The sequence below is a fragment of the Cellvibrio chitinivorans genome (genome assembly GCF_035117775.1).
GTDB lineage: Bacteria > Pseudomonadota > Gammaproteobacteria > Pseudomonadales > Cellvibrionaceae > Cellvibrio > Cellvibrio chitinivorans.
Map to the genome: position 1 here is coordinate 115,344 of NZ_JAYKKN010000002.1, position 115,343 is coordinate 230,686.

General features: G+C 46.5%; 97 protein-coding genes and 2 tRNA genes (2 of these 99 cut by a window edge). 61 read left to right on the forward strand and 38 right to left on the reverse strand.

The window, feature by feature from the left end; all coding sequences use genetic code 11:
- The 3 genes from SPL68_RS07150 to SPL68_RS07160 all read right to left on the reverse strand — a co-directional run.
- On the reverse strand, positions 1-701 hold the start of the coding sequence (locus SPL68_RS07150; RefSeq protein ID WP_323814414.1) for a DUF1592 domain-containing protein. 2,707 nt of this gene lie to the left of the window's left edge; the window shows 701 of its 3,408 coding nt (coding positions 1-701); it begins with the start codon at positions 699-701; its stop codon lies beyond the left edge, outside the window.
- Positions 702-728: 27 nt separating this feature from the next.
- Entirely contained in the window at positions 729-3,587 is a 2,859-nt protein-coding gene (locus tag SPL68_RS07155; protein WP_323814415.1) for a cellulase family glycosylhydrolase, read from the reverse strand.
- Between the two features lie 154 nt (positions 3,588-3,741).
- The gene (locus SPL68_RS07160; protein ID WP_323814416.1) at positions 3,742-4,347 is read right to left on the reverse strand and encodes a DUF2214 domain-containing protein; all 606 of its coding nucleotides are present in this window, start codon (positions 4,345-4,347) and stop codon (positions 3,742-3,744) included.
- Positions 4,348-5,370: 1,023 nt separating this feature from the next.
- On the opposite strand from SPL68_RS07160, the gene SPL68_RS07165 reads away from it, so the two are divergent.
- The 4 genes from SPL68_RS07165 (at position 5,371) to SPL68_RS07180 (ending at position 11,059) form a co-directional block, all read left to right on the forward strand.
- Positions 5,371-7,473, forward strand: coding sequence for a glycoside hydrolase family 6 protein (locus SPL68_RS07165; RefSeq protein WP_323814417.1), 2,103 nt, complete (start codon positions 5,371-5,373; stop codon positions 7,471-7,473).
- A gap of 165 nt (positions 7,474-7,638) precedes the next feature.
- On the forward strand, positions 7,639-9,435 hold the full coding sequence (locus SPL68_RS07170; RefSeq protein WP_323814418.1) for an endo-1,4-beta-xylanase: 1,797 nt from the start codon (positions 7,639-7,641) through the stop codon (positions 9,433-9,435).
- A gap of 215 nt (positions 9,436-9,650) precedes the next feature.
- Positions 9,651-9,896, forward strand: a complete 246-nt coding sequence (locus SPL68_RS07175) for a TIGR02647 family protein (protein WP_323814419.1) — start codon at positions 9,651-9,653, stop codon at positions 9,894-9,896.
- Positions 9,897-10,066: 170 nt separating this feature from the next.
- Positions 10,067-11,059, forward strand: a complete 993-nt coding sequence (locus SPL68_RS07180) for a DUF4380 domain-containing protein (protein ID WP_323814420.1) — start codon at positions 10,067-10,069, stop codon at positions 11,057-11,059.
- Positions 11,060-11,148: 89 nt separating this feature from the next.
- On the opposite strand, the gene pelA is transcribed toward SPL68_RS07180, so the two are convergent.
- Together pelA and SPL68_RS07190 are read right to left on the reverse strand one after the other, a co-directional pair.
- Positions 11,149-13,161, reverse strand: a complete 2,013-nt coding sequence (gene pelA, locus SPL68_RS07185; protein ID WP_323814421.1) for a pectate lyase — start codon at positions 13,159-13,161, stop codon at positions 11,149-11,151.
- A 56-nt stretch (positions 13,162-13,217) separates the two neighbouring features.
- Positions 13,218-15,086, reverse strand: coding sequence for a pectinesterase family protein (locus SPL68_RS07190; RefSeq protein WP_323814422.1), 1,869 nt, complete (start codon positions 15,084-15,086; stop codon positions 13,218-13,220).
- Between the two features lie 614 nt (positions 15,087-15,700).
- On the opposite strand from SPL68_RS07190, the gene SPL68_RS07195 reads away from it, so the two are divergent.
- From SPL68_RS07195 to SPL68_RS07205, 3 genes are all read left to right on the forward strand, one after another.
- A complete protein-coding gene (locus tag SPL68_RS07195; RefSeq protein WP_323814423.1) occupies positions 15,701-18,172 on the forward strand; it encodes a cellulose-binding domain-containing protein in 2,472 nt (823 codons plus the stop codon).
- Between the two features lie 458 nt (positions 18,173-18,630).
- Positions 18,631-20,745, forward strand: a complete 2,115-nt coding sequence (locus tag SPL68_RS07200) for a glycosyl hydrolase (RefSeq protein ID WP_323814424.1) — start codon at positions 18,631-18,633, stop codon at positions 20,743-20,745.
- Between the two features lie 44 nt (positions 20,746-20,789).
- Complete coding sequence (locus SPL68_RS07205; protein WP_323814425.1) at positions 20,790-22,706, forward strand: cellulase family glycosylhydrolase; 1,917 nt, start codon at positions 20,790-20,792, stop codon at positions 22,704-22,706.
- Between the two features lie 92 nt (positions 22,707-22,798).
- Here SPL68_RS07205 and SPL68_RS07210 read toward each other — a convergent pair whose 3' ends face one another.
- Entirely contained in the window at positions 22,799-23,635 is an 837-nt protein-coding gene (locus tag SPL68_RS07210; protein WP_323814426.1) for an HDOD domain-containing protein, read from the reverse strand.
- 18 nt (positions 23,636-23,653) lie between these two features.
- Positions 23,654-24,628 (reverse strand): CAF17-like 4Fe-4S cluster assembly/insertion protein YgfZ, encoded by a 975-nt coding sequence (gene ygfZ / locus SPL68_RS07215; RefSeq protein ID WP_323814427.1) that lies wholly within the window; start codon positions 24,626-24,628, stop codon positions 23,654-23,656.
- 245 nt (positions 24,629-24,873) lie between these two features.
- On the opposite strand from ygfZ, the gene SPL68_RS07220 reads away from it, so the two are divergent.
- From SPL68_RS07220 to SPL68_RS07230, 3 genes are read left to right on the forward strand one after another with little or no spacing between them, the layout of a single operon-like run.
- Positions 24,874-26,193 (forward strand): GGDEF domain-containing protein, encoded by a 1,320-nt coding sequence (locus SPL68_RS07220; RefSeq protein WP_323814428.1) that lies wholly within the window; start codon positions 24,874-24,876, stop codon positions 26,191-26,193.
- 54 nt (positions 26,194-26,247) lie between these two features.
- A complete protein-coding gene (locus SPL68_RS07225) occupies positions 26,248-26,499 on the forward strand; it encodes an FAD assembly factor SdhE (protein ID WP_323814429.1) in 252 nt (83 codons plus the stop codon).
- The gene (locus tag SPL68_RS07230) at positions 26,468-27,004 is read left to right on the forward strand and encodes a protein YgfX (protein WP_323814430.1); all 537 of its coding nucleotides are present in this window, start codon (positions 26,468-26,470) and stop codon (positions 27,002-27,004) included. The genes SPL68_RS07225 and SPL68_RS07230 overlap by 32 nt, the downstream gene beginning before the upstream one ends.
- 24 nt (positions 27,005-27,028) lie before the next feature.
- On the opposite strand, the gene nadB is transcribed toward SPL68_RS07230, so the two are convergent.
- On the reverse strand, positions 27,029-28,660 hold the full coding sequence (gene nadB, locus SPL68_RS07235; RefSeq protein WP_323814431.1) for an L-aspartate oxidase: 1,632 nt from the start codon (positions 28,658-28,660) through the stop codon (positions 27,029-27,031).
- 221 nt (positions 28,661-28,881) lie between these two features.
- Here nadB and rpoE point away from each other — a divergent pair, with 221 nt between their 5' ends.
- The 5 genes from rpoE to arfB all read left to right on the forward strand — a co-directional run bounded on the left by rpoE (position 28,882) and on the right by arfB (position 32,499).
- Entirely contained in the window at positions 28,882-29,472 is a 591-nt protein-coding gene (rpoE, locus tag SPL68_RS07240; RefSeq protein ID WP_323814432.1) for an RNA polymerase sigma factor RpoE, read from the forward strand.
- 207 nt (positions 29,473-29,679) lie between these two features.
- Positions 29,680-30,423 (forward strand): sigma-E factor negative regulatory protein, encoded by a 744-nt coding sequence (locus tag SPL68_RS07245; protein ID WP_323814433.1) that lies wholly within the window; start codon positions 29,680-29,682, stop codon positions 30,421-30,423.
- Positions 30,424-30,510: 87 nt separating this feature from the next.
- On the forward strand, positions 30,511-31,530 hold the full coding sequence (locus SPL68_RS07250; RefSeq protein ID WP_323814434.1) for a MucB/RseB C-terminal domain-containing protein: 1,020 nt from the start codon (positions 30,511-30,513) through the stop codon (positions 31,528-31,530).
- 77 nt (positions 31,531-31,607) lie between these two features.
- Positions 31,608-32,081, forward strand: a complete 474-nt coding sequence (locus SPL68_RS07255) for a SoxR reducing system RseC family protein (protein ID WP_323814435.1) — start codon at positions 31,608-31,610, stop codon at positions 32,079-32,081.
- A 1-nt stretch (position 32,082) separates the two neighbouring features.
- Positions 32,083-32,499: an alternative ribosome rescue aminoacyl-tRNA hydrolase ArfB gene (gene arfB, locus SPL68_RS07260; RefSeq protein WP_323814954.1), complete on the forward strand. Its 417-nt coding sequence runs from the start codon at positions 32,083-32,085 to the stop codon at positions 32,497-32,499.
- Between the two features lie 29 nt (positions 32,500-32,528).
- Here the strand turns inward: arfB and SPL68_RS07265 are convergent, their stop codons facing one another.
- Together SPL68_RS07265 and SPL68_RS07270 are read right to left on the reverse strand one after the other, a co-directional pair.
- Positions 32,529-33,590 (reverse strand): MJ1255/VC2487 family glycosyltransferase, encoded by a 1,062-nt coding sequence (locus SPL68_RS07265; protein ID WP_323814436.1) that lies wholly within the window; start codon positions 33,588-33,590, stop codon positions 32,529-32,531.
- A gap of 61 nt (positions 33,591-33,651) precedes the next feature.
- Positions 33,652-34,194, reverse strand: a complete 543-nt coding sequence (locus tag SPL68_RS07270; RefSeq protein WP_323814437.1) for a phosphatase PAP2 family protein — start codon at positions 34,192-34,194, stop codon at positions 33,652-33,654.
- A 160-nt stretch (positions 34,195-34,354) separates the two neighbouring features.
- Between SPL68_RS07270 and SPL68_RS07275 the strand changes: the two genes are divergently transcribed.
- The 3 genes from SPL68_RS07275 to galK all read left to right on the forward strand — a co-directional run bounded on the left by SPL68_RS07275 (position 34,355) and on the right by galK (position 37,121).
- Positions 34,355-34,726, forward strand: coding sequence for a diacylglycerol kinase (locus SPL68_RS07275; protein WP_323814438.1), 372 nt, complete (start codon positions 34,355-34,357; stop codon positions 34,724-34,726).
- A 192-nt stretch (positions 34,727-34,918) separates the two neighbouring features.
- Positions 34,919-35,962 carry a UDP-glucose--hexose-1-phosphate uridylyltransferase gene (locus tag SPL68_RS07280; protein ID WP_323814439.1) on the forward strand — a complete coding sequence of 348 codons (1,044 nt, stop codon included), beginning with the start codon at positions 34,919-34,921 and terminating at the stop codon, positions 35,960-35,962.
- A 7-nt stretch (positions 35,963-35,969) separates the two neighbouring features.
- Entirely contained in the window at positions 35,970-37,121 is a 1,152-nt protein-coding gene (galK, locus tag SPL68_RS07285; protein WP_323814440.1) for a galactokinase, read from the forward strand.
- An 84-nt stretch (positions 37,122-37,205) separates the two neighbouring features.
- Here galK and SPL68_RS07290 read toward each other — a convergent pair whose 3' ends face one another.
- Positions 37,206-37,409: a hypothetical protein gene (locus tag SPL68_RS07290; protein WP_323814441.1), complete on the reverse strand. Its 204-nt coding sequence runs from the start codon at positions 37,407-37,409 to the stop codon at positions 37,206-37,208.
- 219 nt (positions 37,410-37,628) lie between these two features.
- Between SPL68_RS07290 and SPL68_RS07295 the strand changes: the two genes are divergently transcribed.
- From SPL68_RS07295 to SPL68_RS07305, 3 genes are all read left to right on the forward strand, one after another.
- Positions 37,629-37,952, forward strand: coding sequence for a BolA family protein (locus SPL68_RS07295; protein WP_323814442.1), 324 nt, complete (start codon positions 37,629-37,631; stop codon positions 37,950-37,952).
- 104 nt (positions 37,953-38,056) lie between these two features.
- On the forward strand, positions 38,057-39,064 hold the full coding sequence (trhO, locus tag SPL68_RS07300; protein WP_323814443.1) for an oxygen-dependent tRNA uridine(34) hydroxylase TrhO: 1,008 nt from the start codon (positions 38,057-38,059) through the stop codon (positions 39,062-39,064).
- A 72-nt stretch (positions 39,065-39,136) separates the two neighbouring features.
- Positions 39,137-39,475 carry a hypothetical protein gene (locus tag SPL68_RS07305; RefSeq protein ID WP_323814444.1) on the forward strand — a complete coding sequence of 113 codons (339 nt, stop codon included), beginning with the start codon at positions 39,137-39,139 and terminating at the stop codon, positions 39,473-39,475.
- 99 nt (positions 39,476-39,574) lie between these two features.
- On the opposite strand, the gene SPL68_RS07310 is transcribed toward SPL68_RS07305, so the two are convergent.
- From SPL68_RS07310 to fnr, 4 genes are all read right to left on the reverse strand, one after another.
- A complete protein-coding gene (locus tag SPL68_RS07310) occupies positions 39,575-40,093 on the reverse strand; it encodes a hypothetical protein (protein ID WP_323814445.1) in 519 nt (172 codons plus the stop codon).
- Between the two features lie 260 nt (positions 40,094-40,353).
- Entirely contained in the window at positions 40,354-40,731 is a 378-nt protein-coding gene (locus tag SPL68_RS07315; RefSeq protein WP_323814446.1) for a SirB2 family protein, read from the reverse strand.
- A gap of 43 nt (positions 40,732-40,774) precedes the next feature.
- Positions 40,775-41,365 (reverse strand): DUF4202 domain-containing protein, encoded by a 591-nt coding sequence (locus tag SPL68_RS07320; RefSeq protein ID WP_323814447.1) that lies wholly within the window; start codon positions 41,363-41,365, stop codon positions 40,775-40,777.
- A 29-nt stretch (positions 41,366-41,394) separates the two neighbouring features.
- Entirely contained in the window at positions 41,395-42,153 is a 759-nt protein-coding gene (gene fnr, locus SPL68_RS07325) for a fumarate/nitrate reduction transcriptional regulator Fnr (RefSeq protein ID WP_323814448.1), read from the reverse strand.
- A 357-nt stretch (positions 42,154-42,510) separates the two neighbouring features.
- Here fnr and SPL68_RS07330 point away from each other — a divergent pair, with 357 nt between their 5' ends.
- Positions 42,511-42,717, forward strand: a complete 207-nt coding sequence (locus SPL68_RS07330; RefSeq protein ID WP_039913407.1) for a cold-shock protein — start codon at positions 42,511-42,513, stop codon at positions 42,715-42,717.
- Positions 42,718-42,945: 228 nt separating this feature from the next.
- Positions 42,946-43,233 (forward strand): hypothetical protein, encoded by a 288-nt coding sequence (locus tag SPL68_RS07335; RefSeq protein WP_323814449.1) that lies wholly within the window; start codon positions 42,946-42,948, stop codon positions 43,231-43,233.
- 92 nt (positions 43,234-43,325) lie between these two features.
- Here SPL68_RS07335 and SPL68_RS07340 read toward each other — a convergent pair whose 3' ends face one another.
- A complete protein-coding gene (locus SPL68_RS07340) occupies positions 43,326-46,916 on the reverse strand; it encodes a UvrD-helicase domain-containing protein (RefSeq protein WP_323814450.1) in 3,591 nt (1,196 codons plus the stop codon).
- Entirely contained in the window at positions 46,916-49,636 is a 2,721-nt protein-coding gene (locus SPL68_RS07345; RefSeq protein WP_323814451.1) for a PD-(D/E)XK nuclease family protein, read from the reverse strand. Before SPL68_RS07345 ends, SPL68_RS07340 begins: the two co-directional genes overlap by 1 nt.
- Positions 49,637-49,996: 360 nt before the next feature.
- On the opposite strand from SPL68_RS07345, the gene SPL68_RS07350 reads away from it, so the two are divergent.
- Both SPL68_RS07350 and SPL68_RS07355 read left to right on the forward strand, forming a co-directional pair.
- A complete protein-coding gene (locus tag SPL68_RS07350; RefSeq protein ID WP_323814452.1) occupies positions 49,997-51,415 on the forward strand; it encodes an MFS transporter in 1,419 nt (472 codons plus the stop codon).
- 218 nt (positions 51,416-51,633) lie between these two features.
- Positions 51,634-52,146, forward strand: coding sequence for a CBS domain-containing protein (locus tag SPL68_RS07355; protein ID WP_323814453.1), 513 nt, complete (start codon positions 51,634-51,636; stop codon positions 52,144-52,146).
- 23 nt (positions 52,147-52,169) lie between these two features.
- On the opposite strand, the gene murI is transcribed toward SPL68_RS07355, so the two are convergent.
- Positions 52,170-52,997, reverse strand: a complete 828-nt coding sequence (murI, locus tag SPL68_RS07360) for a glutamate racemase (protein WP_323814454.1) — start codon at positions 52,995-52,997, stop codon at positions 52,170-52,172.
- Between the two features lie 111 nt (positions 52,998-53,108).
- On the opposite strand from murI, the gene SPL68_RS07365 reads away from it, so the two are divergent.
- The 3 genes from SPL68_RS07365 to SPL68_RS07375 are packed head-to-tail and all read left to right on the forward strand — an operon-like array spanning position 53,109 to position 55,684.
- Positions 53,109-54,644 (forward strand): DNA recombination protein RmuC, encoded by a 1,536-nt coding sequence (locus SPL68_RS07365; protein ID WP_323814455.1) that lies wholly within the window; start codon positions 53,109-53,111, stop codon positions 54,642-54,644.
- A gap of 48 nt (positions 54,645-54,692) precedes the next feature.
- The gene (locus SPL68_RS07370) at positions 54,693-55,160 is read left to right on the forward strand and encodes a DUF2489 domain-containing protein (protein WP_323814456.1); all 468 of its coding nucleotides are present in this window, start codon (positions 54,693-54,695) and stop codon (positions 55,158-55,160) included.
- A gap of 11 nt (positions 55,161-55,171) precedes the next feature.
- Positions 55,172-55,684 carry a GNAT family N-acetyltransferase gene (locus SPL68_RS07375; protein ID WP_323814457.1) on the forward strand — a complete coding sequence of 171 codons (513 nt, stop codon included), beginning with the start codon at positions 55,172-55,174 and terminating at the stop codon, positions 55,682-55,684.
- A gap of 15 nt (positions 55,685-55,699) precedes the next feature.
- Here the strand turns inward: SPL68_RS07375 and trmA are convergent, their stop codons facing one another.
- From trmA to SPL68_RS07390, 3 genes are read right to left on the reverse strand one after another with little or no spacing between them, the layout of a single operon-like run.
- Positions 55,700-56,788 carry a tRNA (uridine(54)-C5)-methyltransferase TrmA gene (trmA, locus tag SPL68_RS07380; protein ID WP_323814458.1) on the reverse strand — a complete coding sequence of 363 codons (1,089 nt, stop codon included), beginning with the start codon at positions 56,786-56,788 and terminating at the stop codon, positions 55,700-55,702.
- 58 nt (positions 56,789-56,846) lie between these two features.
- Positions 56,847-57,581: a hypothetical protein gene (locus SPL68_RS07385; protein WP_323814459.1), complete on the reverse strand. Its 735-nt coding sequence runs from the start codon at positions 57,579-57,581 to the stop codon at positions 56,847-56,849.
- Positions 57,582-57,612: 31 nt separating this feature from the next.
- Complete coding sequence (locus tag SPL68_RS07390; RefSeq protein ID WP_323814460.1) at positions 57,613-59,016, reverse strand: two-component system sensor histidine kinase NtrB; 1,404 nt, start codon at positions 59,014-59,016, stop codon at positions 57,613-57,615.
- Between the two features lie 244 nt (positions 59,017-59,260).
- Here SPL68_RS07390 and SPL68_RS07395 point away from each other — a divergent pair.
- The 5 genes from SPL68_RS07395 (at position 59,261) to SPL68_RS07415 (ending at position 63,620) form a co-directional block, all read left to right on the forward strand.
- A tRNA-Val gene (locus SPL68_RS07395) sits at positions 59,261-59,336 on the forward strand.
- A gap of 50 nt (positions 59,337-59,386) precedes the next feature.
- Positions 59,387-59,463, forward strand: a tRNA-Asp gene (locus SPL68_RS07400).
- Positions 59,464-60,078: 615 nt separating this feature from the next.
- The gene (locus SPL68_RS07405; RefSeq protein ID WP_323814461.1) at positions 60,079-61,446 is read left to right on the forward strand and encodes a hypothetical protein; all 1,368 of its coding nucleotides are present in this window, start codon (positions 60,079-60,081) and stop codon (positions 61,444-61,446) included.
- A gap of 11 nt (positions 61,447-61,457) precedes the next feature.
- A complete protein-coding gene (locus tag SPL68_RS07410; RefSeq protein ID WP_323814462.1) occupies positions 61,458-62,408 on the forward strand; it encodes a 1-aminocyclopropane-1-carboxylate deaminase/D-cysteine desulfhydrase in 951 nt (316 codons plus the stop codon).
- Between the two features lie 57 nt (positions 62,409-62,465).
- Complete coding sequence (locus tag SPL68_RS07415) at positions 62,466-63,620, forward strand: cyclic nucleotide-binding domain-containing protein (RefSeq protein WP_323814463.1); 1,155 nt, start codon at positions 62,466-62,468, stop codon at positions 63,618-63,620.
- Here SPL68_RS07415 and SPL68_RS07420 read toward each other — a convergent pair.
- On the reverse strand, positions 63,617-64,570 hold the full coding sequence (locus tag SPL68_RS07420) for a DUF1853 family protein (protein WP_323814464.1): 954 nt from the start codon (positions 64,568-64,570) through the stop codon (positions 63,617-63,619). The two genes, SPL68_RS07415 and SPL68_RS07420, sit on opposite strands and share 4 nt — an antisense overlap.
- A 94-nt stretch (positions 64,571-64,664) precedes the next feature.
- Between SPL68_RS07420 and SPL68_RS07425 the strand changes: the two genes are divergently transcribed.
- The 8 genes from SPL68_RS07425 to SPL68_RS07460 all read left to right on the forward strand — a co-directional run bounded on the left by SPL68_RS07425 (position 64,665) and on the right by SPL68_RS07460 (position 73,649).
- Positions 64,665-65,573 (forward strand): NAD(+) kinase, encoded by a 909-nt coding sequence (locus SPL68_RS07425; RefSeq protein ID WP_323814465.1) that lies wholly within the window; start codon positions 64,665-64,667, stop codon positions 65,571-65,573.
- Position 65,574: 1 nt separating this feature from the next.
- Positions 65,575-66,582: a metallophosphoesterase gene (locus SPL68_RS07430; protein WP_323814466.1), complete on the forward strand. Its 1,008-nt coding sequence runs from the start codon at positions 65,575-65,577 to the stop codon at positions 66,580-66,582.
- A 33-nt stretch (positions 66,583-66,615) separates the two neighbouring features.
- A complete protein-coding gene (locus SPL68_RS07435; protein ID WP_323814467.1) occupies positions 66,616-67,482 on the forward strand; it encodes a rhomboid family intramembrane serine protease in 867 nt (288 codons plus the stop codon).
- 31 nt (positions 67,483-67,513) lie between these two features.
- Complete coding sequence (locus SPL68_RS07440) at positions 67,514-67,786, forward strand: YeaC family protein (RefSeq protein ID WP_323814468.1); 273 nt, start codon at positions 67,514-67,516, stop codon at positions 67,784-67,786.
- A 15-nt stretch (positions 67,787-67,801) separates the two neighbouring features.
- Complete coding sequence (pepN, locus tag SPL68_RS07445) at positions 67,802-70,501, forward strand: aminopeptidase N (protein ID WP_323814469.1); 2,700 nt, start codon at positions 67,802-67,804, stop codon at positions 70,499-70,501.
- A 113-nt stretch (positions 70,502-70,614) separates the two neighbouring features.
- Positions 70,615-71,907, forward strand: coding sequence for a methyl-accepting chemotaxis protein (locus tag SPL68_RS07450; protein ID WP_323814470.1), 1,293 nt, complete (start codon positions 70,615-70,617; stop codon positions 71,905-71,907).
- Between the two features lie 4 nt (positions 71,908-71,911).
- Positions 71,912-72,712: a nitrate- and nitrite sensing domain-containing protein gene (locus SPL68_RS07455; RefSeq protein ID WP_323814471.1), complete on the forward strand. Its 801-nt coding sequence runs from the start codon at positions 71,912-71,914 to the stop codon at positions 72,710-72,712.
- 133 nt (positions 72,713-72,845) lie between these two features.
- Positions 72,846-73,649 carry a nitrate- and nitrite sensing domain-containing protein gene (locus SPL68_RS07460; RefSeq protein ID WP_323814472.1) on the forward strand — a complete coding sequence of 268 codons (804 nt, stop codon included), beginning with the start codon at positions 72,846-72,848 and terminating at the stop codon, positions 73,647-73,649.
- Between the two features lie 10 nt (positions 73,650-73,659).
- Here the strand turns inward: SPL68_RS07460 and SPL68_RS07465 are convergent, their stop codons facing one another.
- From SPL68_RS07465 to SPL68_RS07490, 6 genes are all read right to left on the reverse strand, one after another.
- Positions 73,660-75,411: a BatD family protein gene (locus SPL68_RS07465; protein ID WP_323814473.1), complete on the reverse strand. Its 1,752-nt coding sequence runs from the start codon at positions 75,409-75,411 to the stop codon at positions 73,660-73,662.
- Positions 75,412-75,486: 75 nt separating this feature from the next.
- A complete protein-coding gene (locus tag SPL68_RS07470; protein WP_323814474.1) occupies positions 75,487-77,436 on the reverse strand; it encodes a vWA domain-containing protein in 1,950 nt (649 codons plus the stop codon).
- 1 nt (position 77,437) lies between these two features.
- Positions 77,438-78,457, reverse strand: coding sequence for a vWA domain-containing protein (locus tag SPL68_RS07475; RefSeq protein ID WP_323814475.1), 1,020 nt, complete (start codon positions 78,455-78,457; stop codon positions 77,438-77,440).
- Entirely contained in the window at positions 78,450-79,016 is a 567-nt protein-coding gene (locus tag SPL68_RS07480) for a DUF4381 domain-containing protein (protein ID WP_323814476.1), read from the reverse strand. The genes SPL68_RS07475 and SPL68_RS07480 overlap by 8 nt, the downstream gene beginning before the upstream one ends.
- Positions 79,017-79,036: 20 nt before the next feature.
- Complete coding sequence (locus SPL68_RS07485) at positions 79,037-80,023, reverse strand: DUF58 domain-containing protein (protein WP_323814477.1); 987 nt, start codon at positions 80,021-80,023, stop codon at positions 79,037-79,039.
- Positions 80,024-80,038: 15 nt separating this feature from the next.
- Positions 80,039-80,998 carry an AAA family ATPase gene (locus SPL68_RS07490; protein WP_323814955.1) on the reverse strand — a complete coding sequence of 320 codons (960 nt, stop codon included), beginning with the start codon at positions 80,996-80,998 and terminating at the stop codon, positions 80,039-80,041.
- Between the two features lie 227 nt (positions 80,999-81,225).
- Between SPL68_RS07490 and SPL68_RS07495 the strand changes: the two genes are divergently transcribed.
- From SPL68_RS07495 to SPL68_RS07505, 3 genes are all read left to right on the forward strand, one after another.
- Positions 81,226-86,157 carry an NAD-glutamate dehydrogenase gene (locus tag SPL68_RS07495; RefSeq protein ID WP_323814478.1) on the forward strand — a complete coding sequence of 1,644 codons (4,932 nt, stop codon included), beginning with the start codon at positions 81,226-81,228 and terminating at the stop codon, positions 86,155-86,157.
- A 21-nt stretch (positions 86,158-86,178) separates the two neighbouring features.
- Positions 86,179-86,400 (forward strand): DUF2835 domain-containing protein, encoded by a 222-nt coding sequence (locus SPL68_RS07500; protein WP_323814479.1) that lies wholly within the window; start codon positions 86,179-86,181, stop codon positions 86,398-86,400.
- Between the two features lie 126 nt (positions 86,401-86,526).
- Positions 86,527-87,555 carry a quinone-dependent dihydroorotate dehydrogenase gene (locus SPL68_RS07505; protein ID WP_323814480.1) on the forward strand — a complete coding sequence of 343 codons (1,029 nt, stop codon included), beginning with the start codon at positions 86,527-86,529 and terminating at the stop codon, positions 87,553-87,555.
- A gap of 118 nt (positions 87,556-87,673) precedes the next feature.
- Here SPL68_RS07505 and rmf read toward each other — a convergent pair whose 3' ends face one another.
- The gene (gene rmf, locus SPL68_RS07510) at positions 87,674-87,898 is read right to left on the reverse strand and encodes a ribosome modulation factor (protein WP_323814481.1); all 225 of its coding nucleotides are present in this window, start codon (positions 87,896-87,898) and stop codon (positions 87,674-87,676) included.
- 348 nt (positions 87,899-88,246) lie between these two features.
- On the opposite strand from rmf, the gene rlmKL reads away from it, so the two are divergent.
- Genes rlmKL through SPL68_RS07530 form a run of 4 tightly spaced genes read left to right on the forward strand, consistent with a single transcriptional unit; the run spans position 88,247 to position 93,039 of the window.
- On the forward strand, positions 88,247-90,502 hold the full coding sequence (gene rlmKL / locus SPL68_RS07515; RefSeq protein ID WP_323814482.1) for a bifunctional 23S rRNA (guanine(2069)-N(7))-methyltransferase RlmK/23S rRNA (guanine(2445)-N(2))-methyltransferase RlmL: 2,256 nt from the start codon (positions 88,247-88,249) through the stop codon (positions 90,500-90,502).
- An 18-nt stretch (positions 90,503-90,520) separates the two neighbouring features.
- Positions 90,521-91,351: a hypothetical protein gene (locus SPL68_RS07520; protein ID WP_323814483.1), complete on the forward strand. Its 831-nt coding sequence runs from the start codon at positions 90,521-90,523 to the stop codon at positions 91,349-91,351.
- A 59-nt stretch (positions 91,352-91,410) separates the two neighbouring features.
- Positions 91,411-92,430, forward strand: a complete 1,020-nt coding sequence (gene msrP, locus SPL68_RS07525; RefSeq protein WP_323814484.1) for a protein-methionine-sulfoxide reductase catalytic subunit MsrP — start codon at positions 91,411-91,413, stop codon at positions 92,428-92,430.
- Between the two features lie 9 nt (positions 92,431-92,439).
- Positions 92,440-93,039 carry a protein-methionine-sulfoxide reductase heme-binding subunit MsrQ gene (locus SPL68_RS07530; RefSeq protein WP_323814485.1) on the forward strand — a complete coding sequence of 200 codons (600 nt, stop codon included), beginning with the start codon at positions 92,440-92,442 and terminating at the stop codon, positions 93,037-93,039.
- Positions 93,040-93,105: 66 nt separating this feature from the next.
- Here SPL68_RS07530 and efp read toward each other — a convergent pair whose 3' ends face one another.
- Both efp and earP read right to left on the reverse strand, forming a co-directional pair.
- Positions 93,106-93,666: an elongation factor P gene (gene efp / locus SPL68_RS07535; RefSeq protein WP_323814486.1), complete on the reverse strand. Its 561-nt coding sequence runs from the start codon at positions 93,664-93,666 to the stop codon at positions 93,106-93,108.
- A 125-nt stretch (positions 93,667-93,791) separates the two neighbouring features.
- The gene (earP, locus tag SPL68_RS07540) at positions 93,792-94,943 is read right to left on the reverse strand and encodes an elongation factor P maturation arginine rhamnosyltransferase EarP (RefSeq protein ID WP_323814487.1); all 1,152 of its coding nucleotides are present in this window, start codon (positions 94,941-94,943) and stop codon (positions 93,792-93,794) included.
- Between the two features lie 72 nt (positions 94,944-95,015).
- Here earP and SPL68_RS07545 point away from each other — a divergent pair, with 72 nt between their 5' ends.
- Together SPL68_RS07545 and SPL68_RS07550 are read left to right on the forward strand one after the other, a co-directional pair.
- On the forward strand, positions 95,016-95,561 hold the full coding sequence (locus SPL68_RS07545; protein WP_323814488.1) for a DUF2058 domain-containing protein: 546 nt from the start codon (positions 95,016-95,018) through the stop codon (positions 95,559-95,561).
- A 5-nt stretch (positions 95,562-95,566) separates the two neighbouring features.
- Entirely contained in the window at positions 95,567-95,812 is a 246-nt protein-coding gene (locus SPL68_RS07550) for a hypothetical protein (protein ID WP_323814489.1), read from the forward strand.
- A gap of 51 nt (positions 95,813-95,863) precedes the next feature.
- Here SPL68_RS07550 and SPL68_RS07555 read toward each other — a convergent pair whose 3' ends face one another.
- Positions 95,864-97,693, reverse strand: a complete 1,830-nt coding sequence (locus tag SPL68_RS07555; RefSeq protein WP_323814490.1) for an ABC transporter ATP-binding protein — start codon at positions 97,691-97,693, stop codon at positions 95,864-95,866.
- 188 nt (positions 97,694-97,881) lie between these two features.
- On the opposite strand from SPL68_RS07555, the gene SPL68_RS07560 reads away from it, so the two are divergent.
- From SPL68_RS07560 to SPL68_RS07590, 7 genes are all read left to right on the forward strand, one after another.
- A complete protein-coding gene (locus tag SPL68_RS07560) occupies positions 97,882-98,271 on the forward strand; it encodes a hypothetical protein (RefSeq protein ID WP_323814491.1) in 390 nt (129 codons plus the stop codon).
- Positions 98,272-98,335: 64 nt separating this feature from the next.
- Complete coding sequence (locus SPL68_RS07565; protein WP_323814492.1) at positions 98,336-98,809, forward strand: hypothetical protein; 474 nt, start codon at positions 98,336-98,338, stop codon at positions 98,807-98,809.
- Positions 98,810-99,002: 193 nt separating this feature from the next.
- The gene (locus SPL68_RS07570; RefSeq protein ID WP_323814493.1) at positions 99,003-100,646 is read left to right on the forward strand and encodes a pectate lyase; all 1,644 of its coding nucleotides are present in this window, start codon (positions 99,003-99,005) and stop codon (positions 100,644-100,646) included.
- A gap of 187 nt (positions 100,647-100,833) precedes the next feature.
- Positions 100,834-102,753, forward strand: a complete 1,920-nt coding sequence (gene speA / locus SPL68_RS07575; RefSeq protein WP_323814494.1) for a biosynthetic arginine decarboxylase — start codon at positions 100,834-100,836, stop codon at positions 102,751-102,753.
- 67 nt (positions 102,754-102,820) lie between these two features.
- A complete protein-coding gene (locus SPL68_RS07580; protein WP_323814495.1) occupies positions 102,821-104,020 on the forward strand; it encodes a saccharopine dehydrogenase family protein in 1,200 nt (399 codons plus the stop codon).
- A gap of 3 nt (positions 104,021-104,023) precedes the next feature.
- Positions 104,024-105,226 carry a carboxynorspermidine decarboxylase gene (nspC, locus tag SPL68_RS07585; RefSeq protein ID WP_323814496.1) on the forward strand — a complete coding sequence of 401 codons (1,203 nt, stop codon included), beginning with the start codon at positions 104,024-104,026 and terminating at the stop codon, positions 105,224-105,226.
- 67 nt (positions 105,227-105,293) lie between these two features.
- A complete protein-coding gene (locus tag SPL68_RS07590; RefSeq protein WP_323814497.1) occupies positions 105,294-105,827 on the forward strand; it encodes an RNA methyltransferase in 534 nt (177 codons plus the stop codon).
- Here the strand turns inward: SPL68_RS07590 and SPL68_RS07595 are convergent.
- The 4 genes from SPL68_RS07595 to SPL68_RS07610 form a co-directional block, all read right to left on the reverse strand.
- Entirely contained in the window at positions 105,817-106,260 is a 444-nt protein-coding gene (locus SPL68_RS07595; protein WP_323814498.1) for a hypothetical protein, read from the reverse strand. The genes SPL68_RS07590 and SPL68_RS07595 overlap by 11 nt on opposite strands.
- Positions 106,261-106,293: 33 nt before the next feature.
- The gene (locus SPL68_RS07600; protein WP_323814499.1) at positions 106,294-106,539 is read right to left on the reverse strand and encodes a zf-HC2 domain-containing protein; all 246 of its coding nucleotides are present in this window, start codon (positions 106,537-106,539) and stop codon (positions 106,294-106,296) included.
- The gene (locus tag SPL68_RS07605) at positions 106,533-107,141 is read right to left on the reverse strand and encodes an RNA polymerase sigma factor (protein WP_323814500.1); all 609 of its coding nucleotides are present in this window, start codon (positions 107,139-107,141) and stop codon (positions 106,533-106,535) included. The genes SPL68_RS07600 and SPL68_RS07605 overlap by 7 nt, the downstream gene beginning before the upstream one ends.
- Positions 107,142-107,224: 83 nt before the next feature.
- On the reverse strand, positions 107,225-107,824 hold the full coding sequence (locus SPL68_RS07610) for an HvfX family Cu-binding RiPP maturation protein (RefSeq protein ID WP_323814501.1): 600 nt from the start codon (positions 107,822-107,824) through the stop codon (positions 107,225-107,227).
- 194 nt (positions 107,825-108,018) lie between these two features.
- Between SPL68_RS07610 and uvrB the strand changes: the two genes are divergently transcribed.
- The 3 genes from uvrB to SPL68_RS07625 all read left to right on the forward strand — a co-directional run bounded on the left by uvrB (position 108,019) and on the right by SPL68_RS07625 (position 111,276).
- Positions 108,019-110,031 (forward strand): excinuclease ABC subunit UvrB, encoded by a 2,013-nt coding sequence (uvrB, locus tag SPL68_RS07615; protein WP_323814502.1) that lies wholly within the window; start codon positions 108,019-108,021, stop codon positions 110,029-110,031.
- Between the two features lie 73 nt (positions 110,032-110,104).
- Positions 110,105-110,590, forward strand: coding sequence for a hypothetical protein (locus SPL68_RS07620; RefSeq protein WP_323814503.1), 486 nt, complete (start codon positions 110,105-110,107; stop codon positions 110,588-110,590).
- Positions 110,587-111,276 carry an HTTM domain-containing protein gene (locus tag SPL68_RS07625; RefSeq protein WP_323814504.1) on the forward strand — a complete coding sequence of 230 codons (690 nt, stop codon included), beginning with the start codon at positions 110,587-110,589 and terminating at the stop codon, positions 111,274-111,276. The genes SPL68_RS07620 and SPL68_RS07625 overlap by 4 nt, the downstream gene beginning before the upstream one ends.
- On the opposite strand, the gene SPL68_RS07630 is transcribed toward SPL68_RS07625, so the two are convergent.
- Positions 111,271-112,353 (reverse strand): Gfo/Idh/MocA family protein, encoded by a 1,083-nt coding sequence (locus SPL68_RS07630; protein ID WP_323814505.1) that lies wholly within the window; start codon positions 112,351-112,353, stop codon positions 111,271-111,273. The genes SPL68_RS07625 and SPL68_RS07630 overlap by 6 nt on opposite strands.
- A 237-nt stretch (positions 112,354-112,590) precedes the next feature.
- On the opposite strand from SPL68_RS07630, the gene SPL68_RS07635 reads away from it, so the two are divergent.
- The gene (locus tag SPL68_RS07635; protein WP_323814506.1) at positions 112,591-114,027 is read left to right on the forward strand and encodes an RsmB/NOP family class I SAM-dependent RNA methyltransferase; all 1,437 of its coding nucleotides are present in this window, start codon (positions 112,591-112,593) and stop codon (positions 114,025-114,027) included.
- Between the two features lie 18 nt (positions 114,028-114,045).
- Here the strand turns inward: SPL68_RS07635 and SPL68_RS07640 are convergent, their stop codons facing one another.
- On the reverse strand, positions 114,046-115,343 hold the 3' portion of the coding sequence (locus SPL68_RS07640) for a bifunctional serine/threonine-protein kinase/formylglycine-generating enzyme family protein (RefSeq protein WP_323814507.1). It continues 1,054 nt past the right edge of the window; only the last 1,298 of its 2,352 coding nucleotides appear in the window; its start codon lies off the right edge, out of view — the gene reads right to left on this strand; it ends in the stop codon at positions 114,046-114,048.

Sequence of the window (115,343 nt, forward strand, 5' to 3'; positions counted from 1 at the left end):
AACAGCAGGCTCTGCATACGCGGATCGCGGATCACGTTGCCGGTGCTGATACTGGCTAGCGGAATGGTCAAAGTTGCTTTGCCATCGGCGGCAACTGTGCCCTGCAATTGGCTGAAGGTCATGCTCTCTGGCACTTCGGCGCCCGCACTGGTCAGTTTCACGGTCACGAAGTTAAAGGTGGATTTGCTGGCATCCACCAACCAACGCGCTGCCACACCAGGCGCGACACTGCTACTGCTGCTGGATTGCACACTGCTCGGCGCACTGCTGGCAACGCTGCTTGGTGTGCTGCTGGCAACCGAGCTGGCAGAACCGCCACAGGCCGCACCATTCAAGGTAAAGCTGGTCGGAACAGCGCCCGGATTATTCACCAAAAAACCAAAGGTCGCACTGCCGTTGGCGGGCAGGTTAGGGTTGTACGCGGCGTTTTTCACACACACGTTTTTACCGGTTTGAGTGACGATACCGTCCCACAGGTTGGGGATGGTGTCATTGCCAGCAAAGGTCCAGCAGAGTTCCCAGCTGGTTTTCGCGGCGCCGGTATTGGTTACGGTGACTTTGTACTGGCCGCCATTGCCCCAGCTGTTCACCGTATCGTAAGCCACACTACAGGCACCCTGGGCAGTCGCGCCGCTGGATGCCATGATCCCCAGGGCCATTAACCCGCTGGAGAGCATCGACAATTTGAATAAATTTTTCATGATAGGTTCTCTCTAAGCTTCATCCAATTAACGGGCGTCAAAGACGAGTGCGAAGTCCACGGGTACCGCGATGCTGATCGAGGCAAGGCCAGCCGCTTCGCGCAAGGCTTCTACACCGCTCGTGAGGGAGTAATCGCTCGCTTTGGTGAGAATTGGCGACAGGCTTTGCACCAGAACGCGGTTGGCAGACAGCTTTTGCACTGACACTTTGGTGGTAATCGGAGCGACTACACCGTGCAGATTGAGGCTGGCTGAGATATCGGTCGTCGCTGCCTGACCGACTGCCAAGCCGCTGATGAGCGTGCTAGGAACAGTCACAGTGACGGTTGCAGTGGGGAACTGCGCCGTTTGGAACAACAGATCACGCATACGCTGGTTACGGATCGCAACGCCAGTACTTACGGTATCCAGATCGATAGTCAGAGTCGCCACACCGGCCGCACTGATATCGCCACTCAAACCGGTAAAGCTATGCGCTTCCACGTTATGGGTGTTTTTAGTGGTCACGAAGTTCAGGTAAGACGCGGTAGTGTCCAGAGTCCATGCCGCAGTGGTTACTGCTGATGAAGTGGTTTGGCTGCTTGAAGAGCTAACGGCTACAGAAGAAGCGACTGAGCTGCTGGCGACGCTTGATGATGACGGAGTTACAACAACTGGGCTGCTTGATTGGCTGGAGGATGACACAACCGATGAAGCCACAGAGCTGCTGCTTGCTGGAGGAGTGGTACCACAACCGATTGGTTGGGTAGAAACCACAATATCATCCATCCATACGTCTGCGGAGCGACCACTGAAACTGTGGAAACCAAACATCACATATTTGAATTTATCGCTCATCCAATCAGCAGCAAGAGCGCCATTGTTCCAATCAGCTGAAGATGTGATTGAGTGAACTTCTGTACCATTCACGCGCATTTTGAGGGTGTCATAAGCCTGGTCGGCTAGGTAATCCACTTCTACGCAGTACCAGGTATTGGCTGCCATTTGCGGGCCGCTCCACCACTTGTCCATCTTTGGTGCGATGTTATCGCTAGGAATGTGGTTGGTACCCATTACCCCTTTTATTTGGCCAACGCGGATTTCATCGTTTGCATCAAACGACTTCTTGATTCCGAAGATGTGCTCGTGGTTATCGCCAGCCACATTGCCCATCGCAACACTCATATTCACATAAGCACGTGTGTAGAGGCGTTGAGTTCCGGCAGGTAATTCGCGAACGATTTGCGCAGGAGCAGCGCCACCTTTGAAGTGAATGGACTTACCACCACTGTAGGATTTAGTGTTGTCGATCAATGCGTACTGCGCGCCCGTTGTAGTATTGCTGTTGTTTGGCACCCAGCCGATAAAGTTTTGCCAACCAGCAGGTTGGGTATTTACCGCACCGTTTTCAAAGGTTTCGCTGAACAACACGCCTGCGCCACTTGCTGACGAAACACTAGAGGCTACAGCGCTCGAAGATGACACCGGAGCTGCAGAGCTTGCAGCCGAGCTGGTAGTTGTACCACCGTTTTGGCTGATCAAGTTGTTGCGCACCAAAGTGCCTGAGGCAGTCAGTTGCGCAGCCGTCCAGCCACCATTGGCACTAGCACCGGGAACCAGAGCAGCTGAGCCTTCAGCTTTGTCGGTCAGTGACCAGTTCGCATGGCTAATGCCATTGGTTTTCAGGAAGTTGAGCCAAGTAGCAGTTTCGGCGGTATCTACCGCGCCATCGCCATCGGCATTTACTGAACCCCACTCGGTAACAAACAGTGCGATACCGTTGTTCAGAGCAGTTTGTGCTTTATCGCGCAGCCATTGCTTATGGGTGCCTGCGTAGAAGTGCAGGGTGTAAGCGATGTTGCTGTAAGCAGTGATTTTGTCTTGCGAGGCAACATCAACATCCTGCGACCAGGTAGGTGTACCCACGATGATCAGGTTATCCGGGTCAATGGCGCGAATTTCCTTGATCACATCGGTCGCATAAGGCTTGATCACGTTGCTCCAGGAAACCTGCAGCGGTTCGTTGTAAACCTCGTAAATCACGTTGTTGTAGTTGCCGTATTTGGTCGCCATCTCTTTGAAGAAGGTGATTGCGGCGGCTTTGTTGGCCTCGGCAGTGTGAGTATGCCAATCGATGATCACGTACATGTTGTTGGCGATGGCGGCATCAATCACGGTCATCGCGCGGGTTTTGTTGGTTGAATCGGTCAGCAGGCCGCCTTCCGCTTCAACACCAACAGCGACACGTACCAGATTGGCTTTCCAGTCAGACTTCAACCAGGCAACGGTTTGCGCGTTGTAGTAGTTCTCGCCGCCCCAGCCAGTATTACTCCAGAACAGGCTCATACCTGCCAGATTCGCGGGTTGGCCATTGGCTGTTACTTTATTGCCTTGAACTACCAGCGGCGCAACACCTTGAACTGTGCCGTTGGATGACGCTGATGAGCGCGAGCTGGAAGCGACTGATGATGGTGCCGCAGAAGATGTGGTAGAAGTGCCGCAAACCGCACCTGTAATAGTCGGCACTTCGGCATTGGCTGCACCTTTAGTTCCTTGGAAACCAAACTCAACGGTTTGGTTGGGCGCGATGCTGGCGTTCCAACTCAGGTTGCTGGCGGAGTAGGGGTTGGTACCGCTGAAGTTGGCGTTATAGCTACTGGTAACTCGGTTGTCCCCAGTGTATTGCCAGCTAATGTTCCAGCCATTGATCGTGCTAGTCCCATCGTTGGTTATTCTTATCTTGGCATCGAATCCATTATTCCACTGGTTGTTAACCACATACTGGCAACCGGCGTAAGCCTGAGTGGAAAGAGCGGATACAGCCAGGGAGAACCCTGCCGCGCAGAGGGAGCGTGTTAGCACTCCCGCTGTGCGAGGGGTGATCGCAGAGGCTTTAAAGCTACTCATAGTGTCTTCCTCGGAGGTAAATGCCGGCTCGCACCGGCAACGGTCATCAACAATTGTTATTGTCAAAACGGGTAACGCATCAAAAAAGGTTTGCGCCGTATCGCAGGAGCGGTTACAGCGCTGTCATTTCGTTTAAAACATAAATTTCATGGTGCTAATCAAACTTACGTGAAGGGTTCATCCTAATTGGCTCGGAGAGGATAGGTGGTTCAGGTTCAGCCTTGCGCATGGCGCGTAATACTTCGCCAGCAACGATAAAAGCGCCGACCAAAAGGCCGGAATAGATGAACATGATGAGGCTGTAATCCACGGTGTAATTCCAGGGGCGCGCGATGCCGAGGTAGCAGGCAAACAACCAGGATACCGATGAGAGCGCACCGGTAAGCACAACCAGAATTTGTTCAAAGGTGGGCAGGCCAAGCAGGCCGCGGCGTGAAGTTACACGTGGGAAGCTAAAGTAGTGCAGGGCGATACCATTGAGCGTTAGCACGGAAACAACGGTGAATTTTGCCCAGAGTTTCTCATTCATCAGATATTGCTGTGGGTTCTCCAAATAGCCGAGCAGCACCAGCGAAAGACCTGAAATCCATAAAACCACCAGCGCGACAAACATAATTTCTGCGGATTTGGTGAGATCTTTTATCGCCGTAGCAGTGAGGGGGCTGCCTTTGGATTTGGCCAGCGCCAAGTCTTGAATCAGCAAAATGCCAATTGCTACACATGCAGCAAGAAGATGGGCATAAACAATCAGGGTTTTCATAGTCGTCCGCGCCTTTGTTGTTGTTTTGATTCAGTTTTTTGTAAATAGGTAGTGATTACATTTTTTGTGATTGCGCTAACAATTTATCAATAAAGTGCTCTGGGTAAAAAATCACAAGTGAGTTTTGGTGCCAGAAAATTACTTTAAGGGTGGTTGCACGCAAGCCAATTATTACTGCTGGTGAAGCCGAAATATGCCTTTTCTCTCGTTTTAAGCACGATATTTATGGTTGTGGCACCTAAATTATCCATTTGGTGCTATCTAGTTATAACTAAAACGTTTTATATCTCGTAAAAATTTATTTTTATGTTTGTTTTTTTACGGTACATTAAATTGACAGCGCGATCAATTCGCAATCAAAAAAAAGCTGAAAATTGTGAATTGGTGAGAAAAAAGGGTCTGAGATGACAAGATTTTGTTACCTGAGGGAAGCTTAAGTGGAGAAGGGTAACTTCGATGTGTGGTGAACTTTTCTGATTGTGAAAATGCCTCACGCTAGAGGAATCTGTGATCGATTTGGCCGATTTTTACTAAAGTCGAGGACTACTGCAAATTTCATGATTGACAGCCTTGTCATTTGCGTTTTTTTACAATAACGTAGTTAAAAGTGATCATTAAGGGTGATAAATGATCATTTAAGTGCCATTTTCAGTATTAAAACGTATTTTTAAATACAGATAATAATAAAAAAGTAACTTCAACCCTGTGTGATCCGAGCTGATTCAGGCGTGGATTTTCACTAAATCAGGCAATTTTGACAGAGTTATCTCGCACAATTTCGGTCGCGTATTCCGGGGTTGCGATTGCTATCGTATTGCAATTATTCCTTGATGATCTGCGCCAATGGAGAAAATTGTCGCATAAATGGTTGCGCTAACAAGTTTACATAAGGAGCTAAGTGCTACGGGTATATCCCGTAGTAACCCTATTGGATTCGGGGGAAATTCAGTACCGGCTCTAGTCGGTGCGAAATAATAAATGAGGTGTTCTGCGCCTCGCTCACTGGAACTCAGGAGAACTTCAATGATAACGCCAAGAAAAAAAATCTATGGCCTTGCAAGCCTGCTAAGCCTTGGTTTAGCTGCGGCTAGCCAAGGCGCGGCGGCCAGTTGCGTCTACAAAATCAGCAATGAGTGGAATACCGGACTGACCGGCGAAATTGTAATCACTAACAGCAGCACGGCTGCAATCAATGGTTGGACTGTGGGTTGGCAATATGCGACTAACCGCTTGACCAGCTCTTGGAATGCAAACTTAAGTGGAACCAGTCCTTATACTGCATCCAACTTGGGTTGGAACGGCACCTTGCAGCCGGGTCAAAGTATCAGTTTTGGGTTTCAGGTTGATAAGCGTGGCGGTTCGGCCGAGATTCCTACTGTAACTGGCAGTGTTTGTTCCGGCACTGTAACCAGTTCATCTGCGCCATCAAGTGTGCCGGTTGTTAGTTCATCCAGCAGCTCTGATCCTATGGTCAGCAGTTCAAGCTCAAGTGCGACTAATAATGGCGCGCAACAATGTAATTGGTATGGCACGCTTTATCCTCTGTGTGTCACCACCCAAAGCGGCTGGGGTTGGGAAAACAACAAAAGCTGTATCGCGCGTTCTACCTGTGTAAACGTGGTTGGTGGCTCTTCGTCTAGCGTTGTTAGCTCGGTAGCGCCAAGTTCCAGCAGTGTGAGCAGTGTGCCGGTTAGTTCCAGCAGTGTTGCTGTTTCTTCCAGTAGTGCTGTGACTTCTAGCTCTAGTAGCGTCAGTTCTAGCAGCTCAAGTGTTGGTGTTAGTAGTTCCAGCTCAGTTCCTAGCAGTTCTTCTGTAGCTTCCAGTTCAAGTTCATCAGTATCGAGCGTGACTCCGGGTGAGCGTTTAGATAACCCATTTGTAGGTGCGCGCTGGTACATAGACCCGATCTGGTCTGGCAAGGCGCAAGCTGAAACCAATGGCTCAAAAATTTCTGGTTATAACACTGCTGTGTGGATGGATCGCATAGGTGCTATCGCACCAACAGACGGTAGCTATGGTCTGCGTGATCACTTGGATGCGGCCATTGCACAAAATGCTAACGTGATTCAAATCGTTGTTTACGATCTGCCAAACCGCGACTGTCATGCATTGGCATCTAACGGTGAATTGGCTCAAGGCATTGAGGGGACTACTCGCTATCGCACTGAATATGTGGATGTGATTGCGTCTATCTTTGCTGATCCGAAATACAAAGATCTGCGCATTATTGCGATTATCGAGCCAGATTCTTTGCCAAACCTGGTTACCAACTTGAGCGATCCTGAGTGTCAATTGGCGACCGATGCAACTCACGGTTATGTAGCCAACACTCGCTATACCCTGAGCAAGCTGCACACCATTTCCAACGTTTACTCTTATGTTGATATCGGCCACTCAGGTTGGTTAGGTTGGACCGATAACTTCGGTAAAGCCGTAACCTTGATTGGCGATGCGATCAAAGGCGCAACTGGTGGTGTTAACACCGTAGCTGGTTTCGTATCCAACACCTCTGGTTACACTCCATTGTACGAGCCATTCCTTGATTCATTGGCGAACAGTGCCTTCCCTGGTAGTGGCGGTGGTACTCAGACTCGTCAAGCCAAGTTCTACGAATGGAATCCTTACTTCAGTGAAGTGGCATTTGTACAGGCATGGCGCAATGCGATGATCTCTGCTGGCTTCCCAAGCACTATTGGTATGTTGGTAGATACCGGTCGTAACGGTTGGGGTGGTCCAAACCGTCCAGCAGCACAATCGACTTCTACTGTGCTGGATACTTTTGTAGATCAATCACGTCTTGATCGTCGTACTCATCGTGGTAACTGGTGTAACCAGCGCGGTGGTATCGGTGAGCGTCCACGTGTAGCGCCTGTAGCTGGTGTTGATGCGTATGTATGGGTGAAGCCGCCAGGTGAATCTGATGGTGCTGCGTCGCTTGAGTTGTCTTACGATCCACAAGATCCAGCCAAAGGTTTTGACCGCATGTGTGATCCTACTTACAACTACAACCCGGGTAGTGGTTCTAACGTAGATACAGGCGCGATGCCAAATGCTCCAGTTGCTGGTCGTTGGTTCAAAGAAGGTCTGCAAGTATTGATCAACAATGCTTATCCACCGCTTGAATAAGTGGATTAAGCAAACCGAGTGAGAGAGTGCATGGACAGGCATTTGGAGAGATGCCCTGATCAAGGATGATTTTTTTACTTCATATCGAACGAAGAATAAGGTCACTTTTATTTACTTGTTCAGATTCTTGTTGTCGTTCGCGTAACCACAGCAGGAGTTTTGAACATGAACTTGTCATTTAATAATTTGCTATTTAATAAATCACCATTTAATAAATTGCTGAGTGCAGCGATGATTCTTGGTGCAATTTTTTTTGCACAGGCATCATTGGCGCAATCCGCTAATTGCAGTTACAGTATCAGCAACGAGTGGAATACCGGTGCGACAGGTGCAATCACCATCACCAATACCAGTACAGCAGCAATTAATGGTTGGACTGTGGGTTGGCAATATGCGACGAATCGATTGTCCGGTTCTTGGAATGCCAATGTCAGTGGCAGCAATCCTTATTCAGCGAGCAATTTAAGTTGGAATGCGGCGATACAACCTGGACAAAGCGTTTCATTTGGTTTTCAAATTGATAAACGTGGCGGCAGTGCAGAGCGCCCGGTCATTACCGGAAATATTTGCGGTGGCGTGGCTTCTTCTGTTGCATCATCGGTAGCGATTTCCAGTTCATCAATTTATTCTGTTGCTTCATCTACTCCTTCTTCCGTTTCTTCAAGTTCATCATCTATTAGTGTAAGCAGTTCAGTAGCATCCAGTGTTGCAGTGGGTCAGCAATGTAATTGGTATGGCACGCTTTATCCTTTGTGTGTGACTACGCAAAGTGGTTGGGGTTATGAAAATAACAAAAGCTGTATTTCGCGCGCGACTTGCACCAGTCAGCCTGCGCCTTACGGTGTAGTGGGCGCGAGTTCCAGTTCATCTCCAATTTCTAGTTCATCATCAAGTGTGGTGACAACTAGCTCCAGTTCTTTATCGAGTGCATCCAGTAGTTCGGTGAGCAGTGTTGATGGTTTGAGCTTAAAAGCACTTGCAGATTTTCCGATTGGCGTTGCTGTGCGTGCTGGCTCAGAAACCGATAGCATTTTGAATAGCAGCCAACAAAAAGCAGTATTGACTCAGCATTTTGATCAGCTCACTGCCGAAAATATTATGAAGATGAGCTATGTGCATCCCAGTGAAACGACTTTTAGTTTTGCCAATGCAGATGCGTTGATTGAATTTGCTCGTCAAAATGGCGCAAGTGTTCATGGGCATGCATTGATTTGGCATGAGGATTACCAAGTGCCAAGCTTTATGAAAAATTACACGGGTGATTTTTCTGCGATGTTGAAAACTCACGTGCAAACTGTCGCAGCGCATTTCAGTGGCAAGGTGGTGAGCTGGGATGTGGTCAACGAAGCCATCGCTGAAAACAGTGATGGCAGTGCGGTGAATGGTTTCCGCAATTCAGTGTTCTATCAAAAAATGGGTGTGAACTTTATCGACCAAGCATTTATTTGGGCGGATGAGGCGGATCCAGTTGCTGATCATTATTACAACGATTTCAACACTGAAACTAACGATGCAAAAACCACACGCCTGTTGGCATTGATTGATGGAATGAAATCTCGTGGTGTGCCAATCGATGGTGTGGGTTTCCAAATGCATGTTCTGCCAGATTGGCCGAGCATCGCCAATATCGAAGCGTCTTTCCGTGCAGTTGCGCAGCGTGGCTTGAAAGTAAAAATCACCGAGTTGGATGTGCGTGTTAATAACAAGTACAACTCATCTGCACCGGTTTACACAAGTCTGACGCCAGCTGCCGCAGTGACACAAAGCGAACGCTATCGTCAAATTGTTGCAGCCTACTTGCGTGCAGTGCCTGCTGTTCAGCGTGGTGGTATTACCGTGTGGGGAATGTGGGATGCGCAGAGCTGGTTTGCGAAAGATCCTGACTGGCCGTTGTTGTTTGATAACAGCTTCCAAGCCAAACCCGCTCTGCAAGGTTTTGCTAACGGATTGACAGGGCAGTGATTAGCTTTGGATTAATTGTTTGCTCGATGTAGTAGTAATCCCGCCTGAGTGCGGGATTTTTTGTTAAATAAGTGGCGATCTCAAACTCATATGCTATCTATAGTAAGCACTGCTGTGAATTGGATGTAATTTTCTGGCAGTAAAATTTCAGCTGAAACCTATAATGAACGTCAGCAATAAACCCAATAATAACTGAATAATAAAGGAGCAAGATCATGCCTTTATCCTCTGAGTTAGTGGCAGAAATGACTGTACTGCGCATGTTTGATACCAGTACCAGTCAATCTGGATTAAAAGTTCACTCGGACGCTACCGCTGAGATTATCGCTGCAACCCAGCGTCTTTTTGAAAAACAGCTGATTACGCAAATTGATGGTGGATATCTGACTCCTTTGGGGTATGAATCTTCGGTACATTTACAGCAGCTATTGCAAATACTGAATTCCAAACCGCTGCTTTAGCTATTGTTAGTATCATTAATTTTCATGCGAGTATAATTCTCCGTTAACTCGTATGTTTTCCATGTAACGCGTGTTTTCCATATAACGTGTTTCCCATATAAATAGAAACATTCCGTGAGAGATCAACTATGCCCATTATTCATTCCTTTGGGATAAGGATTTTTTTACTTATGTTTTTATTTTCTTCCGCACAGGCGGCAGTGACTTCTATTTCGTTAAACAATGGCACTGTCGCGCTTGAGATTACGCCCGATATAGGCGGCCGGGTTTTATCTGTAGGTCTGGTCAATCAGCCAAATTTTTTATTGGTTGGCGATGCTGTCGAAAACAATCCGAATCCGCTAGTTACTCCACAAGCAGAGAACATTGGCTATTTGGGGCACGAAGTATGGGTAGGGCCGCAGAGTCAGTGGTGGATTCATCAATTGGTGAACCCTGAGCGAAAAGCGGCGAAATCGGTATGGCCGCCAGATCCTTTCCTCGTGCTCTCTAAATATGCAGTGCAAGAGCAAAGTGATCAGCAGATTATTATTCAAAGCCCTAATAGCTCTATTTCAGGTGTTGCGTTGCAAAAACGCGTTTCATTGGTAAAGGAAAACCCTAACCAGATTCGTTTGGATGTGAGCGCGCAGAATATTCGTGACTCCAGTGTGGCTTGGGATATTTGGTTTAATACGCGTGTGCCGCATACGACCAATGTGTATGTGCCTGTTGCAAATATGAATGACGTGCGTGTCGCCAATTTTGTTGATGAGACCTACGGGCCGCTAACACACAATTTTAGTGACGGAATTTTTGCGTTGGAAAACCTATTGTCAAATTCGCATCAAGGACGTAAAGGAAAAGTGTTTATCCAGCCATCGCAAGGTTGGATGGCTGCATTTCGCGATCAGCAACTACTGATCATTCAGTTTGACTTACAGCCAAAAACTGCAATTCATCCAGAGCAGGGGCAGATTGAGTTGTATCAGGAATTTTTAAATGGCGAGCTGACAAATGGATTATTGGAATTGGAAGTCCATGCGCCTTATAAAAATCTTAAACCGCGCGAAACTATGTCAGCGACAGAAGTTTGGACGCTCTTGCCCTATACAGGCGAAAATTCAGCAGCTGAACATAAAGCGTTTTTACGTGAATTGCTTGATAAGAAAATACTACGGTAAAAATAACTAATCATTAGTTAACAAAAAGCCCGATCAAATATCAGTGATCGGGCTTTTTTGTTGATTGCATTATGAAGAATGGCTAAGTGTTAGAGATAACCCACTTTTTGCGCAAAGCTGATAATAGATTCACCGTAAGAACCACCCCAGCTGTAACCCGTACGGCGCTCTTCAGACATTTGGGTGATGTCATAAAATTTGCTGCCGTCGCGATCGCTGAAGAAACCGCGATTGGTGTTCAGGTCATAGAAGCGATACCACATTCTGCTACCGGCTTTGTACACGATCGGATTAGTCGCTGCTTGCGATGAATCATAAGTGTAGTTAGCCAAATAAGTACTTGGGCTGGCGAACCAATTAACACCGGCTTTAACCGCTGCTTCTATTTGTGCAGTCTGTGGCTGGGTCATCAGGAAGGCGAGTACACCCACAGATTCACTACCACTTAGCGACTCTAATTCATAGGCGCGTGCTTTTTTCGGTTGATAGTCGGTAGCGCCATGTTGCGCGCACCACACAGTTAATTTCCCGTTTTGTTTCCACTGCGCTTTTAAAATGTAATCGACACCTTTAGTTACCGCAGTTTTGAATTTTGCGCGATCTGAATCAGAGAACACATCATTATCAAACGGAGCGCGTTTGTTTGCCGCGAAATCCAATACCGTTAATGCGTAAGCCATACCGTTATCGTTAAAGGTCGCATGATCCGCGTAGCCGCCTTTTAATGGATAAAATTGTGGCAGTGCCCCAGTGCTGTACTGCGAGCTAACTAAAAAGTCTGCTGCCTTGCGTACTGAATCGCGATATTTGGTATTGCCTCCGCTTTTATAGACTTCTGCGAGGTAAACCATTTCAGTGATGGTTGCGCCGTTGTCGATAGTGCCGCTGTCACTGCCGCCATTGCCTGCACTGACTGAGTTGTAATCCAGATTTTTCGGCCAGCCGCCGTTCGACTGTTGATAAGACATAACTATATCCGCGCGACTAGTGTTCCATTTGGTTCTGGATTTATTAAACCAACTTGCAGCTGGGTTGCCATCCAGTGTCAACATTTTTGCAGCAGCAGATGAGCTGGAAGAAGAGCTTGAACTGGATTTAACAGATGATGAGCTGCTGCTAGCCACAGTACCGCAAGTGCCTGCTGATACTTGTGCACCATCAACTTTTAGCCAATCGATATTTGCCAATCCATCTGCAGTTAATGCGGAAAGTTTTAACGTGTTATTGCCCTGTACCAAGTCAATTTCAATACTTACGGTTTGCCAGGTTGCCCATGCATTAGTGACAGGTAAATCGATAGTGTAATTACCGTTGCTGCCGCCATTAATTAGTAGAGAGCCATTACGATTAGCAGTACCGCCATTGGCAAAACGGAAGCTGAGTGTGTAACGCCCACTTGTTGGTGCATTCACTGCCCATTCAATTGCCGCACCTTGCGCATTGGTGGAATTAATGTAGCCGTTGCCAGTGAAACCGGTATTAGTGTTTTCATTAGCTATGCCATCTACACGGCAAAAACCTGCTTGCTCTTCTTGAATGGTAAACGATGAAGTGTTTGGTGTACTGCTGCTCGCTTTTGAGCTACTCGAAACTACAGGACTGCTGGAGATAGAGCTTGATGATTTGCTACTGGAGGATACTGGCGCGCTTGATTTAACTGAGCTTGCAACACTGCTTGATGACGCGGGTATTGATGAAGATGCAGTCGAAGAGGTAGCTGTACCACATAAAGTTCCATTCACTTTCGGCGCGCTTGCAGTTCCGTTTGCTTGAAAACCAAAACTGGCAGAAGCGCCGGGCGCGAGAGTTGAATTCCAACCGAGAGATGCAGCTGTATAAGGATTGGAACCGCTCAGTGTTGCATTCCATGAATTGGTTACCGAAGCGCCTGATTCCTGCCAAGCCACAGACCAACCATTTACTGTCGATGATGTGTTGTTGGTGATTTTAATTTCCCCAGTAAAACCAGAGCCCCAATTATTGGTGACAGTGTAGGTGCACGCCGACCAAGCGACGGAACTCATCGTCAACCCGATAGCGGCGGCAATGCAAGAGTGCATTAATTTTTTTTGTACAGTAAAAACAGTTCTCGAATTTTTCATGGTTTTTCCTTTAAAAATTTTATTGATTATTCGGATCATTAAGGGTCTTGATTAATTTATTTGCTGTAGCTGGGCGTCCATGAACCAAAAATATTACTGATGGTGTAGGTCGCTGCTTGCGCGGCGGTTAATTGTTTTGATTGCGCTGCACGCGCTGAAGAATTAGCACCTGCGCCGGTGGTTAGGTATTCAGAGAAGCGCGCAGTATCCAAAGTGTTTTCACTCATCTTCACCCAGCCGACAGCGGAAATATGTTGGCCGAGTTCAGTGCGAATATAAGTTGCGGCACCGTAAGATCTCCAATTGCGGCCAAGTGCTACCGAGCCTTTGGCAACATTGGATGCAGCAGTGACTTTGCCGCCGAGAAATACCAATCCATAAGGAACCGTTTGTTCAGTGCTCGGCGCTGTTAATGCAGTGCCACCCCCAACACTGTGAATCGTGTTGTTTTCAAATACAGCAGTTGCTGCACCAAAAATAAAATCGACAGTGCCTTGAATATGGCAGTCGCGATAATACTGGGTGCCGCTGTGGGTATAGAGCGTGTCTTGGTTGCCGAGTAAACGGCAATTGCGGAATTGCAAACGCTGCCCTTGGGCGAGTAATGCAACTGCTTGTGAGCCAACACCAAATGAATTTTCGATAGTAATATTTTCCATCGAAATATCATTTGCCTTAATGGTCACACTGGCGCTGCCAGAAGTGCCGATAGTGCCGCCACTACCATTGGATGTGCTGGCGCCATCGTTGTAAGTCAAAATCGTTGAGGATGTTTTTCCGGTTTCACCACAGAAAGTAACGAAGGGTTTTGTCACCGACAATTTTTCGCGATAGGTGCCGGGCTTGATGCGAATTTGAGTCGGCGTTGTATTGGAGTTGGATAAAGTATTCAACGCGGCTTGCACAGTTTTGTATTGGCCAGAGCCATCCGCCGCCACACGTAAAATCGGTTGATTACTAATACTGTTGCAGTCAGTTGATGCAGGTGGAATAGGGCAAGCTTCTGGTGTTATGCCATTGCCGGTAACACGAATGTTATCGATATTCGCTAAACCATCTGCGGTTTCCGCTACCAGTTTGATGCTATTGGTATTCGCTTTTAATGGAATGTCTACATTCACGGTTTGCCACAGCGCCCAATTACTATTGGTAGGAAAATCCAGAGTTTTTATTTTTACATCGTTGACCAATAGTGTTGCACGGCGAGCAGCAGTACCACCGTTACCAAAGCGAATCTGGGCGCTGTAGGTTTTGGTACTCGCAGCAGCGATGCTCCATGTAATTGATGCACCAATTGCATTTTCAGTATCCACAAATCCGGTGCCGGTATAGCCCGCGTGTTTGGTGTCGATTACGCCAGAGTGATTACAAAATCCCACAGAGTTTTCTTCAAAAGTCCAAGTGCTTTCAGCTGCCATTGATGAAGCGATTGAGGAGGCTACTGACGATTTGCTTGATGACGAAACAGGTGAAGAGCTTTTGCTGGAGCTGCTAACAATCTGTGAGCTGGCAGTTGAAGATGTGGCTGTTGAAGAAGTAGCGGCTCCGCACAAACTGCCATTGACTTTAGGTACGCCTGCAGTTCCGTTGGCTTGAAAACCAAAACTGGCAGAAGCACCGGGAGCGAGAGTTGCGTTCCAACCTAACGCAGTCGCGGTGTAAGGGTTTGAACCGCTCAGTGTTGCATTCCATGAGTTAGTTACCGATACCCCTGACTCCTGCCAGGACACCGACCAACCATTTACTGTTGATGCAGTGTTGTTAGTGACTTTAATTTCGCCGGTAAACCCGCTGCCCCAATTGTTGGTGACTGTGTAAGTACATGCAGACCAAGATTGCTGACTGAATGCGACAAGAATACCGGCCGTTAATGCCGATAATTTCCATAAATTTTTACTGCGATTAATTTTTTTTGACGAAATCATAGTGGTCCCGCTCGTTATGTTTTATTGGATTGTTTATCGGACACAAGCCAGCTCATCCATGCCTTATAGGCATAGATAGACGCGCGTGCTCATACCAGATCTTGTGCGATCACTGCGGTACAGTTTCGATAAAACAAATGAGGATGGCTAAACCAAAGCCATATTGTTATGTGCTTGTGTAGCTGTGTTAACTACCAAGCGATTGCCGAATTGTCGTCTTTATTGTGAGTGGCGATACGCTGCCTTTGGAGAATGGCTCTGCGGCCATATTTCGCATTTATCTTACATATGCTGAATTGGGTTGCGAAATGAAAGCGGCGCCAAAGACGAGGCGTAGTGCATGTTTCTGAAAAATAGTTTGATTAAGCGCAGCAAATTAGGAAACGTTTGTTTTTATATGAAACTAAAAATTTATCGATAAAAATGTTTTTTAGATTTCAGAAAACTGCGCTGTCAATCGCAGCATAAGTCGCAAGTTGTGCCGTCAATCACACCAACAGTGACGATTAGATAAATCCTATTATTCACATCAATCATTAATATCGCCTCCGTTGACATTCAAGCGAGTTGTATAGCTATGTCGGTTAATAATCAAAACAATGGAGATGATCCTAATGAACGTGACCCTGCTACAGTTGCTGGGCTCTGCTGCCATTGTGGGAGCCAGTCTATTGGCCTCGCACAATGCAATCGCGCAGACGGCCAGTTGTAAATATCTAGTGAACAATTCTTGGGGAAGCGGTGCTACTGCGAGTATCGAAATTACCAATACCGGTACGATTGCCATCAACGGTTGGGCAGTTAATTGGCGTTATGTGAATAACCGGGTATCGGGTAGTTGGAATGCGGCAGTGTCGGGCGCTAACCCCTATAGCGCCAGTAACTTGAATTGGAATGCCAGAATTCAGCCCGGGCAAAAAATATCGTTTGGTGTTCAGGTAAATGCTAATGGCGGTGCGATTGAAACGCCGCAAATTCTTGGCTCTGTATGTTCTGGTAGTGCTGTATCCAGCAGTGCTATGAGTTCCAGTGCTCCCGTGGTTAGTTCGAGCAGCAGTGTTGCACCTGTAGCAACAAATATCGCAACGCTCGCAACGGCAACGACTTCTTATGTTTCACCTTGGGAAACCATTCGCGCGGTGAATGACAATAGTAACCCCGCTAATTCCAACGATAAATCTGCCGGTGCTTACGGCAATTGGAACAATCCTAATTCGATTCAATGGGTGCAATACGATTGGCCGCAAAACTATGCGTTATCCAATACACAAATTTATTGGTTCGATGATAACGGCGGCGTATTAACGCCAACGCGCGCGTATATCGAATATTGGAATGGCAGTGGTTGGGTTAATGCGGGCAATGTGCCATTGGTGAAAAATGCATTTAACACCTTGGCGCTGGGGGGTGTTGTTACCAGCCGTTTGCGTGTGTCTATGCTCAATACCCAACAATCAACCGGAATTTTGGAGTGGCGTGTTGCAGGTTCGGCAGCGGGGGCAATCAGTTCTTCATCAAGCAGCTCTTCATTAAGCAGCATTGCAATGACTTCCAGTTCAAGATCTAGCAGTTCAATCGTAAGCTCTTCATCGAGAAGCAGTAGTTCTATTGCAGTAAGTAGTTCGTCGATTCGTAGTAGTGCAGCGAGCAGCAATTCAAGCAGTGCGCCCAGTGTTGCGCAATGTAGCGCTTACGAATGGCCGAAATACGAGCCGGATTTAAATTACGATTTCCGTACTGATTTTGGTCAGGTGGATACCAGCAAATTTAAAATCTATTACGGTTGCCCGCAAAATCAGATCGCCGGTGTAAAAACCAAAGGGCGTTTTGCATTTATCTGGGGGCCAAACCGCAATCCAACAATTACCGATGCTGACATCGACCGCGTGCTCACCAATTTAAATGAAGATGCAGATTACATTCACAATGTGATGGGTTGGCCAGTCGATAAATTGCAGCAGGAAGGTTACTTCAGCAACATTTATCTCTTCGGTTCTGGTTTGTGTACCGATAGCGCAGCCAACACCGAGAAGGGTGGATGGCAAAGCGGTATTAATGGATATCCGATGGTGCTCTTGTCTTATTATCCTGTGGTGACGCCAAGCGAGCGCGGTGGTATTACCCACGAATTTATTCACACTATTATGGCAACACGCGGCAACAAAGCGGCCTGGTTTAATGAAGGTGGCAACACTTGGTTGCAGATGAATTTAGAGGCATCGCGCACTGGTAATTATGGTGTTGGATTTTTGGATGCAACCTCCTTCCTCGCGCCGCATATGCCCATCGAAAACTACAGCGGTTGGTTACAAGATGGCACCTTTGGTGGGCCTAACGCAGAAGGTGTTGATCGCCGTGTGAATGGCCAACAAATTTCTACCTGGCGTGAATATCTTGGTGGTAATCAATACAACGCTGCGTTTCCACACTTCCTCGGCATTCATGTATCCAAAGGTGCAAATGCATGGTTATGGGCGAAAGGGCCGCACAATCATATTTTGCGCTCACTCGCTGCAGGTGTTGGTGAAGAGCAAGCGCAGCGCATGATTATGGAATTTCGCGCGCGTCAGGCAATGGTAGATTTTGGCCCGTGGACAAATGGTTTCAAAGGTCCGATCAACAGCAACTGGGGCAGAACTATTAATGCCGAGCGAATTGCTGGAGGGATTTTGCAAGATCCGGGTGCACACCGTTTGACGTTCTATGCTGCAACCACCCAGCAGGGAACAACCTTGGTGCCGAGTACCGATACCTTACCGGGTTGGTCGGGCGCGAATCAGATTCCACTGAAGGTGTCTGGCAATAAGGTGCGTGTGAACTTCCAACCTATCGGTCAAAACATGCGTGTGCAATTAGCTTATCGCGCAGCAGATGGTTCGGCGGTTTATAGCAAACCAGTCAGCAGCGGTGAGGCGTGTTTGGATTTAGCGAAGGCACCGAAAAATGGTGTAGTGGTTGCTGTAGTTTCTAACGTTGATCATCTTTACAACGGAGAGGAAACACGCACGCGCAAACACGATTATCGCTTGCAAATTGTGGAAGGTGTGACGGGTACTGCACCACTCTACGACAAACATTACCAGTAATAAAAATCATCACCTGCCTAACCATTTTTTGGTTGGGCAGGTGTGTTTTTTTATGAGTTATTTTGTGAGTTTTTACGTGGACTGTTGTGCAATTTCTTCAGCGCTTTTATAAAGTTTTTTGTGTTCAGAGGTGCGGTTTTTATATGAGAAAAATAAAAAATTTGTTTTTGATATGTGAATAATTCCTATTGTGAGTTAATTCTCATCCTGCAATTTATGTCGTCCAACACAGCGTAAGGTTGCATTGATAAATCCTATTTGTCACATGTATCTGTAATATCTGGTCGCGCTGACTATTAGTTCGCCAATCATTCTTGATTCATTCCCTCGAATATCTCGTATCGCGACTGCTGTATTAGTCATTAGCGAAGTCAAAAACGAACGCAATCCCTCCGGCTCTGACTGAGTTGTTTCCGGCGCGCCGGTTTAATAATTGATAACAAAAGGAGAACATCCTGATGAACACGACCCGGCTCAAGCTGCTGGGCTCTGCTGCATTCTTGGGCGCCAGTATTCTGGCTGCACAAGGCGCAATGGCGCAGAGTGCCAGCTGTAAATATGTTGTTAGTAATAGTTGGGGTAGTGGCGCGACTGCCGCTATCGAAATTACCAATGTGAGTACCAGCGCGATCAATGGATGGTCGGTGAACTGGGCTTATGTAAATAACCGTTTGTCTGGCAGTTGGAATGCGACTGTCTCTGGTTCAAACCCTTACGCCGCATCTAACCTGAGTTGGAATGGAACTATTCAACCGGGGCAGACGGTATCTTTTGGGATGCAGGTCAACGCCAATGGCAGTGCGATTGAAACACCTGCGGTGACCGGATCAATTTGCGGTGGAGTTTCTAGTTCAATTCCCTCTAGTTCAGTGCCATCGAGTTCACCATCTTCCAGTTCACGTTCTTCTAGTTCGCTTCCGCTTTCCTCTTCATCCAGTGTGCGCTCATCGTCATCGGCAATTTCATCTAGCTCAATTGCTTCCAGTATTTCATCGACCTGTGCTGCAATTCAGGCGTGTAATTGGTACGGCACTAATTACCCCGTCTGTACATCAACGCAAAGTGGTTGGGGTTATGAAAACAATAAGAGCTGTATTTCTGTCGCGACCTGCGCCAGTCAGCCATCGCCTTTTGGCATAGTAAGTGGTTGTGGTCTTTCCAGTTCGTCGCTGAGTTCAAGTTCAATCAGATCCAGTTCTTCCAGTTCAATTGTTTCCTCTAGTTCTGTTTCTTCGAGTGTTCGCTCTTCATCAAGTAGCAGTCTTGTTTCATCCAGCAGTTCTTCCTCTGCAAGCGGCGTGATTCCCAACGCAACGGCGAGCGGCTGGCCTTATTGTCGTTCCGCGGATTCTGATCCCGATGGCGATGGTTGGGGTTGGGAAAATGCTTACTCTTGTATCGTTTATGGATCGGCACCCGATGGCGGCGCAGGTAATTTCCCTTACTGCATGATCGGTTCATCGCAATTGAATTTGTGTACGACTGATAACGGCAGTTGGGGTTATCAAAGCGGCGCTGTGTGTTTATCGAAAAGTATGTGTCCGGGGATGGGCAGTGCAACGCAATTACCGGCGCGTACTACTCCCGTGAATGCCAATGCCAATGCCGATACCACCACCAAAAACGTTTTCAGTTATTTGAAATCGATTTGGGGCAATCACATGTTGTCTGGCCAGCAGGATTTAACCTGGCAAGACAATATCGATCTGTACCAGCGTGTCATTAATGACACTGGCCGCGCGCCTGCAATCATGGGTTATGACTTCATGAACTACGGTATGTGGGCAGGCAATCCGGGTATGGCGCAAACCGAAGAAGCGATTACCCATTGGAATCGTGGCGGCCTTGTGACTTTTGCATGGCACTGGCGCGATCCTAATGCGGCGGCGAATACCATAGGTGCTTTCTATACCGCCGATACCAATTTCACTATCCCGCTTGTGAATGGCCAACTTGATACCTCCAGCACCAGTTTCGCCAATATGCAAGCCGACATTGCGTTGATCGCTGCGGAATTACAAAAACTGGAAGATGCCGGTGTGACTGTGTTGTGGCGCCCGCTACACGAAGCGTCTGGTGGCTGGTTCTGGTGGGGGCGCAATGACCGCGCCGATGGTTTGCCTGCAGCCTACGCACAAGTTGTGTTGTGGCGTTATCTCTATGACCGTCTCACTAATTTCTACGGTTTGAATAATCTGATCTGGGTATGGAACGGGCAGAGCGCCGCTTGGTATCCCGGCGATGCTTATGTCGATATCACCAGTCACGATATTTACGATGGTGCGCAAAATTACGAATCCCAAGCCTCTGTTTTCAACATGGCAAAAGGCTATTCACAGGAAGTGAAAATGGTCGCGCTGAGTGAAAACAGCAATATTCCCGACCCGGATTTAATGCAGCAGGACAACGCTTGGTGGTTGTACTTCGTGGTTTGGAATGACGTAGACACAGCCGAAGGTGTAACCAACTCCAGCAACTTCTGGACGGGTGAGTACTACAACACCAATGCGCACAAGGTTCATGTTTACAACCATGATTTGGTAATCACATTGGATGAGCTACCGAATTTTTAATCGCATATTTTTGATGCAAACAATAATGACAGGAGAAATATCAGATGAATTTTTCATCCCTTAAAAAAATTGCCACAGCCGCGCTACTCAGCGCCGGCCTGTTGGCAGCGCAAAGTTCATTGGCGCAAAGCGCCAGCTGTAAGTACGTCGTGAATAACTCATGGGGTGCGGGTGCAACCGCCAGTATTGAGATTACCAATAACGGCACAACGGCTTTAAATGGCTGGAGCGTTAATTGGCGTTATGTGAACAACCGCATCACTGGCAGTTGGAATGCAACGGTGAGCAGCAGTAATCCTTATTCGGCTTCAAATCTCAGTTGGAATGGCAGCGTTCAGCCAGGGCAAACTGTGTCGTTTGGCATGCAGGTTGCGACTAATGGTGCGGTGGAAACGCCGGTAGTGACGGGTTCGATCTGCGGTGCAAGTTCGACGGCATCTTCAGTGAATTCCAGTGTGGTGTCATCCTCTGTTCCGTCTTCGATTCGCTCGTCGTCATCCTCAAGCGTGGCTTCTTCGAGTGTGGCATCGAGCAGTGTGGTGAGCAGTTCATCGGTAGCAGCTTGTACAGGAGCTCAACAGTGCAACTGGTACGGCTCGCTTTATCCTCTGTGTGCCTCTACCCAGAGCGGTTGGGGTTATGAAAACAACCAAAGCTGTATTTCACGCGCGACCTGCACCAGCCAGCCATCACCTTTTGGTGTGACCGGAAACTGCTCTCAATCCAGCTCGGTTACCTCATCTTCCGTCTCAACCAGCGTCTCTTCGCGTTCATCCAGCAGCTCTTCTTTCAGCTCCTCTTCATTGAGCTGTCCGCAGGGGAATAGTTGGCCGGATTGTCCTTGGCAAACTTGGAGTGATGCCTATTGTGCCCAGCTTGGTCCGCAGCTTTGTCCAAGAAGTTCATCCAGTAGTTCATCAAGCTCTACCGGTTTAACCAGTGTGCAGCTAACAAGACAAATGGGAATTGGTTGGAATTTGGGTAACTCCCTGGATGCAATTGGCGGCGAAACCGCTTGGGGTAACCCTGTGGTGACGCAACAGCTGATCAACTCGGTGAAGGCCGCTGGTTTTAAAACCATTCGTATCCCAGTGGCTTGGAGCAAGTTCTCCAATGACGCCAATTTCACTATTCAAGCTGCGTGGATGGATCGTGTCGAGCAAGTGGTGAATTACGCACTTAATGCCGATATGTACGTGATGATGAATATCCACTGGGATGGAGGTTGGATGCAGCCTACCTATGCGCAGCAGGCTTACGTCAACAACCGTTTGAAAATCATGTGGACACAAATCGCGACCCGTTTTGCCAACTACGATGACCGTTTGTTATTTGCTGGCACCAACGAAGTGATGGTAGACGGTGATTACGGCACACCAACGCCTGAGTACTACACAGTGCAAAATAGCTTTAACCAAACGTTCGTGACTACTGTACGCGCTACTGGTGGCAAAAATGCGACTCGTCATTTAGTGGTGCAAGGGTTCAATACCAATATCGATCACACAGTGAATTTTGCTGTTGTTCCAACCGATACCGTCGCTAACAAGCTGATGATGGAAGTGCATTATTACGATCCTTACAACTTCACCTTGAACACCAGCAGCAACATCACCCAGTGGGGTTCAATTGCTACCAACCCGAGCGCAACCGAGACCTGGGCAAATGAATCCTATACCGATGCGCAATTCCAGAAGATGAAAGTCAATTTTGTGGATAAGGGGATTGGTGTGATTTTGGGTGAGTATGGTGTGGTATCTCGCAACAATGTTGCTGGTCATGAAACCTATCGCAACTATTGGAATGAATACATCACTAAATCAGCCTACACGCGCGGATTGGTGCCGGTGTATTGGGATAACGGTTACGGCGGTGATGGTGGCATGGCGCTATTTGATCGCGCCTCCGGCACCCAGTTGTACCCGAATCTGGTTCAGGTCATTGTGAAAGCAGATGATTAACTTCAACTGCGATTAACAAACGAAGAAAGGCGGCCACTGGCCGCCTTTCTCTTTTCTATCTCACTAATTTTACTGCTCGTAATCAGTATTTTTTATACCAGCAGCGCCATAGCGGCTTCCATTTCATCGCTTAAATCTTCCGATTCCGCGACGTGCATGTCCGGGTCGAGGCCTAAACGTTCAAAGGCTTTAACCTTGGTGCAGTCGATTTTTGCCATAGGTGAATCTGAGCCCAAATAACTTTGCAGCATGGCGACCGTCACTATATCGGCGTAGTCAGCTTTAGGGCTTTGGCGGGCGAAGTCGATGTGCTGGCTGGGGATGTGAGCAATCTCTTGCGGGAAACCCCAGGTTTTTAGAATCAAATCGCCAATTTGGCCATGCAGTTCATCGATGACTGCATCGAGGGTAAAGCTGTCTTTGAGCAGAGCAGGGTGGTCTTCGGCGTAGGTCAGAATCGGCAGGGCGCCGATTTTATGAACAAGCCCGGCCAGTGTGGCTTGATCGGGGCGCAGCTTGGTGTAGTGCTTACAGAGTACGTGGCTGATACCGGCGATCTCGCTGGAGCGGCTCCAGATTTCACGCATACGCATATCGACCAAATCAGACGTCGCTTGAAACATTTGCTCCATTGCAAGGCCGGTGGCGATATTGCAGGTGTATTGAATGCCGAGGCGCATCAAGGCGGTACGCAGGTCTTCAATCGCACGGGTTGCGCGCAGCAGCGGGCTGTTGGCTACACGGATAATCCGTGCGCTCAGCGCTGCATCGCCGCCGATAACACCGGTGAGTTTATCTATGTCGGCATCCGGGTCATCAGCTACTTCGCGCACCTTGAGTGCAACTTCCGGCAGAGTGGGGAGTACGAGTTGGTCATTGTTGATCGCAGTGATAATGTCGTTGCGAACTTTTTCAGCAATGGGGGTCATTGGTGATCCTGTCAGGGTTTATTCGTTGGTTTCATCAGCTGTAGGTATAGCATAGGGAAGCGGCAGCTGGCTTAAAACTTCCGTGCTTGTCTCTAATGTGACCTGATCCAATTGTTCATCCAGCAGTGATGCCAGCAGTTCTATCTGGCCGTCGGCGCCCAGAGCGGCATTGACTAGATGTCCGCAAGCATTGCGGCTGGTTGCATTCACTAACACAGTGCCGGGCAAGGGAAGTTGGTCGCCAGTCATTCCTGCATTATGGACAGAAAAACGATACATGTGGCGCTTCAATTTGCCCCGATAGTGCAAGCGTGCCACGATTTCCTGCCCTGTATAACAACCTTTGCGGAAGTTAACGCCATTGACTAACTGGTAATTGATCTCCTGCGGAGTGAATTGCTCGTAAGTCTCGGGATAGATGTTGGCAATGCCAGCGCGAATATCCAGCAACTCCCAATCATTCAGGCTACCGGTTTGTGTGTGCTCGCTCAGTTGTTGTTCAAATTCGTTGCTGTCGGTTGCTTTAATCCAGCATTCAAAGCGATCAGCTGCTAACTGGATCAGGATGTTGCCGTCCTGTTCAATCCAGCCATCATCGCCTACTGGTAAACCACCAAAAAGTTGTTGTGCGATTGCATGCGAATTATCGCCATATAAACCAAATAGGCTGTATTCACTGTCATCGTGCAATTTGGCTTTGGAGAATACGATGTATTTGCCAAGTGAGCTTTTGGCTTTATCCATCATGCTTGCCGGAATGCGTAGAGCGATAGTTTCCAGATTAATTTGCAGGGCGCGGAAACTGAGCAGAATACGGCCTTTAGGATTGCACTGGGTACCCAGGCGAGTGACAGGTGCGCTTAGGTCGCGCAGATCACAAGTGACTTGGCCTTGTAAGAATTTGAGGGTATCTGGCCCTTTGATCAGTAGTAATCGAGTGTGTTGAAGCCTGACTAAATGTGCTGTGCTGTTTGCAGAAGTGTTGTTGCTCATAGCTATCGCTGTCGTTAGAGGGTGAATCTGATGGGGGGCATAATACCGGTTTTTAGGGAACTGCTCATTGGCAGTTATTTCATTCTGGGCTATATATAGCTAATAGAGATTAGGTGTCGCCTCAAGTGTTATAAATCTTCACTAGACTTGTCTGCGAATCAACCCACCAGTGTGAAATTAAAATAACAACAAACACATTATCAGTCGGCGCGACTAGGTAGAGTATCTACTCATGGTGAACATTTGTGGCTTCTTATAAATACTATTCCGATATTCGTCAAAGCGGTTTTTATCAGCTCTTTCTGTATTGCTTGCTTACTGTGGCGGTGATGTTTGCTTACGAGCTGCTACCTGCCAAAAAAATGCTGGTTGTACCTTCAAACAAAATTCCTCATTACATCTATGCCGATACCAACTCATCTGGTGAGCCTATGGTTTATTGGACTGACTATGATGGGCTTGGTTGGGAGTGCGATATCGAAAACGATGGCCAATCCCATATCTGTGGTTTCAATGTTTACCTCGGCGGTGGGCAGGGCACCACCGGCATGGATTTGACCAGTTTTAAAACAATTAATATTGATTTGAAGTACACAGGCGATGACCAGCGCCTACGTTTTTATATCCGCAATTATGAGCCTGGTTTTTCGGATATTAATGAGATGCAGACGGCCAAGTTCAATAATGTTCATGTTCCCATCACCTATGTGAATGATAGTTTGGTGTTGAGTTTGGCAGAATTTTCCGTCGCTGAATGGTGGGTTACCACCTATAAGGTTCCGCGTGACCGCGCCTTGCCGGATTTTCGCCATGCTATCGCTTTTGGTATTGATGTCAGCTACCCCAGTACTCCCGGTAAACACAACTTCAGACTCAATCATCTGGAGCTTGTGGGCGAGTGGGTATCGCGCGAGAACTGGTATCTGGGGATTTTGATTTTCTGGTTGTGCGTCATCATGCTTGCTGGTGCTGTTCGTCTCGGGAGGTTAAAGAAAAAAATTCGCATGGAGCAGCAGCGTTTGGAGCGCTTGGCTAATCAAAACTCACTGCTAGTAAAAGAGACAGATAAATATAAAAAGCTGTCAATGCTTGACCCGCTTACGGGCTTGTTAAATCGTCAGGGCTTGTCCGATTACATTGAGGAATATTTCCCCAAAGACACAGAAAAACAGGTATCGATGGTCATAGTCGATATAGATCACTTCAAAAAGATCAATGATTCCGTGGGGCACGATGGGGGTGATGTCGTACTGAAGCGGGTAGCCGAGCTGATTAAAGGTCATACCCGTCAAACGGATCAGGTAGCGCGCTGGGGTGGAGAGGAGTTTGTGTTGATTCTGCCGGATACTCAAATCGATGATGCCTTTCATATCGCCGAAGAAATGCGCGCACTTATCGCGACCACCAGTTTTGAGCAGTTCCCTGAGTTGCAAGTCAGCATCAGCTCGGGGGTAGGCAGTAGCGAAGGCAAGATTCCATTCCATCAACTATTCCGCCGTGTAGATATCGCTCTCTATCAAGCTAAAGCGCAGGGGCGCAACCGGGTGATCAGGGCAAGCGTTTAGGCGTTTGCTCGTTTATAATGCCGCCCCTGTCGATTTATCAATATAGGTAGTGGTGTGGATATTAATCGTTTGTTTTGGGGTAGCCGCCGCGGCATGTTGGAGCTGGATTTGGTGCTGATGCCATTTCTGGAGAATGTATACCCAACGTTGGAACAGGCTGATAAAGAGCGTTACTGGTTGTTATTGGAAGAGCAGGATCAGGATCTATTCGCCTGGTTTATGCGCCGGGAAGATCCCGCCAACCCTGAACTACAACGGATTGTAGGTATTATTCGTGCAAACACCGGCCTTCAAAAAGACAGCTGATCAAGCATCTCTCGAATCAAATCTTGAATCAGGGTCTTCTCCTTTAAAACCGCTGCCACCACTGGCGGCGGTTTATATCGCTCAATCCCGCTTTGCTGTGCTTCTTTATCGTTGTGGCTATGGGGCTTTTGCCCTAAGTCTGCTGCTGGTGTTTTATCCTTTTGTTATCGCACAGCCGTTTTGGTTCTTGGGATTGATCTTGTGTTATGCCGGCTTGTGGTGGGCTTACCATCAGCAACTCAAATCCTGTATCACATGCGCGATCAGATTTGCCGATGGTAGCTGGTGGTTGGAACAGGACGGGAATTGCTCGCAAATGGAGTTAGCCGGTGATGTGCTCTGCTGGTTGTGGCTGATTATTTTGCCGCTGCGTAATGTGGCGAATGATTCTACAAAGGGAAAAGGAGAGGTTCGCCAAGTAATGGTGTTTAACGATTCGCTCAGCAGCAGCGATAACGCCCGGTTACGCCGCTGGCTGCGTGCCTGCCTCGTGCCTAAAGGCTAGCCCCAAAAACTAAGGCTTTCGGGTTTATAAGCTCACATCTTTACTGACAATCACATCCTGCCCGGCAAAATTTGTCGGCACCAAAATGGTATCGCGTGCGATGGGGGATTTCTCCGGGTAATCAGGCGAGTAGTGCAGGCCGCGACTCTCTTTGCGCTCATGGGCAGAGCGGATAATCAGCTCCGCCACAATCGCCAGATTGCGCAGCTCGATCAAGTCACTGCTGACTTTATAGTTACTGTAGTACTCGGCGATTTCCTTTTGCAGCAGCTTGATACGATGGGTCGCGCGTTCAAGGCGCTTATGAGTGCGCACAATGCCTACGTAGTCCCACATAAAGCGGCGCAGCTCATCCCAGTTGTGCGAGATCACCACATCTTCGTCAGAGTCGGTTACGCGCGATGCATCCCACTGCGGGGAGGTATCTGGTGTCGCGATCTTTTCTAGCTTCGCCAAAATATGCTCAGCGGCGGATTGCGCATACACAATACATTCAAGCAGCGAATTGCTCGCCAAGCGGTTGGCGCCATGCAGACCGGTAAACGAGGTTTCGCCAATCGCATACAGATGTTGTAAATCTGTCTGGCCATTTTTATCGACTACCACGCCGCCGCAGGTGTAGTGAGCGGCAGGTACTACAGGAATCGCTTCTTTGGTGATGTCGATGCCGTATTCCAAACAGCGCGCTTTCACGGTCGGGAAATGCTCGCTGATAAATTCTTCGGACTTGTGGCTAATGTCCAGATAAACACAGTCGCAGCCGAGGCGTTTGATTTCATGGTCGATGGCGCGTGCGACTATATCGCGCGGCGCCAACTCGGCGCGCTCATCAAAGCGCGGCATAAAGCGCTCGCCACTGGGCAGGCGCAAGTAAGCACCTTCGCCGCGCAGGGCTTCAGTGATCAAAAAGTTTTTCGCGCGCGGGTGAAATAAACAGGTAGGGTGGAATTGATTGAATTCCATATTGGCAACGCGACAACCAGCGCGCCACGCCATGGCAATACCATCGCCGCTGGCACTATCGGGGTTGCTGCTGTATAGATAAACCTTACTTGCACCGCCGGTTGCTAAAACGACTACCTTGGCTTGGAATACATGTACTGCATCATTTTTATTGTCGAGCACATAGGCGCCCGAGCAGCGCAGCTTGCGTGAATCGACATCGGCTTGGGTAATAAGGTTTACCGCTACATGATGTTCAAAAATATCGATATTAGTCTGGCGCAATACCTGTTCAATCAATGTTGAGTGAACCGCTTGGCCGGTGGCATCGGCGCTGTGAATAATGCGTCTATGGCTGTGACCACCCTCTTTGGTGAGGTGATATTCACCGTTGTCGCTTTCCTTGGTGAAGTTAACGTCTTGAGCGATTAGCCATTGAATCGCGTCTTTACTGCGCTCTACGGTAAAACGCACCGCATCTTCATGGCAGAGGCCGCCGCCAGCGATAAGTGTATCGGCCACATGGGCGTCGATAGAGTCCTGATCATCCAACACCGCTGCAATTCCGCCTTGGGCAAACCAGGTCGAACCTTGATTGATCTCATTTTTGCTCAGCACAGCAACTCGCGCCTTGTGCGCTAAACTTAACGCTAGAGTCAGACCTGCCGCGCCTGAGCCGATAATCAGAACATCGTATTCGTAGTGTTTTTTCATGAAAGTAAAACCCGGAACGCACCAAGCGCGAGAGAAAAGGGGCAAAAGACAGCGCAGTATACCAAGCTCGCGTGGGTTTATACGAAGTAAACAACCATTAGGCTAATAACTCCGTATAATCGCGCATGAACTTTTAAAGTCGTTTTTTGTCTATAACGGCGCCAACTTATAGGCTTTGATTTGCCCTATGCCAAAAGGCAGGGCGCTTGGGGGTTAAAAGAATGACAGCGCAACTAGCGCCTGATGTTGATCAGCAACTGGTCGAGCGAGTTCAAAAAGGCGATAAACGCGCGTTTGATTTGCTAGTGATTAAATACCAGCACAAGGTTTTAGCCGTGATTAGCCGTTTTATACGCGATCACGCCGAGGCTCAAGATGTGGCCCAAGAGGCTTTTATTAAGGCGTATCGAGCACTGCCCAATTTCCGTGGCGACAGCGCTTTCTATACCTGGATTTACCGTATTGCTATCAATACTGCCAAAAACCACATAGTGGCGCGCAATCGTCGCCCGCCAACCAGCGATGTGGAAATCGAAGATGCTGAATTCTTCGATGGCAATGACGGCATGCACGAACTGAACACGCCAGAGCACAATATTCTGTGTGATGAGTTGCAGGACACGATTGAGCAAGCTTTCCGTGATTTACCGGATGATCTGCGCACCGCAGTGACTTTACGTGAAATCGATGGCTTAAGTTATGAAGAAATTGCCGAGGTGATGGAGTGCCCGGTTGGTACGGTACGCTCACGTATTTTCCGCGCCCGCGAGGCAATTGATAAGCGAATCAAGCCCTTAGTGGAAGATATATAGGTGCAGTAATCGAAAGCGGAGCAAGCAAAATGCAACCCTTGAGAAAAATTTGCACATTTTTTTGTAAATTCGTGAACCATTTGACTAATGCTTAGTCATAAAAAGCAACTGGATCAGAGTCATTAATCGACCTTATAAGAGGTCGCGATTTTGGTCAGAAAACATAACTTACTTTCTAATTGTTTTTGCATAGAGGCACCCGCGAGAATGACAGAGCAAATCCAACCCCCAGTGCTTGCCGAATCCCTGTCAGCACTTATGGATAATCAAGCTTCCGAGCTGGAAATCCAACGGCTGCTCAAAGCGCTTGAATCTGATCCGCAGATCAAAACTACTTGGTCTCGCTATCAGCTCGCAAGTGCAGGTCTCAAAGGGGATTTGCCGATCATGGCCTCCAGCGACTTTGCTGCTCGTGTCAGCGCAGCTATAGATGCTGAAGAATCCTATTCAATCCAACCGCAAGTTGCTGCTCAAGTTAGTCAAGTTACTCAAGTTGAAGGGCAAGCAAGTAATGTAGTGGCACTGCCATCACGCTGGTGGCAGCAAGTAGGGCGCGCAGCTGTGGCGGCCTCTGTTGCCGGTGCATTGATTGTTGGTGTGCAGCAATATCAATCTGGTGCAGCTCCGCAATCTGCTGAGTTTGCAGCTAACCCGACTGTGACTACGCCGGTCACGGCAACAACAGAAACTAAAGCGGCGAATTTGCCATCAGGCATTAATGCGCCTGCGTTGTCGGCTCGTACTGTTGCTGTGCAAAGTGGTTATGAATCGCGCCCACAAGAGAATCGCCGCGTGATGTTTGTTCCTCGTCAGGAAGCTGCACCTATTTATAACGAAGAGGTCAGCACCTACGTTAACCAGTTGATTCAAGAGCATACTGATAACGCATCGAGTAATAGCGGTCAGGGTATGTTGCCTTATACACGTGTGATTCTGGTTGAAGAGGAATAGTTTTCTGCAGTTGATTGTGTAAGGCCGTTGCTTTAACAGGTGGAGCAGTTATGCTGCTCCCTTGACCCACTCTCTTACGAGTTCAGAATGTTAACTCCCCCATCTATTCGTCGTTTATTGTTGTTGTCCCCTCTGATTTTTTTAACCCCAAATTTGCAAGCACAAGATGCTAATGTTTCGGCTCAGTTGTCGGAGCCGGATGTTGCTTCACAAGCAGGCGTATCCAGTGCCGACCACTCTGCTGAAATTGAGCAGCTGTTGCAGAAGATGGCGAGTGTGCCGCAGACGCTGAATTATCAGGGTTCATTTACCTATCAGCACAAAGATAATCCTTCACTGCAAAGCTTTCGCATCACCCATTGGGTTGAAGATGGCGTAGAGCACGAGCGCTTGCAGCACCTGAATGGTTCTGAGCGAGAGGTTTTGCGCTCGGGTAAAGCGATTGGTTGTGAAACTTTGGGTGCGCAATTGCTGCAAGGTAAAGTTAGCCAGTTGGGGGTGAACCTTGCGCGTATGGATCAATTTTATCGCTTTGAAATTCGCGGCCCCGAGCGAGTAGCAGGGCGGGAAGCAACTGCTTTGTTAGCTTTGCCTCTAGATGGTTTTCGCCATAGTTCGCTGCTGACGATCGATAACGAAACCGGATTGGTGCTCAAGTCCTGGTTGGTTGATGAGTCTGCCCGCCCGCTGGAGCGCTACCAATTTATCGATGTGAACTTTAATCCTGATCTGGTTGATATCAATCAGCTGCCTGCGGCCAAAATCCAGCGTTCGGCGACAGCCCTGCTCAGCGAATGTAATCCTTCAACGCTAAAACAGCCTGAGCGTTGGCAATTGGCTTGGGTGCCACCCGGTTTTGCTTTTGTCGGCCAGCGTCAGGTGCGTAACCAGATTGATATGTTGATGTACACCGATGGCTTGACCACATTTTCTGTATTTATCGAGGCGGCAGCGGGCGCCATACCTGAAGGTGTCGCTTCACGCGGCGCGACTTTGGCGGTGATGGATTCTCTTGTATATCAAGGTAAAACCTATCGAATAACGGTGGTAGGGGAAATTCCGGTCGTCACGGCTCAGAAAATTGCGCAGAATATAGGGGGGATTTAATCCTCCCTTTTTATTAGAGCATTAGTTGTATTGATGGCTTCACAGTTTGTCGGGGTTGATTGCCCAAGGTGGTTTAGATGATTCTTGAAACCGGTCGTATAGTGTCGATAGAAACCGAAGGTGTCTGGGTAGAGACCATCCAGAAGTCGGCCTGTGGCTCCTGTAAAGCTGAGAAGGGCTGCGGGCAAAGTCTGATCAATAAGTGGGATGGCCACACCAGTTACATCTGGGTATTACTGGAAGGGCGCGATCCGGCGAATTATCAGTTGGGCGATGAGATTCAGATTGGCATCCCCGAAGAAGTTATCGCCAAGGGCGCCATGTTGGTCTACATGCTGCCACTGATTACTTTGCTCATAGGCGCTGCGGTGGCACATCACCAGTTCGCGAGCGAAGGCATCACCACACTCAGTGGTTTTGCTGGATTACTGTTGGGCGGTTTGCTGGTGCGCTGGCATTCCTGGCGTAACCGATTAAACCGCGATTTGCAGCCGGTGCTGGTCGATGATCGAAAGCCGCTGTATTTCCATCAGCCTGCCGGGCAGCATTAATATGTTGCGAGTGAATGCGTCTGTCGTGATTCCCCTGAGTGAAATCGAATGCAACGCTATGCGTGCGCAGGGAGCGGGCGGGCAAAATGTCAACAAGGTGTCGAGTGCGATACATTTGCGTTTTGATATCCCCAAGTCGTCGTTAAGTGAGTTTTGCAAAGCGCGCTTGTTGGCGCTGGGCGATAAGCGCATCACCAATGAAGGTGTATTGGTGATTAAAGCCCAGCGTTTTCGCACCCAAGAGCAAAACCGTGAAGATGCACTGGCACGGCTGCAAGAAATTATCCTTGATGCCATAAAAATCGAAAAATTGCGCCGTGCGACCAAACCAACATATTCTTCCAAGCAACGCCGGATGGATGCTAAATCCCAGCGCGGTTCAATCAAATCAGCACGACAAAAAGTGCAGTTGGATTAATTTTGCACAACCGCTTTTTCGCTTGGCTGTTATTTTGCAAACAGGCCGTTTAGCGATACTTCTTTCTCGAAACTTTCCTTCCACAATTTTTGTTGCAAATCGCGGATATTTTCGCCACCGTCATTCATCAACCAATTGACCAATGCTTTGGCCACATCGGGATAATGACGCGGGCTTACAGGTGGTTTTATTGGTAACCATTTGCTCAAGGTTTCCACATCAAACTTTTTAGCGACTTGGCCATAGCCTAATTTTTCCAGCGCCAGCGCATTGGATTTTTGTTCCATTTGTCCGGCAACCGGCTGCACTAATATTTTTTTGCCCAAGTGAATTGCTTCGCTTGGCAATTCAAAACCTGCACTACAAATAACGCCTTCACAGCGGTGTAAATCCACTTGAAACCCTTCGCGCGAAAACGGGCGCACATGAATATGGCCTTCGTCATAAGCAGCTGGAACGGGTTGATAAACGAAAAACTCATACTCAGGAAATTGGCGCAATTGCGGCACTATATCTTCCAAGCCTGCAAACGGTAGGTATACCAAATAGTGCTTGGGGATTGAGATGTTCGGGTAATTCGATGGCTCAACCAAGGGCGGTAAAATCGGCTGATTAAAGTGATGCCAATGCAAGCCAATTGCCTGTGTAACTGGTGCAAAATTATGCATAAACCAGTCGGTGACAAAATTGCTATCTGCTTTGGGAATGTCGTAAAAAAATGCATTCTGATGCGAGATGCCAATGACTTTTTTACCGGCGCGTTTTGCAGCCCAAGCCGATACTGGTTCAAAATCATTGATAATAAAATCGTAGCCTTCGACGTTTACTTTTTTAGTATCCTGATAAAGCTGGGCGATGTTGGAAGTGAGAGCGGTTTTTACGTACTGCACTCTGCCATTTTGCGTGGCAAAGGTGAGCCCTCGATAAGATTGAAAATCACCGAAGGCTTCCATATCAAAAAACTTTTCGCGTTCACGCCCGGAAAAAACCCAATCAACTTGTGCTCCTACACTGGCAAAAGCCTTGGCCATGATGCGCGCGCGCGTGGTGTGGCCATTACCTGTCCCTTGAACTCCGTACAATATTTTCATGCAGTCTCGCTTGATAATGGATTGAAAATTATTCAGTTGCTTGGGTTAATTAAAAGCGTATTTAGTGCAGCGCAAGAATTAACGAGTGCAAATAAATTCCCCAAAATGCGCAAGTACTACCAAGGATGGCGCCAGCGACTAAATCGGTGGGGTAGTGCACGCCGAGCAGCACACGGCTCATGCCGATTGCGCTGGCCCAGATAAAACAGGGAATAGCAAACAGTGGGTAAAAATTAAAAACCAAACAGGCAAATACAAAAGCCGCAGCGGTATGGCCGGATGGAAAACTGAATTGATCCGATGGCGTAATCCAGGCTTGATAAGTCGTAATTTTTACCGCGGGGCGATCGCGTTTGATGAGATTTTTTAGCAGCAGATAGAGGCTTACATCAAACACGTAAGCGATAATTCCGGCCCAGAAAAACTGAGTGCCGTAAGTCGGTTCAAGCGCTAGTAGAAACAGAGCGACAATAAGATAGAGTGGGCCATCACCCGTCTTGGAAACAAATCTGACGGAGCGGCGATATTGAAAGCCTTTGGTGACATGCACCCATAAAAAGGCGAGGGTATCCAAGTGGTGGACGCGCTGTAATAAAGTGTTCATGATTCACCGCCGTTTTAACCGGTTGCTGATGAAATCCTGCGGACAAGGCCACCAAGTCCGCGTCCATCTATTAGTAACATTGCTGTGTGACTATTGTGTGACGGCTTTAAATGGCTGCCATGAAATCAATGTGTAGTGATCATTCCTGCGGAGGTAATGAATGAGTAAACCTGGCAAAACCGGTATCGCACGTATCATCGATGCATTTGGCTATTCGATGAAAGGCTTTGCAGCGGTTTGGAAATATGAGGCTGCATTTCGGCAGGAGGTGGTGCTGGCAATTATTTTGATACCTACGGCCTTCTGGTTGGCGCAGACCCATATTGAGCTTATTTTGCTTATCAGTAGTGTGTTTTGGGTGCTAATGGCTGAGCTTGCTAACTCGTCAGTGGAGGCAGTAGTGGATCGCACCGGCTCCGAGCGCCACGAGTTGTCTGGGCGCGCTAAAGACATAGGTTCGGCCTTGGTATTTATAAGCCTGTTATTGCTGGCAATAGTCTGGGGAATAGTGGCATTTAATCGATTTGGTTAATTGCTGTGCGCTTCAGCCACTATTGAGATAAACCCCAAGCCCCGGCCTGAGTGCCGGGGCTTTTGTTTTGCGGACTTTCTTTTATTGAATTGGCTCGGCTTGATTGCAGTGGTGATGGCTTTAGGGTAAATTACACAAATCGGTTAATTATCATATTTATATGCACTATTGCGACTTTCTATAAGAATCCATATGACTGAAGAATTTTCTGTAAACGAACATCCTCATCGCCGCTATAACCCGCTTACGGGAGAATGGCTGCTGATTTCCCCGCATCGCACCAAACGCCCTTGGCAGGGGCAGCAAGAAGAGAATCAATGGCCGGACAGTCCGGCGCATGATCCGGCTTGTTATCTCTGCGCGGGCAATAAGCGTATGGGCGGCGAGTTTAATCCGAATTACAAAAACACCTTTGTATTCACCAATGACTTTGCGGCGCTGATGCCATCGGTCCCAGATGCTCCAGCTAGCAGTGATGCGCTGTTTCAAATTCAATCTGAACATGGCACCAGCCGCGTTATTTGTTTTTCCGCGGATCACAGTAAAACCCTGCCGCTGTTAAATGATGAAGAAATGGCGGCGGTTATCAGCACCTGGATGACCGAAGCGGCTGACCTCGGCAAGCAGTACGCCAGCGTGCAGATTTTTGAGAACAAAGGCGCGGTCATGGGCTGCTCCAATCCTCATCCGCATGGCCAGATTTGGGCGCAATCGCAGCTGCCGACGCTAGTAAATAAAGAGGATGAATTACAGCGCGATTATCACGATAAACACGCTGTTCCGCTGTTGCTCGATTACGCGCAAAAAGAATCTGCCAATGGCGAGCGCGTAGTAGTTGAAAACGATGACTGGTTGGTGGTGGTTCCATTTTGGGCTGCTTGGCCGTACGAGACATTGCTGCTGCCGAAGCACAAGCTGGCGCGCATCACCGATTTAACCGAAGCTCAGCAATTAAGCCTTGGCGCCATATTGCGTGACATCACCGCCCGCTATGACAACCTGTTCGAATGCTCCTTCCCCTATTCAATGGGATGGCATGGCGCACCTTTCCTGTCGGATGACACTGCTCACTGGCAGTTGCATGCGCATTTTTATCCGCCGCTATTGCGCAGCGCGAGCGTGCGTAAGTTTATGGTGGGTTACGAAATGTTGGCTGAACCGCAGCGCGATTTATCGCCTGAACAAGCGGCTGAACGTTTGCGTCAACAAACTCCTGTTCATTTTCGATTGAGGTAAGACGAGCGTGAAGACTCTCTCTAACGCTCGTATGAGCGAATTATTTACAAATTATTTTGGTGTTCCACCTGTTGCGGTGGTTAAAGCGCCTGGTCGCGTCAATCTGATTGGCGAGCACACGGACTACAACGGCGGTTTTGTGCTGCCAGCAGCAATCAACTATCACACCTATATCGCTTTTGCCCCGCGCGATGACCGCAAACTGCGTTTGGTAGCCTACAACTTTGATAACGAATTAGTCGTTATCGATCTGGATGCGACCCAAGTACATGATGCCGATGCCTCATGGAGCAACTATGTGCGCGGTGTTGTGCAAGAGATGCGCAAGCAAGGCTTTGCTCTCGCAGGTGGCGACTTATATATCGCGGGTGATCTGCATTCCGGTGCTGGATTGAGCAGTTCGGCATCACTTGAGATGGCACTGATTCGCGCCTTCACCTCGCTCAGCGGTGAAACCGTTGATCCAACCCAGGCGGCGTTGATGGGGCAGGCGGCAGAGAACAATTTTGTCGGCTGTAACTGCGGCATTATGGATCAGCTGATTTCAGCGCGCGGTCAGGAAAACTCGGCATTGCTAATCGACTGTCAGGATTTATCTACTCGTGCCGTATCCGTGCCAGCCGATTGGGAAATTCTGATCGTGCACAGCGGTGTTAAGCGCGGTTTGGTGGATAGCGAATACAACCAGCGTCGCCAGCAATGTGAGCAGGCGGCGGCCTATTTTGGTCAGTCGTCCTTGCGCGCTGTTGAGTTGTCGCAACTGCTTGCGGCAGAAGGCAAGTTGGATGATTTAAGTTTCCGTCGTGCGCGCCACGTGTTGACTGAAAATCAGCGCACGCTGGATGCAGCAAAAGCCTTATCGGAAGCTAATCTGGCGGGTCTGGTTAAGGTGATGGCAGAGTCCCATGCGTCTATGCGCGATGATTTTAATATCACCGTGCCTGCCATAGATACCTTGGTAAACATTCTGGCGGTTGCCGGTGAAGGCAAAGCAGGTGCGCGCATGACTGGCGGCGGCTTTGGCGGCTGTGTGGTTGCCGTTGCACCGGCTGCGGTTATCCCGCAATTGGTGACGGCAGTTGAATTGCGCTATCAGGAGCAAACGGGCTGTGAGCCAACGATTATTCGCGCCAAGGCGAGTGCTGGGGCTTTTGCCTAAGTTTTTAAATCTCGATGTGATTTTTTGTCGTTTTACCCCGCTTCTGCGGGGTTTTTTATGGCTGGTGTTTAGGGAATTTGCAGGCTAGTGGCGGGTTTTGTTGCTGTTATCAGTACCTTTTGCAAAGGCTTGATAATCCTCGGCAATACTGCGGTCTTCGGTGCGGCGTTCAGTCGATTTACGGCGTTTGCGATGGTAGAGATCCAGCGGCATGTTTTTGCAGGGGTCGCTATCCAAGCGGCGATCATGTCCTTTGCGGCGGTCGAAAAAAATCTTGTGATCACTCATGGCGGATACTTCTTTAATCAGTCTGTTGATCGCTAATCGGGTAATTTAACTCGCTGCAAATTGTCTCAAATCAAACACAGTGTAGATCTTTGCCGTTAAAATGCGCCGAGTTTTTTTGCATAACCACAGGTGCAGATAGTTTTCCTTCAATCCTTGTGGATGCAGTCGCATTATTGAAAGCCGCATTACCTAAACGCTTTACCTAACAAGAGCAACGCTATGAATCCCGTAGAAGGCCGCATCCATACCAAACTGAGTGCCAGTTTTGAGCCAGTACATCTGGAAGTAATTAATGAGAGCTATATGCACTCAGTACCGCCCGGTTCGGAAACCCACTTTAAAGTGGTGTTGGCTTCTGCAGCGTTTGTTGACAAGCGCCAGGTGCAGCGCCATCAAGCTATCTATGCCTGTTTGGCCGAGGAGCTGCAATCTGGTGTTCACGCCTTGGCATTGCATACCTTTAGCCCAGAAGAGTGGCAGGCGAGTGCGCAGGTTCCTGCATCGCCCCAGTGCTTGGGTGGCAGCAAACACGACCAAAAATAAGTGCTGGTTGTGCAAAAAACAAACGCCTATAATGCGCGCCCTGTGTAATTCTGCTGTTGTTAAACCCCGGAATCTGATTACCGCTAACCCTCTAAGTGAAGTTTATGAGCCAAATTGTTGTTGCCGCCCTGTATAAATTCGTCAAATTGCCCGATTACGAAACGCTGGTCCCGCGCCTGAAAACCCTGTGCGATCAGTTGGGAATCAAGGGAACCTTGCTATTGGCGGAAGAGGGGATTAACGGGACTGTATCTGGTTCACGCGAAGGCATTGACGGCCTGACTGCATTTCTACGTGATGATGGGCGCTTTGATAATCTGAGCTACAAAGAGTCGTTTTACGACGAACAGCCGTTTTATCGTATGAAGGTGAAGCTGAAAAAAGAAATCGTCACTATGGGAGTCAATGGCATAGACCCGCAAAAAATTGTGGGCACCTACGTCAAACCACAAGATTGGAACGCACTCATCAGCGATCCTGATGTAGTAGTGGTTGATACCCGTAACTCCTACGAATACGAGATCGGCACCTTCGAGCGCGCGCTTGACCCTAAAACGGAAACCTTCCGTGAATTTCCGGCTTATGTGGCCGACAACCTTGACCCAGCCAAACACAAAAAAGTGGCTATGTTTTGCACTGGTGGTATTCGCTGTGAAAAATCTACCGCCTACTTAAAAGAGCAGGGCTTTGAAGAGGTTTATCACCTTGAAGGTGGCATTCTTAAATATCTGGAAGAAGTACCGGAAGAAGAAAGCTTGTGGCGCGGCGAATGTTTTGTGTTCGATAACCGCGTAGCGGTGAATCATAAATTGGAAAAAGGGATTTACGATCAATGTCACGGCTGTCGTTTCCCGATCACTGAAGAAGACAAAGCCTCCGAGCACTATATGCTGGGTGTTTGCTGTCCGCGCTGTTTCGATAAGCTGACACCAGAGCAAATGACTCGCTTTAGTGAGCGTCAAAAACAAATCGAGTTGGCCAAGCAGCGCAATCATGGTCACATTGGTGTGTTGCCACCTGAGCGCCAATTGCGCCGCGCGCAAAAGTTGGAACATCGCGAAGAGCAGCGTCGCTTGTCATTGGCGGCGGACAATGCAAAAACCAGTAAATAGTATTTAGCTATTTTGTCACATAAATGCTTTATGGTTTAATGCTGCTTTTGTTAACCAATATTTGTGATACCTATGAACTTTGATGACTGGACTGCCGATACGGCAGCGGGAACGGCAACTCACGCTAGTGGATTTACTATTCGCATCGAAGGTAATCCAAAAGATCCTTCTGAGGTGTATCCCGGCAAATTCCCCGAAGGAATGAGTTTTGTTGATCAGGCGCGTTTATTGCGTTCGGGTTTGGAGTTTTTAGCAAAATCAGGTGGTAGTGCGCCTAAGTCTTGGCAATCAAGCCCGGCGCAGGATGCAAAATCTGAAGCGATTAAAGCGCGTGAAGAATTGGCAAAACGTTTTGCCGAGCGCCCGGATAAACCACAACGTTCAGTGCTCTCGCTTAAAAAGAGTTCTTGATTCAACGAATTACTTTTTATCCCAGTTGCTCATTCATAAAAAAACCGGCGTTCAAAGCGCCGGTTTTTTTATGGGGTGGATTTGCAGTGACTGATGGGGTTACAACAGGCCGCGTCTTTGCAGTTCAAGATACTGTGCATCCACCAATTTAAAAAGGTCATCAAATTTGGATGCAGCAGGTGCTGTAACTAATTCCAAACTCTCAACTTCAGCCTTTGGGCGCTTCATGATTTTTTCGAGCGCATCGGCTGTTCCATTCATTGCGCCGATGATTTTATCGGTACTGTCTTTATCGCGGAAAATGCGGCCTTGGTCAGTCAATTGCAGATAGTTATCGCACTCTTGCAACCAGTCTTTGCGTTGCAAAATAAAGTTGCGAATATTTTTAGCGCCGCCGCGATGCGCAGTCGGCAATTGTTTTTCTTTGTAAGTTTGCAGACTTTTGCGACCTTGAATTAAAAAATCGACCCCAGTGGATTTGCAGTACTTGGCATTCAGGTAGCTGGCGAATTTCACGTTATTTGCGGATTCTGCTTTTGCGCGTTTACAGGCTTCGTCACAACTAAAACCGAATTGTGATAACGATAGAAGGGTAATAGCTAAAAGGATTTTTTTCATAGGTCTCACCGATTATTAAAGTTATATGAAAGCGGAACAACTGAGACGTGATATAAATCACTTTTAAAGATGCGTCAAGTATTGTAAATAAAATTAGGTCTTTATATAACTTTTAGTACTAGATGTGCCTTTTTCTATAAAGTTGCAATTTTATGCGACGTTAACCGAGAGTTTCTTTGAGTAATAAAAAAGGCAGCGTCAGGCTGCCTTTCAGGTGATGGAGTGATATCTGCCAACCGATATTTACTAACTAATCTCTATTAACCAAAGAATCCAGCCGGCGATTTGGTCACTGCCACGCTGACAATATAGGCAAAAACCACTAACGCAATCACCCAGCACAATTTACGTGTCGTAGGATTCGCTGCCTTAAATGCGGCTACACCTAAACCTATATAAACAATCAAACCAATAATTTTTGCCATCAGCCAGGGCTGGCTGCCGGGTGACATGCCTAAATGCACAGCAACCGCGATACCACTCACTAATAAAATGGTACTGATGATATGCGGCAGAATTTTTACCCATTTTTTAGTAAGCATGCTGGAACCCATAAAAAGCCAGATGCCGCGAATAACAAAAGCGAGCAGAGATAAAGCAACAAACGTTAAATGCAGATGTTTAAGGGCTAAGTACACGGTTATTTTCCTTTTAATAATTGTTAAATGGTTTTTTAAAAAATCAGGCTGCCAAGGCTTTGCCGACCAAGCCTAACATCGCCTCTGATAATGGCAGTTTTAAAGCTGCCGCATGGCCTTTTTCAGACATTTTATTCCAGGTTTTGCGAATAATATCGATGAGTTTTTCTTCATCGTGTTTGCTGGCAAAATCTTCCAAATAAAATTCGATAAAGACCAAACACACAACATCTTCCAGCGCTTGCACTTCATCATTACGCTTCAGGCTGCGTTTTAGCAGTAAATCTTTGACGCGCGCGATTATCGTTTCGTCGTAACCCTGTTCCGCCATAATTTCGCCTGCTATATCACCGTGCAACTGCGCCAAATCCAAACGCCATTTTTTGTAGCCGCTTCTATCCATTGGGTAATCGTTGCGCGGAATTTTCCAGCGGCAAATATGTTGGCTGCGCGCTGCCAGTTGCAGTGCTTCAGAAGGCGCTTCGCAAAACAATGCGAGTTGCGCGCTCATGCGCTGTGCATAAATCCATTCTTTGGCGACGGCTTTTCCATCGACCATTTCAGTATTCGGGTCATGTAAGTTGGCCGCATCAAATGCAGCGAGAGTTTTTTCCAAACGTGTTTGATCAGTCATAGCGGTTGCTCATTCATTGTTATAGGAAATCAGCAGTTGCTATTGCCATTGGCAATTGCACGCAGCTGTTCCATGTTAGTAATCAAAATTTCTTTTTTATCCACGGCAATCACTTCCTGCTTTTGCAGGCGAGTTAGCACGCGGCTAACAGTTTCTATCGTCAAACCTAAATAATTGCCAATGTCGGTGCGCGACATAGGTAAGCGGAATGCGTTTGCTGAAAGTTGGCGGCGACCGTTGCGGCTGGAGATGCTTAGGAGTAGGGCAGCAATGCGTTCATCGGCGCTGCTTTTGCTCAACAAGGTAATTACTTGCTGATCTTGCGTAATTTCGCGACTCATTAATTGGAAAAAATGACGTTGCAAATTAGGAATCTGCAAACTTAATTCTTCCATTCGTTCAAATGGAATTTCGCACACCGAAGCCGTTTCCAGAGCAATAACAGAGTTGGTATAGCGGTTGTCCGCAATGCCATCCATACCAACAACTTCTCCGGGCAAATAAAAGCCGGTGACTTGTTCTTCGCCATTATCGCTCAGGGTGATGGCTTTAACTGCACCGGAGCGAATGGCATACACAGAGGTAAAGGGATCCATAGCGCGATATAAATAATCGCCTTTTTGCAGCGGTTTTCCGCGTTGGATAATCTTGTCGAGGCGATCTATATCCTCAATATGTAGGCTGATAGGCAGGCAAATCGTATTTAACCGGCAATTGCCGCAATTAATGCGTTTATCGTGCGGACAGCTTGTCTCTACCTGTTTGGCGATAGGTTGTTTTGCAGTCATGGGTGTCTCTGAAGCGGATATCCCTGTAGTTTTTAGGGGAATAACTGAATAGTGCGATTGTTGCAGCTTTGGTGTAGGTGGTAAATAGCGCTTGGTGGCACAGGCCAATTGCTCGATGGTCATGCCTTATAACTAAAAACACCAACGGCTGCGAACAATAAAGCCTTTACACGAAACTGGGTGAATAATATATTTGGCTGGTTGGTTTGTTCGCAGCATTATTTATGGTAAGTCACCTCGTTGTTCTAGCAGTTATCTATTAGTACCGCGTTTTGTTCTTCATAAGTAACATCTGAATCGCCAGCACAGCTCCACTTGGGGTTTCATCTAATTATTTATAAGAGCAACGAGGTTTATATGGCTAGAAGTACAGGTACCGTTAAATGGTTCAACGAATCTAAAGGTTTTGGTTTCATCGCGAGCGAAGCTGGCCAAGACGTATTCGTTCACTACAGTGCAATCACTGGTTCAGGTTTCAAAACTCTGGCTGAAGGCCAAAAAGTAGAATTCGACGTTAAGCCAGGCCAAAAAGGCCCACAAGCTGAAAACGTAATTGGTCTGTAATTGGTTGCATAAACCAGTCTGATCGAAAACCGCCCAGGCAACTGCGGCGGTTTTTTATTGTCGGTAATATTCACCACGGTATGCTCTGGGCAAAAGGTAATGCCTTTGGCCATTGGTTGGGTTATATCTGCCCCAGCTGCGAACAAAAAATTCCCTGCTTATGGAATGTTTTTAGTCTTCTCTTGTTGGTCGAAAGCGGCTCTTCGCAAACTCATGAGGAATAGTTAAATGATCGATGAAGTAAGGTTATTGCTGGCCGTACTCTTGTTTTGTTTAGGGGTTTATCTTGTCTGGGATTTGTTTGTTGCTGGGTTTGACTTTATTGTCTTGTTATCGGTTCTCTTTTGCTTTATCGCGGCGCATTATATAAAACCAAAGTCTAGCGATAGGGATGAGTCATCTGTAGTCTGGGATATATTAGATTTTATTGTCGATATTCCCTTTAAAACAATTTCCATTTTTATTAGAACGCTAAGCAGGCCATTTAAAGGTGATGTTGATGGCTTGGATTTATAGAGCCAATAAACCTATTTAATTAAACGCTAATGTCCTGTTGGAATTGAATGCTGAATCCTAAAAAACTCCCGAGCTCGCTCGGGAGTTTTGTTTTATACAGTCTCAACCAATTTATTAATACTGACCAAATAAAGCGCCGTTTTTATGGGTAGCGTTTCTGTGCTTGCTATCAATTTTTTATAGCGAGTTAGTTGGGGTAGGTAGGTTTGTAGTTCTCTGGCGATAAAACTTTCTTCTGCTTCGCCAGCTTCAGGTTCGCTGCTTTTGTAGTCCACAATCCAACGAGTGCCATCGGCAATAAAGGTGCGGTCGATGATGTGTTCGCGGACGTCCTGTTTTTCTTTTTGCATGAGTGATAATTCACATGCGCTTTGTTCGTGCTCGCTATTGAGCAGCCAGTGGCCTTGTTCGCTGTTGAGTGTGTTGGTGATCGCTTTGGTGATTTTTTGTAAGGCGCGATTCAAGTTTTCGCCATTCCAGCCAAATTCTTGCAGTTGTATTATCCAGAATGGTTGTTGTTGGTTGATAAAATCATTTGCTGGAATGGATGCCGAATGAGTAATCAGTTTGTTTTCCACTATGGCTTGCAGCGCGCTATGAATCACTGTGCCTGTGTGGCGGGCGAGGCGGGCGTTGGTGGTTTCTACTTCGGGTAGATTGAGCGGGTTTTCGCTTGATTCATTTTCGGTTTCACTCATGCCAAATTCGTGGCCGCGATAGGCATTGAGCAGCGTTACATCGCTTAACTCCGGCATTTTCCAGTTTGCAGGCAAACGCAAAATATGTTGCAGGCCGGGTTTTGGCTTTTCGGCAAATAAATCATCGGTAATAGAAAGCTCGCGGCGCGCAATGGAGTTGTTGCTTTGCACTTGAATGGCATCGTCTTTTACAAACGGCCAAATGCTGTGTAGTAATGATGCTTTTGCGGGCGCGACTAATTCTTCGTCTTTGGTATTTATGCAGGCGATTAAATGCAGGCGTTTAATGGCGCGTGTGCAGCCAACATAGAGTAGCCGTGTTGATTCAAATGCTTGTTGTTTGTCGGCTTCGCGGCGCATAAAGGTATAGAGGCTGTCTTCCTCTTTGCCAGTGGCGGCGAGTGAGCCGAGCAGCAATTGCTTTTCGCCGTGATGATTAATTCGTTCTTGCCAGAGCAGTAATTGTTTGTCGTCTTTGCGTGCGCTGCGATCCAAACCGGGGATAATCACCGTATCAAATTCCAAGCCTTTGGATTTGTGAATCGTCATTACTTGCAATTTGGGATCAGCATCGGCGCGCGGTGCGGCGAATAATCGCTCGATAGCATTGTTAAATACTTGCCAATCCTGAATGCTGCCGCCTTGTTGATGTTTATCGAGCAAAGTAAAAAAGCTGTTGATGTTGTCGCGATCATTTTCGTCAAGCAGAATGGCTGGGCCGCCCAAGGAAAACCAAATACCTTCAATCCATTGGCGCAATGGTTTGCGATAGCGCGCTTGCAATGCTTGCGTGAGAATCGGCACCACGCGCGCGAGAATTGTTTTGCCTTGTGTGCTAATGCCAGAAATTAACTCATGCAACTCCAGTTGCGGCCAGATCACAGCAAATGCGGTTTCATTTGCACGCGGATTTTGCTCATCCAGCTTGGTGGTGGTGATGTAATGCAAATCGTGATTGTCCAGCCCACACCAAGGTGCACGTAATACAGACAACCATGCAATGCGGTCAGCAGGATTTAGCAGCGCACGCGTCAGCGAGAGCAAATCCATAATTGCCATACGGCTGGCGAGGCGATCAATTTCAGTTGCTTGGTAATGCAAGCCAGCTGCAGTGAGTGCAGGCAAAATGCGTGCGAGGTGGTTGCGCGTGCGCACCAAAATCGCAATGCTGCCGTTGGGATTGTCATAGCGTGCTTGCTGCACTAGCTCGACAACTTTTTCTGCCTCTTGTTGTTGAGCGCTGACGCGCGATGAGGTTTCGTTTTCATCGTCATCATTATCTCGTTCAGATGACTTGGTTTCAGTGGAATAGGTGCACGCATAAAAATTAACTGCATCGCCTTCGACTGCAGGTTTAAATGCAACCGATGGTGAATAGCTTACCGCGCCGCGACTGATGTCATCCTGCGCGGGAAATGCGTTTTGAAAAATAGTATTTACCCAGTGAACCACACCCGCTTGCGAGCGGAAATTTACGCGCAAATCCAGCGCGGTTAAATCTACTGAGCCAATACCTTGTTGGCGTGCATCCAAAAATAAACCTACGTTGGCGTTGCGGAATCCGTAACAGGATTGCATTCCATCGCCCACGATGAACAGTGTGCGACCATCGCCGGTTTGCCAGCCGCTGGTGAGTTTGCGCAAGAGTTCCAGTTGCGGGCTGGCGGTATCTTGAAATTCATCCACCAGAATATGACGAATACGATAATCCAATTGCAGTGCTAAATCGCTGGGAGAATCATCATCACCTAGAGCGAGTAACGCAGCTTGGCTGATCGCAGTGTAATCAGTTGCGCTTTGTTGTTTGAACACAATGGTGAGCTGTGCGGCCAGTATTGGAAGAATGCTGGTGAGACTGTCGAGTAATTGCCATTGATGTTCGGCATAAGTTGCCGATGGCAAACCGCGTAATTCTTGCAGTAATTGTTCGGCCTCAGGTGCTGTATCGGTAATCGCCGCAATTAATTCGCTAAAGCGATTTTTTAAATCTGCGTTCTCTTTTCCTGCAGGAAAGCCTTCGGCCTTGGTGAGACGGCTTCTAAATGTGTAGGGTTTACTGGTAATTATTAACAAATCTGCGATAGCTAACCACTGATCAATTGATTCTGGTTCTGTATCGGGCAGACCATTTATACCCAGTAATTCGTGGATGCGATTTTTTTTCTCGCCTTCTTCCTGCAAGTTACTGGCTGCGCAGTCGGCAATGCTGCAAAGCTCGCTACTGTGAATCAGCAGGGCATTTTCAACCAAATCCAAATGCTCGCAAATCACATCGCGCAATACTTGTTCCAAGTATGCGCGTGCATCTTCGTGGCGCGCTTGTAGTAATACACTGAGCCATTGCTCGCGTTTGGCGAGTAGGCCGATCAATAAATTTTCTACCGCTTGCAGATTGTTATCCAAATGACGCAGCAAACGAGTCAAATCATCGCGCAGTGGCGATTCTTGTTCCAATAAATTAAATAGTTCGCGCACCGCCAAGCGATAAGCCTGATCGGCATCTTCGAGTGTGTCTGGCTGTGCACCTATACCGCTGGCGAGCGGCAACTGTTTGGTGATGGAACGACACAGACTATCGATAGTTTGCACACGCAAACGCTGCGGGCTTTGCAATAGATTCCATTGCAATTCAGTGTCACGTTTTAATACGGCTTGTGCGAGCTTCCATGTGCGTTGTGGGTGAGGATCTTGCGGCTCGGGCTGATCGGCTGCTTGCCAGAGTGCATGCATAATCCGGTCTTGCATTTCGCCCGCCGCTTTACGCGTAAAGGTAATTGCCAAGACTTCTTCGGGTTCATCGCAATAGGCGAGCAGGGTTAATACGCGCTGCGTTAACAAACCGGTTTTACCTGAACCTGCGGGGGCGGAAACTGCAAAAGAAGTTTGCGGATCGAGCGCATCAAAACGAACTTGCTGATCAATAGGTTTATTGTCTATTTGTTTATTGTCTATAGGTTGATTGTCAATTGAATCGATAACGGACATTAGATTGCTCCTTGAGTGCGAGCAATAAATGCTGCCAGTGCGTCTTGTTCTTGCAGTCGATTTAATGGCAGAAGATCTTCTGCATATTGCGCTGCCGCAGGATTTTTCATATCGACACGCGCATCGCCTTGAATGAAATCAGTCGCTAATTGTTGTAAGTGCATTTGCCAGTCGTGCAGTTGTTGCTCCCAGGAAATTTTGCCGGGATAAATACCATCGTGATTCAAATTTAATTCACCAGTGCCAATCCACTTCATGGCTTTTGCATTGATTTGTGCAAAGGCAATGGCGGCAACGGGTTCAGCGGCGGTAACAGCATAGAGTGGCAGTTGCGGCTCATCCATGCGTTCACCTTGCCAGCTTTTGGCATTGGGTTGGCCGGTTTTGTAGTCAATCAAAATCAGTTCGCCGTTATGTAATTGATCGATACGGTCGATACGTAATCTCAGCGGTAATCCTGCAAACTCAAGCTGTACTTCTTCCTCGATTGCAATCACTGAAAATGCCGGGCGCAATTTTTCCTGCGCAAGCCACTCTTGAATTAATTGCGTTAAACGTTCCTGTTCCAATTGCGCGTAAAAAACACCGATGCTGGTGCCGCGTTTTTGTTTGAGCGAATCCACGGCAGTTTGTGATTTTTGATTGATCAGTTCTGCTAGCGCAGTTTCATCCAGAGCGAGTAGGGTTTGTTGATCTTTAAGCTCGCGCCAGATCATCGCTAATGCATCGTGCAATAAATTGCCGCGTTCAATGGCAGAGAAGCCTGCTACTGGATCATCGATACTGGTTGCGCCCAAGCGCAAACGTGCAAAGGCATTAAACGGGCAGGCGGCTTGTTCTTTAAATAATCCTGCTCCGCCGCGCACAGTTTCTTGTGTGATATCCAAGTTTGGCGCAGTTGCCGTCGATACCACTTCTAACTGCTGAGTTGCGGCAAGCACGCGGTAATTCTGTGCGCTAGGGCTTTCTGCATTTGCGATGAGTGTATCTATAGGTGTGAGTGATAAATGGCGAATTAAGGCGCTGGGGCTGAGTTCGCTGTCATCATCAGTATGTGCTGAGCTGAAAATGACTAGCGGTGCACACTGGCGATAGTGTTCCGTGAGTGCGCGCGCAAATTGCAATTCGCGCTCAGCACTGGCGTGTGGCATTTTTTGTGTGCGCTGCAAATTGCTGGGCAGTAATGGATTTGGTGCAGGAACTGGCGGCCATTGACGGTGATGTAAACCCATTACCCAGCAGTGGCTGAATTGCAAACCTGCGCCCTCAAGTGCGCCGAGAATTTGAATGGGTGAATTGGGGGTTTGTGCCTGAAACGGCGTTTTCCCCGCAATGGTACGCAGCTGTTGAATCGCGCCCGCGTAACTAAATTGAATGCCGGTGCCATCCAGTTGCAAAAAATTTTCCAGCACTTGGTTCCAAAGTGTGAGCTGCTGATACTCCTGACTGTCTAAGCGGCGCGTTCCTGGCCATCCCAACAATTGCAAATGCTGCTGAAAAAAATCACACCAATACTGTGCGCTTTGGTTACCAATGGTTTGGCGACGATAATTTTCCAGTTGTACTAATCGAGTTGCTAAATTGTTATCGCCTTCGGCGATGCCGAGTTTGGTCGATAACTTTTGGCAGTGGTAACGCAAATCGCTCAGGCTAATGCTGAACTTACCGAGTTTGCGCAGGGTTTGAATTAAATGTGTGCGCAGGACTAATTCTTTATTCGCATCGCCAAAAAAAGGTGAGAGTAACAAGTTGCAAATTGCTTCTAAATCCCACGAGGGTTTTTGCAGGGCTAATAAATCCAGTGTTGCGCTGATAATCGGCGTCGCGCCTAAAGGTGTACCGGCAGAAAAGTTAAAGGGCAGGGTGTAGCGCGGGCGATCAGGCAGGGCAGCGAGTGGTTCAAATATCTCGACAAAAATACGCTCAACCTGATCGCGGCACTGGCCAAGATTGGGCACGATAATACCGATCATCGCCGCAGGGTTTTGTTCCAACTGGAGTTTGCTCCAGAGTGCAGCGGAGCGGATCTCGGCTTCGCTATTGGAGGCTTCGGTGCGAATCAACTCAGAGTATTGTGCCTCTGGTTTGTTATTGCACAATTCATGGCAGGCGTTGTTAATTAAATCCTGATGCTGCGGTGGTATGTCATCAAACCCAATCAGATGGATAAGTGGTTCTTTGTCTATCTGCGATGCTTTAAAGGCACCAACCAAAATCTGGTTGGCCATTTCCTGAGTGATAAATCCCAGTTGTGCTAGGCGTGCACGGAATTCTCCCAGCCAAGTTAGCCAGCAGTAAGTATTGTTCTGATTGTTGAGCAGCGGCTCGGCAGCGCGTACCTGTTCTTCGCTAAGTTGCCAGAGTTCAAGGTTACGCAGTGCGCTGTCGGCCGCCTGCGCCAGAGGTTCTGGTTGCAAGAGTTTGGATGCAAGCGAGGACTCCGCAATAATTTTTTCCCACAATGTCTGGCGCTGCAGATTGTTGATAATTCGCTTCGCTGCGGGTGAATAACTGCGGCGCTGCAATAATGACCAATTCAGTTCGATCCATTGGCTTAATGAGTAGATGCGCGGACTGCCCCATACTTTTGCGGTATCAGTCTGCTGTTGACCATAAGCGCGCAGCATATGATTGCGCAGGCGATTGTTAGCGGTAATGATCAGCTGGCCACTATTAATCGCGGAAAGATAAGGCGTTATATCGAAATAGGTATCAACCATGATGCATTTTCTGCTTTATAAATGTAGAGCGATTATGGCAGTAGAGTCGGGGGCGCAACAGATTTTTGGTTATAACCAGTGCATAAACTTTGTGTATAAGTAGTTGTTGGATAAAGACTTTACATTTCTTGCGGGTTGTTTGCCCCTGTTAAACATGGTACTTTTTCGCCCCATAATAAGCGCAACTCGATTTGCGTCACTAATATATACCCTGCAACACCCAAGGGTACGGATAAGTTCCCGGCATCCAGGTCAATACAAACAGGTGAGAGTTTCATTTGTTTGCACTATTTTTTAGCGTTTTTACGCTGTGCATCCTATGATTCCCTTTGTATTCCATAACTATAAGCAAGTGACCTTATGAACCAGCAAGCTGCCCTCGGCCAACAATCGGTTGGCAATTACCGTTGGACTATTTGTGGTCTGTTATTTTTTGCCACTACCGTTAACTATCTCGACCGTCAGGTATTGAGCCTGTTATCTCCAGAGCTGATGCATTTGTACAGCTGGAATAACAACGACTACGGCAATATCACTGCACTGTTTACCTTCGTCTATGCGATCTCCATGATTTTTGCGGGTCGTTTCATCGATAAATTTGGTACCAAAAACGGCTACATCATCGCCATTGCTATTTGGTCGCTTGGTGCGGCTATTCACGCATTTGCTTACGATATGGGTGCTGCTTTTTACACTGTTTTAAGTTGGATTGGTTTGGCTGATATTGATCAGGCAAATGGTACTGTTAATGGAACGCTTGCGATAACCGCATATTCTGTTGCTGGTTTTATGATTGCTCGTGCGGTACTGGCGTTTGGTGAAGCGGGTAACTTCCCTGCGGCGATTAAAGCAACTGCTGAATACTTCCCTAAAAAAGAACGCTCGTTTGCAACCGGCATCTTTAACTCTGGTGCAAACGTAGGTGCAATCCTTGCTCCTCTAACTGTGCCAGTAATTGGCGTGATGTGGGGTTGGCAGTGGGCATTTATCATCGTGGGGATTATCGGTTTTGTGTGGATTGCTTTTTGGTGGGTGTGGTACGACAAACCGAGCGAGCAAAAGCGTTTGAGTGATTCTGAGCGCGCCTACATCAATTCCGACGTTGAAGCAGCTGAAGCTGTTGAAGAAGAAGTAAAAACTTCATGGTTCACCCTGTTGAGTTACAAGCAAACTTGGGCCTTTGCTTTCGGTAAGTTTATGACCGATGGTGTTTGGTGGTTCTTCCTGTTCTGGCTGCCGATTTACCTGAGCGCACAACACGGAATGGAAAAGACCGAAATCGCATTGCCAATTGCACTGATCTACACCCTGACTATGTTCGGTAGTATTGGTGGCGGTGCTTTCCCTGGCTACTTCATCAAAAAAGGTATGGATGCATTTAATGCGCGCCGTACCGCTATGTTTGTAATCGCTTTATTCCCTCTTGTTGTTTTACTGGCTCAGCCGTTAGGGCATATCTCTGTGTGGATTCCAATTCTGTTGATCGCTGTGGGTGCGTCTGCGCATCAGGCATGGTCGGCAAATATTTTCACAACTGTATCGGATATGTTCCCTAAAAAAGCGGTAGGTTCTGTAGTCGGCATTGGCGGTTTTGCGGGTGGTATGGGCGGTGTACTGCTCAATAAACTGGGTGGTGGCTTGTTCGATCACTTCGAAAAAGCAGGCAATATCGCAATGGGTTACACCATTATGTTTGCAATCTGCGCAACTGCATACCTGATCGCCTGGTTTGTAATGCGCTTGTTGGTGCCTAAATACAAACCAATCACTGATTTGTAAGTTTATAAATCCACCTGTTTGTGATTTTAAAACCGCCGCCAGATAACTGTCGGCGGTTTTTTATTACTTATTGTTTTTCTTCTGGGTTTTATACATATGGCTTTAAGGTCAAAAAAGTCTAAAAAATAATCAGGTTTAACGTGATTTTTGCTCACGGTGTGGGGTGCAGGGTTAATAATTAACAGGCATTAATGAATCGTCCATATGAGGATACTGATATGTCTGCAACCAATAATAATAGTGTTATCGCCAAGACCATTATGAGTAAAACGCTGCTGAGTGCTTATGAGGGCTGGACCATTCAGCGCCTTGCCGAGTTTTTTATCAAGCATTCGATTTCCGGTGCGCCGGTGATTGCGTCAGACCATGAGCTGGTTGGCGTGGTTACCGTTTCTGATATTTTTAAGTTCAGCAATATGGAGGAAAGTCGCCGCCGCGAAGCCTTGCGCAATTATTATCGTGAAAGCTGCGAGATAGATTTGGATGAAACCAGCTTGCGTGAGTGGAGCAGTCGCGCCGAACAGAACTGTACCGTCCATCAAATTATGCAAAAAGAAATTATCACCGTCCGGCAGGATGCTAGTGTTGCAGAGGTTGCAACGGTGATGGTGCAAAATGACATTCACCGCGTAGTCGTTACTGAGTACAAAATTGCGGTGGGAGTTATTACCAGTATGGATATCCTGCGGAATCTGCAATCCGATGGGCAGGGTTTACGTCTCGCGGGTTGATAAATTCCCGATTAAATATCCAGTTAAATACCTAGATAGACCTGCCGGTTAATGCCAAATCGAGTTAGAGCCTGAGCCAGTTGTTTGGCTTCACTGGTTTCTTTTGTAAATACTGCCAGATGTTCGGGCTGGTAACCGGCAGGCGCTTCGCCTTTATCTCCAAGTAAAAAAGCTACTCTCCGTGCGATGGCAGTGCCAGAATCTATCAGGCTGATGGGTTCTGGCAGTTGCTGCGCTAACTCATCTTTTAGCAGTGGAAAGTGCGTGCAGGCCAATACAAGCACATCCATTTGCTCTGCGTTATTAGCGCTCATTATTGATTGCGCAATTGCTTTTATCGCACTTGTATCGATTGGTTCTCCGCGCAATTTCTGTTCAGCGATTTGCACCAACTCACTTGAGCCCAATGAGATTACTTGGCAGTTGCTCGCGTATTCGCGGATCAGTTCGTGAGTGTAAGGGCGCGCTACAGTGGCTGGCGTGGCCAGTAAGCCGATAACGCCTGACTTGCTCATCAGCGCAGCGGGTTTGATTGCCGGTACTACGCCAACAATGGGTAAGTCCAGCTTGCTGCGCAAATGGGGAAGAGTGAGAGTGCTTGCAGTATTGCAGGCGACTACCAAAATATCGGCAGGGTAACGCAATAAAAGCTCATTAATTACCTTGTCCACACGCGCTATTAACTCGCTTTCACCTTTGGTTCCATAGGGGAAAAATGCGTTGTCCGAGGCGTAAATCAGCGGATTTTTGGGTAAAAGCTGTTGAATTTCATGAGCGACACTCAAACCACCCACGCCTGAGTCAAATACCAGAATGCGCGGAACTGATGATGCTTGAGTGGAATTCGTCATGGTGTGGGTCAAATCAATGGCCTGATTAGCGTGAGATGTTGCTAAAATGGCGCGATTTTAACGGTCACGGCGGATAAAGCCTAGCCGCGTTTTACATTCTGGAGTTTTCTTGTGAATCCATCGGTATTAACGCTTATCGCCGCCTTGGGCGGATTGGTTATTGGTGCCCTTATTGTGTATTGGATAGTTGGGCGTCGTCTTGATCAGGCTGTGCTCGCCAAAACCCACGAGCTGGAGTCCAATCATCAGCAACTTCAACACACTCATGCTCTGCAAGAAGCCGCTTTGCAGCAGGAAAATAATCAGTTCAAACATCAGCAGACGGAGCTAAAAAACCAGCTTCAAGCCGTGCAGCAACAATTGCAGGAGCTGCAACAGCATCTGGGAAAAACACAGCAAGAGGCAGCAGGACTACGTGAAAAAGCGCGCTATTTTGATGAGTTACAGCAGCAATCTCTACGTAAAGATGAGCAACTGACACTCTTTGCTAAAGAGACTACCGAGTTAAAAACGCGCTTGGAGCAAGAGCGTAAACACTTCGCTGAACAATTGAGCCTGCTGCAAAATGCCAAGGTGGAACTGGCGAAAGAATTTGAAAATGTTGCCAATAAAATTTTTGAAAACAAGCAGCAACAATTTAGCCTGAACAGTAAAACACTGCTCGATAACACTCTTGACCCGTTGAAGTTGCAGCTCTCTGAATTTCGCAAAAAAGTCGAAGATGTTTATGAAAAAGAAAACGCCGAGCGCAATCGTTTATCCGGTCAGGTTGTAGAGCTGCAAAAACAAGCGCAAAAAATTGGTGAAGATGCGGTAAATCTGGCGCAGGCGTTAAAAGGCAATACTAAAGCCCAAGGTAATTGGGGTGAGGTAGTGCTGGAGCGATTGCTGGAAGAGTCTGGCTTACAAAAAGGCCGCGAGTACGATACGCAGGTTAATTTCACTGGCACAGATGGTTCGCGTTTGATGCCGGATGTGATTATCCATTTGCCGGAAAATAAAGACATAGTCATCGATGCTAAGTGTTCATTAGTCGATTATGAACGTTTTTGCAGTGCGGAAGATGAGACTGAGCGAAAGCAATATCTCAATGCCCATGTCAATTCTCTGCGTAGCCATATTAAAGGCTTAAGCATCAAGGATTATGAAAAGCTTGATGGAATCAAAGCACTTGATTTTGTATTTATTTTTATCCCGATTGAAGCTGCGTTTATGTTTGCGTTGCAGCATGAGCCGGGTTTATATCGCGAGGCTTATGACCGGCATATAGTTTTGGTCAGCCCGACGACTCTATTGGCGACATTGCGTACAGTGGAAAATATATGGCGTTATGAAAAACAAAATAAAAATGCCGAGCGTATCGCCAAAGAAGCTGGCGCTTTACATGATCAGTTTGTGTTGCTATTGGATTCACTGGATGCCATAGGTAGCTCGCTTAATAAAACTCAAGAGGCTTATGCTAAAGCGCGTGATCGCTTGCAATTTGGGCGAGGAAATTTGGTAAAGAAGGTGGATGATATTCGCCGCCTTGGAGCTAAAACCAAAAAGTCTATCGCAAGACATTTACTGGAAGATGCCGGTGCGGATCTGGAGTCTGAAGAAATATTAGGCGTTGAACAACAAGATGATGTTAATCGACTGGATTGATTGAGTTGCCGCTATAGATCAATTGATTAAGAGAAAGGTTTGATGGATATGTTATCGATTTTAATGTTTATTGGTGCGGCGATTATTCTTGCGTTGGGGGTTATTGCTTTTCATTTGGTTTACAAGGTTTACCTTCAAAACAAAGCGAATGCCAAAAGACTAAAAGAGTTGGATGAGGCCAACGAAAAAGCACAGCGCGAGCAACGGGAATGGTTAAATAAAAGCATTCAAATTTTGGCTCACGCTGTTCATAACGATGAGTTAACGCTTACAGAAGCCAGTATTCGTATATCTGGTTTGTTGGATACATTGGATGTGCATGCAGATGTTAAAACTGAGTTCTCTGCGTTTTATCAGTTGCGTGATAAAACAAGCCATATCCCTTATTTGGAAGCTTGGCAACAGCTTTCCAGCGCAGAGCAAAATAAATTTGATCTGGAGCGTTTGCGCCATGAGGCAAGCTTTAATGATTTTGTTATGGATGCTGCCAAACGTATTCAAGGCCGAAATTTTTAAAGGTGGCAGTCATGACAAATGAATTTAATTGCCGTGCGATGCAAGAGCATGACTTGGTAGATGTTATCCGTATTCAAGCAGAAGCCTATATCGACGAAATTCTCGAAACAGATGAAGTAATTCATGCGCGTTTTGCACAAACACCGGATACATCATGGGTGGTTGAGCGTGCAAATAAAGTGTGCGGTTATTTAGTGGGATATCAATCGGTATTGGGTGAAGTTTCTCCGTGGGGGAGCGAATTTACGCATAAGCCGGATGCCAGCGCACTCTATCTTCATGATTTGGCGATCAGTAAATCGGCAGCGGGTTCAGGGTTGGGGCCTCTGTTGGTGAACCATGCATTGATGGTTGGGCAGCAGCGCAGATTGCGCGCTGCTGCGTTGGTATCGGTACAAAACTCAAAATCTTTTTGGGAAAAATTGGGTTTTATTGAGTCTGCGCAATTAGATGAAATTCAACGCAACAACCTTGCATCTTATGCGGGGCCTGCCATCTATATGGTGCGTGAGCTTGAGTGTTAGCGTCGCGCGCTGACATTATTTTTTCTGCAAAATAACGCCGCACTCGACATGGTGTGTGTAGGGGAACTGATCAAAAAGCGCAAAGGCTTTGATCTGATGTGTTTGGGTGATGGTTCTTAAGTTTTCTCGCAATGTATCTGGATTGCAGGAAATGTACAGGATGTTATCGAATCGCTGGGTGATGCTGGTGGTGTGTGGATCAAGACCTGCGCGTGGTGGATCGACAAAAATGGTAGAGAATTGATAATCAGCCAAATTTACATGGCGCAAACGATTAAATTCGCGCACACCATCCATCGCCTGTGAAAATTCTTCACTCGACATGCGCGCAATTTGGATATTACTTATCTGATTCGCGGCAATATTAAATTGTGCTGATTCTACAGAGGTTTTGGATACTTCTGTAGCCAAGACTTTGTCAAAATTCTGCGAGAGCGGTAGCGTAAAATTGCCATTTCCACAGTAAAGCTCCAGCAAATCTCCGTTAAGTCCTTTGCTGTTTTCGACTGCCCAGCTCAGCATGGCTTCACAAATGTTGGCATTAGGTTGGGTAAAGCTGGCTTCAACTTGCTGATAGCTGTATTCACGCCCTGCAACAGTTAAGCGCTCAATAACATGATCGCGCTCAACTAACAAACGCTGCTTGCGGCTGCGGCCAATTATATCGATATTCAATTCTGCTTTGAGCTGTTTGGCTTTTGCAACCCAGGTTTCATCGAGCGGTTTGTGGTAAATCAGCGTCACCAGAGCTTCACCATTTTGTGTAGTTAAAAATTCAACTTGGTAGAGTTTGCGACGCAAGAGTTCATCAGTGTTAATCGCTTGCAGCACAGAAGGCATGAGTCGGTTCATTAATGCGGAACCAACTGGAAAATCGTGGATAGGATAGGGGCGTTTGAATTCGTCCTGAGTAAACATGACGTATTCAGTGCGATCTTGCTGATGCCAGACACGAAATTCCGCGCGCATGCGGTAATGCTTTTCCGGTGAGCTGAACACACGAATGTCTGGCAATGAAAATTCGGCAAAATCCTGCTGTATTCTGGCGAGTTTTTCGGCAAGTTGGTGTTGGTAGGCAGCAGTGGAAAAATCGGTAGGCGTCATACAAATAGCTCAGTAAGTAAATAGCAAGCCGCAGCATGCTGCGGCTTGAAATCAGCCATTATAACTTCTTCGTCTCGCATTTGCCCCATTCACAGCTAATGACATCTACTGCGCTTGCGCCACAAAAGTTGGAATAAACTTCATTAGGCCAGTTATTAATGATGCTTAGCGTGTGGGCATCCGGGCATTCTGTTTCATGTGCTTTGGCAATATTAAAATAGCTTGCCCCTTGAGGCGTGTTATGGAGCCCGCCTGCAAGTTGAGGTGCATCACTAATGCTCAAATCCAGTGGTGTATGTGCCAGGAGCGCAGTCTGGTATGGGGCAATTAATGGATCTTTTGCCAAGCAGAGGTTGGTGCTGTTGATTTGGCCTAAGCGGAATTGACAGGTTTTTTGTTGGTTTGCAGGGCTGCGTTGCGTTAGCGATAGCTCTTTAATCGCTCGTGCACGTGCATCAACTGCTAATTGAATCGCTTCAGGGGAAAGGGTTTTTCCATCGTAGTTAAACGTGATCTCAGCTTGTTGCTGACTGTAATAGCTATCTGCTGCAGCGACGAGGGTTGAGTTTTCATTGAGCCAGCTTTGCTGTACATCAATTGCATCCAGTTCTGTATCTCCTCCCAGTGCGATGCAAGAGGAAAATAGTGTCGAGAAATAAACAGTTTCGCTAAGCGTGTGATTGGCAGCCTTGGTTAGGCTAGTGGTATCAGGGGTTGCGACGGGTTGATTTGCACAGCCTTGAATTAACATGCTGGCGAGAACAATAGCTGAAATGTTTTTGTTATTAATCATCGTGATCTCGGTACGTAATTGGTTTTTTTGATTACAGCAATGGCAAACGAATAATAAAACAGCTGCCTTTGCCGGGTGTACTTTTCACGTCGATCGTTCCCTGATGGCGCTCAGTGATAATGAAATAGGAAACAGATAATCCCAAACCGGTTCCCGAGCCCAGATCTTTGGTTGTAAAAAACGGCTCAAAGATATGTTGGCGAACAGTATCTGTCATACCTGGGCCATTGTCCTGAACCTCGATCACAAGATGCTGGTTTTGTGCGTAACTCCGAATCCAAATAGTGGGCTGGTCAGTGGTGTAATTGGCCAGTGCTTGTTTTGCATTGCGCAAAAGATTAAGTAAAACCTGTTGTAACTCAGGGGGGGATGCATGCAAAGAAGGGAGTGGTGTAGTGAAGTTAGTGATGATTTGCGGTTCTATAACCTGCTGGGATTTGGGCGAACTGCTGTGGCTAAGTGCGATGGTTTGCTGAATAAGATGTTGTATGTCAACCAAGCTGGTTTTGCGTTGCGAGTTGTGCGAAAACTCCAGCATGTTGCGTACAATGGTTGCTGAGCGCTCGCCTGCTTCACGAATGGAGTCGAGCATTTGCGGGATTTCGCGTGCATCTAAATAAGAAGTAACTTTTTCAAAGTCGATGTTTAATTCGTTTGCCCGCGTTTGATTGGTTGCAAAATTCGCATCTGTTCTGCGCGTAATATTTTGCACGTTTTGCAAAATAACACTGAGCGGATTATTTATTTCGTGCGCAATACCAGCAGCTACCTCTCCCAATGAATACATTTTTTCATTCTGAATCATCAGGTTTTCAATGGTTACTTTAAACGTGACATCGTCAACCCTAATCACTGCACCTTGCTGCGTGCTAGAAATTAACGGGTAGATCGTAATTTCAAAGTAACGTTTTTGCTCTTCTTCATCGCTTTGTGAATGCTGTGTAGAAAAGGGTTCGCCACTGCGAATTGTATTTTTTATTGTGTCGATGGTGGCAGGGAAGCAGGGTAGGAGGTCAGTAATTTTTCGGTTGAGTGCTTCATTTGAGAAAATTTCAAACGTATTTTCAGCGGCAGCATTCCAGTGTGTAACTTCTCCGTTTGCGGTCACGCCGATAATGATGGACGGCATTGAGTTGATCATGCTTTGCAGGTAAAGCTTGGTCTCGCGTAATTGGCGTCCGGTCTGTTCGTGGCGAGCGACCTCATCAACCAATAAGTTGTTAGTGGTGTGAAGACTCTCGGTTCGCTCAAGAATTTTTGCTTCCAGTTCTTTTTGTGATTCTTTCAAAGCCTTACGTGCACGTTTATTGCTCAATCGGCTGCGCTGTAAGCCAAGAATCAAAAGTGTTTGCAATATCAACAGTATGACAATAATGACCATCCAGGGGCTGGATTCATTGTGTGATAAACCGGTGATGAGAGGATCTACATTCATAAGAGAAAAAATATTGAAGTGGTTTAGCGTAATTTACTCTTTGCATTTGAATATATCGACTTTAATGCATGCTTATCTGCTCTATTAAATTGCTGGGCTGACAGTTGATTGTTTTTCGAATCTTTTGTTGTGCTTGTAGGCAGATCTGGCTGTGCTTTAGGCAGATATCAAAAAGCTTAAAGTTTTTTATAAAAAAGGTTTGACACTCAAGCTGAATTCGATAGAATGCGCACCTCTCAACGAGGGGCGGTTAGCTCAGTTGGTAGAGCAATGCCCTTACAAGGCATGGGTCACAAGTTCGAGTCTTGTACCGCCCACCACATTTTGCGCCTTCATGAACAAAGGCATTAAAGCAAAAATAGAGAAATGCGGACCGGTAGTTCAGTCGGTTAGAATGCCGGCCTGTCACGCCGGAGGTCGCGGGTTCGAGCCCCGTCCGGTCCGCCACTATTCAAGAAGCCCGCACTTGTTGCGGGTTTTTTATTACCTGCAATTTTCTCTCCTGTAGTTTTATATCTATCTCTGCTTTCCTCGCTTTTGGTTATTAGCGAAAGGGGTGTCCATACATAATACTGTCATCTACCATTGATAATGTACCTTTCAAGGCGTAAAGCCTATTGAGGCTGCAAGTCACTGGTCGTGATTGCGGGTTATTAAATCGGAACGTGCGCTTTCCTAGAAATCTGTCTTACAAGGAGTAATAACTGATGCAAGACTACATAGAGGATCTGTTGGATATTCAGTACGATGACATTGATGATGAGGTCGCTGAGGATTATTCAGACATCTAACCCGAGCTGCTGCAGCGCTTTGCTGCAAGGCTCGCGGTAACTCTCCCTTCTAGTTTGTTCTCTATTTTTCCCTTCCCTCATAACTGTTTTCCTGATTCTTCTGCTTTTCTATAGCGAGTTGTTTTTGATGTCATCATTGCTAATGATGAGTTGTGCTTGGATCGCTGAAAATTCTGTTAAAAACTCCTGAATGCGCGCTGTTTTTCACGTTTTAGTGGCGGCTGATTTCTTATACTGCGACTACTCTCCCGTCTGTTTTGAGACTATTCCTATGCCCCATTTCCCCTCTGAGCAGCTTGAAGCGGTGTTTTTGTTTCAGGACGGGCAGATTTCTCGTGAGCTGCTTTATCCTGAGTTTGAGGCTATTTTGGATGGTTTCATTCCGATGCCTGACTTTGCAAATGCACCAGCTAAAGCAGCTTATGTGCAAATCGATTCTTCTCTGTGCGTAACTGGGGTGGTGTTCTTTTTGTTGGGTTTCGACGGTGCGGGCATGGTTGACCGACGTTGGAATGTTCCTTTGCGCCAATTGATCGAATCTTCTAGTACTGGCCCGGATATGGGAGCCGGGGCAATTCGCTTGGCGTGTTATAGCCAATGCCCGATTGCCTGGCATCAAAAAAATCTCTGGGACCCTTCAATGAAGCGCGGCAGCAATAGTTTTGTGGCTATGCGCAAAGCAGTAAAGGCAAATCGCTTGGGGCTTATTTTCAGATCCCCTGCGCAGCAAGAAGCATCTGAGCCACCGTTATTGGCTGTCCCGACAGTAGAGGAAATCGCGCGTGAGCAGTTGGAGTTAGAGCAAAAACTACACGAGCACTACACCCAAGAATTGCGCGACAAAATGGCGTTATTGGTCAAAGAGCAGCGGCTTCGTATCGCCACCATTATGAATCAGCATCAGGCCAAACTGCATGCGATGCAGCAAGAGCATCAGCAGCGGCTGCTGGCATATCAACAAAAACATCAGCAAGTTGAGCTGCAAAATAAAGAATTGAACGAGCGCAATCAAAACCTGAAAGAATCTCTTGATGTGCAAGCCACAAAAATTGAAGGTATGCGTGAGTATTTTGCGCATAAGCTTAAGGCTGCGCAGCAGGATGAATCGAGTCAGTTACAGGTTATGCAAGAGAATTTTGAACTGGAATTGGATGCAAAAATTCGTGCTGCTACCGCTGAGTTGCGCGAAATGCTCGATATGCGCGAAGTAGAGCTTTTCTATCGCCATCAAAATGAAAGCGCACTGAAGGATGAAATTGTTAATCTCAAACGCGACAATCAGCAGCTGCTTAAAAATAGTGGTGATCAACTGCTGGGGCGCTTAACCAAGGCTGGCGTTAATATGGTTGTTTTCCTGCCGGGTATGGGTGAGGTCGCAATTGCGTTGGATGATATTGGTCGTTATCTCGAAGATCCCCAAGCCTATGCTGCAGATAAAGTTGGCGTAACGGAAAGCATCTATAGTGCCTGGTTGGATCATCATCAAACACCTTGCTGTGTTGAAGTTGATGCGCGCGGCCATGTCTGTGGAAAAAGCATACCGGTGATTGAAAGTCCGTTAGAATTTCATCTGGGTGAGAGCGACCGTTGTACCCAGCATCAAGCGGTTGCCTATGCATTAGTTGCGGAGCGGCGTTAAAGAGTTGATGTATGTCATTGCTAGCTAATTTTTTGGATGAAGATTTATTGCGTGTGGCCAGCAATGTTCAGATCGAACAGGTGAAAAATAAGCGATTAATGGCAGCGGGTGTAGAGCTTTTTGTACGTAGGGATGATGCAATTGACCCCGAAATTTCAGGCAATAAATTTTACAAGTTGTTTTTTAATCTGCGTGCAGCTCGCGAACAGGGGTTCGATCATCTGTTAAGTTTTGGTGGTGCATACTCCAATCATTTGCATGCGCTGGCAGCAGCAGGTCATCGATACGGATTTCATACAACCGGCGTGATTCGCGGCGAGCGGCCTGCGCGATTAAGTGCAACACTTGAGCAGGCGGAAGCTTGGGGGATGAGGTTGGTTTTTGTTAGTCGGGATGATTATCGGAACAAAACGCAGCCTCAATTCATCGATAATTTGAAAGCTCGATTGGGTAAGTTTTATCTTGTTCCTGAAGGTGGCGCTAATCTGGCTGGCGCGCGGGGAGTGCAAGTGCTGGGGCAGGCATTAGAACAGCAATTAAACGGTGACTATACTGCTGTATGTATGGCCTGTGGAACGGGTACCAGTCTGGCGGGGTTGGCATCGGGAATTGATGTGACAAAACCTGCGCTGGGATTTTCGGTCTTAAAGGGTGAGGGTGCTTTGGGGGCAGATATTGCTGCTTGTTACCGTCAGCTTCAGGGGCAGAAACAAGGCGCTAATTGGCGTTTGATTTCAGGCTTTCATGCAGGTGGTTACGGTAAAAAGCACCCGGAATACCTTGCAAGATTTTGGCAAGTATTTGAGCAGGAAACAGGTATTTTGCTTGATCCTGTTTATACCCTGAAAATGTTTTGGGGGATTGATTGTCTTGTACAACAAGGGTACTGGCCGCGTGGTTCGCGTATCGTTGCGATTCATTCCGGTGGGTTACAAGGACGAAGCGGGTTTAACTGCCCATAATAATTTTAAAGTTGACGTTTTTGTCAAAAGTCCGTTTTCATCTTGAAGGATGTTGTTATGCACGTTCAACAAACTGCATCGCCTGTGGCTCCAGAAAATATTCCATCCGCTGAATTCGATCTGAATTTAACGCGCACGCTAGTGCCTTTAAAAGATATGAGTGAGAGCCATTTATTATCATTGCTGGATAATGCAGTGGTGGAGGCTGTTTGTGCTGGCCAAACATTATTCGCAGCAGGAAGTTACGATGCACAGCATGTATATCTGTTGCATGGTGATGTGTCTTTAATAGTTGAAGATGGCAGCCGTACTCAAATTAAAGGGCGCGCTACTTTATTGCCGATTGCTCACCAGCAGCCACGCCAATATACAGCGGTTGCAGAAACTGATTGCAGCGTATTGCGTATTGATAGTGAGCGATTAGATAAGCTGCTGACCTGGAGCCAAGTAGCGGATTATTTACAATTGATGATTTCGCGTGAGCGTGACCTTGATGAAGATGTTGATTGGATGATGGTCGTTCTGAAATCCAATTTGTTTTTTAAAGTGCCGCCATTAAATGTTGAGGATATTTTTTCACGCCTTACGCCCCAGGTTGTTTACGCAGGTGATGTGATCATCCGTCAGGGCGAAATGGGCGATCAATGTTATTTCATCAAAGAGGGTGAGGCCGATGTTACTCGGCATAGCGATAACAAACGTCAGCATCTCGCTACTATTGGAGTTGGTCGCTGTTTTGGTGAAGATGCATTGGTAAATGAAACTGTACGCAACGCAACGGTAATGATGCGTACCGATGGCGTGCTGATGCGCTTGGAGAAGCAGGATTTTTACAGATTATTAAAAGAGCCTGTAGTGGCGACGCTTCCATTACATGAGTTGAACAACAATATTGCCAATGATGTTGTTGCGGTAGATGCGCGTAGCGATGAAGAATATTCGGTTGCGCATTTGCCAAAAGCCGTCAATATACCGCTGAATATCCTCGCTATTAAATCTCGCTTACTCAACAAGGAAAAATTATATATTTTCTATTGTGATACTGGACGCCGTAGCCGCGCTGCCGCACATTTATTGGCGTTGCACGGTTACAAAACGCTGGCGCTGGATAATTGTGCGCAATTGTTTACCAATGCAGGCGTGCAACAATTTATAACTGATACGCAAAACTATGTTCTGCGCGATGGGGTGTCTGTATCAGGGCATAACTAAGGTTTGTCTGGCCAGTTGTCAGGTACAACGAATCCGCGCCATACTTCTAGCCAAAGTTGATTATTAGATTCTGCTTTTTTCTGGGCCGCTAGCAATAGCGGCCTTTTTATTTGTCCTACGTGTTTTTGTAAGTGGTGTATTAAGTTCTCGCTGGAAAATAACTCGCAAGCATTTTTTGTTTGAGTGGGCGATAGCCAATGCTGCCGCTCAACAATAATCCATTGCATATCTTTTGTTTCATCTAAAAAATGCAGAAAATTTTGTAGATGCCACCAGTAACCTGATCCGTGATTTTTGTTGCTGAAGGTGGGACGGTATTGAGTTGCGATGGGGGAAAAAAGGTAGCCTTGTACACACAAGCCGGTTTTCCATTCTTTTACGTCTGGATATAAAGCGTGCAATTGCGCTCGGGCTTCTGGTGTTTTGTGCAGTGGTAATTGATGTTGGAGTAAACGCGAGAGTTTTAAGTCCAGCCTGTCTTCACTATTGGGGCCAATCCAGTGATGCCATTCTTTTGCATCGTTTTCATTTCTAGCATCGCATAAATAAAATTTCACGGCAGTTTCGATATGCCAGTATTCATCGCCCCTGCGACATAAAAAATCAAATGCGCCAAGTGTGATTCCATCGCGTTGAACTTGCAGATTGTGTTGGAGCAACTCCCAATCGGGATGATGGGAAAAATAAAATCGCCAGAGTGCTTCGTAATAAATGCCTAGCCGAGTGCTTTTAAGGGAGGCTATCTCTTCATTGAGTGCATCAGGTTGTTGATCGATATCCATTAACCAAGGCCAGAGTTTGTCGCGATCAATAGGTAAATTGATCGCGTCTGACTCCGGCAGCTCTTGCATTAGTTGTGCGCTAAAACAGCACCATGCCAGGTCGCGCACAACTTGATGCTGTAGTTCATGCAAGGGCGGAATAAATGGGGGTTGAGTCGTATTTGGCATAAATGCGAGCCTTGGCTGATCTGCAGGCTATAATAGCCTAGATGCTGTGTTCACTATTTACCCATTTCTTAAACCGTTCACTCTGTGAAATCTTATGACTCATTTTTCAACCATCGGTCTGATTGGCCATCTCAATAACGAGCGTGCGGTTTATTCCATCAAGCGATTAATTCGCTTTTTGCAACAGCGCAAAAAAGCCTTTGTGCTGGAGGCTGAGACAGCGGCGCTAATTACCGATTCAAGTTTGGTATCAACTGCGCAGCAGGTCATGGATATGGAGTCCCTCGGCCAAGTGTGCGATTTGGTTATTGTCGTTGGTGGGGATGGTAGCTTATTGCGCGGCGCTCGTGCGCTGGCCAAATACGGTATTCCGCTCTTGGGTGTCAATCGTGGCCGCTTAGGGTTCTTGACCGATATCACCCCCGATGACATCGAAAACAAGGTGGAAGAGGTTTTATCCGGTCAATTTAAATCCGAGCGTCGTTTCTTGCTGGATATGGAAGTTAGGCGTCAGGGGCAAGTGATTGCTACGGCAGATGCTCTGAATGATGTGGTTCTGCACCCCGGTCAGTTCATTCATATGTTGCAGTTTGAAATCTCGGTCGATGGCGCTTTTGTCACCAGTCAACGTTCCGATGGAGTGATTGTATCTACGCCAACGGGATCTACCGCCTATTCACTCAGTGGTGGTGGGCCGATTTTGCATCCAACACTCGATGCCATAGTCGTGGTGCCCATGAACCCGCATACGCTAAGTAGCCGGCCAATTGTGGTTGCCGGAGATAGTGCGATTAGCATTATTGTGGGTGAACATAATCGCGCTGAACCTATGGTGACTTGTGATGGGCACTCTCATGTGGATGTGCAAACTGGAGATGAGATTCGTATTCGCAAAAAACCAGAGCGACTCGAATTGTTGCATCCGCTGGATTACAACTTCTATGAACGTTGTCGCTCCAAGCTCGGTTGGGGCGGCCACTTGTTAAAGGAAGAAAAGGAATAGCATGACGAGCGCATCGCCATACGCCAAGCGCTCACTGCCCGTAATGGGAGAGGTGAGTGGCTATGACCTGATTGGCGATGTGCACGGTTGTGCGCAAACGCTTGAGCGTTTGCTGGATTTACTTGGCTATAAAAAAATCGCGGGTGTGTACCGCAACCCCGGTCGGCAAGCGATATTTTTGGGGGATATTGTCGATCGCGGCCCGCGTGTTCGTGAGGCTCTGCATATTGTGCGCGACATGGTGGAGGAGGGCAGTGCCCAGATGATTTTGGGGAATCATGAACTCAACGCGATCACCTATTCCACACCTTCACCAATCGCTGGCGAGTATTTGCGTGCTCACAGCCCGGCTAATATGCGGCAGGTGGCTGAAACTCTGGAACAATTTGCTAATCATACTCAGGAGTGGCAATCCTTCTTGCGCTGGTTTGTTGAATTGCCGCTGTTTTTGGAGATTCAGCATCCGCAAACCCAGCAGATATTTCGTGCTGTGCACGCCTGTTGGGATCAAAAGCTGATTGATCAACATTGCATCACCTATGGTGATGGACATATTGATTGGAAATTTATTCTGAAATCGGTGCAAAAAGGCAGTTTGGAAGCGCGTACCAAGCAACGGCTTACCGGCGGTGTCGATCTGCCTTTGCCAGACGGCGAGACTATGGTTTCTGCAGATGGTTACGTGCGCCGTGCATTTCGCACCAAATTTTGGGGGCATGCTGCACAAACTTACGGGCAATTATTGTTTCAGCCCGATCCTATTCCTGAGCATGTCGCTAACGCCGAAATTTCAGCTGAGCATCGCGCGCAAATGGTGTTTTATGATGCAGCGCAACCGCCATTATTTATCGGACATTACTGGTTGAAAGGGCATCCACAGCCGCTTGCGCCGAATTTAGCGTGTCTCGATTACAGCGCGGTTAAATACGGTCGATTAGTGGCATACCGAATGGATGGTGAGGCACAATTGCAGCCTGAAAAATTCGTTTGGGTTTACGTTGACCCTTAATTTTTTTACTCACTTTGTTATTGGATGCGTTCATTGGACTGGATTACTGTAAGACATTTTCCGCTTGATCAGGATTTAAGTGTATTAAGTGGATATCTGCGCGAGAGAGGTTTGCATCATCGAATCTCGGAAGAAAATGGTCAGCAGTGTTTGGCTGTGTTGGATAAAAATGTGGTGCCTGAATTACAGGCGTTTCTTGATCAATACATTAGCGGACAAGTGAAAATATCTGCTGAGCCCATTAGCAATCCGATCAAATCTCCAAACACTATGCCGAATCTTTGGTTGCAAGCGCAGCGAGTCCCTGTAGTGGTAGCGCTGATTGCCTTGAGCTTTCTCGGTGCTATTTTGGTCGAGACGCGCTGGGGTAATGCGTGGGTGCATTATTTTACGTTTCAGGATTTTGTCGGTGCGCACTTTATTCCACTTGGTGATTCCTTAGCGCGCGGTGAGTTTTGGCGCTTGCTTACGCCGGTTTTTTTGCACTTCGGAATTTTTCATGTTCTGTTCAATAGTTTGTGGATGTGGGATTTAGGCCGCCGTTTGGAAGTGTTGCTTGGTCATTGGCATTTTTTAGTGTTTTTTATCATCACAGGCGTGGCTGCCAACGGTGCTGAGTTTGTGTGGAGTGGTCACGCCAATTTTGGTGGCATGTCCGGTGTGGTTTATGCGTTGGTTGGGTTTATCGCCGTGCGCCAACGCTTGGCGCCTCATCCGTTGGTTGCTGTTCCGGGCGCATTAATTGGTTTTATGTTGTTTTGGTTGGTCTTGTGCATGAGCGGGGTGGTGGATTATTTCATCGCCGGTTCTGTGGCTAATGCCGCGCACTTGGGTGGTTTGATTGCAGGTGTTTTGTATGCCTTATTTACCAAGCATCTGTATGCGCGTGATGCGCGTTAATTATTTCTAGAAATATTTTTCGGAATTTTTTATGGATTTACAAAAATTACTTTCCAGCCTGACGCCGGAAATTTATCAAAACTTGAAACGTGCGGTAGAGCTGGGGAAATGGCCGGATGGCAATCGTTTGTCCGCTGAGCAACGTCAATTGTGTATGCAGGCAGTTATCGCCTATGAGCACAAAAATTTACCGCCTGAGCAGCATTCAGGTTATATCCCGCCTGAACCTCACACTTTTTGTGGCGATGATGATCACGAGCACGATCATGAGCCGCAAGATAAGCCGATCAAGTGGGTTGAATAAATTTAAGGATTTGCTATGACTGCAGTTGAACAATCACTTCCAGCAAAAGAAACGCAACCGAAAACAATCTATCTGAAAGATTATCAGGCTCCCGGTTACCTCATCAAAACTACCGATTTACGTTTTGAAATTTATGATGGCGAAACCATTGTCAGTGCTATGTTGCATTTGCATCGCAACCCTGCAGCGAAAGTGCCTGCAACCCAGCTGTCATTACATGGCGCTGATCTGGAATTGATTTCAATTGCATTGGACGAAAAAATCCTTGCCGCTGGCGATTACGAATTTGGCGATGAATGCATCACCATTTTTAATACACCTGAAGAATTCAAACTTTTAACCATCACTAAAATTAAACCTGAAGCAAATACTTCTCTGGAAGGTTTGTACCGTTCGCGCACTATGTATTGCACCCAGTGCGAGGCGGAAGGCTTTCGTAAAATCACCTATTACCTTGATCGCCCCGATGTGATGAGCGAGTTCACTACAACCGTCGTTGCCGATAAAAAATACCCGGTACTTTTGTCCAACGGTAATTTGATCGATCAAGGTGAAGCGGAAAACAATCGCCACTATGCGACTTGGCATGACCCGTTCAAAAAACCAGCCTATTTGTTTGCGCTGGTTGCTGGTGATTTGGCTCATATTGAAGACAAGTTTACTACCTGTTCTGGTCGCGATGTAACGTTGAAAATCTTCGTAGAGCCTAAGGATTTGGACAAGTGCGATCATGCAATGATCTCGCTGAAAAATTCCATGCGCTGGGATGAGGAGGTCTATGGGCGCGAATATGATCTGAATATTTTTATGATCGTCGCGGTCGATGATTTCAATATGGGAGCAATGGAAAACAAAGGCTTGAATATTTTTAATACATCCTGCGTGCTCGCCAAGCCAGAAACTACAACGGATGCTGGTTTCCAGCGTGTTGAAGGTGTAGTGGCGCACGAGTATTTTCACAATTGGAGCGGCAACCGCGTCACCTGTCGCGATTGGTTTCAGCTGAGCTTGAAAGAAGGCTTTACGGTTTATCGCGACTCGGAATTTTCAGCCGATATGGGCTCGCCTACCGTAAAACGGGTTGAAGATGTAGCCCTGTTGCGCACTATGCAATTTGCAGAGGATGCAGGCCCTATGGCGCATCCGATTCGCCCTGAGTCCTACATCGAAATATCCAACTTCTACACCATGACGATTTATGAAAAAGGTGCAGAAATTATTCGCATGTTGGCAACTTTGCTTGGGCCAGAGAATTTCCGCAAAGGAACCGATTTGTATTTTGATCGTCACGATGGGCAGGCAGTAACGACTGAGGATTTTGTGGCGGCACTGGCTGATGCTTCCGGACGTGACCTGACACAATTTAAGCATTGGTATTCGCAAGCAGGCACTCCACGCCTGCAGGTGAGCGATCATTACGATGAAGATGCGCAAGAGTATTCACTAACAATCAAGCAATCCTGCCCTCCGACGCCAGAATGTCAGAATAAAAAACCGTTTCATATTCCTATCGCTATAGGCTTATTGGGTAGTGCAGGTGATTTGCCGCTGTATTTAAAAGATGCTGAACCTGATTTTGAAACGGGCGATAACACACACATGGTGTTGGAGTTAACGGCTGCGGAACAAACCTTTGTATTTCAGCGTGTTCAGGAAAAACCTGTACCGAGTTTATTGCGTGGTTTTTCTGCGCCCGTGAAATTGCATTACAGTTACAGCCGTCAGGATTTGATTACCTTGATGAGCCGCGACAGCGATGGATTTAATCGTTGGGAAGCAAGTCAGCAGCTTGGTCTGGAGATAATTAATCATGCAGTGACGATTTATCAACGCGGTGAAGATTTAAGTGGCGTATCGCTTGATGAAGACCTGATTAACGCTTATCGCAGTATCTTGCAAGATGACAGTCTCGATAAAGCGATGGTTGCCTACATGTTGAGTTTGCCTTCAGAGGCGTATCTGAGTGAGCTTGCTGATGTGGTTGACGTAGAGGCGATTCATCATGGCCGAGTGGCTGTGCGCAAAGTGCTGGCAAGGGAGCTGCGCGATGAGTTTAAACGTATTTATGATGCTTATGATCATCAACAAGTTTATGCAGCAACAGCTGATGCCATCGCGGCGAGAAGTTTAAAAAACGTTGCGCTTAGCTATTTGGTGTTGTTAGGTGAAGATGAATTTATCCGCGCCTGTGAACAACAATACCGAACCGCGAATAATATGACCGATGTAATGAGTGCATTAACGCAATTGGTGAATGCAAGTTCATCGCTTGCGCAAACACTGGTTGCATCAGCTCTCGCTGATTTTTATCAGCGTTGGCAGCATGAATCACTGGTTGTTAATCAGTGGTTAACTGTGCAAGCAACCTGTTCTCTGCCGAATGCATTAGAAAAAGTTAAAGCCCTGCAGCAGCATCCTGCTTATGATGGAAAAAATCCCAACAAAATACGCGCATTAATTTCCAGTTTCTGTAATGGCAATGCAATTAATTTCCATGCAAATGCAGGGGAGGGCTATAAGTTTTTGGCGGATCAAATTATTTTACTAAATGCACAAAACCCACAAATTGCATCACGACTGATAACTCCTCTAACTAAATGGAAAAAGTATAGCCAAGAGCGTCAGTTATTAATGAAGGCCCAGTTAGAGCGGATTATGGCTGTGCCTGAGTTATCAAAAGATGTATATGAGGTGGTCAGTAAAAGTTTGATATAGCAATTTCTGAGGGAAATGGGCAGGTTTAACCTCGGGCTGTTTAAATAAAAAAGATGAAGAATAAAAGCGGGTGTCACGCAAGTGATGCCCGCTTTTTTTTGCTTGTGTCTGGCATGAATGTTGAAGAGATAGAAGTACAGTGGTGCGTAGATAAAAAAATCAGGCTGTTATGCACGAAATTATCACTTTGCTTAAGTATAAAAAAGTTATTTGCACTTAACTTGTGCATATCTTTTGCTATGAATTTTTTTGACGCTGCTGGAGGTTTTGAAATGGTGCGTTTTTTGGGGCAGGCTGTTGCCTCAGTCAAACCATGGATTTTATTAGCTGCGATTTTTACTAATTTATTGTTAGTTGCACTAGCGATTGTGCTTGAAATGACTAGTTTTTGGTTATTGATACCTATTTCAATGGTTATTGTGTTAATGCTGGGAGTGGTTGGAGGTGTAACGCGGGATATGGAGGGTATTGAATATTATCTTGCTGCTGTTGATAAAAATGTAACGGTTGATTGGAATCAATGGGTTTCAGGTCCTTTGAATGGTTTGCATAACACGTTTATCGATGTTTTCAAGAATCGGCAGAGGCGCAATGCGGAATATAGAGATGCCGTGAAAGAAATGGGGTACTCATCATTTGAATTGGCGGCTAACGCAAAAGAAGTTTCTAAAAGTGCTGCGTATCAATCCAATGCAACTACCTCTAGTGCAGCTGCGATTACCGAAATTAGTCATAGTATTGATGATATCAGTGGTCGGATTACTGGCGCCCGTGATGCAGCGACTAAAGCGTGTGACTATAGTAAACAAGGTGGTGTCGCGCTGGCGGGTGCTATTCGCGAGGTCAATGATGTAGCTCTGTTAGCAAGCGAAACTGAAGACCGTATTGGCCAACTTCACGGGTTAATGCATAAAGTGACAGCAATGTCGCAAGTGATTAGTGATATTGCTGGTCAAACCAATCTGTTGGCATTGAACGCGGCGATTGAAGCAGCTCGGGCCGGAGAGTCTGGTCGCGGCTTTGCGGTTGTCGCTGATGAAGTTCGTGCGTTGGCCGTTCGTAGTCAAGGGTCTGCCAGTGAAATCAGTTCCAATATTACCCACGTACAGGCCAGTATGCAGCAGGTGCTGGTTAGCATGGCTAAGGTTGTGGAAAAAACTCATAAATCATTGCAAGGCGTAGCCAGTGCAGATGAATCCTTAACAGCAATATTAACAACCACAGATGATGTATTTATATTGATCGACGAAATTGCTGTCGCGGCAGGACAGCAAAGTGTTGCGGCTCGCGAAATATCAAAACATATAGAAACAGTTGCTGACCTTGCCAATCAAAATAGTTATCGTGCTGGCCAAGCCGCTGAAATTGCAGAGCACTTGCATAGATTGACTCATCAATCGGAGTAGTTTTATGGAAACTCCTGCTTCACTGTTAGTTACTTTTCTAGTCTTTCCGGTGGTTTTTTTTGCTTTTCTATTAATTTCATTGAGCCATAAAAAACGTCAGGCCAGCCTGCTATTTGTGCAAGGAATTGAATACATCAAATTACTGCGCAGTTTATTAACCTATGTCCAACAACATCGCGGATTAACCACTGGTTTTATTAATGGTAATCACGCTGCTCGAAAAGATATTGAAGCGCTGGATGCAAAAATAAAACGCATTATCGCTGAGCTGGAGGTTGCGGGTAGTTGGATGCGTGACAACGTGAAATGGTCTAGCCTGGTTGATCATTGGAGTCGGTTGGCCGTAATCTATTTACAAGCTGATGCCGATAAAAACTTTAAACAGCACAATGTTTTTATCGTCAATTTATTGTACTTAATTGATGATGTTGCAGATGTGCATCACCTTTCAAAAAATACAAACGATACTGACTGGCGCTATTTGCTATCAATTGCAGAATACATTGGCCAGGCGCGTGCGCTGGGAACTGGTGTTGCTGCAAAAGGAGAATGCTCCAGTGTCTTGCGCATTCAACTTAATCATCTGCGCAATAAAATTGCATCGAGTATTGATGGTTCATGGCCAGATGCATCGCGTGTGGAAATTCAACAGTTATTAAGTTGTATTGAAACGCAACTGGTTATTGAAAAGCCAAGTATTCAAGCGGGGGATTATTTCCAACTAGCGACGCGCTGTATTGATCATGTGTTTGAGAAGTTCGATCACCAGATTGAACGCTTGCAATACCTGGGGGCGGAGGGATAAATCACTTAACGCGACTTTGCTTCTGCATCTCGCGTTTTTGATATCTTTAAAATCCGCAATGTTAATTTGTAAAAGCCATGTTTGAGTGTGTGGTCAATACAGTTGAGTTTGTTCTAACTACTGGAGTTGAACAATGGAGGCTCCTGTTTCATTACTCATGTTTTTATTAATTCTTGCCGTAGGTTTTTTGGTGTTTTGGGCTATTTCACTTGGCCGCAATAAACGCCAAGCGAATCTATTATTTTCTCGGGGGGTCGAACATATAAAACTATTGCGTGGATTGCTGACGTTTTTGCAGCAACACCGCGGATTAACAACAGGGTTTATCAATGGTAACTTCAGTGCAAAGCCAGATATAGAACGTGTCGCGCTCAAAATTAAATGTCTGATTAGTGAGCTCAATGAAATCAGTAATTGGTTGCAGGAAAATGTAAAGTGGCCAAGCTTGATTGATCATTGGGATAGATTGGCCAGTTTTTATTTGGAAGAGGATGCCGATAAAAATTTTAAACAGCACAATATGTTAATCGCCAATTTGTTGTATTTGATCGATGACGTGGCAGATAGTCATCATCTTTCCAAAATGGGCGGTGACTCAATGGATACAGACTGGCGTTATCTGTTATCGATTGCAGAATATATTGGTCAGGCGCGTGCGTTAGGTACTGGGGTTGCGGCTAAAGGGGAGTGTACTAATGTTTTGCGAATTCAGTTAAATCATCTACATAATAAAATTGCATCCAGTGTAGATGCATCATGGCCGGATAAATCGCGCGTAGAAATTCAACAGTTGTTGGGCTGCATTGAAAATAATTTGATGGTAGAAAATCCCAATATTACTGCAAACGATTATTTTTCCTTGGCGACTCGCTGTATCGATCATGTGCTAGAGCAATTTGATCGGCAAATAGATCGCCTGCAGTACTATCGGAATTAAACTTCAGATTTCACGTTTTATACAGCGGACTTAGCTGTTCGTTGTTACTCATTTTTTTCTGCTTATTTTTACGCAAGTTTGCGAGTAGTTGCAGCAGAGCTTCTGTGTCTGGTGTCCCTTTGTGGCTGCTGAATATCGCTTCATCCAGTTTCTGTAATTCTGCCGTTAATGTTGGTTCATTTGCCTGCTCTGCTACTGCTTGCAAGCTCGTGATTGATGCGTTTTTCCAATGTGCTTGGCTCCAATCAATTATTGCTTTGCGTAGCACTGTGAGATTTTTATCGGACAGGCTTCGTTTGAGCTGGCTCCAAGCTTCATTTTCTGTTTGGTTTGAAGCCTGAGCTTCAGTGTCAGCTTTGGTATTGGCTGCAGCCATACTGCGTTTATATAACCACAGGCGCAGCGCAAAAAACAACGCTGCAAGTAGTGTTAACAGATTGGTAAGGTAAAGCCATACTGGTGCTTTTTCTTGAACAACAGGTTGCTGTGGCTGAATGCTACTCAGGTCAGTGTTTAATGCAACGCTGGTTGGCTCATTAGTAGTTTGATCAATAGTTTCATCAATTGGTGGTGATAATTGGCTCATGCTGCCAAGGCCAACATTTAAGGTAACTGCCGGTAGAGTGGCAGTGCGAATGCTATTACTTTTCGTATCCCACCAATTTACCTTTACTTCAGGCAATGTGAAATTTCCGGCTTTAGTTGGCACTATTGCAATAGTTTCAATACGTGAGCCTTCAACACCATTGGCGGATTTTTGGTCGTCGGTTTGGGCTTGATCATTATAAAAAGTGAGGCCATCAATAGGTGCTAATTGCAGAGGGTTAATCTGCCCGGCTGTTAATCCATCAGCTTTGATCGTAATGCTGCGTGTTACCGGCTCACCGACTTTTAATGAATCGATACTGGTGCTCCAGTGCTCGCTTAAACTGAGGTTATTTGCGGGTTGCCATTCGGCTGCATTGACACTTGTTGGCGCAGGCAGAACGTTGATACGTTGTTCCTCTGTGCGCAGACGTAAAATATTATTCTGATTGTTGCCATAAAAACGATCCCACATATCGCGCTGACCGGAACTTACGGATACCTGATACAACATGCTGGGAATAATCAATTCGCCACTGTGTTGTGGGAAAACGGCATAACGGGTTTCTACGACAGCACCAGGGCGACTATTAATCTTGGTTTGATATTGCTTTTCGTCGATATTTACGACTAATGCATCTTTTACCTGCAATGGTTGTAATTCGACGCCGTTAAGTCCAACGGTAGTGTAAAGGCGCAAGGTAACGATAATTTGTTCTTGTACGTAGCTAGAGTCTTTGCTGGTTTCTACTTCGACGGAAACATTGCTGTCGGTATTCTGTGGTGCGCGGCTTTTCCCTTCGATGGTCATTTCAATTGCATCGCTAATTGCGCCATCGATTGTGAATGATGGAATGAGCAATTTACCAATGCGCTTGGGTGCGAGCGCAATTTTCCATTCAGTAGATGCCTCCATATTGCCGTTGATGATGCTCATCTGGGTTCCGCTTTGCGTATTTAAAATATCAAAGTCTTTACGCAGTAGTTCGTAATCCGGTGTGGCACTAATTTGCTCGTCATAGCGCAATACCAGTGTGAAGGTTTCTTCAAGGCTTAGCGTGTCTCTGTCTACGCTAGCGGTTAAGTTGCCAGCGTAAACGTTAAGCCCTGTAATCATTAACAAAAACCCTACACTGCGGCTGAGATATTTTTGTAAGCTTGATACGGCTTGTTTCATTGTGTTTTCCGTTGCAAATATAAAGTAGCTAAATTCAGTGTTTGTATTGGCGGTACTGCTGAGTCGCCTCGCTAATTACCAGCGACTCTCGGCACCGTTTTCAGCAGGTTCCCAATCGCCATTGATTTTTTCCTGTCTGAGTTTGTAGTGCTCATAGTTGAATTTGTTGCGCAATAAACCGCCCGGATCATCGGGAATTCGGCGCAACCATTGCTCCATTGCCTGGCGTTCTTCATCGGTTAAATCATCATCGCTTGGCTCGCCCATTTGCGCTTGTTGCTCTTCGGCGGATTGCTGCTCTTGCTTTTCTTCTTGTTCGCGCTGCGCAGCTTCAGCGGCTTTTTCTTCATCAGACTTTTCTTGATCTTCTGGATTTTGATTCTGATTATCCTGTTCGGAGCCTTTTGGCTCAGAATTTTCTTGCTGGTTTTGTTGGTCTTGTTGCGATTGCTGATTCTGTTGCGAACTCTGTTGTTGAGAATCCTGCTGGTTATCAGATTGCTGATCTTGTTGTTGATTCTGGTCTTGCTGATTTTGTTGGTCGTTCTGGTCTTGTTGATCTTGATTCTGCTTGTCTTGGTTTTCTTGGTCTTGATCGCCATCCTGCTGATTTTGTTGTTGCTGCTCTTGTTGTTGCTCTTTTTGATGCTTCAGTGCGTCTTCAACCAAAGAGCGATTTTTGCTTGCATCCTCAAAAGTTGGATCAAGTTTTAATGCCTGATCGTACGCCTTAATTGCTTCTGGCAGTTTATTGGCTTTTGCGAGGGCATTACCGCGGTTGTAGTGAGCAGTGGCAGAATCGGATTGGGCGAAATTTTTCGCCGCCTCTTCATAATTGCCTGCACGATATTGGGCGCTAGCCTTCCAGTCTGCTTGATCAAATTGTTCTGCCGCTTCCGCAGCTTGTTCTTGCTGCAATTTGTCGTAGGCCTGCTGGTTTTTGTTTTTCCATAAATCATCCCAGCCTAAAGCGTAGCTTTTGTTGGGGGCGAGTGCAGCTAGTGGTACGAGCAACATACAGAGCAATACGCCACGGCGGAAACAATAAAGAATAATTGGTAGCAGTAATAACACTAGCCAATGGCCTCGGTCATACCAGCTGTCGAATTCGCGTTCTACTCTTTGTGTTTCTTCTTTTTTGGGTGATGGTAAATCCATTAGGTAATCTATATCGCTACTGGTATTGGCAAGTGTGCGATAGCGACCACGGCTTTGGTTGGCCAATGATTGCAGCTCGCTTGCATTAAGTTGAGTGGTGACAATATTGCGATTTTTATCGCGTACAAAACCGCCGCGCTCACTTGGAATTGGCGTGGGCGTAGTGCCGCCGACTCCGAGAATGGATAAGCGATATTGCTGCTCGCGATTCATAACATCGGTGACGTTATAGAGTGCATCTTTATCAATGCCGTCGGTAATTAGCAGTAAATCGCCTTGGGTAATGTTGGCATTTTTTAAAAGTTGGATCGCTAGTTCAATGGCTGCTTCGGTATTGCTGCCTTGCGACGGCATAATATTCGGGTGCAGAGCAGGAATAATATTGTTAATGGTTTCTGTGTCGTCAGTCAGAGGTGTGACCACGTGTACATCGCCAGCGTAAACCAGCAATGCAGTCTGGCCATCTTTACGCAAACGTAATAGATCTGCGATTTTTAATCGCGCGCGAACGAGGCGTGAGGGTTTTATATCTTCACTCATCATGGATGGTGATAAATCGAGTATCAACACTAACGCCTGTTGATTTTGCTCTACCGCAACCGGGCGCTTTTCCCAGCTCGGGCCTGCAAGTGCTAAACAGCTAATAACCCAAGCAAGTAAAAGTGCGATTAGCTTCCAAGGGCTAATGCGCGTAGTTTGGCCATCAAGCAAGTGTTGCAATAATTCTGGCGCGATCATTTGCTGCCATGAGCGTGCATTGTGTTTTTGATACCACAATACCAGCGCGATAATCACTGCAGGTGCGAGCGCAATTAACCACCAAGGGCGCAAAAAATGAAATTGGCTGAACAATACATCTGTCATCATTTTATTTTGCTCCCCCGCTGGTACTGGCGAATTGAGTCGCACGACCTTGCCAAATATGGGATGCGGCAAACATCAAGCTAAGAAAAAAAGCAAAAGCCAGTGGCCAATAAAATAAGGTTTGCACTGGTCGAAAAGTTTCAGCTTCCATTTCAATCGGTTCAAGGCGATCCAGCTCGCGATGAATGTTGTCCAATTCTTCCAGATTGCGTGCGCGGAAATATTTTCCACCGGTTTTTTCGGCAATGGAGATCATGGTTGCTTCATCAAGATCAGCGGAAGGGTTAATAGTACGCGAGCCAAAAATGCCGGGAACTTCCATCTCATCAGCACCGAAAGCGATGGTGTAAATTTTAATTCCGGCTTTTTGCGCAAGCTCGGTAGCTTTATCGGGCGCAAGCACGCCGGCGGTGTTAGCGCCATCGGTAAGCACCACTAAAACCCTGCTCGCATCCGGGCGATCACGCAAACGTTTTACTGCAAGACCAATCGCATCACCAATGGCGGTTTCGCGTCCGGCAAATCCGATTTGCGCTTCTTGTAATAGTTGATTAACGGTATTGCGATCATAAGTCAGCGGCGCTTGCAAATAAGCTTGAGCGCCGAACAGAATCAACCCCAAGCGATCTGCCGAGCGGCGCACAACAAAATCGCCGATGACTTTTTTTACTGCCATCAAGCGAGTAATGCGGCGGCCGCTTGCGACCATATCTGTCTGTTCCATGCTGCCGGAAATATCCACCGCCATTAATAAATCGCGCCCGCTGGATGGCATGTTGGTAGGTTCGCCTACCCATTGAGGATTAGTGGCGGCAAATAAACAGCAAAGCCAGATAGTCCACAGTAAAAATAATTTTGCGGGCCGTTTACCTACACCCAAACGGTTTTGTTGTTTCAGTTGACTTGCATGTTGATAAAAGGGCACACGCAGCGCAGCTTCAACACGTTTTTTAGGCGATATAAAACTCATTAGCAGCGGTAGCGGTGCGAGTAACAGGAGCCAAGGCCATTGCATTTCAAACATGGCTGGTCTCCTTAATTTCTGTTGCGGTGGTTTTTGGTTTTTTTGGTACTGCTATTTTCTGGTGATGATTGCGATGCGAATTAATCCATTCACTGCTGAGTTGATGGAGTTCGCTAATATCAAGCTGCGGATTTTTTTCGTAGGCACTGCGCAACAAGGGGTGGCCTATATCGCCAGAAAATTTCTTGCTCAGCGCAGGGCAAGTATCGTCCAGCCATTGCAGCCAGTCCTTACCTTTTATTGCGGCATTAAAACTATGTGGGTGCGCGGTAAGCGCAGTGCGACGCAACAGCAAACTAAGTTCCTGTAAATACGCAGCGGCATTTTGTGTTTGTTGAAGGTCTGCATAAATACCTGCGAGTTGATGCTGCGCAATAGTGCGATAAAAATTCTGCGATTTGCGGCGGCGCCACAACCAAACTCCGGCTGCTGCTATGCAAATGAGCGTAAGTAATATCCACCAGCCAGGTGCAAGTGGCCACCAGCTTACGCTGTCCGGTAGATGGATATCGGCTAATTGTTCTAGTGGCGATGATGTTGATAGCGATGGCGATTGCATAAATTAGGTCGTAGCGAAGTTTATTTTTTTCGGCCAAAGGCTTTACGTAAGCCGTCCTGAATATCGTCTTGTGTGGCATAGCTCAACAGCGGAATACGTAAGCGTTTACAAATCGTCGTGAGCTGTGCGAGCTGTTGATCGAATTGGCGAGTGTAGGCTTGCTGAAATGTTTTTTGGTTTGCTGCCAATTGCATGCGCTCGCTGCCATTACTGATTGTCAGTGCTGAGTTGCTGATTAGCTGCCGTTCAAGCTGATCGTAAACATGAATGAGTGTGACATCCGTATGGCGCGCCAACTCAAACAACTGTTGCTCAGCGTGAGTATCGATGTCATGAAAGTCGCTGATGATAAACAACGCGCAGCCGGGTTTTGCAATTCGGCGTGCGTCTGCAAGCATTTCGTGTAGCGAATTGGTTTTATGGCGCTGATTGATGGCGCTGCTTGCTGACGTGTGTGCAGGTGTCGGTGCAGGCGCGATAGGCGAAAGCAGACGATGATTGTAATCCTGCAATTGATGCAACAATTCCAACACCGCGTGTTTGCTGCGACGTGGGCGAACATCGCGCTGATCGTAATCACCAAATACTAATGCACCTAAACGATCACCATTTGCGAGTGCAGCCCAACTAAGTAGCGCTGCTATATGCGCAGCGAGCACGGATTTAAAACAGCGGGTGCTGCCAAAAAAGAGTGGTGAGCGTTGATCCACCAACATAAACACTGGGCGCTCGCGCTCTTCGCGAAAAATTTTGGTGTGTGCGACCTGTGTGCGCGCAGTAACTCGCCAATCGATAGAGCGAATATCATCGCCCGGTTGATACAAACGCACTTCTTCAAAATCCATTCCGCGTCCGCGGAAGCGCGTGCGCTCCCCGCCGGATAACAAACTGCGCGCGGGTTGATGGGCGAAGAGTTTTAAATCCTGCGCGGCAAAACGGCAGCGCAATAAAGCGGCCAGTTCCGTGTAGGCGCCGCGCGGATTCAAATCTTGCTGCATATTGCTCATAACCTTGCGCTCCACTTAGCTCAGTGGCACTGCCGCCAATAACTTATCAATCGCATGGTTTGGTGTAGTGCCGGTCGCTTCAGCCTCAAAGCTCAAAATGAGGCGATGGCGCAGTACATCGTGAATAACGGCTTGTACATCATCGGGACTGACAAAGTCGCGGCCTTCGAGCCATGCGTGAGCGCGCGCGCAGCGATCCAATGCGATGGTTGCGCGAGGGCTTGCGCCGTATTCGATCAAGCCTGCCAGCTCATCAGAGTATTGAGCTGGGCGGCGGGTAGCGTTGATCAGATGGACTATGTAGTCCTCCACGCTATCGGCCATATGAATCGCCAGAATTTCATTGCGAGCAGCTTCAATAGTTGCCTGAGTAACTATTTCTGGTTGAGCAACCGCAGAGGATGCAGCCTCATTGCGAGCGAGTTGCAAAATGCGGCGCTCGGCTTCGATGTTTGGGTAATCAACTACGACATGCAGCAAAAAGCGGTCGAGCTGGGCTTCGGGTAGCGGATAGGTGCCTTCCTGTTCGATGGGGTTTTGGGTCGCCATCACCATAAATAACGGGGGCAGGGGGTAAGTCTTGCTGCCCACACTTACTTGGCGTTCAGCCATGGCTTCAAGTAATGCAGATTGCACTTTAGCGGGTGCGCGGTTGATTTCGTCCGCTAGTACCAGATTGTGGAAAATTGGGCCGGGTTGGAATTCAAAGCGATTTTGCTCGGGGCGATAGATATCGGTACCGGTGACATCGGATGGCAATAAATCCGGAGTGAACTGAATGCGATGAAAGTTGCCTTCTATAGCCTGGGAGAGCGTTTTAATCGCCTTGGTTTTCGCAAGGCCGGGAGCGCCTTCTACCAGCAAATGGCCGTCGGCAAGCAGGGCGATCAATAAACGTTGGGTCAAGTGTTCCTGGCCGACGATTTGGTCATTGAGCCAGTTGTTCAAAGATTGAATCTGTTGGAAAGCCTGCATGGGGTTGAATACCTTTTCGCTGTTGTAATTAGCAATTGTGGGTTGATTCAAGCCGAAGTATCACAAGAGGTACTGCAAAAAGAAGTACCGCAAGGGTTACCGCAGCGCGCTAAAAGAGCTCGATAGACCCTGCATGGTGGTGGCAGTTCCCAGCAATTTCAACTGTTTACGGGATTTTTTCGACTAGGCTTAAGAGTAACAAATTCATCTGTAAAGGAGCGCAAACAGTGAATAGTCCGTTGATTAGCCAACACACGCTGGACGGTTTTTTAGGCGAGCTGAATCAATATATTGCCAGCAGGCTCTCGGGAGCAGAGCGGGAGTCACTGCAATGCTTGGCAAAGCAGTTTTTTGACCATTATCCGTTAGAGGAATTGGTTGGGCGACGTTTGAGCGATGTATTTGGCGGCCTCTATCACAGTTGGCAATTTATTCAGCAGTTTGATACCCATCAACCGAAACTGCGTTTGTTTAATCCAACTCTTGCTGAAGATGGTTGGAATTGTCAGCACACCGTGTTGGTTGTGCTCCAAAAAGATATGCCATTTTTAGTAGATTCGATTCGCATTGAATTGAACCGGCGCAACATCGCCATCTATTCGATTAAAAGCACAGTTCTCAATGTGATACGTGACTCTCAACATCAGTTGGTTTCGCTATTGAATGACGAGACGTCAGGTGAAAAATCCCAAGGGGAGAAAACCGAAGAAGCTTTGATTGTGATGGAGCTGAGCTCGCGCACCGATAAACAAGAGCTTGCGGATACATGTTTCAGTCTGAATAGCGTGTTGGCCGAAGTGGAGTGTGTAGTTGAAGATTATCAACCAATGCGCGCTGCGGCATTGGCGATGGAGCAAAATCTTGGCTTTGCCGATGAAGCATTAACCGCCGCTAATATTCAACAAACCAGAGCGTTTATACGCTGGCTAACCGAGGACAAATTTACCTTTTTGGGTTATGCCGAGTATGAATTTAGTGAAGTGGATGGGCAAAAAACACTTTGCGAAATTCCAGCTCGAAGATTGGGTGTGTTTACCCTGCGCGATAGTGCGCAAAACTCATCTCTCGCCGTTGATTTATTTAATGACGGCATGACGCGCTTTCACTTGGTGCCGCAAGTCATTACCTTTTCCAAATCTTCTTCGCGCGCACGTGTACATCGCAATGCCTATTCTGACTATGTGGTTGTTAAACGGTTTAATGTCAAAGGCGAAGTGGTTGGCGAGGTACGTTTTCTCGGCCTTTATACTTCGGCCGTCTATTTAATGAATCCGGCGGAGATACCGCTTATTTCCACCAAGCTGACCAAGGTATTTGAGCTGACTGGCCTTGATGAAAACAGCCACGACGGTAAAAATTTTCGTCAACTGTTGGCGACATTTCCACGCAATGAATTATTTTTAAGCAATTCCACCGAGTTATACGAGATGCTCACTGGTATAGCGCAAATAAATGAACGCTCGATGGTGCGATTGTTTATGCGGCGCGATCCTTTTGGCAAGTTTATGCATTTTCTTATCTATGTTCCGCGCGATTATTTTTCCACCAAAACACGTTTGGCGATTCAGGATTTGATTGGCAACTATATTGGCTCGCAGGACAGTGAATTTACCACCTATTTTTCTGAATCGATTCTTGCGCGTGTCTATTTGGTATTTAAATTAGATAGCGCCACACCCGTGCAAGTGGATGTCGCTAGTTTGCAAGCCGGCATAGTGAATATCACCCGTTCTTGGGAGGATCATTTATACAGTGCATTGCTGGAATCCCACGGTGAAGAGGTGAGCGCACAATTGGCACGCGAGTATCGCGATGCATTTTCTGCTGCCTATCAGGAGCAATATGACGCAGCTCATGCGGTGCAGGATATTCAATCGATCAAAGAATTATCTGTAGTCAGTCAGAATGAAAAATTGGCAGTAGGTGTGCAATCCATTTCTTTGAGCTTGCATCACTCACTCGCGGGTGAATCTGAACAGTCCGTAAGGTTCAAAATTTTTCATCGCGATACCACTTTGGCTTTATCTGATGTAATTCCGATTCTGGAAAATTTAGGTTTTCGGGTGGTTAGTGAAAGTACGCACGATATTAATACATCGTCTGGAAAAACCTTTTGGTTGCATGATTTCAAGCTGAGTTATCAGTTTTCAAGCAATATCGATTTTCATCTATTCAAAGAAAATGTGATCAGTGCATTCACGGCGATTTGGCATGGCGCAGCCGATAGCGATGCATTCAATATGTTGATTACAACAGCGGGATTAGGTTGGCGAGAGGTTGTGATGTTGCGTGCTTATTCCGGTTATATGCACCAAACACTCTTTCCTTTTAGCGCGCACTATATTGCGGCTGCTCTGGTGAATCAGGCCGCTATTACCCATAAGCTGGTAGAGCTATTTACACTTAAATTCGACCCTGATTTGGTTGATGAAAAAACGCCTGAGCGATTGGCTGTGCTTCAGGCAGATATTATTTCCCGTTTGGATGCAGTTCAAAATTTGAATGATGATCGCATCGTCCGCCGTTTTCTTGCGCTAATTGAAAATACTCTGCGCACCAATTTTTATCAGCCTGATACTCAAGGTAATGCTAAGCCCTATCTTTCATTAAAATTTTCGCCATATCTGTTGAGTGATATTCCTGCACCTCGACCAAAGTTTGAAATATTCGTTTTCTCAACCCGAATGGAAGGGGTGCATTTGCGTACCAGCAAAGTTGCGCGAGGCGGCTTGCGTTGGTCTGATCGCTTACAGGATTACCGCACTGAAATTTTAGGTTTGGTAAAAGCCCAACAAGTTAAAAATGCGGTAATTGTACCAAGCGGTGCTAAAGGCGGTTTTGTCTGTAAAAAAATGCCTGCCAATGCGAGCCGCGACCAGCAAATGCAAGAGGCAATTGCGTGTTACCAATGTCTGATTCGGGGCTTATTGGATTTAACCGATAACCTGCTTGAAGGCAGTATCACCAAGCCGCAACGAGTCGTCTGCTACGACGATGATGATGCCTATTTGGTTGTCGCGGCGGATAAAGGGACTGCGAGTTTTTCTGATATTGCCAATGCAATTTCTGCTGAATATAACCATTGGCTGGGCGATGCTTTTGCATCCGGTGGCAGTCAGGGTTACGACCATAAAGGGATGGGGATTACTGCGCGCGGCGCATGGATTTCAGTGCAGCGCCATTTCCGCGAAAAAAATATTGATGTGCAATCCGAGCCGATAACAGTGGTCGGAATAGGTGATATGGCTGGCGATGTTTTTGGCAATGGTATGTTGCTGTCGCAATCCATTTTGTTGGTGGCTACATTTAACCATCAGCATATTTTTATCGATCCAAATCCGGATTCTGCCCACAGTTTTGTTGAGCGAAAACGATTATTCGATACCCCCAAAACCACCTGGGACGACTATGACAAAACCTTAATCAGTGAAGGTGGAGGCGTGTTTAATCGCAGTGCGAAATCCATTGTTATTTCTGCGCAAATGCGCACTCGTTTTGCGATAGATGCTGCAAGCCTCACGCCTGCAGAATTAATCAATGCACTATTAAAAGCGCCTGTCGACTTGGTTTGGAACGGCGGAATAGGCACCTATGTCAAAGCCGCTAATGAAACCCATGCGGATGTTGGTGATAAAGCCAATGATAGTTTGCGAGTGAATGGCGAAGAGTTGCGCTGCAAAGTGTTTGGTGAGGGCGGTAACTTGGGCATGACTCAACGGGGGCGTGTCGAATATAGTTTAAATGGCGGCGCTTGCAATACCGATTTCATCGATAACGCTGCGGGGGTCGATTGTTCTGACCATGAAGTCAATATCAAAATTTTATTAAATGAAATTCTCGCTAACGGCGACCTGACACAAAAACAGCGCAATCAATTACTGGTAGATATGACCGAGACAGTGGCGCAGTTGGTGCTGGATAATAATCGTAGCCAAACGCGGGCAATTGGTATTGCCCAATCGGAAGCCTTAAAACGCAGCGCCGAATATCGCCGGTTTATGCATGAGTTGCAAGTGCAGGGGCGGCTTGATCGCAAGCTGGAGTTTTTACCTTCTGACGATGTGTTGTTAGAGCGACAAACCCAAGGTAAATCATTAACTCGCCCGGAGTTATCCGTATTAATTTCCTACGCAAAAATAGTGCTAAAAGAGGATTTAACGGCAGCCAATATTGTTGATGACGAATATTTGGCAAAATTTATTGAATCGGCATTTCCACATAAAATCGCCCAGCTATTTCCGTTGGCGTTGCGCAATCATCAATTGCGCCGCGAAATTGTCGCAACGCAAATCGCCAATGACATGGTGAATACCATGGGCATTAGTTTTGCGCAGCGTTTGATCGAATCCACTGGCGCAAGTGCGGGTGATGTTGCCAAAGCTTATGTGATCGCACGCGATATTTATTCCATGCCGGAATTTTTAATTGCGCTGGATCACGCAGGTGCTTCCATTCCGGCAGAGTTGCAATTGCAATTGACCAACGACATGATGCGCAAAGTTCGGCGTGCTGCCCGCTGGTTTTTGCGCAACAGACGCAATTACCTAAACCCTGCAAGTGAAGTTGAATTGTTCGCGCCGGGCATTTTGCATATCAATGAGCATTTGCCGCAATTGTTGACCGGTGATGCATCACAGGCGTGGCAGGACTCTGTGCAAAAACTGCGCGATCTCGGTTTGCCTGAAGCGCTTGTGACACGAGTGGCACATCCGACTGATTTATATTCAGGTTTAAGTGTGGTCGAGGCAGCGCGTATCGCCAATCAGGATGTTGATCGCTTGGCTGCTATTTATTTTGCCTTGGGTAACTATCTAAGTTTGCCGTGGTTTTCGAGCCAAATTTCCAATCTGCCGGTCGATAATTTTTGGCAAGCTATGGCTCGTGAAGCCTACTTGAGTGATTTGGAATCACAACTGCGTAGTTTGAGTGTGTCGCTCATACGCTTCTATGGTGAACAGCAGCCATTAGAGCAATTAATTCAGCGCTGGAGTAATCATCACCAGCTATTGATTGCGCGCTGGAAATCCATGGTGAATGAATTGCAAGCGGTGAATGGAACTGACTTCGCGATGGTCGCGGTTGCTTTGCGAGATCTGTTGGATCTTGCCCAAGCTAGCCAGCATTGTGAGGCTTTGGTGGACGCGCCAGCTATTAAATAACGGTGTAAAGCGAGGAACTAGTTGAAAAGTATTATTGTTAATTTATCCATATCGACTGAGGAGTTTCTGCGTCTGTATGAAGGTAATGCTAAAAATGTTTTTGCCACCAGTGTTGATGGCCGCAGCATTCGCTTTCCCGCGGGAATTTTGCGCCCCTTTGTACTTCACTCCGGGGTGCGCGGTACATTCCAAATCGACTTTGATGACGATAATCGCTTTCACTCCATTCATCGCTTGGCTTGAGAAAAGGACAAGGTTTAGGGTGCGCTGGATAGGCTAATCCAGTATCCTTGCGACCTTCCTTATAGCTTCATATTTATAGCTACTCCCAATTTATAGCTACTCCCAGTTAACGACGAAGAGCCTGTTATGTACCACTATATTCGCGATCTTTTGTTCCGTCTTGATGCAGAAACTTCCCATGAATTGACCTTGGACACCTTAGGTGCTGCTGAGCGCTTGCGTTTGTTGGGGCTGTTTGCGCCCAATATTCCCAGTGCACCACAAGAGGTGATGGGGCTAAAGTTCGACAATCCAGTGGGTTTGGCTGCAGGGTTAGATAAAAACGGTGATTTTTTCAATGCTTTGGGTGCATTGGGGTTTGGTTTTGTTGAGATAGGTACCATCACTCCGCGCCCGCAGCCGGGCAATCCTCAACCGCGTTTGTTCCGTATTCCAGAGGCTCAGGCGATTATCAATCGCATGGGTTTTAACAATAAGGGCGTGGACCATTTAGTCGCTCAGGTTAAAAACCGTCGTTATAAAGGTGTGCTGGGTATCAATATTGGTAAAAACGCGACGACACCTGTTGAAAATGCGGTCGATGATTATTTGATCTGTCTGCGTAAAGTCTATGACTATGCGGATTACATCACCGTCAACATTTCATCGCCCAACACCCCCGGTCTGCGCAATCTGCAATTTGGCGATTCGCTCTCGCAGTTATTGGCGCCCCTGAAAAAAGAACAGGCTGAGTTGCACAAGGCTACAGGTCGTTATGTGCCTATTGCAGTCAAAATCGCACCGGATATGGATGAAAGCGAAATCAACCAAGTCGCAGGTATTTTGATTCAGGAAGGGATGGACGGAGTCATCGCAACCAACACCACTATCACTCGCGTTGGTGTTGAAGATTATGACAATGGTAATGAAACTGGCGGTTTGAGTGGCTTGCCCGTGCGCGATAAGAGCACTTATGTGATCAAAACCCTGAGCTCCAGTTTAGGCGGAAAGTTGCCGATTATTGGTGTAGGCGGGATTTTTGATGGCGCCAGCGCTGCCGATAAAATCCGCGCCGGTGCTACTTTGGTTCAGGTCTACAGCGGCTTTATTTATGAAGGCCCAAGCCTGATTAGCCGTGCGGCGGCGGGCATCGCCAGTTATCACAAGGGGCTGTAAACAGACCTGTAGCAGATATCTAAAAACACTGGACTAGAAAGTACGAAGCCCGCAAGAGCGGGCTTATAGAATCAAAAATGATTTGGGAAAAGGAATTCTGTTGGTCTTGCGCTGAAAGTTAGCCACTCATGGCAATTGGCTGGATATTGCTTACTTTTTGAACTTGTGCCAAACGACTGTAGCCATCCCACTGATCTATGCGCGATTCGCGCCAGCCATTAAGCCATTGTTGGCGAGCCTGGCCGCTCTCATGGGGACAAAGGCTTTTTGAACGCCCATCAATACCTGCTTGATACCCTTTAACAAATGCGCGTTCTGTTTGGTCACGTTTTTGACGTTTCATCAGTTATTGCACCTCTATATTGTGGTTTATCGATAGGAAATGTCTATCGACCTAAGCGGTCTTGCACGTGCTGTCTGTCTGGTTTTTGTGTTCTCCTGTTTGTTGCAATGAGTTGTAACTGGTAGAGCGGGTTAGTGAAGCAGTTCAGCGAGTACACCAGATTTATCTTGTGCCGTGAACGATTAAATTTTTATACATAAGCCATTCTATATGGCATATCGGCCTAGCAAATGTATTTGACAACTTAATGACAAACACCTTTGTTTAGTCAGATCTCATTCAGAAAAGTTCATACTGACCTGTTCTTTTTGGAAGCCTCTTTTTAGAAAGTCCATATTGGAAAGATTCATGACGCATCAATATTTCGCCACTTGCCCCAAGGGCTTGGAAGGCTTGCTTTATACCGAACTACAACAGCTGGGTGCAGAAGAGCTGCGCGAGACAGTGGCGGGCATCTATTTCTCGGGCGATATCGCCATGGCTTACCGCGTGTGCCTTTGGTCGCGTTTAGCTAACAAGGTTCTATTGCCGATGGCCAGCTTTGAGGCTAATAGCCAAGAGGAGCTTTACGACGGCGTGCGTGAGTTGCGTTGGGAAGAGCACCTGAGCCCTAACGGCAGCTTGTTGGTGGACTTTATTGGTACTAATGACGCTATTCGCAATACCCAGTTCGGTGCAGTTAAAGTCAAAGATGCGATTGTTGACTGCCTGCGCGATTTCAGTGGTGAGCGCCCATCCGTCGCCAAGCGCGATCCCGATTTGCGCGTGAATGTACGTTTGGCTAAAAACAAAGTAATTGTGAGTATCGATCTTTCGGGCGATAGCCTGCATCGCCGTGGTTATCGCGTGAAGCAGGGCAGTGCACCCATGAAAGAAAACCTCGCTGCAGGAATTTTGATTCGTGCCGGTTGGCCGGAAATTGCCGCCCAAGGTGGTGCACTGCTCGATCCCATGTGCGGCTCGGGAACTATCTTGATTGAAGCAGCATTAATCGCTGCGGATATTGCCCCCGGTTTAATGCGCGGCAGCTTTGGTTTTGAGCGCTGGCTTAATCATCGCAACGATGTTTGGCTCGCATTACGTGAAGAAGCGTTTGCACGCAAAAAAGCAGGGCTTGAACGTGAAAACCTGCCAGAAATTCGCGGTTACGATGCAGATGTGAATGTGATTCGCGCAGCGGAAGATAATATTGTCAGCGCGGAGTTGGATCATTGGTTGCGCGTGAGTCGCAAAGAATTAAAAGATTTTGTAAAGCCCACGCACAAGGCGATGAATTTTGGCATCGTCATGAGCAACCCGCCTTATGGTGAGCGCTTGGGTGAAATTGAATCGTTGAAATTATTGTACGCCCATATGGGCGAGCGTTTGCGCAACGAGTTCCAAGGGTGGCGTGCAGGTGTATTTACTGGCAACCCTGAACTTGGCAAACAAATGGGTTTGCGTGCGGATAAAAAATATAAATTTTTTAACGGCACTATTGCGAGTGAATTGTTGTTATTCAGTATCAGCAGTGAAGCCTTTGTGCAGAGTCGCGTTGAGCAGGACGCACGCTTCAGTAAAGATGCTGATGAGCGCAGAGAAGCCGAACAGCGCGTAAAAATCGAAAATAGACAAGAGCAAGCGGAAGCACTTTCGAATGGGGCGCAGATGCTGGTCAATCGTCTGCAAAAAAATCTCAAACAATTGGAAAAATGGGCGAAGAAAAACGATATCAGTTGCTATCGCCTTTACGATGCGGATATGCCGGAATATTCCGCGGCAATTGATATTTATCGCGGCCAGACTCAACCTAATCGTGCACCACAACTATATGCTCATGTGCAGGAATATGCTGCGCCTAAATCGGTTGATGAAGATAAAGCTGCTGCACGCTTTGTTGAGATCGAACAAGCAGTTCCCTTTGCATTAGATATTCCCGATGCGCACATCAGCTACAAACAGCGCCGCCGCAACAAAGGTTCAAGTCAGTACGAAAAATTAAACGAGCGCCCTACAGGTGATTTGTTTAGCGTACAAGAAGGGCAGGCCAAGCTGCACATTAATATGTGGCAGTATCTGGATACCGGATTATTTTTGGATCATCGCCCTGTTCGATTGATGATTGCCAACCTCGCCAAAGATAAGCGCTTTTTGAATTTGTTTTGTTATACCGCAACTGCCAGTGTGCATGCTGCAATGGCAGGAGCGCGTTACACCGTGAGTGTAGATATGTCCAATACTTACCTGAATTGGGCGCGTAAAAACTATGCGATCAACGGTTTAAGTGAATCGCGCAACCGTCTCGAACAGGCTGATTGTTTAAAATGGCTGGAAGCTAATGATCAACAATTTGATTTGATATTGCTCGACCCGCCTAGCTTCTCTAACTCCAAGCGTATGGAAGATGTGCTCGATGTGCAGCGCGATCATGTCAGTATGATCAACCATGCAATGCGCTCACTTGCTGAGGGCGGCACGCTTATCTTCTCCAATAACCTGCGCACGTTTAAATTGGATGAAGATGCCTTGAGCGCTTACACCATAAAAGATATTAGCGCTAAAACCATTGATGAAGATTTCAAACGCAATCCTAAAATTCATCAATGTTGGTTAATAACTCACTAATTTGATAAGGCTTTTGCTATGCGCTTGATCCGCTGTGGTGTTTACATCTTGTGTGTACTGGCGGCAAGCGCAAAGGCAGATCAATTCTGTTTTGCGTTTGCTTCAACCTATTACGAACAAGTCTATTGTCAGTTGCAGGCGAAGGCGCAGGCTAAAAATTTGCCGCCGTTTAATCAATTCAAAAAAAATAATGAGCAGATACAGTTTTCATTGTTGAAGCGGCCAGCAGAGCGCAACGCAATAAAGCTGCCTGCACCGACGCGAACTGTCGCTCCTGTTTCTGCAAAAGCACCAGAGTCAGTACCTGAACCCTCTTTAGTTCAACCTACATCCAAATCTTCTAAGCCGACAACTACAAGTGTATCGCCCGAGGTGGTTAGATCAGCGGCTAATAATTCCGACTGTACATTGCTGGGCAAGCAGCTGAAATGCGCGAGTGGCGATTTCACTCTTGTCGGCAATAAAGCGAATAGTCGTTTATCGTCAACTGCTTTATCTGCAGATAATAAAATGTCTCTACCCGTTTTTCAGGGCGGTGCATTGAGTCAATATCTTGCCAGCGCTTATCGTCAGTACATCGCCAAAATGGATGAAATTGGTTTGGGTGGTGTCACTATGACTTATAAAAAATTTGCGTATCTTTATCAGGATTTACAAACCAAGGGTTTGGATTTTTCGCAGCGTTTTGAAACTATGTATGGCTTCTTGAAAAAAGATAAGGCCACCATGAGCGTAAGCGAATCTGCCGCTGTGCCACAGGGGTTGGATGCAAGTTATTGCAGTCTTTTGGATGAGCAATTTTACGTGTGTGATTTACAGGGGCGAAATTATATTTTTGCTGCGCGGTAACAAATATACAGGACGTGAGTCTACAGCTCTGCCCAGTCATTTTATCCAGTGAGGTCACCATGCTTATCAAGCGACCCAGCGACATTCCCTCATCAGAAATAACTCCCGAATCAGTTTATTTGGCTCGCCGTGATTTTATGCGAGGTACTTTCAATATTGCTGCGAGCACCGTTGCTGTGGGAGTTGGGGCAACAGTTGCACCAGACTTGTTTGCTGCACCCGCTCATATTGCTGACAAAGATTTGCCTGGCCCTGATTGGTTGAAGAAACAGATTGCAACAGCCAAAGCCAGCCAGAAAAAAATCAGCGATGCGCTGACGCCCTATGAGCATGTTGCTGGCTATAACAACTTTTATGAATATGGCTACGACAAAACCGATCCGGCTACACATTCGCATATTTTAAAACCGCATCCCTGGTCAGTCGAAATTGCAGGTGAAGTAGCCAAACCGGGCACTTACACACTGGAAGATATTTTAAAAGGGGTGGATTTGGAGGAGCGTGTTTATCGCTTACGTTGTGTAGAAGCTTGGTCAATGGTGATTCCTTGGGTGGGCTTTTCACTCGCAGATTTAATCAAGCGATTTGAGCCAAACAGCAAAGCAAAATATGTGGCCTTCACCACGCTTGAGCGTCCATCAGAAATGCCGGAACAAAAAAGCCGCTTCAGTACAATTGATTGGCCCTACCGCGAAGGTTTGCGTATGGATGAAGCTATGAACCCGTTGACCACTCTAGCTGTTGGCTTGTACGGAAAAGTATTGCCGAATCAAAACGGAGCACCGCTGCGTTTGGTTGTGCCTTGGAAGTATGGGTTTAAATACATCAAATCCATTGTGAAAATTGAGTTCACGGAAAAACAACCGAAAACCACCTGGAGCATGATTGCACCTGATGAGTACGGTTTTTATGCCAATGTAAATCCACAAGTTAGTCACCCGCGTTGGAGTCAGGCCGAAGAACGCCGTTTACCCAGCGGGCTACTGCGCCCGAATATTATTCCTACACAAATGTTTAATGGTTATGCAGAGCAGGTGGCGCATCTTTATAAAGATATGGATTTGCGTAAATTTTATTAAGGGTGTGATATGACTGTTCTTTGGCGAAGAATAATTATTTTTACTGTTTCGCTGACACCACTGGTGTGGATTGTTTATAAGACTTTAGCTAACCAGCTGGGCGCAGATCCTGCAAAAACCATTGTGTTATTCACCGGGGAATGGGCGATTTATTTTTTATTTATCACTCTTGCAGTTACACCCTTGCGGCGATTAATTAATACCAAGCTGATTCATTTTCGCTGGCTTCAAGTTCACCGACGAATGCTGGGTTTGTTTGCACTGTTTTATGCTCTGTTACACGTAATCGCATTTTTGGTATTTATTTTGGGATTGGATTTTGCGCGCTTCGGCAAAGAGTTAGTGGAGCGGCCTTATATTCTGGTGACTATTCCCGCAGTGTTATTACTGATTGTGCTCGGGGTTACATCGACCCAAGGGATGATGCGCCGATTGGGGAAAAATTGGAGCAAGCTGCACAAGAGTATTTATCTGATTGTGATTCTGGCTTGGCTACATGTGTTTATGCAGGTGCGATCAAGTTATTTTGATGCGGTATTGTTTGGTGGGATTGTGTTGTTCTTGTTGGGAATCCGGTTTTATTGGTTTCTGCAAAAACGATCAAAATAAAAATGGCGCCACGCGGGCGCCATTTTTATATGCGATTCAAATCTGCAATTAAGCGCGCTGCTTCTATTAAGCGCGAGACTTGTATTCGCCAGTGCGGGTGTCGATGATGATCTTTTGACCGATCTCAACGAAAGCAGCAACTTGCAATTCAGTGCCGTTGTTGAGTTTTGCAGTCTTCATCACTTTACCTGAAGTGTCGCCACGAACTGCTGGTTCGGTGTAAGCAACTTCACGGGTGATCGCGTTTGGTGGAGTTACAGAGATAACTTTGCCTTCGTAGAAAACAGCATCACAGATGTCTTCCATGCCATCTTCCATCCACGGCAGCAGGTCGCCCAATTCTTCAGCAGTTACTTCGTATTGGTTGAACTCTGGGTCCATAAATACGTACATTGGGTCAGCGTAGTAAGAGTAGGTTACTTCTTTACGATCCAATTGGATGTCTTCAAATTTGTCGTCAGCGCGGTAAACAGTCTCGGTGTTCATGCCGTTCAACAGGTTTTTCAGCTTCATTTTTACAACAGCGGCGTTACGGCCAGATTTGTTGTATTCCGCTTTTTGAACAACCCAAGGAGAGTTGTCGATCATCAAAACGTTGCCAGCGCGGCATTCTTGAGCATTTTTCATGGTAAATCCCATTATTTGCAAAGGTTGACGAATAAGAGAGCGGCTTTGGTTTGCACCTGCTGCGCGGGCTTTCAAGCCCCCAAAGCGTCCCTAGTTTGGAAAATAGGCGCGTACTATACAGTTGTTTAAGGGTTTTCTGTAGTGCTTTTTTGGCCTGTCAGGGGGCTGTAATAAGTAGCTAATTGATTGGCCAGATCGGGGATTTTCGCCAGATTTTGGCACCAATCGCTGCTTGCTTGACGCCAGTCGGGCAGGTGGTTGATGAGTCTTTCCCAGCTTGTGCCCATCTCCTCCTGGCAATTCCACTGTTGCCAAAAAGTCCTCAGATCGCTTGATAATTGATCGCTCAGGTGAGAGCCGAACTGCTCTAAAAATGCATTTAACTTGACCAGATGTGCATCTTCATCCTGTGGGTAGATGTGCCAAATGAAAGGTTTTGCTGCCCATTGCGAGCGCACAAAAGAGTCTTCTCCTCGAACGAAGTTGATATCGCACGCCCAAAGCAGTTGGTCGTACTCAAGCTGGGTCAGGAATGGGATGACATTTAGGTTGAGTGATCCCTGTGTGTAGCTATCCCCATGCTGCAAATTTTGCCCTAAAGCCTGATTAATACTATTTAGGATTTTGCCTTCGGGAACCAAGCAGCAAACTTGCGATGGCGACGCAATCCAAGCAGCCAATAAGCTGCTAATTGCAGGGTTTTCATAAGCAAACAGTGAAATGATCAGGCTATTTTGAGGTTCTGCTATTCCTAGTCGAGTGAAAAACTCGGCGCGATTGAAATGATCACGCTGCTGAAACAGTGCCGATTCACGCAGCAAACCGCCCGTTTTGGAGCTGAATCCTGGGAAGAAAAAGGTTTTGCGTAGCCCCGTTGCCGGATGCACAGAGACCATTTTGTGGCAGTCTTCAACCCAAGTTTCTGCGCTGAGATATTCCAGATTGATCCAAAACGGAGCTTGCCCAGCCTGTTTGGCAATGGCCATTTTTTCAATATAGGAAGAGGGGATATCGCAAGCAAAAGCTTCTATCACTATGTCAGCGATTGTTATATCGCCGGGAAAATCTACCGGCCAATTGCGAACATCTACACCGGCTAGTGTTTGTTGATCGACATTGCTCGCTTCTGGCCAAATACGAATCAAAGCATCCAGTTCATCAACCCAAAGTCTGACATTTTGCTGGTGTTCTGCGGCCAGTTGTCGAGCTAATCGCCAGCAGACGCCAATATCGCCAAAATTGTCGATGACTCGGCAGAAGATGTCCCAGGTTTTCATAACGGTAAATTCATTTGTTGCGGAAAAAGAGGGTGGTATTATGCGCAAAATTTTATCTGCAGGTGATTATTTATGGCATCTCTACAAGATCAGCTTCTGAAGGCCGGTTTGATCGACACTAAAAAAGCCAAACAGGCAAATAAGGAAAAGCGCAAAGAGAACAATGTGGCGCGTCGCTCAAATGAAGAGAAAGTAGACGAAGTTAAACAATCTGCTGAACAGGCGCGTTTGGATAAGGCTGAGCGCGACCGCGAATTAAATCGCCAGCGGGATTCAGAGCAGCAGCAAAAAGCCATAGCTGCGCAAATCAAGCAGTTAATTGAAAATCATCGCCAGCCTAAAATTAACGGTAAAGAAGAAGTGGAATACAACTTTACCGATGGCAAGCTCATCAAAAAAATGCGCGTGTCGCCATTGGTACTTGAGCAAATTGTGCGCGGTGTTTTGGCCGTTGTAAAATTGGGTGATGGATACGAGGTGGTGCCGCGTATTGTTGCCGATAAAATTGCGCAGCGCGATGCCAAGTTTGTCGTAGTTGCCAACACTAAGGCAGACACTAAAGTGGATGAGGATGATCCTTATAAAGATTATGTCATTCCCGACGATCTGATGTGGTAATTCCTATGTGGAACCCCATTCGCACAGTTATGCGCAGTAGCTCGCCGCGCGGTGTAAAAGTTATCGCGCTGAGTCTAATGCTAGTGTTTGCGTGTGCTGCGCCGATAATGTTGTACAGCCTGTTTGGCCCGGCGGATGGAAACCCTATTTTGTTGAGCTGGTTATTTGCGATAGGCGCTGTGCTGGCGCACTTGGGTTTTTTGATTGGAATATTACTGATTATTTGGGATCTTTATTTCGCTAAAAAATAAATTTTAGCGATTACTGCGGTAGAGTCGTTTCTACCGCAGTAATTTGTTCGATTAAAACTCCCCTAAAAAGCCCCCCGATTGATGTGCCCACAAGTGTGCGTATACACCGTTTAAGGCGAGCAATTCATTGTGTGTACCTTGCTCAATAATTTGCCCTTTATCCAGTACGATCAAACGATCCAATGCAGCAATTGTGGATAGGCGATGCGCAATTGCAATAACCGTTTTACCTTGCATGAGCGTGTTTAAGTTGGTTTGGATTGCAGCTTCGACTTCAGAATCCAGCGCGGATGTTGCCTCATCCATAATTAAAATTGGTGCGTTTTTTATCAGCACTCGTGCAATAGCAATTCGCTGGCGCTGCCCGCCAGAAAGTTTTACGCCGCGCTCACCTACGTGGGCGTCGTAACCTTTGCGCCCTTCGTTGTCACTTAATCCTAAAATAAAGTCATGCGCTTCGGCTTGTTTGGCGGCCTGAATCATTTCGTCTTCGGTTGCATCGGGTTTGCCATAAAGTAAGTTATCGCGAATTGAGCGATGCAGCAGTGAAGTGTCCTGCGTCACCATACCTATATTGGCACGCAGACTTTCTTGTTTAACGTTTGCGATATTCTGATCATCAATAAGTATGTTGCCAGCATCCAAATCATAGAAACGCAACAGCAAGTTTACCAAGGTGGATTTGCCTGCACCCGAGCGGCCGACCAAGCCAATTTTTTCACCAGCATTGATGTGAAGATTAAAATTTTGCAGCAAACCGGATGATTTCCCGTAGTTAAAATCGACCGACTTAAAATCAATTTTGCTGTTGGAAATTTGAACTGCAGGTGCATTGGGTGCGTCTTGTACTTCGCGCGGGATAGATAGGGTGTTTAATCCGTCGCGCGCAGTACCGATATTTTCAAATAGTGCCGACACCTCCCACATAATCCACTGCGCCATACCGTTCAGGCGCAATACCAAAGCAATCGCAGCGGCAATAGCACCGGTAGTAATGGCAGCATTGGACCAGAGCCAAAGTGATGTGGCCGCAATAGCAAAGATTAGTAGTACGCTGATTACCCAAACACTGGTGCCTAGAAGTGTGGCGAGGCGCATCTGAGGGTGTACTGTGCTCAGGAAATACTCCATTCCTTTTCTGGCGTAGTCAGCTTCACGATTCGAGTGGGAGAATAATTTCACCGTAGAGATATTGGTATAAGTATCTACCAAGCGACCGGTCATGTCCGAGCGAGCATGCGCTTGTTTAGTCGAAATTTTTGAAAGGCGTGGCAAAAAATAGTAGAGCAGACTGCAATAGGCGAAAAACCAAACAATCAGTGGCAAGGCTAAACGCCAATCCAGTGCGAAAGCCAATGCCAGAATACTGCTGAAATACACCAGAACATATAAAAGTACATCGAGCAGCTTCATGATGGTTTCACGCACAGCGAGCGCAGTTTGCATAACCTTGGTTGCGACGCGACCGGCAAATTCATTTTGATAAAACTGATAGCTTTGGCCTAAAAGGTACCTGTGTGCTTGCCAGCGAATGCGCATAGGAAAATTGCCGAGCAGTGTTTGGTGCATGATCAGCGAATGCATTAACACCGACACAGGCAAGCCGACCAGCAAAATAAATGTCATCCAGATAAGTTCATTGCGCGAGCTTTGCCAAAAGCTTTCAGCGGTTTGTTGGTTGAGTGAATCAACTAGATTGCCCAAAAAACCAAATAAGGACACTTCCAAAATTGCGATCAAGCCAGTAAAAATCGCCATCCCAATCAAGTAGGCTTCCGCCCCTTTGCTGTAGTGGCGACAAAAGGCGAGTAGCGTTTTGGGGGGAGCTGAAGGCTCTTGTGCTGGGAAGGGTTTAATCAGGCTTTCAAAAAAACGAAACATAAGCAGTCGCCGGCAATAAAAAATAAGTAAGTTGGCTAAAATATAAGCCGCTATTGTAACAGCTCAATAAGAAGGATTCGTGTAACCAAGTGTTAATTCAGGGTGATAAACTGTCGCCTAATAATTACCCTTATCTCTGCCAGTGTTTGGCAGGAATGTTTGGCTGTGACTCTGATGTGGATTGAATTATGAGAAATACCCTTGTTGTTTTTGGTGCGGGCTGTCTTGGTGGTTTAGTGATGTGTGTGGTTATGTGGCTATTCTGGCGCTACGGTATTACCCAGTCGTTAAATGTGCAATTGTCTGGTTCAGTTTCGCCTCACTGGATGTACCCACGTATTGTATGGGGCGGATTGTGGGGGTTCTTATTTTTATTACCTATTTTCGCTAGTAGTATTTTTGCTCGCAGCTTTGTTATCGCATTAATCCCAACACTTATTCAATTGTTTGTATTTTATCCCTTTTATGAAAGTAAAGGTGTTGCGGGTTTATCGCTGGGTATATTGACACCATTTTTAGTGTTCTTTTTCTATTGGGTGTGGTCATTGACTGCGGCGATTTCGTTGCGCCTGTCTTAAGTTTGGAGTTGCTATGCCAAGAATATTTTTTGTCGTTTTAACCAGTTTTTTGTTGGTATGCAGTTTGTCTGCAAACGCACAATTTTTGCCGGACAATAAAAATTTGAATGCACAGTCAGTTACTCGTTGGATGCAGTCTAATCGTGATATGGCGCCATTGGTTCAAATAGTGGATTCGACGCATGAATCCGATGCGGCACTCAAACAATTCGACGCTTTACCCACAGTAGAGCAGGATCAACAGATAAATCAGTTGCTCGCAGATAATAATGTTTTGGATCAGGCCAATAGTGTTGCGCAAAAGCACGGCTGGAAATCGGTTGGTGAATATATGCGCTTAAGTACTAAATTGGGGAATGCTATTGCCGCCTATTTTTTATTTGCTGATTTGGGTGAAGTGACTGAAGAGCAGGCGCAGCAGTTAAAAGAGAAGGCTGATCCGGCTGTTTTGGCTGTCCCTAAAAGTGATATTGAGTTTATAAAAAGAAATGAGAAGGCTTTGCAACAGTATATTCAGGCTTATGGGGCGGGAAGGTAGGTGTATTAGCTCGGTAAGGTAAGTTGTCCCTTATCTGAGGATCAATTTAAAGATAATAAGTGTTAAACGACTATTACTTGATGAGCCTGATGCTTATTATCTTTACTCAAGGTTAATTTACCTTGTAACAATAATTTCAAAAAAATCGGTAAACGTTTTTCGGTCGCATAATCCATAACAATAGAGATTGGCCATGCGTACTAATAAATTTAAAAATTTCCGCTGCATTTTGCTTGTTCTCCTTCAGTTTTTTTCTCTGTGCTCGTTAGCGGCAGAGCCTTCTGCTGTGCAAGTCCGCGAAACCATGAAAACTGCGAGCCAGTTTATGCTGGAAAAAGCGAGTTTTCGCGGCGGTTTTGTCTGGTCATACCTTCCGGATTTTTCCCGTCAATGGGGGGAGCTTGAAGCGCGTCGTTCAATGATTTGGATGCAGCCGCCTGGTACAGCAAGTGTTGGTCATCTTATGTTGGATGCCTATCATGCAACAGGTGATGAATTTTATTACGCGGCAGCCGAGCGTATTGCAGGTGCAATTATTTTTGCGCAGCATCCCAGTGGTGGTTGGAATTATGTTGCAGATTTTAATGGTGAAGCATCGCTAAAAGATTGGTATAGCACTATTGGAAAAAATGCCTGGCGCTTGGAAGAGTTTCATCACTACTACGGAAACGCTACCTTTGACGATATGGGCACCGCAGAAGCCTCAAAATTTTTACTGCGTTTATATACTGAAAAGCTCGATCCAAAATATCGTCCGGCACTAAACAAAGCCATTAATTTTATGCTGGATAGTCAGTATCCCATTGGCGGTTGGCCGCAGCGTTTTCCACTGATGCATGATCATCCTTCTCAAGATCATGCAGATTACTCATCGTTTATTACGTTTAATGATGATGTTGCAGCAGAAAATATCGACTTTTTACTTATGTGTTATCAGCTATTAGGTGAAGCGCGTGTACGTGAGCCGGTAATACGGGCGATGAATGTATTTTTGGTAACGCAAATGGGGCAGCCACAACCTGGTTGGGGGTTGCAATATACAACAGAACTAGTGCCTGAAGGCGCGCGTTCCTATGAGCCTAAATCCCTGCATACGCCGACTACAGCTGAAAATATTCAACAGTTGATTAAGTTCTATCGTATGACGGGCGAAACTAAATTTTTAGCTCCAATTCCAGCTGCATTGGATTGGTTAGAGTCTGTGCGTTTTTCTTCCTCCAAACCTGAGTATGAAGGCCGTAGTCATCCATCATTTATTGAGTTAAACACTAACAAGCCGCTGTTTACTCACCGGCGCGGAAGCAATATTGGCAATGGCGAATACTATGTGGATTACACGGCAGGCAACATGCTCGCGCATTACAAGTCGGCAAGTATCATTGATGTAGATAGCTTGCGCGATTTGTACCAAAGCGTATTAAAGCTTACAGCAGAAGAAGTAACTGCCAATTCGCCCTTGAAATCTATGGGTGATGTTCAGTTACCACGTTATTTTACCTTGGGTAAAGTGAGTGTTTCTGATTTGAATTTTCGCGCGCAAAAAACAACAGAATCAAAAAGTCTTTCCGAGCAAGCAAAAACTCTGGTTGCGGCGCTGAATTCGCAAGGCTATTGGCCAACTCCGCTTTATTACACGACTAATCCTTACAAGGGCGATGCGCCCAAGAAGAGTGCGGCCAGTGCGAAAGATGGCAATCAGTATGCAAACACAATGGAGGGTGACGAGTGGGATACATCGCCTTATCCGATCAAAAATCCTGTTATGGGCATCTCTACAGGCACTTTCATTAAGAATATGGGCCTGCTAATTCAATACCTGCAAGAATCTGCTGAATAAACGAGTTTTTTACTGATTAATTTCCGCTCATAATGGCGCGATGCTTTATTTTTCACAGAAAATGTGGAAAATTGCGCGCCATTTTCATTTTCGCCATAGTTACAGATATAACTATCAGTAATTAACAGGCTGTTAATTTAATCGCTATCGGCCATTAATCGGGCGATTAATACTGCAGGAATCAATTATGAGTAAATCGGAGCAACCTAATATCTGGTCTGCGCGCAAATCTGCGGATCTTTACGGTATCGACGAGTGGAGCACTGGTTATTTCGGTGTTTCAGCGCAAGGTGAAGTAGTTGTGCGTGCCCCGACCTCTGAAGGTGAGGCCAATGTTTCCTTGATGGAAATTGTGAGCGGCTTACAGCAGCGCGGCTTGCAAATGCCAGTATTGTTGCGTCTTGAAAATATTGTCGATTCACGTATTAGCATTCTTAATGATTCATTTGCGCAGGCAATTGAGGCGAGTGGTTACCGGGGCCAATATCGCGGTGCGTTTCCCATTAAAGTAAATCAACAAAGCCATGTGATCGCGGAAATCGCGCGTTTTGGTGAGCGTTACAATCACGGTTTGGAAGCGGGCAGTAAAGCCGAATTGATGATTGCAATGGCGACATTGACGAATCGTGACAGTTTAATAATCTGTAACGGTTATAAAGATGCTGAATTTATTTCGCTCGGATTGGAAGCGCGCAAACTAGGTTTTAAATGTTTCTTTGTGTTGGAAACCTTGAGCGAGTTGCAATCGGTAATTGAGCGTAGCCGCGCGATGGATGTCGAGCCATTAATCGGCGTTCGTTTGAAATTGTCTACCAAGGTAGAAGGTCACTGGGCTGAAGATAGCGGTGATCGCAGTTTGTTTGGTTTGAATACTAATGAGCTGGTGTCGGTTATAGATACTCTGCGCGATGCAAACTTATTGCATTGCTTTCAATTGCTGCATTTTCATTTGGGTTCACAAATTCCCAATATTCGCAGTATTCGCGCTGGGGTTTTAGAAGCCTGCCGTTATTACATCGAACTGGTGAGTGAGGGGGCTCCGCTCGGCTATTTGGATTTGGGCGGCGGTCTGGCAATTGACTACGATGGAACCTGCAGCACCAACGGTCATAGTCGAAACTATTCAGTAAAAGAATATTGCATAGACGTAGTTGAAGCGATTCAGGAAAGTTTGGATGCACGACAGATCCCGCATCCTACCATTGTGACTGAATCTGGTCGTGCTACGGTTGCCCATACATCGGTATTGTTATTTAACATCCTCGATGTAACCCACTTTGAACCTACTTCGTTACCTGAAGTTTTGCCGGTGGGTTGCCATGAGATGATTGAAAATCTTTGGCATACGCTCTCGGTTATTAAAGTGGCGAGCTTGCAGGAGTCATACAACGATGTAATTTACTATCGCGATAAAATTCGCGATCTATTTCACTCTGGCGATATAAATCTTCGTCATCGTGTGTTGGGTGAAAATATTTATTTGGCATCGCTGCAAAAAATTGCTGCACTTCTGCCGGAAATGAAACGTATCCCCTCCGAGCTGGAAAGTTTGCCGCAATTGCTGGCTGATATTTATTACGGTAATTTCAGCATTTTCCAATCTTTGCCAGATGCTTGGGCGATTGAGCAGGTCTTTCCCGTTATGCCAATTCATCGCTTGCAAGAGGAGCCAACACGTCAGGCTATCATTGCGGATTTAACCTGTGATTGCGATGGAAAACTGCAAAAGTTTTCAACCTCGGAAGGTGAGTCGACTACCTTGCCATTGCATCCAATTAAAGCCGGTGAAGAATATTACCTTGGTGTATTTTTGGTGGGGGCTTATCAGGAAACCTTGGGCGATTTACATAATCTTTTTGGTGATACCAACGTGGCGAGTGTGCGCATTAATGCTGACAGCAGCATTGATTTTGTTCATGAACTGCACGGAGATAGTATTGCTGATGTGTTGAGTTATGTGGAATACAAGCCTAATTCGTTGTATGAGCAGTTCCGTCAAACCGCAGAACAGGCTGTTCGTGATGGTTTGATTAGTGTTGCTGATCGTCAACAAATGTTGGCCGCTTATTCTGAAGGCTTGCGCGGTTATACCTATTTCGAGAAGTAATCTTTTGGATTCCTGATGTTTACTTCCCGTGTAAACATGGATTTTTATTTTTAAGTGGAGGCCAATTATGGCAAAAGTATTAATTATTGGTGCCGGTGGTGTTAGTGGTGTTGTGGTGCACAAGTGTGCGCAATTGCCAGAAGTGTTTTCAGAAATCGTATTGGCGAGCCGTACAGAATCTAAATGCAAAGCAATCGCTGCGCAGTTAAATCGCCCTATTAAAACAGCGCAGGTTGATGCAGATAATGTCCCTGAGTTGGTTGCACTGATTAATGCGGAAAAACCGGATCTGGTAATTAATGTTGCATTGCCGTATCAGGATCTCACCATTATGGATGCCTGCTTGGAGGCCGGTGTAGATTATTTGGATACTGCCAACTACGAGCCATTGGATACCGCCAAATTTGAATACTCATGGCAGTGGGCATATCAGGATAAATTCAAAAATGCAGGTTTAACTGCGCTGCTCGGTTCAGGTTTTGATCCGGGTGTAACCAATGTGTATACCGCATATCTGAAAAAGCATTACTTCGATGAAATTCATTACTTGGATATTATCGATTGCAACGCGGGTGATCACGGTTTGCCATTTGCGACCAACTTTAATCCGGAAATTAATATCCGCGAAGTGACAGCCAACGGTCGCTACTGGGAAAATGGTCAGTGGGTGGAAACTCCACCGCTGTCGGTCAATCGGTCATTTGATTTCCCGGCTGAAATCGGACCTAAAAAGATTTACATGATGTACCACGAAGAATTGGAATCTATCGTAAAACATTTCCCTGAAATCAAACGTGCACGTTTCTGGATGACCTTCTCGGATAATTATCTGAAGCATTTAGAAGTATTGGGTAATGTCGGCATGACGGGTATTGAACCGATTGTGTTTGAAGGGCGTGAAATCGTCCCGCTGCAATTTTTAAAAGCCCTGTTGCCAGACCCTGCGAGTCTTGGCCCTTTAACCAAAGGTAAAACTTGCATTGGCTGTTTTGCGCAAGGCATTAAAGACGGTAAACAAATTGCGATGTTTGTGTACAACGTATGCGACCATCAAGAGTGCTACCGCGAAGTAAAATCCCAAGCGATTTCCTATACCACCGGTGTACCAGCAATGATTGGTGCAAAAATGATTTTGGAAGGTAAATGGAAAAAGCCGGGTGTTTGGAACATGGAGCAGTATGATCCAGATCCATTTATGGATGACTTGAATAAATATGGCTTGCCTTGGCAGGTGGTAGAAGTTGATCCAAAAGCAATTGAAGGTTGATCGATGCAAAAGCGTGAATACTTCACTCACTTTAATCCTGATCGGGTTCCGTCTCCTTGTTTTGTGATCGATAAGGCCGCGGTTGAGGATAATTTAAAAATTCTCAACCGTGTTCAACGCGAAAGTGGAGCAAAGGTGCTGGGTGCACTCAAAGCATTTTCATGTTGGAGTTTGGCTCCTCTATTCAGGCAATACTTATCTGGAACCTGCGCCAGTGGTTTGCATGAGGCGCGGTTAGGGCGTGAGGAATTTAGTGGTGGAGAATCTGGTGGAGAGGTTCACTGCTATTCAGCAGCCTATAAAGAGGCAGATTTAATCGAAATTTTAAAAATTGCCGATCACGTACTCTTTAATTCATTTTCCCAGTGGTTACGGTTTAAATCACTCGCATTAACTGCAAAGCAGTCGCGCCCTGAATTGCAGTTTGGCATTCGCATCAACCCTGAACACTCTGAGGGAGATGTGGAGCTTTATGATCCATGTGCGCCTTGTTCGCGTATGGGCGTTCCTATTGCACAATTTGAACGTGCAGTGCAGGAAAATCCAGATATTTTAGATGGCATTTCCGGTTTGCATTTTCATACGCTTTGCCAGCAGGACTTGCCGCCCTTGGCGCGAACTCTAACTGCGGTAAAGGAAAAGTTTGGTCAATATTTTGATCGCATTCAATGGATCAATTTTGGTGGTGGCCACCATATCAGCCGCGAGGATTATCAGGTTGATGAACTAATTGCCTTGATCAAACAGTTTCAAGCTGAGTTCGGTTTGCAAGTTTATTTGGAGCCGGGTGAGGCGGTCGCTATTCGCAGCGGAGTGTTGGTGGCAGAAGTCTTGGACATCACCTGGAATTCAATGGCGCAAGCGATATTGGATACATCAGCAACTTGCCATATGCCAGATGTTCTGGAAATGCCTTATCGCGCCGATATTTTAGGCGCAGGTATGCCGGAGGAATTCGCTCATACGTATCGTTTAGGTGGCATGACCTGTTTGGCTGGTGATGTCATCGGAGACTATTCGTTTACTCAGCCGTTGCAGGTTGGTCAACGACTAATGTTTGATGATATGGCGCATTACACCATGGTCAAAACTACGACCTTTAACGGAATTAATTTACCGTCAATTGCGCTCTGGGATTCGCGTACGGGCGATTTGGAAATTATCCGTGAATTTGGCTACGACGATTTTAAACAGCGTCTTTCTTAACGAACAAAAAACACTTTTTTGTATAAATAAATTAGCTCTTTTATCAACTTTTTAGATGTTATAAAGCATGCAAAAGCCCAGTGCCACTATTGGTTTAGTGAATCCCAAAAGTCCAACAAATGTAGGTATGGTCATGCGTGCTGCTGGTTGCTTTGAGGTTGATGCTGTTTATTATTCCGGTGTTCGTTTTGATCGTGCGCGAAAGTTTTCTACCGATACCAAAAATGCACAGAGCAAAATCCCATTGACTCATATTGAGCATCTGCCAGATGCGCTAACTTTAAATGCATCTGGTATCGATGCACCTGAGATTGATAGAAAGTTAGTGGCAATTGAGTTAATTGAAGGTGCTGTGCCCTTGATGGATTTTGTGCACCCGGATAATGCTTATTATATTTTTGGCCCGGAAGATGGTTCGTTAAAAAAAGAAATTTTGGATTGTTGCGATCACGTGGTTTACATCCCAACCATTGGCTGTATGAATTTGGCAGCGACTGTTCATGTGGTTCTTTATGATCGCATGAGCAAAGCGGGTAGGGATGTGATCGAACAGCGCCCGATTTTTGAAAACCGCGACGTAAATAATAAAATCAGGATTTAGCGGTAATTATCTCTTCTACCAACTGATATTCATCGCCCGGTGTTTGTAAATCTCTTAGCTCTTGTTCGGATGGTTTTGCCATATTCGGACACTTGCCTTGGCTCTCCATCCAATAAAGTGTATTGCCTACTAATGCGATTGATCCGGATACGATTGCAGTGGTAGTTGTGGTGACAATTGAGAAAACAGCAGCTTGAGCAACTTCGGCTTTACAGCTACCAGTAATGCAATTTGAAATATCAAAGATTTGCATTTGCTCGGCTGTGAGCACCACTTTTTGTGTCGATACCATACATTTGTCATTATAACTGGCGACAGTTTTAGGTTTAACCACACAGGCACTGAGCAAACTGATTGCGGTGATTAGTGCGAGCCGGCAAATATTATTACTTATATCCTGCATATTAAATCCTTGGGGAAGACGATTGATCATAGTTTATCCGCAGTCTATATTCCATGCGGGGGATTAATCCTGCCGCGAATCTTGTTTGATTTTTTGTTGCAATGCTTGCCAAACTTTTTCTGTGTCTGCTTCCGAGTTGGTGATGTCTATGTCTTTTGCCATAGTTTGAGTTATTTTTAAATGCCGCATAAAGCGCCGGCAATTGGCACACATCATTAGATGCATACGGATTTTCCATTTCAATGGAGTTGGTGTTTCCTGATCAAGATATTGACTGGCAAGTGTGGCAACTTGTTTGCAACTTAGCATGAGCCAGTCTCCTGATAACGGTCGATCACTTGCATTAACTTTAAACGTGCGCGGTGTACTAATACACGAACATTGGCAGCGCTCAGGTTGAGTAGTGCGCAGATATCATCGAAGGACTGTTGTTCTATATCGCGCAAAATAAAAGCAGCTTTTTGTGTTGGTGGTAAAAGCATGAGTGTTTTTGCTATACACCGTTGTAATTGTTTTTCTTCCAATAATGCATCGGGCGATTCATTGTTCCAGTGGCAGATAGAATTTTGCCAGTGGCCATCGTGTTTGAAATGGGTATTATCCAAATAGCTACCGGGTGTTTCGCCGTCCAATTGCTCCAGAGACAGAAGACGTGACTCTTTGCGTAGGCGCGCCTTGGCTTTATTGCTCACAATGGTCAATAACCAGGTTTTCAATGAAGCTCGTCGCTCAAAGCCAGCGATATTTTTATAAACCGCAACCCAGGATTCCTGAACGATTTCATCGGCAAAAATATCGCCTGCAATAGCGCGAGCGATACTGAGCATGAGCGTTTGATATTGCCCAATTAAATAGCGAAACGCTTTGTCATCGCCTGCAATGAGTTGTGTGATCAGCAGATTTTCATCCATGGTGCATAGGTAATAATCTAAATGGAGATGAAATAACTGCGAGCAAGCTTAGCATTCCTTGTGCGGTGCGCGTGAGCAATGAATTAGTCTTTTTCCTTGCGTTGATAAACTTCCAGCCAGTAATCCAGGCTGTGGTACTTTCCTGCACCCAAGCCGATGAGCGCAAGCAGCATGATTAGATAGGTGGCGGCAAATTCGATTCCATTATTTAAAATGACAAACTTTCCGCTCGCGGTTAACCATTCATAATTGCCGTGTTCTTGCAAGATGTTGCGTGCGCGGGCCAGTTTTTCGGATGACTCTAATACTTGTTGGTTGGCAAAAGGGGCATTGATATCGGCGATAGCCTGCCAGCCGTTGTCCCAGTGTACCTGGGTGATTGCGACTAGCATGGTGATCACCAGAGGGAGTGAAATCAACCTGGTGAATAGCCCCATAGTTAGCAGTACCGCACCGGCCAGTTCAGTTGCTGTAGCTAGCCAAGCCATCAGCCAAGGCAAGGGTAAGCCTATTCCCCAATCGCTGTTACCAAACCATTCCACCGTACTGTCGAATGAATTGAGCTTGCTGAGACCAGCCATCCAGAAAATTGGTACCAGATATAAGCGCAATAACAAAGTAGCGACATCGCGAGCAGGTCTACTAATGATTTGAGGCAGGTTTGTAAGATGGGAAGTGAGCATGGCGGCACCTTGATGATTGTTGGTATATGGATGCGCGAGCTAGGTATTTGTTACATTCGGGATTTACTGACAGGCATTGTCAGTGGGATGAATTAGGCTCTTAGTTTCAATCTGGTTGTGAATGACTGAAGCTTATTGTCCTATTTGAGTGAGTTTTCGCTACAATTTCTTTTTAAGTTCAGCGTTGGTTTCCTATGTCAAAGCAATTTGTTGTAAACAGTGAATTCGCACCTGCTGGTGATCAGCCCACCGCTATTGCCGGCCTTGTAGAAGGTATAGAGGCAGGTCTTGCACATCAAACCTTGTTGGGCGTGACCGGGTCGGGTAAGACATTTACCGTCGCCAACGTGATTGCACAGGTGCAGCGCCCGACATTGATCATGGCGCACAACAAAACGCTGGCAGCGCAACTCTACGGCGAGTTCAAAGAATTCTTTCCCAATAATGCGGTGGAGTATTTCGTCTCCTACTATGACTACTATCAGCCTGAAGCCTATGTGCCTTCGTCCGATACCTTTATCGAAAAAGACTCCGCAGTAAACGAGCACATTGAACAGATGCGTTTGTCGGCAACCAAAGCTCTGTTAGAGCGCAAAGACGCCATCATTATTGCATCTGTTTCTGCAATTTATGGTTTGGGTGACCCCGAAGCCTATATGAAAATGTTGCTGCACATAGTGCGCGGCGACAAAATCGATCAGCGCCAAATTTTGCGACGCCTCGCCGAGCTGCAATACACCCGCAATGATATGGAATTTTCGCGCGCGACTTATCGCGTGCGCGGCGATGTGATTGATATTTATCCGGCAGATTCGGATATTGAGGCGGTGCGCATTGAATTGTTCGACGATGAAGTTGAACAGATTTCGATTTTCGATCCGCTCACCGGCGAAGTGCTACAAAAAGTCCCACGTTTTACTGTCTATCCAAAATCCCACTATGTAACGCCGCGCGAACAAATTCTTGAGGCGATTGAAAATATCAAAGAAGAATTGCGCACGCGCTTGGAGTATTTGCGCGAGAACAACAAGCTGGTTGAGGCGCAGCGTTTGGAGCAGCGCACAAGATTCGATTTGGAAATGATGCAGGAGCTGGGCTATTGCAATGGCATTGAAAACTATTCGCGCTATTTGTCGGGGCGCAATCCAGGCGAAGCGCCACCCACCTTGTTTGATTATTTGCCGCCAGAAGCTTTGTTGGTTATCGATGAAAGTCACGTGACTATTCCGCAAATCGGCGCCATGTATAAAGGCGACCGCTCGCGTAAAGAAACACTGGTTGAATACGGATTCCGTTTGCCCTCGGCACTCGATAATCGCCCCATGCGTTTTGATGAGTGGGAACGAATTGCGCCGCAGATGATTATGGTTTCGGCTACACCTGGAAAATACGAAGAAGAAAATCAAGGGCAGGTAGTTGAGCAGGTTGTGCGCCCAACCGGTTTGATCGATCCGGAAATTGAAATTCGCCCGGCCACAACGCAAGTGGACGATGTGCTAACAGAAATTCGTCTGCGCGTTGAACAGAGTGATCGTGTATTGATTACGGTGCTCACCAAGCGCATGGCTGAAGATTTAACGGAATATCTTGGCGAGCACGGTGTTCGCGTCCGTTATTTACACTCGGATATTGATACGGTTGAGCGCATCGAAATTATTCGCGATCTGCGTTTGGGGCAATTTGATGTACTTGTTGGTATCAACCTGTTGCGTGAAGGTTTGGATATGCCAGAAGTTTCACTGGTTGCAATTCTCGATGCAGATAAAGAAGGTTTCCTCCGTTCCGATCGCTCGCTGATCCAAACTATTGGTCGTGCTGCGCGTAACGTACGCGGCAAAGCGATTCTCTATGCTGATCGCATTACTGGATCAATGCAGCGCGCGATAGAAGAAACTGATCGTCGCCGCGAAAAACAAATCGCTCACAACACCAAACACGGCATCACCCCTAAAGGTATTAACAAAAATATTGCCGATATTCTTGAGGGGGCAGTGGCTCCCGGCGCGGGTGGCCGCAGTGCGCGTAACAAAGCCATGGCGATTGCCGAGCGCAGCGGCAAATACAGCGTTGAAGTCAATCCAAAAGATATTTGGAAAACCATCGAGCTAATGGAAAAACAAATGTTCCAAGCCGCAAAAGATTTGGAATTTGAAGTGGCAGCGAAACTGCGCGATGAGATAGAGAAGTTGAAGAAAAAGGCGGTGTAATAGGATGAAGGCAAGTAAAACTATTTCACCAATTTGAATTCTATTGTGAATGCGTCAGTTCTGGGAATTGATAGTGAAAACTATAAACCTCTTCAATCTACTCTTGCCTATCCTTTTTCCGTCTTGGCGCTTTTTCAGTGGCATAGGCGTATCTCCTCGTTTTGATGTAGGTGTTGTTAACGCCGATGGGGATGTGCCATCTGAATGGATTCCTTTTCGTCCTTTGCCTAAGACGCTATCGCTTTGGCAGCAGGTAAAACAATTTGTACATAATCCGCAATGGAATGAACTGCTATTTCTCAATAGTTGTGCGGAGCGGATATTTGAGGGTTACCAGAAAGAGAACAGCGATTTTTATCTGCAGGAAATCGCAATGCATTTATTGCTGGCGGTTCGTTCGGGTGAAATTAGCGCAGCAGAATCTAACAGATTTATGTGCTTTCGGATTCGAGCAATTTATTCGGAGGACACATCTGCTGATCGTATTGGGCTGGTTAGGGATGAAGTTGTTTTTCAGTCGGGTTGCTATGCCTTACCCATACCAGAGGGCAGGGTATGACCTTGGAGCTGGCTATTCGCTTAACCGAAATTCTATTGGGGCTTGCGCTTTTTCAGCAGAGTCTGGAGTTCCTTCGTGCCTCAGGTGTTGAACAAAAACTCGCATTGTTACGTGCACCACTGTCACTGCTATTGATGCTGGGTGTGTTTCCGCTAGTTGTTTGTGGTTTATTGCTTGTTACCAGTTTTATGCTCATTCGGCGTTTTCAGGGGCCTTACAATGGCGGCAGTGATGCTATGACTGTACTGGTACTTTTGGGATTGTGGTTGTCGTATCTCGCGCCTTCACGACTGTGGCAAGAAATCGCGTTGGGTTATGCGGTGTTACAGTTGGTGCTGTCGTATTTTCAGGCGGGCTGGGTTAAGTTGATAAACCCTGAATGGCGCTCAGGTAAAGCGCTGTATGAAGTTTTTGCATTAACGGCTTATCCGGTTTCTGAATCCGTAAAAGAGTTGGCTCAAAAAAGGCAATTGTTATTCGTTGCTTCCTGGTGTGTGATTGTTGCCGAGCTATTATTTCCGCTAGCATTTATCTCTCAACCGACCTTAATAGTTGCGTTGTGTTTCGCTGGTTGTTTTCATGTGGCCAACGCAATCCTGTTTGGATTAAACCGTTTTGTATTGGCGTGGTTATCTGCTTATCCATTAGCCTTGTGGTTTCAGCAGCGGCTGATTGAGTTGTTATAGTGTGATCCGTTGTCCTGTCTTTGCCGCCTTGAAAATTGCTTCGACAATGGCAATATCTTTCATTCCTTCTTCACCAGAAACCAGCACGGGAGAATTATGGATAATGGAGAGTGCGTCATTATCCATTTGCGTAGCTTGTTGATTCAGCGGTGACGGGGGCAGGATGATGCCATCGCTGGTTTTACCTTGTACGCCACTGTAAGACTGAAACGGTTTTAATTCGTACCAACCTTTCTCACAATTTGCGCGCAAAATATTCATTGATCTCGCATAGCTTGTCACACATTGCGCGTGTGCTCCGCTGGCAAATTCCAATTCAAATTCGGTTGTTTCATCCACATCTTTATACACGGGCGTTGTTGAGTTCATTCGCGCAGTGACGGCGATTGGTTCTTCTCCTGCGGTATAACGCGCAGCATTTAATGGGTAAACGCCCATGTCGTACATGGCTCCGCCACCGAGTGCTGGATCGGCACGCCAACTGTAGCTGGCACCTGTGCCGTTATATCCCGCCTCGGCGATGATGTTTTTAATATCGCCATAGGGTTTCTGTTTGGCAAATTGCATAATGCGTTGAGTGTTTGATTCGTGCTGCATGCGGTAACCAATGGTTAATTGCACGTTATTTTTTTTGCAGGTGTCGATCATCGATTGACATTCTGCTGCGCTCATCGCCATAGGTTTTTCGCACCAGACGTGTTTGCCCGCATTTGCCGCAATTTCGGTAAATTTTTTGTGAGTGCCAGTTGGTGTAACAACATAAACAACATCAATGTCGGGATTGTTTGCGATCTCGTGCATATTGTTGTAGTTGTAAATGTTGTAATCGAGCAAGCCGTATTGTTTTTGCCAAACCGGAATTTTTTCCGGTGAGCCGGTGACAACGCCTGCCAGATAACAATGTTTAGTCAGTCGCAGCGCTGGCGCGAGCAGATCGCGGCTGTAATAGCCCAGCCCAACTAACGCAACGCCTATACGCTTGGGCGATGAACTGGCAGCAAATAAAGGTGCTGCACCCGTTGCCAGGCCGAGCGCTGCAAAAGCCTTGATTAATTCACGACGATTAAGCGGTGCCATTTATGATCTCCTGAATAAATCTTTAGGTAGTTGTATGCCTCGTTGGGGATTCGCGCAAACGGCTAAACAAAAAATTACCCTGCGTTAAAAAAACTAAAAATATCAATGAGCTATTCGCTTTCTTGTGCGCCATTCTGGATAAGGCTATTTGTAGGCCAGCTGCCATGGTGTCGTTATCGCTGGTAGAATAGGGTTCTTTTGGATTTTCTCGATCCTGACCTTACAGTGGCTTTTCTTATGCAATCTTCTGCTCAAACCTCATCCAATACTCTCACTGCTGCGCAATATGAAGACTCTCGCTTGGTGCCGCTTTGGCGCTCATGGTGCGAAGTCGCAGGCAGTATTCCGTTGGATAAATGGCTGAAAAACAGCGTGCGTCAATTTGCGCATTCAGGGCCGACTTCCAAACCAGAATACGACGAGGTTAAAAAGCACAATAAATTCAAAGCGCCGAAAACAGCTGCGACTTATGCGCGTGCTGAAGCGGCGGATGTCGCGATGCTCAGCTTGGCTATGTTTTCTGCGTTGCGTTTTCAGCAATTAGCAACTGCACTTGAATTTGCTTATCGCAATCAGTCTGATGCCATTGATTGGTTAAAGTGGGATTTGGAGTGGCAGCATCGCGATGTACAAAGTATTGCTCCCGTTGCCTTGTGGTATTGGATTCAATTGCGTGCAACTGGTAGCCAGCCGAAAAAAAATCTGGCGCAATTGCGTGATGCAGAAGCGCGCCGTGAATTTTTTGATTGGTTTGTGCAGCAAGCGACTATGGCTAATATGCCGGTATTTTTGCTGTGGCATGGATTGCGTCCGCAATGGGGCGAGTTATTAATTTCCCGCCAGCAGGCGAGTGAATGGTCTGATCAATTACTGCAACAATTTATTCAGCAGCAAGTGACTACACCGCCGTTATGGCTGCGTGTGCAAAAAAATGCGGATCTCGAACAAGTGTTGGATGGATTGCAGAAACAAGGCGTTAATGCATCACTCAATGAAAAGAATCAATTATTTGCGCTGGGTGGTACGGGCATTCATACCACGAGCGAGTATAAAAATGGATTGGTAGAAATTCAGGATATCGCCAGTCAGCAAATCGCGTTAAGCGTTGCCGCTAAGCCAGGTCAAAAAGTCTGGGATGCCTGTGCAGGCGCTGGCGGGAAAACCTTGGCGATTGCGTCGCAAATGAACAATAAAGGCGCTGTTGTTTCTACGGATTTGCATGAATATAAGTTGGATGAATTAAAGCGCAGAGTGAAGCGCGCCGATATTTTTAATGTGCGCGCATTTACCTGGGATGGTTTGGAGCCACTGCGTTTGCCAAAAGAAATTGCACAGCAACGCGGCTTTGATTGGGTGTTGATCGATGCTCCTTGCAGCTCTGCTGGAACCTGGCGCCGCAACCCGGATGCTCGCTGGCGATTTGATACGCATGACACTAACGAGCTAATTCAATTGCAGCGACAACTTCTTGCCAATGCAGCACCTGCGGTGCGCACAGATGGTAATTTGGTTTACGCAACCTGTAGTTGGCAAGTAAGCGAAAACGAACAGCAAATCGATTGGTTCTTAAAGCAAAATCCTGAATTTACACTTCAATCACAACGTATTTTAGGTGTGCCTGAGTTGGATTCAGACACTATGTTTGTTGCCGTATTGAATCGTTCAGTCGAATAATAATCCTGTCGTGATGGACTATTGTCCTTCCATCACGACACGAAACCCTAAATGGGCATCAAAAATTTCCGCACGATGATAGTCGCGCAAGTGGCTGGCGAGGCGGTCAGCATTATCTTTGGATGAGCCGCCGCGCACCACACGGGTGTCGCAACTTTTGGTGAGCATAGCCTGCCCATTTTTGGGGTGCAGGCTGTAGTTATCTGCAAAACAATCTTCAACCCATTCGGCTACATTGCCTGCGGTGTCATAAACCCCAAAACCATTTGCCGGATAACTTCCTACGGGCGCTGTTTTGGCTCCAAACAGACCAGAAAATTTACTGTTACAACCGCGCCGACAATTGGCGCGACCGCTGGCCTCTTTTACATCGTCCCCCCACCAAAACAATGAATTTGTTTTACCGCGCGCAACGTACTCCCATTCTGATTCCGTTGGTAAGCGATATTTTTTCCCAGTTGTTTTGCTAAGCCATGCGGCATAGGCACGTGCATCTTCAAAACTGACATTGATTGCCGGGCGATTATCTCTTCCCCAGCGATTGTCGCTCGGTAATGCGCGATTAGTTGCCTGAGCAAATATATCGTAATCATTGAAGGTAATTTCGTATTTACTAATTGCAAAAGGTTTACTAATTGTCACCTTATGTACGGGCATGCTGAGCGGGTCGTTTTTGTTGCCCATAAAAAAACTCCCACTCGGGATACCAATCATTTCTGGTCCATCGCTTTTGATAGAAGTGATCACTTGGCTACTGATTTCTTCCCCAGGTACAAGGCTTTCGCTTAGGGTAAATGCGAGGTTGAGATCTTGATCAATCAACTCGATCCATTGGTATTGGATGTCATAGCCAGATTTGCTGATTTCAAGATGGTAACGGCCAGCTGGCAATTGAATTCCGGGTTCGTATTTCTCGGGAATATTCAAAATGCGCACGCGGGATTGCGCAGGTGATGTTGTCACCCTGAGTGCATAGGTAATAACGGGAGCGCTGCTTGCAGTAATTTCATCTTCGGCGCTCGTGCTAGATGAAGTAGCGCTAGTGGGGAAAATCTCGGGGCTCATATCGATTGGAGCTAAAAGTGCAGGTACAGTATTTGTTTCTGCATCACTTACCTGAGCACTGCCTTGCGTGGAACTAGAGCTGTTGTCTTCAGTGCTACTTGGGTTCTGGAGTTGGGCACTGCTCGCAACTGAGCTAACACTTGCCACAGGAATATGGTTTGCAGATGGATTTTGTTGCGTGAACCAGATACCGGCACCAATCAGAATAAAGATACCGGTAAGAATTCCCAGCTTTATAAGAGCTGACTGTT

Coding starts and splice junctions, on each gene's coding strand:
- rmf (WP_323814481.1), bottom strand. CDS start 87,898: ATGAAACGTCAAAAACGTGACCAAACAGAACGCGCATTTGTTAAAGGG.
- SPL68_RS07375 (WP_323814457.1), top strand. CDS start 55,172: ATGACAAATGAATTTAATTGCCGTGCGATGCAAGAGCATGACTTGGTA.
- SPL68_RS07295 (WP_323814442.1), top strand. CDS start 37,629: ATGAATCCCGTAGAAGGCCGCATCCATACCAAACTGAGTGCCAGTTTT.
- SPL68_RS07170 (WP_323814418.1), top strand. CDS start 7,639: ATGAACTTGTCATTTAATAATTTGCTATTTAATAAATCACCATTTAAT.
- SPL68_RS07505 (WP_323814480.1), top strand. CDS start 86,527: ATGTACCACTATATTCGCGATCTTTTGTTCCGTCTTGATGCAGAAACT.
- rpoE (WP_323814432.1), top strand. CDS start 28,882: ATGACAGCGCAACTAGCGCCTGATGTTGATCAGCAACTGGTCGAGCGA.
- SPL68_RS07545 (WP_323814488.1), top strand. CDS start 95,016: ATGGCATCTCTACAAGATCAGCTTCTGAAGGCCGGTTTGATCGACACT.
- SPL68_RS07265 (WP_323814436.1), bottom strand. CDS start 33,590: ATGAAAATATTGTACGGAGTTCAAGGGACAGGTAATGGCCACACCACG.
- SPL68_RS07480 (WP_323814476.1), bottom strand. CDS start 79,016: ATGCAATCGCCATCGCTATCAACATCATCGCCACTAGAACAATTAGCC.
- SPL68_RS07385 (WP_323814459.1), bottom strand. CDS start 57,581: ATGATTAATAACAAAAACATTTCAGCTATTGTTCTCGCCAGCATGTTA.
- SPL68_RS07595 (WP_323814498.1), bottom strand. CDS start 106,260: ATGATCAATCGTCTTCCCCAAGGATTTAATATGCAGGATATAAGTAAT.
- SPL68_RS07470 (WP_323814474.1), bottom strand. CDS start 77,436: ATGATGACAGATGTATTGTTCAGCCAATTTCATTTTTTGCGCCCTTGG.
- arfB (WP_323814954.1), top strand. CDS start 32,083: ATGTTGCGAGTGAATGCGTCTGTCGTGATTCCCCTGAGTGAAATCGAA.
- SPL68_RS07320 (WP_323814447.1), bottom strand. CDS start 41,365: ATGACTGATCAAACACGTTTGGAAAAAACTCTCGCTGCATTTGATGCG.
- SPL68_RS07200 (WP_323814424.1), top strand. CDS start 18,631: ATGAACACGACCCGGCTCAAGCTGCTGGGCTCTGCTGCATTCTTGGGC.
- SPL68_RS07290 (WP_323814441.1), bottom strand. CDS start 37,409: ATGAGTGATCACAAGATTTTTTTCGACCGCCGCAAAGGACATGATCGC.
- rlmKL (WP_323814482.1), top strand. CDS start 88,247: ATGACGCATCAATATTTCGCCACTTGCCCCAAGGGCTTGGAAGGCTTG.
- speA (WP_323814494.1), top strand. CDS start 100,834: ATGAGTAAATCGGAGCAACCTAATATCTGGTCTGCGCGCAAATCTGCG.
- SPL68_RS07420 (WP_323814464.1), bottom strand. CDS start 64,570: ATGCCAAATACGACTCAACCCCCATTTATTCCGCCCTTGCATGAACTA.
- pelA (WP_323814421.1), bottom strand. CDS start 13,161: ATGAAAAATTCGAGAACTGTTTTTACTGTACAAAAAAAATTAATGCAC.
- efp (WP_323814486.1), bottom strand. CDS start 93,666: ATGAAAAATGCTCAAGAATGCCGCGCTGGCAACGTTTTGATGATCGAC.
- SPL68_RS07275 (WP_323814438.1), top strand. CDS start 34,355: ATGAGTAAACCTGGCAAAACCGGTATCGCACGTATCATCGATGCATTT.
- SPL68_RS07605 (WP_323814500.1), bottom strand. CDS start 107,141: ATGGATGAAAATCTGCTGATCACACAACTCATTGCAGGCGATGACAAA.
- SPL68_RS07190 (WP_323814422.1), bottom strand. CDS start 15,086: ATGATTTCGTCAAAAAAAATTAATCGCAGTAAAAATTTATGGAAATTA.
- SPL68_RS07555 (WP_323814490.1), bottom strand. CDS start 97,693: ATGTTTCGTTTTTTTGAAAGCCTGATTAAACCCTTCCCAGCACAAGAG.
- trhO (WP_323814443.1), top strand. CDS start 38,057: ATGAGCCAAATTGTTGTTGCCGCCCTGTATAAATTCGTCAAATTGCCC.
- SPL68_RS07180 (WP_323814420.1), top strand. CDS start 10,067: ATGTTTTTATTTTCTTCCGCACAGGCGGCAGTGACTTCTATTTCGTTA.
- pepN (WP_323814469.1), top strand. CDS start 67,802: ATGACTGCAGTTGAACAATCACTTCCAGCAAAAGAAACGCAACCGAAA.
- SPL68_RS07370 (WP_323814456.1), top strand. CDS start 54,693: ATGTTATCGATTTTAATGTTTATTGGTGCGGCGATTATTCTTGCGTTG.
- SPL68_RS07255 (WP_323814435.1), top strand. CDS start 31,608: ATGATTCTTGAAACCGGTCGTATAGTGTCGATAGAAACCGAAGGTGTC.
- SPL68_RS07335 (WP_323814449.1), top strand. CDS start 42,946: ATGATCGATGAAGTAAGGTTATTGCTGGCCGTACTCTTGTTTTGTTTA.
- SPL68_RS07270 (WP_323814437.1), bottom strand. CDS start 34,194: ATGAACACTTTATTACAGCGCGTCCACCACTTGGATACCCTCGCCTTT.
- SPL68_RS07570 (WP_323814493.1), top strand. CDS start 99,003: ATGCGTACTAATAAATTTAAAAATTTCCGCTGCATTTTGCTTGTTCTC.
- SPL68_RS07520 (WP_323814483.1), top strand. CDS start 90,521: ATGCGCTTGATCCGCTGTGGTGTTTACATCTTGTGTGTACTGGCGGCA.
- SPL68_RS07175 (WP_323814419.1), top strand. CDS start 9,651: ATGCCTTTATCCTCTGAGTTAGTGGCAGAAATGACTGTACTGCGCATG.
- SPL68_RS07530 (WP_323814485.1), top strand. CDS start 92,440: ATGACTGTTCTTTGGCGAAGAATAATTATTTTTACTGTTTCGCTGACA.
- SPL68_RS07625 (WP_323814504.1), top strand. CDS start 110,587: ATGACCTTGGAGCTGGCTATTCGCTTAACCGAAATTCTATTGGGGCTT.
- trmA (WP_323814458.1), bottom strand. CDS start 56,788: ATGACGCCTACCGATTTTTCCACTGCTGCCTACCAACACCAACTTGCC.
- SPL68_RS07490 (WP_323814955.1), bottom strand. CDS start 80,998: ATGCAGGCTTTCCAACAGATTCAATCTTTGAACAACTGGCTCAATGAC.
- SPL68_RS07195 (WP_323814423.1), top strand. CDS start 15,701: ATGAACGTGACCCTGCTACAGTTGCTGGGCTCTGCTGCCATTGTGGGA.
- SPL68_RS07580 (WP_323814495.1), top strand. CDS start 102,821: ATGGCAAAAGTATTAATTATTGGTGCCGGTGGTGTTAGTGGTGTTGTG.
- SPL68_RS07600 (WP_323814499.1), bottom strand. CDS start 106,539: ATGCTAAGTTGCAAACAAGTTGCCACACTTGCCAGTCAATATCTTGAT.
- ygfZ (WP_323814427.1), bottom strand. CDS start 24,628: ATGAGCAACAACACTTCTGCAAACAGCACAGCACATTTAGTCAGGCTT.
- SPL68_RS07345 (WP_323814451.1), bottom strand. CDS start 49,636: ATGGTTGATACCTATTTCGATATAACGCCTTATCTTTCCGCGATTAAT.
- SPL68_RS07450 (WP_323814470.1), top strand. CDS start 70,615: ATGAATGTTGAAGAGATAGAAGTACAGTGGTGCGTAGATAAAAAAATC.
- SPL68_RS07305 (WP_323814444.1), top strand. CDS start 39,137: ATGAACTTTGATGACTGGACTGCCGATACGGCAGCGGGAACGGCAACT.
- nspC (WP_323814496.1), top strand. CDS start 104,024: ATGCAAAAGCGTGAATACTTCACTCACTTTAATCCTGATCGGGTTCCG.
- SPL68_RS07425 (WP_323814465.1), top strand. CDS start 64,665: ATGACTCATTTTTCAACCATCGGTCTGATTGGCCATCTCAATAACGAG.
- SPL68_RS07460 (WP_323814472.1), top strand. CDS start 72,846: ATGGAGGCTCCTGTTTCATTACTCATGTTTTTATTAATTCTTGCCGTA.
- SPL68_RS07210 (WP_323814426.1), bottom strand. CDS start 23,635: ATGACCCCCATTGCTGAAAAAGTTCGCAACGACATTATCACTGCGATC.
- SPL68_RS07455 (WP_323814471.1), top strand. CDS start 71,912: ATGGAAACTCCTGCTTCACTGTTAGTTACTTTTCTAGTCTTTCCGGTG.
- SPL68_RS07205 (WP_323814425.1), top strand. CDS start 20,790: ATGAATTTTTCATCCCTTAAAAAAATTGCCACAGCCGCGCTACTCAGC.
- SPL68_RS07250 (WP_323814434.1), top strand. CDS start 30,511: ATGTTAACTCCCCCATCTATTCGTCGTTTATTGTTGTTGTCCCCTCTG.
- SPL68_RS07635 (WP_323814506.1), top strand. CDS start 112,591: ATGCAATCTTCTGCTCAAACCTCATCCAATACTCTCACTGCTGCGCAA.
- SPL68_RS07340 (WP_323814450.1), bottom strand. CDS start 46,916: ATGTCCGTTATCGATTCAATTGACAATCAACCTATAGACAATAAACAA.
- SPL68_RS07430 (WP_323814466.1), top strand. CDS start 65,575: ATGACGAGCGCATCGCCATACGCCAAGCGCTCACTGCCCGTAATGGGA.
- SPL68_RS07245 (WP_323814433.1), top strand. CDS start 29,680: ATGACAGAGCAAATCCAACCCCCAGTGCTTGCCGAATCCCTGTCAGCA.
- SPL68_RS07390 (WP_323814460.1), bottom strand. CDS start 59,016: ATGAATGTAGATCCTCTCATCACCGGTTTATCACACAATGAATCCAGC.
- SPL68_RS07160 (WP_323814416.1), bottom strand. CDS start 4,347: ATGAAAACCCTGATTGTTTATGCCCATCTTCTTGCTGCATGTGTAGCA.
- msrP (WP_323814484.1), top strand. CDS start 91,411: ATGCTTATCAAGCGACCCAGCGACATTCCCTCATCAGAAATAACTCCC.
- fnr (WP_323814448.1), bottom strand. CDS start 42,153: ATGACTGCAAAACAACCTATCGCCAAACAGGTAGAGACAAGCTGTCCG.
- SPL68_RS07355 (WP_323814453.1), top strand. CDS start 51,634: ATGTCTGCAACCAATAATAATAGTGTTATCGCCAAGACCATTATGAGT.
- SPL68_RS07415 (WP_323814463.1), top strand. CDS start 62,466: ATGCACGTTCAACAAACTGCATCGCCTGTGGCTCCAGAAAATATTCCA.
- SPL68_RS07630 (WP_323814505.1), bottom strand. CDS start 112,353: ATGGCACCGCTTAATCGTCGTGAATTAATCAAGGCTTTTGCAGCGCTC.
- SPL68_RS07330 (WP_039913407.1), top strand. CDS start 42,511: ATGGCTAGAAGTACAGGTACCGTTAAATGGTTCAACGAATCTAAAGGT.
- SPL68_RS07610 (WP_323814501.1), bottom strand. CDS start 107,824: ATGCTCACTTCCCATCTTACAAACCTGCCTCAAATCATTAGTAGACCT.
- SPL68_RS07465 (WP_323814473.1), bottom strand. CDS start 75,411: ATGAAACAAGCCGTATCAAGCTTACAAAAATATCTCAGCCGCAGTGTA.
- earP (WP_323814487.1), bottom strand. CDS start 94,943: ATGAAAACCTGGGACATCTTCTGCCGAGTCATCGACAATTTTGGCGAT.
- uvrB (WP_323814502.1), top strand. CDS start 108,019: ATGTCAAAGCAATTTGTTGTAAACAGTGAATTCGCACCTGCTGGTGAT.
- SPL68_RS07440 (WP_323814468.1), top strand. CDS start 67,514: ATGGATTTACAAAAATTACTTTCCAGCCTGACGCCGGAAATTTATCAA.
- murI (WP_323814454.1), bottom strand. CDS start 52,997: ATGACGAATTCCACTCAAGCATCATCAGTTCCGCGCATTCTGGTATTT.
- SPL68_RS07310 (WP_323814445.1), bottom strand. CDS start 40,093: ATGAAAAAAATCCTTTTAGCTATTACCCTTCTATCGTTATCACAATTC.
- SPL68_RS07350 (WP_323814452.1), top strand. CDS start 49,997: ATGAACCAGCAAGCTGCCCTCGGCCAACAATCGGTTGGCAATTACCGT.
- SPL68_RS07155 (WP_323814415.1), bottom strand. CDS start 3,587: ATGAGTAGCTTTAAAGCCTCTGCGATCACCCCTCGCACAGCGGGAGTG.
- SPL68_RS07550 (WP_323814489.1), top strand. CDS start 95,567: ATGTGGAACCCCATTCGCACAGTTATGCGCAGTAGCTCGCCGCGCGGT.
- SPL68_RS07560 (WP_323814491.1), top strand. CDS start 97,882: ATGAGAAATACCCTTGTTGTTTTTGGTGCGGGCTGTCTTGGTGGTTTA.
- SPL68_RS07165 (WP_323814417.1), top strand. CDS start 5,371: ATGATAACGCCAAGAAAAAAAATCTATGGCCTTGCAAGCCTGCTAAGC.
- SPL68_RS07280 (WP_323814439.1), top strand. CDS start 34,919: ATGACTGAAGAATTTTCTGTAAACGAACATCCTCATCGCCGCTATAAC.
- SPL68_RS07405 (WP_323814461.1), top strand. CDS start 60,079: ATGCCCCATTTCCCCTCTGAGCAGCTTGAAGCGGTGTTTTTGTTTCAG.
- SPL68_RS07475 (WP_323814475.1), bottom strand. CDS start 78,457: ATGTTTGAAATGCAATGGCCTTGGCTCCTGTTACTCGCACCGCTACCG.
- SPL68_RS07485 (WP_323814477.1), bottom strand. CDS start 80,023: ATGAGCAATATGCAGCAAGATTTGAATCCGCGCGGCGCCTACACGGAA.
- SPL68_RS07590 (WP_323814497.1), top strand. CDS start 105,294: ATGCAAAAGCCCAGTGCCACTATTGGTTTAGTGAATCCCAAAAGTCCA.
- SPL68_RS07410 (WP_323814462.1), top strand. CDS start 61,458: ATGTCATTGCTAGCTAATTTTTTGGATGAAGATTTATTGCGTGTGGCC.
- nadB (WP_323814431.1), bottom strand. CDS start 28,660: ATGAAAAAACACTACGAATACGATGTTCTGATTATCGGCTCAGGCGCG.